115 protein-coding genes and 1 pseudogene (1 of these 116 only partly in view) are annotated in these 110,478 nt (G+C 71.7%); 65 read left to right on the forward strand and 51 right to left on the reverse strand.

The window, feature by feature from the left end:
* Window positions 1-20 precede the first annotated feature (20 nt).
* Entirely contained in the window at window positions 21-1,733 is a 1,713-nt protein-coding gene (locus ABT158_RS39260; RefSeq protein WP_352362467.1) for an ATP-binding protein, read from the reverse strand.
* A gap of 90 nt (window positions 1,734-1,823) precedes the next feature.
* Between ABT158_RS39260 and ABT158_RS39265 the strand changes: the two genes are divergently transcribed.
* Together ABT158_RS39265 and ABT158_RS39270 are read left to right on the forward strand one after the other, a co-directional pair.
* Window positions 1,824-2,012: a hypothetical protein gene (locus ABT158_RS39265; protein WP_352362469.1), complete on the forward strand. Its 189-nt coding sequence runs from the start codon at window positions 1,824-1,826 to the stop codon at window positions 2,010-2,012.
* 327 nt (window positions 2,013-2,339) lie between these two features.
* Window positions 2,340-2,534 carry a hypothetical protein gene (locus tag ABT158_RS39270; RefSeq protein ID WP_352362470.1) on the forward strand — a complete coding sequence of 65 codons (195 nt, stop codon included), beginning with the start codon at window positions 2,340-2,342 and terminating at the stop codon, window positions 2,532-2,534.
* A 53-nt stretch (window positions 2,535-2,587) separates the two neighbouring features.
* Here ABT158_RS39270 and ABT158_RS39275 read toward each other — a convergent pair whose 3' ends face one another.
* A complete protein-coding gene (locus ABT158_RS39275) occupies window positions 2,588-3,232 on the reverse strand; it encodes a DUF998 domain-containing protein (protein ID WP_352362472.1) in 645 nt (214 codons plus the stop codon).
* 62 nt (window positions 3,233-3,294) lie between these two features.
* On the opposite strand from ABT158_RS39275, the gene ABT158_RS39280 reads away from it, so the two are divergent.
* Window positions 3,295-3,609: a YciI family protein gene (locus ABT158_RS39280; protein ID WP_352362474.1), complete on the forward strand. Its 315-nt coding sequence runs from the start codon at window positions 3,295-3,297 to the stop codon at window positions 3,607-3,609.
* Window positions 3,609-5,588, forward strand: coding sequence for a DUF6596 domain-containing protein (locus ABT158_RS39285; protein WP_352362476.1), 1,980 nt, complete (start codon window positions 3,609-3,611; stop codon window positions 5,586-5,588). Before ABT158_RS39280 ends, ABT158_RS39285 begins: the two co-directional genes overlap by 1 nt.
* A 45-nt stretch (window positions 5,589-5,633) precedes the next feature.
* On the opposite strand, the gene ABT158_RS39290 is transcribed toward ABT158_RS39285, so the two are convergent.
* Window positions 5,634-6,830, reverse strand: a complete 1,197-nt coding sequence (locus ABT158_RS39290; protein WP_352362478.1) for an MFS transporter — start codon at window positions 6,828-6,830, stop codon at window positions 5,634-5,636.
* A gap of 83 nt (window positions 6,831-6,913) precedes the next feature.
* Between ABT158_RS39290 and ABT158_RS39295 the strand changes: the two genes are divergently transcribed.
* A complete protein-coding gene (locus ABT158_RS39295; protein WP_352362480.1) occupies window positions 6,914-7,963 on the forward strand; it encodes a LacI family DNA-binding transcriptional regulator in 1,050 nt (349 codons plus the stop codon).
* 16 nt (window positions 7,964-7,979) lie between these two features.
* Here the strand turns inward: ABT158_RS39295 and ABT158_RS39300 are convergent, their stop codons facing one another.
* Window positions 7,980-8,873: a LysR substrate-binding domain-containing protein gene (locus ABT158_RS39300; RefSeq protein WP_352362482.1), complete on the reverse strand. Its 894-nt coding sequence runs from the start codon at window positions 8,871-8,873 to the stop codon at window positions 7,980-7,982.
* 98 nt (window positions 8,874-8,971) lie between these two features.
* On the opposite strand from ABT158_RS39300, the gene ABT158_RS39305 reads away from it, so the two are divergent.
* From ABT158_RS39305 to ABT158_RS39320, 4 genes are read left to right on the forward strand one after another with little or no spacing between them, the layout of a single operon-like run.
* Window positions 8,972-10,150: an acyl-CoA dehydrogenase family protein gene (locus ABT158_RS39305; RefSeq protein WP_352362484.1), complete on the forward strand. Its 1,179-nt coding sequence runs from the start codon at window positions 8,972-8,974 to the stop codon at window positions 10,148-10,150.
* Window positions 10,147-11,325, forward strand: coding sequence for a CaiB/BaiF CoA transferase family protein (locus tag ABT158_RS39310; RefSeq protein WP_352362486.1), 1,179 nt, complete (start codon window positions 10,147-10,149; stop codon window positions 11,323-11,325). Before ABT158_RS39305 ends, ABT158_RS39310 begins: the two co-directional genes overlap by 4 nt.
* Window positions 11,322-12,053 (forward strand): enoyl-CoA hydratase/isomerase family protein, encoded by a 732-nt coding sequence (locus ABT158_RS39315; RefSeq protein ID WP_352362488.1) that lies wholly within the window; start codon window positions 11,322-11,324, stop codon window positions 12,051-12,053. The genes ABT158_RS39310 and ABT158_RS39315 overlap by 4 nt, the downstream gene beginning before the upstream one ends.
* Before the next feature lie 11 nt (window positions 12,054-12,064).
* Window positions 12,065-12,904 carry a 3-hydroxyacyl-CoA dehydrogenase family protein gene (locus ABT158_RS39320; RefSeq protein WP_352362688.1) on the forward strand — a complete coding sequence of 280 codons (840 nt, stop codon included), beginning with the start codon at window positions 12,065-12,067 and terminating at the stop codon, window positions 12,902-12,904.
* Window positions 12,905-13,171: 267 nt separating this feature from the next.
* Here the strand turns inward: ABT158_RS39320 and ABT158_RS39325 are convergent, their stop codons facing one another.
* The 4 genes from ABT158_RS39325 to ABT158_RS39340 all read right to left on the reverse strand — a co-directional run bounded on the left by ABT158_RS39325 (window position 13,172) and on the right by ABT158_RS39340 (window position 16,768).
* Window positions 13,172-13,735: a TetR/AcrR family transcriptional regulator gene (locus ABT158_RS39325; protein ID WP_352362490.1), complete on the reverse strand. Its 564-nt coding sequence runs from the start codon at window positions 13,733-13,735 to the stop codon at window positions 13,172-13,174.
* Between the two features lie 52 nt (window positions 13,736-13,787).
* Entirely contained in the window at window positions 13,788-14,648 is an 861-nt protein-coding gene (locus ABT158_RS39330; protein WP_352362492.1) for an SDR family NAD(P)-dependent oxidoreductase, read from the reverse strand.
* 678 nt (window positions 14,649-15,326) lie between these two features.
* Window positions 15,327-16,133: an SGNH/GDSL hydrolase family protein gene (locus ABT158_RS39335; protein WP_352362494.1), complete on the reverse strand. Its 807-nt coding sequence runs from the start codon at window positions 16,131-16,133 to the stop codon at window positions 15,327-15,329.
* Between the two features lie 2 nt (window positions 16,134-16,135).
* Window positions 16,136-16,768 (reverse strand): NAD(P)-dependent oxidoreductase, encoded by a 633-nt coding sequence (locus tag ABT158_RS39340; protein ID WP_352362496.1) that lies wholly within the window; start codon window positions 16,766-16,768, stop codon window positions 16,136-16,138.
* A gap of 88 nt (window positions 16,769-16,856) precedes the next feature.
* On the opposite strand from ABT158_RS39340, the gene ABT158_RS39345 reads away from it, so the two are divergent.
* Window positions 16,857-17,441 carry a TetR/AcrR family transcriptional regulator gene (locus ABT158_RS39345; RefSeq protein ID WP_352362498.1) on the forward strand — a complete coding sequence of 195 codons (585 nt, stop codon included), beginning with the start codon at window positions 16,857-16,859 and terminating at the stop codon, window positions 17,439-17,441.
* A 264-nt stretch (window positions 17,442-17,705) separates the two neighbouring features.
* Here the strand turns inward: ABT158_RS39345 and ABT158_RS39350 are convergent, their stop codons facing one another.
* Both ABT158_RS39350 and ABT158_RS39355 read right to left on the reverse strand, forming a co-directional pair.
* Entirely contained in the window at window positions 17,706-18,101 is a 396-nt protein-coding gene (locus ABT158_RS39350; RefSeq protein ID WP_352362500.1) for a cupin, read from the reverse strand.
* Window positions 18,098-18,622, reverse strand: a complete 525-nt coding sequence (locus ABT158_RS39355; RefSeq protein WP_352362502.1) for a YbhB/YbcL family Raf kinase inhibitor-like protein — start codon at window positions 18,620-18,622, stop codon at window positions 18,098-18,100. Before ABT158_RS39355 ends, ABT158_RS39350 begins: the two co-directional genes overlap by 4 nt.
* Before the next feature lie 149 nt (window positions 18,623-18,771).
* On the opposite strand from ABT158_RS39355, the gene ABT158_RS39360 reads away from it, so the two are divergent.
* The gene (locus ABT158_RS39360) at window positions 18,772-19,431 is read left to right on the forward strand and encodes a GntR family transcriptional regulator (protein WP_352362690.1); all 660 of its coding nucleotides are present in this window, start codon (window positions 18,772-18,774) and stop codon (window positions 19,429-19,431) included.
* A 1,317-nt stretch (window positions 19,432-20,748) separates the two neighbouring features.
* Window positions 20,749-22,143, forward strand: coding sequence for a hypothetical protein (locus ABT158_RS39365; protein WP_352362504.1), 1,395 nt, complete (start codon window positions 20,749-20,751; stop codon window positions 22,141-22,143).
* A gap of 268 nt (window positions 22,144-22,411) precedes the next feature.
* Here the strand turns inward: ABT158_RS39365 and ABT158_RS39370 are convergent, their stop codons facing one another.
* On the reverse strand, window positions 22,412-23,131 hold the full coding sequence (locus ABT158_RS39370; RefSeq protein ID WP_352362506.1) for a ketopantoate reductase family protein: 720 nt from the start codon (window positions 23,129-23,131) through the stop codon (window positions 22,412-22,414).
* Between the two features lie 90 nt (window positions 23,132-23,221).
* Between ABT158_RS39370 and ABT158_RS39375 the strand changes: the two genes are divergently transcribed.
* Together ABT158_RS39375 and ABT158_RS39380 are read left to right on the forward strand one after the other, a co-directional pair.
* Window positions 23,222-23,845, forward strand: a complete 624-nt coding sequence (locus tag ABT158_RS39375; protein WP_352362508.1) for a TetR/AcrR family transcriptional regulator — start codon at window positions 23,222-23,224, stop codon at window positions 23,843-23,845.
* A 196-nt stretch (window positions 23,846-24,041) separates the two neighbouring features.
* Entirely contained in the window at window positions 24,042-24,902 is an 861-nt protein-coding gene (locus tag ABT158_RS39380; protein ID WP_352362510.1) for an aminoglycoside phosphotransferase family protein, read from the forward strand.
* Between the two features lie 215 nt (window positions 24,903-25,117).
* Here ABT158_RS39380 and ABT158_RS39385 read toward each other — a convergent pair whose 3' ends face one another.
* From ABT158_RS39385 to ABT158_RS39395, 3 genes are all read right to left on the reverse strand, one after another.
* On the reverse strand, window positions 25,118-26,647 hold the full coding sequence (locus ABT158_RS39385; RefSeq protein WP_352362512.1) for an FAD-dependent monooxygenase: 1,530 nt from the start codon (window positions 26,645-26,647) through the stop codon (window positions 25,118-25,120).
* A 119-nt stretch (window positions 26,648-26,766) separates the two neighbouring features.
* Window positions 26,767-28,041, reverse strand: a complete 1,275-nt coding sequence (locus tag ABT158_RS39390; protein WP_352362514.1) for an erythromycin esterase family protein — start codon at window positions 28,039-28,041, stop codon at window positions 26,767-26,769.
* 45 nt (window positions 28,042-28,086) lie between these two features.
* Window positions 28,087-28,740, reverse strand: a complete 654-nt coding sequence (locus ABT158_RS39395) for a CatB-related O-acetyltransferase (protein ID WP_352362516.1) — start codon at window positions 28,738-28,740, stop codon at window positions 28,087-28,089.
* A gap of 278 nt (window positions 28,741-29,018) precedes the next feature.
* Between ABT158_RS39395 and ABT158_RS39400 the strand changes: the two genes are divergently transcribed.
* From ABT158_RS39400 to ABT158_RS39410, 3 genes are all read left to right on the forward strand, one after another.
* Window positions 29,019-29,942, forward strand: a complete 924-nt coding sequence (locus ABT158_RS39400) for a GNAT family N-acetyltransferase (RefSeq protein ID WP_352362518.1) — start codon at window positions 29,019-29,021, stop codon at window positions 29,940-29,942.
* An 82-nt stretch (window positions 29,943-30,024) separates the two neighbouring features.
* A complete protein-coding gene (locus tag ABT158_RS39405; RefSeq protein ID WP_352362520.1) occupies window positions 30,025-30,633 on the forward strand; it encodes a TetR/AcrR family transcriptional regulator in 609 nt (202 codons plus the stop codon).
* A gap of 293 nt (window positions 30,634-30,926) precedes the next feature.
* Window positions 30,927-31,502 (forward strand): GNAT family N-acetyltransferase, encoded by a 576-nt coding sequence (locus ABT158_RS39410; RefSeq protein ID WP_352362522.1) that lies wholly within the window; start codon window positions 30,927-30,929, stop codon window positions 31,500-31,502.
* A 408-nt stretch (window positions 31,503-31,910) separates the two neighbouring features.
* Here ABT158_RS39410 and ABT158_RS39415 read toward each other — a convergent pair whose 3' ends face one another.
* A complete protein-coding gene (locus ABT158_RS39415) occupies window positions 31,911-32,813 on the reverse strand; it encodes a LysR family transcriptional regulator (protein ID WP_352362524.1) in 903 nt (300 codons plus the stop codon).
* A gap of 150 nt (window positions 32,814-32,963) precedes the next feature.
* Here ABT158_RS39415 and ABT158_RS39420 point away from each other — a divergent pair, with 150 nt between their 5' ends.
* The gene (locus tag ABT158_RS39420; protein WP_352362526.1) at window positions 32,964-33,269 is read left to right on the forward strand and encodes a DUF1330 domain-containing protein; all 306 of its coding nucleotides are present in this window, start codon (window positions 32,964-32,966) and stop codon (window positions 33,267-33,269) included.
* A gap of 196 nt (window positions 33,270-33,465) precedes the next feature.
* Here ABT158_RS39420 and ABT158_RS39425 read toward each other — a convergent pair whose 3' ends face one another.
* From ABT158_RS39425 to ABT158_RS39440, 4 genes are all read right to left on the reverse strand, one after another.
* Window positions 33,466-33,765, reverse strand: coding sequence for a hypothetical protein (locus ABT158_RS39425; protein ID WP_352362528.1), 300 nt, complete (start codon window positions 33,763-33,765; stop codon window positions 33,466-33,468).
* A 317-nt stretch (window positions 33,766-34,082) separates the two neighbouring features.
* Window positions 34,083-34,532: a hypothetical protein gene (locus tag ABT158_RS39430; protein ID WP_352362530.1), complete on the reverse strand. Its 450-nt coding sequence runs from the start codon at window positions 34,530-34,532 to the stop codon at window positions 34,083-34,085.
* 419 nt (window positions 34,533-34,951) lie between these two features.
* Window positions 34,952-35,875, reverse strand: a complete 924-nt coding sequence (locus ABT158_RS39435) for an NADP-dependent oxidoreductase (protein WP_352362532.1) — start codon at window positions 35,873-35,875, stop codon at window positions 34,952-34,954.
* A gap of 62 nt (window positions 35,876-35,937) precedes the next feature.
* Window positions 35,938-36,675, reverse strand: a complete 738-nt coding sequence (locus tag ABT158_RS39440) for an SDR family oxidoreductase (protein ID WP_352362534.1) — start codon at window positions 36,673-36,675, stop codon at window positions 35,938-35,940.
* A gap of 93 nt (window positions 36,676-36,768) precedes the next feature.
* Here ABT158_RS39440 and ABT158_RS39445 point away from each other — a divergent pair, with 93 nt between their 5' ends.
* Window positions 36,769-37,608 (forward strand): LysR family transcriptional regulator, encoded by an 840-nt coding sequence (locus ABT158_RS39445; RefSeq protein ID WP_352362536.1) that lies wholly within the window; start codon window positions 36,769-36,771, stop codon window positions 37,606-37,608.
* A gap of 106 nt (window positions 37,609-37,714) precedes the next feature.
* Here the strand turns inward: ABT158_RS39445 and ABT158_RS39450 are convergent, their stop codons facing one another.
* Window positions 37,715-38,542: an SDR family oxidoreductase gene (locus ABT158_RS39450; protein ID WP_352362538.1), complete on the reverse strand. Its 828-nt coding sequence runs from the start codon at window positions 38,540-38,542 to the stop codon at window positions 37,715-37,717.
* Between the two features lie 57 nt (window positions 38,543-38,599).
* Here ABT158_RS39450 and ABT158_RS39455 point away from each other — a divergent pair, with 57 nt between their 5' ends.
* A complete protein-coding gene (locus tag ABT158_RS39455) occupies window positions 38,600-39,082 on the forward strand; it encodes a MarR family winged helix-turn-helix transcriptional regulator (protein ID WP_352362540.1) in 483 nt (160 codons plus the stop codon).
* 17 nt (window positions 39,083-39,099) lie between these two features.
* Here ABT158_RS39455 and ABT158_RS39460 read toward each other — a convergent pair whose 3' ends face one another.
* Window positions 39,100-39,828: a TetR/AcrR family transcriptional regulator C-terminal domain-containing protein gene (locus ABT158_RS39460; protein WP_352362542.1), complete on the reverse strand. Its 729-nt coding sequence runs from the start codon at window positions 39,826-39,828 to the stop codon at window positions 39,100-39,102.
* 85 nt (window positions 39,829-39,913) lie between these two features.
* Here ABT158_RS39460 and ABT158_RS39465 point away from each other — a divergent pair, with 85 nt between their 5' ends.
* Entirely contained in the window at window positions 39,914-40,747 is an 834-nt protein-coding gene (locus tag ABT158_RS39465; protein ID WP_352362544.1) for an alpha/beta fold hydrolase, read from the forward strand.
* A 30-nt stretch (window positions 40,748-40,777) separates the two neighbouring features.
* Here ABT158_RS39465 and ABT158_RS39470 read toward each other — a convergent pair whose 3' ends face one another.
* The gene (locus ABT158_RS39470; protein ID WP_352362546.1) at window positions 40,778-41,596 is read right to left on the reverse strand and encodes an alpha/beta fold hydrolase; all 819 of its coding nucleotides are present in this window, start codon (window positions 41,594-41,596) and stop codon (window positions 40,778-40,780) included.
* A gap of 59 nt (window positions 41,597-41,655) precedes the next feature.
* Between ABT158_RS39470 and ABT158_RS39475 the strand changes: the two genes are divergently transcribed.
* From ABT158_RS39475 to ABT158_RS39485, 3 genes are all read left to right on the forward strand, one after another.
* Window positions 41,656-42,567 (forward strand): LysR family transcriptional regulator, encoded by a 912-nt coding sequence (locus tag ABT158_RS39475; RefSeq protein WP_352362548.1) that lies wholly within the window; start codon window positions 41,656-41,658, stop codon window positions 42,565-42,567.
* A 99-nt stretch (window positions 42,568-42,666) separates the two neighbouring features.
* Entirely contained in the window at window positions 42,667-43,248 is a 582-nt protein-coding gene (locus ABT158_RS39480) for an SDR family NAD(P)-dependent oxidoreductase (protein ID WP_352362692.1), read from the forward strand.
* A 16-nt stretch (window positions 43,249-43,264) separates the two neighbouring features.
* Complete coding sequence (locus ABT158_RS39485) at window positions 43,265-43,696, forward strand: hypothetical protein (RefSeq protein WP_352362550.1); 432 nt, start codon at window positions 43,265-43,267, stop codon at window positions 43,694-43,696.
* 53 nt (window positions 43,697-43,749) lie between these two features.
* Here the strand turns inward: ABT158_RS39485 and ABT158_RS39490 are convergent, their stop codons facing one another.
* The 3 genes from ABT158_RS39490 to ABT158_RS39500 form a co-directional block, all read right to left on the reverse strand.
* Window positions 43,750-44,142 carry a hypothetical protein gene (locus tag ABT158_RS39490; RefSeq protein WP_352362552.1) on the reverse strand — a complete coding sequence of 131 codons (393 nt, stop codon included), beginning with the start codon at window positions 44,140-44,142 and terminating at the stop codon, window positions 43,750-43,752.
* Window positions 44,143-44,434: 292 nt separating this feature from the next.
* On the reverse strand, window positions 44,435-45,871 hold the full coding sequence (locus ABT158_RS39495; RefSeq protein WP_352362554.1) for an alpha/beta hydrolase: 1,437 nt from the start codon (window positions 45,869-45,871) through the stop codon (window positions 44,435-44,437).
* A gap of 185 nt (window positions 45,872-46,056) precedes the next feature.
* Window positions 46,057-46,647 (reverse strand): TetR/AcrR family transcriptional regulator, encoded by a 591-nt coding sequence (locus ABT158_RS39500; protein WP_352362556.1) that lies wholly within the window; start codon window positions 46,645-46,647, stop codon window positions 46,057-46,059.
* Window positions 46,648-46,727: 80 nt separating this feature from the next.
* On the opposite strand from ABT158_RS39500, the gene ABT158_RS39505 reads away from it, so the two are divergent.
* Entirely contained in the window at window positions 46,728-47,744 is a 1,017-nt protein-coding gene (locus tag ABT158_RS39505) for a saccharopine dehydrogenase family protein (RefSeq protein ID WP_352362558.1), read from the forward strand.
* 41 nt (window positions 47,745-47,785) lie between these two features.
* Here the strand turns inward: ABT158_RS39505 and sigJ are convergent, their stop codons facing one another.
* Window positions 47,786-48,718 carry an RNA polymerase sigma factor SigJ gene (gene sigJ, locus ABT158_RS39510; protein WP_352362560.1) on the reverse strand — a complete coding sequence of 311 codons (933 nt, stop codon included), beginning with the start codon at window positions 48,716-48,718 and terminating at the stop codon, window positions 47,786-47,788.
* 233 nt (window positions 48,719-48,951) lie between these two features.
* Between sigJ and ABT158_RS39515 the strand changes: the two genes are divergently transcribed.
* From ABT158_RS39515 to ABT158_RS39530, 4 genes are all read left to right on the forward strand, one after another.
* Entirely contained in the window at window positions 48,952-49,608 is a 657-nt protein-coding gene (locus ABT158_RS39515; RefSeq protein ID WP_352362562.1) for an FMN-dependent NADH-azoreductase, read from the forward strand.
* Between the two features lie 22 nt (window positions 49,609-49,630).
* Complete coding sequence (locus ABT158_RS39520) at window positions 49,631-50,059, forward strand: ester cyclase (RefSeq protein WP_352362564.1); 429 nt, start codon at window positions 49,631-49,633, stop codon at window positions 50,057-50,059.
* Window positions 50,060-50,130: 71 nt separating this feature from the next.
* Window positions 50,131-51,657, forward strand: coding sequence for an MFS transporter (locus ABT158_RS39525; protein ID WP_352362566.1), 1,527 nt, complete (start codon window positions 50,131-50,133; stop codon window positions 51,655-51,657).
* Between the two features lie 26 nt (window positions 51,658-51,683).
* Entirely contained in the window at window positions 51,684-52,268 is a 585-nt protein-coding gene (locus ABT158_RS39530; RefSeq protein WP_352362568.1) for a TetR/AcrR family transcriptional regulator, read from the forward strand.
* Between the two features lie 28 nt (window positions 52,269-52,296).
* Here ABT158_RS39530 and ABT158_RS39535 read toward each other — a convergent pair whose 3' ends face one another.
* Both ABT158_RS39535 and ABT158_RS39540 read right to left on the reverse strand, forming a co-directional pair.
* Entirely contained in the window at window positions 52,297-53,238 is a 942-nt protein-coding gene (locus tag ABT158_RS39535; RefSeq protein ID WP_352362570.1) for a zinc-binding dehydrogenase, read from the reverse strand.
* A 164-nt stretch (window positions 53,239-53,402) separates the two neighbouring features.
* Window positions 53,403-53,972 (reverse strand): TetR/AcrR family transcriptional regulator, encoded by a 570-nt coding sequence (locus tag ABT158_RS39540; RefSeq protein ID WP_352362572.1) that lies wholly within the window; start codon window positions 53,970-53,972, stop codon window positions 53,403-53,405.
* Between the two features lie 90 nt (window positions 53,973-54,062).
* On the opposite strand from ABT158_RS39540, the gene ABT158_RS39545 reads away from it, so the two are divergent.
* Both ABT158_RS39545 and ABT158_RS39550 read left to right on the forward strand, forming a co-directional pair.
* Window positions 54,063-55,466, forward strand: a complete 1,404-nt coding sequence (locus ABT158_RS39545; protein WP_352362574.1) for an MFS transporter — start codon at window positions 54,063-54,065, stop codon at window positions 55,464-55,466.
* A gap of 68 nt (window positions 55,467-55,534) precedes the next feature.
* The gene (locus ABT158_RS39550; RefSeq protein ID WP_352362576.1) at window positions 55,535-56,029 is read left to right on the forward strand and encodes an NUDIX hydrolase; all 495 of its coding nucleotides are present in this window, start codon (window positions 55,535-55,537) and stop codon (window positions 56,027-56,029) included.
* 509 nt (window positions 56,030-56,538) lie between these two features.
* On the opposite strand, the gene ABT158_RS39560 is transcribed toward ABT158_RS39550, so the two are convergent.
* Together ABT158_RS39560 and ABT158_RS39565 are read right to left on the reverse strand one after the other, a co-directional pair.
* Window positions 56,539-58,041, reverse strand: coding sequence for an MDR family MFS transporter (locus tag ABT158_RS39560; RefSeq protein ID WP_352362578.1), 1,503 nt, complete (start codon window positions 58,039-58,041; stop codon window positions 56,539-56,541).
* Window positions 58,042-58,047: 6 nt separating this feature from the next.
* Window positions 58,048-58,629, reverse strand: a complete 582-nt coding sequence (locus tag ABT158_RS39565) for an NADPH-dependent FMN reductase (protein ID WP_352362579.1) — start codon at window positions 58,627-58,629, stop codon at window positions 58,048-58,050.
* Window positions 58,630-58,741: 112 nt separating this feature from the next.
* On the opposite strand from ABT158_RS39565, the gene ABT158_RS39570 reads away from it, so the two are divergent.
* From ABT158_RS39570 to ABT158_RS39580, 3 genes are all read left to right on the forward strand, one after another.
* A complete protein-coding gene (locus ABT158_RS39570; RefSeq protein ID WP_352362581.1) occupies window positions 58,742-59,458 on the forward strand; it encodes a TetR/AcrR family transcriptional regulator C-terminal domain-containing protein in 717 nt (238 codons plus the stop codon).
* Window positions 59,459-59,653: 195 nt separating this feature from the next.
* Entirely contained in the window at window positions 59,654-60,100 is a 447-nt protein-coding gene (locus ABT158_RS39575; RefSeq protein ID WP_352362583.1) for a hypothetical protein, read from the forward strand.
* 156 nt (window positions 60,101-60,256) lie between these two features.
* Window positions 60,257-61,153 carry an aminoglycoside phosphotransferase family protein gene (locus tag ABT158_RS39580; RefSeq protein ID WP_352362585.1) on the forward strand — a complete coding sequence of 299 codons (897 nt, stop codon included), beginning with the start codon at window positions 60,257-60,259 and terminating at the stop codon, window positions 61,151-61,153.
* A gap of 228 nt (window positions 61,154-61,381) precedes the next feature.
* On the opposite strand, the gene ABT158_RS39585 is transcribed toward ABT158_RS39580, so the two are convergent.
* The 4 genes from ABT158_RS39585 to ABT158_RS39600 all read right to left on the reverse strand — a co-directional run bounded on the left by ABT158_RS39585 (window position 61,382) and on the right by ABT158_RS39600 (window position 64,112).
* Window positions 61,382-61,672 (reverse strand): SDR family oxidoreductase, encoded by a 291-nt coding sequence (locus ABT158_RS39585; protein ID WP_352362587.1) that lies wholly within the window; start codon window positions 61,670-61,672, stop codon window positions 61,382-61,384.
* 237 nt (window positions 61,673-61,909) lie between these two features.
* On the reverse strand, window positions 61,910-62,353 hold the full coding sequence (locus tag ABT158_RS39590; protein WP_352362589.1) for a hypothetical protein: 444 nt from the start codon (window positions 62,351-62,353) through the stop codon (window positions 61,910-61,912).
* Window positions 62,354-62,578: 225 nt separating this feature from the next.
* A complete protein-coding gene (locus ABT158_RS39595) occupies window positions 62,579-63,487 on the reverse strand; it encodes an NmrA family NAD(P)-binding protein (protein ID WP_352362591.1) in 909 nt (302 codons plus the stop codon).
* Window positions 63,488-63,644: 157 nt separating this feature from the next.
* Window positions 63,645-64,112 (reverse strand): MarR family winged helix-turn-helix transcriptional regulator, encoded by a 468-nt coding sequence (locus ABT158_RS39600; protein ID WP_352362593.1) that lies wholly within the window; start codon window positions 64,110-64,112, stop codon window positions 63,645-63,647.
* A 256-nt stretch (window positions 64,113-64,368) separates the two neighbouring features.
* On the opposite strand from ABT158_RS39600, the gene ABT158_RS39605 reads away from it, so the two are divergent.
* Window positions 64,369-65,250 (forward strand): carbon-nitrogen hydrolase family protein, encoded by an 882-nt coding sequence (locus tag ABT158_RS39605; protein WP_352362595.1) that lies wholly within the window; start codon window positions 64,369-64,371, stop codon window positions 65,248-65,250.
* Between the two features lie 40 nt (window positions 65,251-65,290).
* Here ABT158_RS39605 and ABT158_RS39610 read toward each other — a convergent pair whose 3' ends face one another.
* On the reverse strand, window positions 65,291-66,259 hold the full coding sequence (locus ABT158_RS39610) for a helix-turn-helix transcriptional regulator (protein WP_352362597.1): 969 nt from the start codon (window positions 66,257-66,259) through the stop codon (window positions 65,291-65,293).
* Between the two features lie 62 nt (window positions 66,260-66,321).
* Here ABT158_RS39610 and ABT158_RS39615 point away from each other — a divergent pair, with 62 nt between their 5' ends.
* The 3 genes from ABT158_RS39615 (at window position 66,322) to ABT158_RS39625 (ending at window position 68,729) form a co-directional block, all read left to right on the forward strand.
* Window positions 66,322-67,308: a zinc-binding dehydrogenase gene (locus ABT158_RS39615; RefSeq protein ID WP_352362599.1), complete on the forward strand. Its 987-nt coding sequence runs from the start codon at window positions 66,322-66,324 to the stop codon at window positions 67,306-67,308.
* A complete protein-coding gene (locus ABT158_RS39620; protein ID WP_352362601.1) occupies window positions 67,305-68,357 on the forward strand; it encodes a winged helix DNA-binding domain-containing protein in 1,053 nt (350 codons plus the stop codon). The genes ABT158_RS39615 and ABT158_RS39620 overlap by 4 nt, the downstream gene beginning before the upstream one ends.
* Before the next feature lie 102 nt (window positions 68,358-68,459).
* Window positions 68,460-68,729 carry a hypothetical protein gene (locus ABT158_RS39625; RefSeq protein ID WP_352362603.1) on the forward strand — a complete coding sequence of 90 codons (270 nt, stop codon included), beginning with the start codon at window positions 68,460-68,462 and terminating at the stop codon, window positions 68,727-68,729.
* 21 nt (window positions 68,730-68,750) lie between these two features.
* Here the strand turns inward: ABT158_RS39625 and ABT158_RS39630 are convergent, their stop codons facing one another.
* Together ABT158_RS39630 and ABT158_RS39635 are read right to left on the reverse strand one after the other, a co-directional pair.
* On the reverse strand, window positions 68,751-70,169 hold the full coding sequence (locus tag ABT158_RS39630) for an alpha/beta hydrolase family protein (protein WP_352362605.1): 1,419 nt from the start codon (window positions 70,167-70,169) through the stop codon (window positions 68,751-68,753).
* Between the two features lie 130 nt (window positions 70,170-70,299).
* Window positions 70,300-71,124, reverse strand: a complete 825-nt coding sequence (locus ABT158_RS39635) for an NAD(P)H-binding protein (protein ID WP_352362607.1) — start codon at window positions 71,122-71,124, stop codon at window positions 70,300-70,302.
* Between the two features lie 131 nt (window positions 71,125-71,255).
* Between ABT158_RS39635 and ABT158_RS39640 the strand changes: the two genes are divergently transcribed.
* The 3 genes from ABT158_RS39640 to ABT158_RS39650 all read left to right on the forward strand — a co-directional run bounded on the left by ABT158_RS39640 (window position 71,256) and on the right by ABT158_RS39650 (window position 74,385).
* Complete coding sequence (locus ABT158_RS39640) at window positions 71,256-71,720, forward strand: MarR family winged helix-turn-helix transcriptional regulator (protein WP_352362609.1); 465 nt, start codon at window positions 71,256-71,258, stop codon at window positions 71,718-71,720.
* 284 nt (window positions 71,721-72,004) lie between these two features.
* Complete coding sequence (locus ABT158_RS39645) at window positions 72,005-72,910, forward strand: LLM class flavin-dependent oxidoreductase (RefSeq protein ID WP_352362611.1); 906 nt, start codon at window positions 72,005-72,007, stop codon at window positions 72,908-72,910.
* Window positions 72,911-72,954: 44 nt separating this feature from the next.
* On the forward strand, window positions 72,955-74,385 hold the full coding sequence (locus tag ABT158_RS39650) for an FAD-binding oxidoreductase (RefSeq protein WP_352362613.1): 1,431 nt from the start codon (window positions 72,955-72,957) through the stop codon (window positions 74,383-74,385).
* Between the two features lie 92 nt (window positions 74,386-74,477).
* Here ABT158_RS39650 and ABT158_RS39655 read toward each other — a convergent pair whose 3' ends face one another.
* Both ABT158_RS39655 and ABT158_RS39660 read right to left on the reverse strand, forming a co-directional pair.
* On the reverse strand, window positions 74,478-75,314 hold the full coding sequence (locus tag ABT158_RS39655; RefSeq protein ID WP_352362615.1) for an MBL fold metallo-hydrolase: 837 nt from the start codon (window positions 75,312-75,314) through the stop codon (window positions 74,478-74,480).
* Window positions 75,308-75,904, reverse strand: a complete 597-nt coding sequence (locus tag ABT158_RS39660) for a dihydrofolate reductase family protein (protein WP_352362617.1) — start codon at window positions 75,902-75,904, stop codon at window positions 75,308-75,310. Before ABT158_RS39660 ends, ABT158_RS39655 begins: the two co-directional genes overlap by 7 nt.
* 80 nt (window positions 75,905-75,984) lie before the next feature.
* Here ABT158_RS39660 and ABT158_RS39665 point away from each other — a divergent pair, with 80 nt between their 5' ends.
* From ABT158_RS39665 to ABT158_RS39685, 5 genes and pseudogenes are all read left to right on the forward strand, one after another.
* Entirely contained in the window at window positions 75,985-76,479 is a 495-nt protein-coding gene (locus tag ABT158_RS39665; RefSeq protein ID WP_352362619.1) for a winged helix-turn-helix transcriptional regulator, read from the forward strand.
* A gap of 51 nt (window positions 76,480-76,530) precedes the next feature.
* The gene (locus ABT158_RS39670; protein WP_352362621.1) at window positions 76,531-77,055 is read left to right on the forward strand and encodes a DUF402 domain-containing protein; all 525 of its coding nucleotides are present in this window, start codon (window positions 76,531-76,533) and stop codon (window positions 77,053-77,055) included.
* 121 nt (window positions 77,056-77,176) lie between these two features.
* Complete coding sequence (locus ABT158_RS39675; RefSeq protein WP_352362623.1) at window positions 77,177-77,533, forward strand: hypothetical protein; 357 nt, start codon at window positions 77,177-77,179, stop codon at window positions 77,531-77,533.
* Window positions 77,488-78,000, forward strand: coding sequence for an ATP-binding cassette domain-containing protein (locus ABT158_RS39680; RefSeq protein WP_352362625.1), 513 nt, complete (start codon window positions 77,488-77,490; stop codon window positions 77,998-78,000). The genes ABT158_RS39675 and ABT158_RS39680 overlap by 46 nt, the downstream gene beginning before the upstream one ends.
* 194 nt (window positions 78,001-78,194) lie before the next feature.
* A pseudogene (locus ABT158_RS39685) lies at window positions 78,195-78,515 on the forward strand (ABC transporter ATP-binding protein); the annotation flags it as partial.
* Here the strand turns inward: ABT158_RS39685 and ABT158_RS39690 are convergent.
* From ABT158_RS39690 to ABT158_RS39700, 3 genes are all read right to left on the reverse strand, one after another.
* The gene (locus ABT158_RS39690; protein WP_352362627.1) at window positions 78,512-79,048 is read right to left on the reverse strand and encodes a flavin reductase family protein; all 537 of its coding nucleotides are present in this window, start codon (window positions 79,046-79,048) and stop codon (window positions 78,512-78,514) included. The pseudogene ABT158_RS39685 and the gene ABT158_RS39690 overlap by 4 nt on opposite strands.
* On the reverse strand, window positions 79,045-80,268 hold the full coding sequence (locus ABT158_RS39695; protein WP_352362629.1) for a styrene monooxygenase/indole monooxygenase family protein: 1,224 nt from the start codon (window positions 80,266-80,268) through the stop codon (window positions 79,045-79,047). Before ABT158_RS39695 ends, ABT158_RS39690 begins: the two co-directional genes overlap by 4 nt.
* A gap of 99 nt (window positions 80,269-80,367) precedes the next feature.
* Window positions 80,368-81,351, reverse strand: a complete 984-nt coding sequence (locus tag ABT158_RS39700; RefSeq protein ID WP_352362631.1) for an AraC family transcriptional regulator — start codon at window positions 81,349-81,351, stop codon at window positions 80,368-80,370.
* Between the two features lie 182 nt (window positions 81,352-81,533).
* Here ABT158_RS39700 and ABT158_RS39705 point away from each other — a divergent pair, with 182 nt between their 5' ends.
* Both ABT158_RS39705 and ABT158_RS39710 read left to right on the forward strand, forming a co-directional pair.
* The gene (locus ABT158_RS39705; RefSeq protein ID WP_352362633.1) at window positions 81,534-81,857 is read left to right on the forward strand and encodes a YciI family protein; all 324 of its coding nucleotides are present in this window, start codon (window positions 81,534-81,536) and stop codon (window positions 81,855-81,857) included.
* The gene (locus ABT158_RS39710) at window positions 81,854-83,092 is read left to right on the forward strand and encodes an RNA polymerase sigma factor (protein WP_352362634.1); all 1,239 of its coding nucleotides are present in this window, start codon (window positions 81,854-81,856) and stop codon (window positions 83,090-83,092) included. The genes ABT158_RS39705 and ABT158_RS39710 overlap by 4 nt, the downstream gene beginning before the upstream one ends.
* On the opposite strand, the gene ABT158_RS39715 is transcribed toward ABT158_RS39710, so the two are convergent.
* Window positions 83,093-84,430: a tetratricopeptide repeat protein gene (locus ABT158_RS39715; RefSeq protein ID WP_352362636.1), complete on the reverse strand. Its 1,338-nt coding sequence runs from the start codon at window positions 84,428-84,430 to the stop codon at window positions 83,093-83,095.
* Between the two features lie 101 nt (window positions 84,431-84,531).
* Here ABT158_RS39715 and ABT158_RS39720 point away from each other — a divergent pair, with 101 nt between their 5' ends.
* Window positions 84,532-85,032 carry a hypothetical protein gene (locus ABT158_RS39720; RefSeq protein WP_352362638.1) on the forward strand — a complete coding sequence of 167 codons (501 nt, stop codon included), beginning with the start codon at window positions 84,532-84,534 and terminating at the stop codon, window positions 85,030-85,032.
* 35 nt (window positions 85,033-85,067) lie between these two features.
* Here ABT158_RS39720 and ABT158_RS39725 read toward each other — a convergent pair whose 3' ends face one another.
* Window positions 85,068-85,811: a glucose 1-dehydrogenase gene (locus tag ABT158_RS39725; RefSeq protein WP_352362640.1), complete on the reverse strand. Its 744-nt coding sequence runs from the start codon at window positions 85,809-85,811 to the stop codon at window positions 85,068-85,070.
* A 164-nt stretch (window positions 85,812-85,975) separates the two neighbouring features.
* Window positions 85,976-86,488, reverse strand: coding sequence for a GNAT family N-acetyltransferase (locus ABT158_RS39730; RefSeq protein ID WP_352362694.1), 513 nt, complete (start codon window positions 86,486-86,488; stop codon window positions 85,976-85,978).
* A 187-nt stretch (window positions 86,489-86,675) separates the two neighbouring features.
* On the opposite strand from ABT158_RS39730, the gene ABT158_RS39735 reads away from it, so the two are divergent.
* Entirely contained in the window at window positions 86,676-86,876 is a 201-nt protein-coding gene (locus ABT158_RS39735; RefSeq protein ID WP_352362642.1) for a hypothetical protein, read from the forward strand.
* Window positions 86,877-87,278: 402 nt separating this feature from the next.
* Window positions 87,279-88,763: an FAD-dependent monooxygenase gene (locus ABT158_RS39740; RefSeq protein ID WP_352362644.1), complete on the forward strand. Its 1,485-nt coding sequence runs from the start codon at window positions 87,279-87,281 to the stop codon at window positions 88,761-88,763.
* Between the two features lie 10 nt (window positions 88,764-88,773).
* Here the strand turns inward: ABT158_RS39740 and ABT158_RS39745 are convergent, their stop codons facing one another.
* On the reverse strand, window positions 88,774-90,021 hold the full coding sequence (locus ABT158_RS39745) for an MFS transporter (RefSeq protein ID WP_352362646.1): 1,248 nt from the start codon (window positions 90,019-90,021) through the stop codon (window positions 88,774-88,776).
* Between the two features lie 59 nt (window positions 90,022-90,080).
* Window positions 90,081-90,869, reverse strand: coding sequence for an MBL fold metallo-hydrolase (locus ABT158_RS39750; RefSeq protein WP_352362648.1), 789 nt, complete (start codon window positions 90,867-90,869; stop codon window positions 90,081-90,083).
* An 86-nt stretch (window positions 90,870-90,955) separates the two neighbouring features.
* Between ABT158_RS39750 and ABT158_RS39755 the strand changes: the two genes are divergently transcribed.
* On the forward strand, window positions 90,956-91,555 hold the full coding sequence (locus ABT158_RS39755) for a CGNR zinc finger domain-containing protein (protein ID WP_352362650.1): 600 nt from the start codon (window positions 90,956-90,958) through the stop codon (window positions 91,553-91,555).
* A gap of 100 nt (window positions 91,556-91,655) precedes the next feature.
* Complete coding sequence (locus tag ABT158_RS39760; RefSeq protein ID WP_352362652.1) at window positions 91,656-92,129, forward strand: carboxymuconolactone decarboxylase family protein; 474 nt, start codon at window positions 91,656-91,658, stop codon at window positions 92,127-92,129.
* Between the two features lie 27 nt (window positions 92,130-92,156).
* On the opposite strand, the gene ABT158_RS39765 is transcribed toward ABT158_RS39760, so the two are convergent.
* The 3 genes from ABT158_RS39765 to ABT158_RS39775 all read right to left on the reverse strand — a co-directional run bounded on the left by ABT158_RS39765 (window position 92,157) and on the right by ABT158_RS39775 (window position 94,671).
* A complete protein-coding gene (locus tag ABT158_RS39765; protein ID WP_352362654.1) occupies window positions 92,157-92,891 on the reverse strand; it encodes a TetR/AcrR family transcriptional regulator in 735 nt (244 codons plus the stop codon).
* A gap of 43 nt (window positions 92,892-92,934) precedes the next feature.
* Window positions 92,935-94,158, reverse strand: a complete 1,224-nt coding sequence (locus tag ABT158_RS39770) for an FAD-dependent monooxygenase (RefSeq protein WP_352362656.1) — start codon at window positions 94,156-94,158, stop codon at window positions 92,935-92,937.
* A 117-nt stretch (window positions 94,159-94,275) separates the two neighbouring features.
* Entirely contained in the window at window positions 94,276-94,671 is a 396-nt protein-coding gene (locus ABT158_RS39775; RefSeq protein WP_352362696.1) for a RidA family protein, read from the reverse strand.
* Between the two features lie 103 nt (window positions 94,672-94,774).
* Between ABT158_RS39775 and ABT158_RS39780 the strand changes: the two genes are divergently transcribed.
* The 12 genes from ABT158_RS39780 (at window position 94,775) to ABT158_RS39835 (ending at window position 110,184) form a co-directional block, all read left to right on the forward strand.
* A complete protein-coding gene (locus ABT158_RS39780) occupies window positions 94,775-95,749 on the forward strand; it encodes a helix-turn-helix transcriptional regulator (RefSeq protein WP_352362658.1) in 975 nt (324 codons plus the stop codon).
* 218 nt (window positions 95,750-95,967) lie between these two features.
* Window positions 95,968-97,425, forward strand: a complete 1,458-nt coding sequence (rox, locus tag ABT158_RS39785) for a rifampin monooxygenase (RefSeq protein WP_352362660.1) — start codon at window positions 95,968-95,970, stop codon at window positions 97,423-97,425.
* A gap of 162 nt (window positions 97,426-97,587) precedes the next feature.
* A complete protein-coding gene (locus ABT158_RS39790) occupies window positions 97,588-98,094 on the forward strand; it encodes a pyridoxamine 5'-phosphate oxidase family protein (protein WP_352362662.1) in 507 nt (168 codons plus the stop codon).
* Window positions 98,095-98,193: 99 nt separating this feature from the next.
* On the forward strand, window positions 98,194-100,041 hold the full coding sequence (locus tag ABT158_RS39795; protein ID WP_352362664.1) for a S9 family peptidase: 1,848 nt from the start codon (window positions 98,194-98,196) through the stop codon (window positions 100,039-100,041).
* The gene (locus tag ABT158_RS39800) at window positions 100,005-101,318 is read left to right on the forward strand and encodes a serine hydrolase domain-containing protein (RefSeq protein WP_352362666.1); all 1,314 of its coding nucleotides are present in this window, start codon (window positions 100,005-100,007) and stop codon (window positions 101,316-101,318) included. Before ABT158_RS39795 ends, ABT158_RS39800 begins: the two co-directional genes overlap by 37 nt.
* 9 nt (window positions 101,319-101,327) lie before the next feature.
* Window positions 101,328-102,647: a serine hydrolase domain-containing protein gene (locus ABT158_RS39805; RefSeq protein WP_352362668.1), complete on the forward strand. Its 1,320-nt coding sequence runs from the start codon at window positions 101,328-101,330 to the stop codon at window positions 102,645-102,647.
* Window positions 102,640-103,494 carry a serine hydrolase gene (locus ABT158_RS39810; RefSeq protein WP_352362670.1) on the forward strand — a complete coding sequence of 285 codons (855 nt, stop codon included), beginning with the start codon at window positions 102,640-102,642 and terminating at the stop codon, window positions 103,492-103,494. Before ABT158_RS39805 ends, ABT158_RS39810 begins: the two co-directional genes overlap by 8 nt.
* 29 nt (window positions 103,495-103,523) lie before the next feature.
* The gene (locus ABT158_RS39815) at window positions 103,524-105,107 is read left to right on the forward strand and encodes a PucR family transcriptional regulator (RefSeq protein ID WP_352362672.1); all 1,584 of its coding nucleotides are present in this window, start codon (window positions 103,524-103,526) and stop codon (window positions 105,105-105,107) included.
* Window positions 105,108-105,203: 96 nt separating this feature from the next.
* A complete protein-coding gene (locus tag ABT158_RS39820; protein WP_352362674.1) occupies window positions 105,204-106,781 on the forward strand; it encodes an ABC transporter substrate-binding protein in 1,578 nt (525 codons plus the stop codon).
* A complete protein-coding gene (locus ABT158_RS39825; RefSeq protein ID WP_352362676.1) occupies window positions 106,782-107,711 on the forward strand; it encodes an ABC transporter permease in 930 nt (309 codons plus the stop codon).
* Entirely contained in the window at window positions 107,711-109,510 is a 1,800-nt protein-coding gene (locus ABT158_RS39830; protein WP_352362678.1) for a dipeptide/oligopeptide/nickel ABC transporter permease/ATP-binding protein, read from the forward strand. The genes ABT158_RS39825 and ABT158_RS39830 overlap by 1 nt, the downstream gene beginning before the upstream one ends.
* The gene (locus ABT158_RS39835) at window positions 109,510-110,184 is read left to right on the forward strand and encodes an ABC transporter ATP-binding protein (RefSeq protein WP_352362680.1); all 675 of its coding nucleotides are present in this window, start codon (window positions 109,510-109,512) and stop codon (window positions 110,182-110,184) included. The genes ABT158_RS39830 and ABT158_RS39835 overlap by 1 nt, the downstream gene beginning before the upstream one ends.
* On the opposite strand, the gene ABT158_RS39840 is transcribed toward ABT158_RS39835, so the two are convergent.
* Window positions 110,130-110,478: the 3' end of a GNAT family N-acetyltransferase gene (locus ABT158_RS39840; RefSeq protein WP_352362682.1), read on the reverse strand. Its footprint extends 476 nt past the window's final position; the window shows 349 of its 825 coding nt (coding positions 477-825); its start codon lies beyond the right edge, outside the window — the gene reads right to left on this strand; its stop codon occupies window positions 110,130-110,132. The genes ABT158_RS39835 and ABT158_RS39840 overlap by 55 nt on opposite strands.

Genomic DNA, 110,478 nt, shown 5'->3' on the forward strand with positions numbered 1-110,478 from the left:
ACCTGACCGCTATTGAGTTTTTATGTATCACCGGTGTCGCGCCGCCATATGGCGGCGCGCTCCTGGATCTGGTCGAGAACGATCCTGCCTTCTCGGTCCTCCTCCAGCCAGCCTGCGAGCGTCGGCCACGTCGTCAGCAGGAGATCGTGCGCCAGCTCGATGGTGCCCTCGCTGTCGGCGACCATCAACCGCTGCTCCACGAAGTGGTCCAGCACCGCTTCCGCGTCGGTCAGGTCCTCGCCGGAGTATCCGGCGAGAAGTTCGGTACGCCCGATCCGGCGTCGCGCCCAGTGACCATCCACCGTCATGACCGTCAGCCGCTGCGTGATGTGGCGCATCAAGGCCTGCTGATTCCCGCTGAGGAGAGAGTAGGCGCGGGCGGCGCTGGTCTGGACAGCGGTGGCCACTCCACCTGCGGCTCCATAGCCCGCGATCGTCAGACTCCTACCGTCGCACTGGTGCCACGTCGCCAACATCGCCTGTGACAGCAAGGGCAACACGCCGACGCCGGCAGCCGGTTCGGAGCCGGAGGCGCGTAGTTCTGCCAGGACGAGATCGGCCAGACCGCGCTCTACCGACAGACCTGCGCGACCGGCAGGGCCGGTGATGGCGCGGAGAAGCTCGCTGTCGGTCATGGGGGCGAGCGGAAAGACACCCGCTCGCTGAGACTCCTGCAACGGCGGATATCCGCCGCAACGATCGAGGAAATCGCCCCGCACCCCCACCACGACCAGCGCGGCCGGGGCCCGGCTCGGTCCTGTCGGGGTCGTGGCCGCCGCATGCAGGGCCGTGACGAACGCGTGTGCCGAGGCGTCGTCCCGCGCCTTCGAGGCCAGCGTGAAGATCTCTTCGAACTGGTCGACGACCAGTACCACCCGGCCCTGCTCGGACTCCGTCATCGACGCCTGCTGGAAGAGCAGGTGTGCATCTCCGGGCCGGCTTCGCAACCCTTCCCTGATCGCCAGCGCGTCGCCCCCCGTCAGAGCCGCCAGGTGCACGGCAAGCTGGCCCAGCGGATCCTCGGTCGGGCTCATCACCCGACGCGGCCATCGCGCCGCCTCGGGGATCCCCGGCAGTCCCTCACGGGCGAGATGATCGAGCAGCCCGGCTCGCAGCAGCGACGACTTACCCGCTCCCGAGGGGCCGAACACGATGAGCAGGTCCGGCTTCGACACCCGCTCGCTCAGCATCGCGACGAGTTCGCCGCAGGTCTGCTCGCGTCCGAAGAACACCTCGCTGTCGCCCTCGCCGAAGGGCTTCATTCCAAGGTACGGAGGCCCGCCCTCCCACGCGGAGGCCGCCGCGTCGCCCGCGGGCTTGGGCAGGTCCTGGGCCTTCCGCCACCAGTGCGGCCAGTTCATCTCGTCCAGCAGCTCAGCGGGCAGATCTGCGTCACGGCTTCGACGGCGAACATGCTCGATGAGAACTCGTACCAGCGCACCCAGCTCTCTCTCCGAGGCGGGAAGGTTCTTTCCGGTCTCCCAGTCGCTGATCCGCTGTCCGGTGATCTTCCGCACCGGCTTGCCGGGCGGGGCGGTGGTATTGAGACGGCTGGTCGCTCCGGCTGCCGCAGCCTCCTGCTTGAGACCGGAAGCGGCACGCAGCGCGGCTAATCCCCTGGCGAGCCGTTCACGAGCGTTCGGAGAATCCTGGGGCACGGCGTCTCTCTTTCCGCTCCCGGACCGGGACCGGACCGGGATCTTCAGCATAGACAGGCTGACCGGCTCGGACACCTCTGTCGATCAAGAAGGCGGCGTGCGCGCCGAAAAGAACATCGGGTCTGCTGGCTCCACACGAGACCGACCGGAACGGGAGATCCAGCCATGTACGACTACCCCCCAGTCACTGCGGCTCTGGCAGCTGTCGCGGCGACCGTCGCAATGACCCTCATTGTGGCGATTGCGGCGGTTTTCATCGTCTTGCTCGCGGTGAAAGGCACCGACTCCGCCGATCGGGCCTCGGTACTGGAGAGCGCGGCTCGGGTGATCCGAGCCCTCCGCTCCAAGAAGTAGGCGAGCGTTGATGACCTTGCGTGCAATTCGTACAGAGGACCTGCAGTGCCGTCTCCCGGCTCGCGCACTGTCCACCGCCGCGCATGAAGAAGGTGGCCGCGCCTTCGGGTTCGTGCCCAGGCGTGGACAGGGGGGATCGGCCAAGCGGTCGGCCACAGCGGTGAGAATCGGCGCACTGGGGGGTGTATGCCGGTCGAGCGCCTCCAGCACCGGCCAGGCCGCCCGAGACGCCTCGCCCAGGTCACAGGCGGCCCCGGCGGCCCCCGGGGCGGCATCTGGGTTAGGTGTCGCGCGTGCGGCTGCCTGCTTGGCTTCGGTCAAAGTGTTGTGGACGACGCCGACGGAGACGGTGACCGCGGCGGCGATGGTGCGGATGGATTCACCGCATTCGCGGCGGACCAAGACGCCGGCGCGCTCGTCGGCGTCCACGACGGGCCCGCGGCCGCCGACCCGCCCGCGGCGACGCGCCGCCTGCAGGCCGTCCTTGGTGTTGCGGACATGGTTCCGGCGTCGATCCTGTGACAGGGCCAGGGCCCGATCCAGGAGCAGAGGGCCGTGGATCAGCAAGCGTCCAATCAGGTGAGAGAGCCCCGGCGGCGCAGCCGGAAGGCGACGGCGGAGATCCACAACATCGCGCCGGTGACGCCGACGGCCAGGCTCACCGAACCCCCTTGGCCGCCGCTCATCGTCCAGCCGTTCCCGGCGATGACGGCCACGCCCGCCACGAAGGACGCGACGGCCGAGCCCCGGGCTCCGGCCCGGGAGAAGTGGCGGCCGAGCACGAAGCAGGCCGCCGCCAGGGCGATGAAGGCGATCGAGCCCGAGGCCATGTGCAGCCCGGCGTGCCAGCTCATCGTCGCGGGCGGGCCCGCGGGGGTGCCGACGGGGAAGCCGTCGCCGGCGTCCATCCGGAAGATGCCCGCGGAGATCATCCCGATGCCGTTGACCAGCAGGAGGCGGGGGAGCCACCGGCTCGGGACGGCCCGGCGCAGCCCGTACGAGCCGGCGATCACCAGCGCGCCGACGACCAGGAAGTCGGCCACCTGGATCCAGCCGAGCGAGCCGGTCGACAGCTGGCTGAGCGGGTGGCGGACGATGTCGAAGCCCTCGCGGGTGAGCACCTGGACCAGGTTGACCGCCGTCCACAAGGGGGCGGCGACGGCGCCTGCGGTCAGCAGGGTGCGGGTCGAGGCGGGGGCGGTGGGGGAGATGGCGGTCATGTCCCGTTCCTTTCGTGTTCTACTGCATACGCGACGAACGGGCGATGTGACAGGGAACGCACGTGAGATTTCTGCTGACGAACGTGAGCGAGCGGCGCGACGACGAGACGCTGCACGTCGAGATGGGCAGGTTCATCCAGGAGCTCACCGAGGCGGGCGTGCTGCTCGCCACCGGAGGCATGGAGCTGGGCGGCACCGTGCTCAGGTCCGCGGGCGGCGAGCTGACCGTGACCGACGGGCCCTTCGCCGAGGCCAAGGAGATGGCGGGCGGGTTCGCGCTGGTCGAGGTCGGCTCTCGGGAGGAGGCGCTGGAGATCTCGCGGCGCTTCTTCGGGGTCGTCGGCGACGGCGAGTGCCACATGCGCCAGATCTACTGATGGACGCCGTCACGGCGGTCTGGCGGGAGGAGTCCGCGCGGATCGTCGCCGGGCTGGCCCGGATGCTCGGCGACGTGGGCCTGGCCGAGGAGTTCGCCCAGGACGCGCTGGTCGCCGCGCTGGAGACCTGGCCGCGTGACGGCGTACCGGACAACCCGGGCGCCTGGCTGATGACCACGGCCAAACGCCGCGCCCTCGACCACTTGCGCCGCACCCGGCGGCACGATCAGGCGCTCCGCGACCTCGAGCCCGCGCAGCCCGGAGACCCCGGACGACCGGAGCCGGCCGAGGTCGGCGACGACGTGTTGCGGCTGATGTTCGTCTCCAGCCATCCCGTGCTGCCCGCCGAGGAGCGGACCGCGCTGACGCTGCGGCTGCTCGGCGGCCTGACCACCGCGGAGATCGCCCGCGCGTTCCTGGTGCGGGAGGCGGTCGTGGCCGGACGCGTCGCGCGGGCCAAGCGCACGCTGGCCGAGGAGGGGGTGCCGTTCGAGCTGCCGCAGGGGCCCGAGCTGGCCGTACGGCTGGCGTCCGTGCTGGAGGTCATCTACCTGATCTTCAACGAGGGTTACTCGGCCACGGCGGGCGAGGACCTGATGCGGCCCGCCCTGGCGCTGGAGGCGCTGCGGCTCGGACGGCTGCTGGCCGGGCTGGCGCCGGGCGAGTCCGAGGTGCACGGGCTGGTGGCGCTGATGGAGATCCAGCAGTCGCGCGCGGACGCCCGTACCGGGCCGTCGGGGGAGCCGGTGCAGCTGCACGAGCAGGACCGGAGGCGGTGGGACCGGGAGCTGATCGCGCGTGGGTTCGCCTCCATGCTGAGGGCGCGGGAGGCGGGCGGAGGGCTCGGGCCGTACGTCCTGCAGGCGGCGATCGCGGTGTGTCACGCGCAGGCCGCCGGGGCGGCCGACACGGACTGGGACCAGATCGCGGCACTCTACGGCGCGCTGGCACGGCTGCTGCCCTCGCCGGTGGTCCGGCTCAACCAGGCGGTCGCCGTCGGCATGGCTGCCGGGCCGGAGACGGGGCTGGCGCTGGTGGACTCGCTGCTGTCGGAACCGGCGCTGCGCAACTACCCGCCGCTGTCGGCCGTCCACGGCGACCTGCTGGCGCGGGCGGGGCGGGACACCGAGGCCGCGACGGCGTTCGAGCGGGCCGCCGCCCTCACCGGTAACACCGCCGAACGCGCCTTCCTCCTCGCCCGCGCCGCCCACCACCGCACCGCCTCCTCCCTCGTCCGTACGGCGGGCACCGGGGACCTGACCCTGCTCGGCGACGCGGCGGACCGCTTCCTGGCGCGCACGGACCTGGACGCCGGGACGATCCGGTCATACGGGCAGACATTGCGGCGGCTGCGCCTGGACCTGGGGGCCGCCACGCCGCTGGCCGACCTCACCCCCGCCCTCGTGGCCAGGGTGTTCACCGCCGCCTGGAGCACGGCCGCGCCCAGGACCTGGAACCGCCACCGCGCGGCCGTACGGTCGTTCGGCGCCTGGGCGGGCCTCGCCGACCTGCCGTCCGGACTGCCCAGGAAACACGACGACCGGACGAAACGCCCCGCCGTCACCGATCAGACCCTCGCCGCGCTCTGGCGGCACCCGTCGCCGCGGGAGAGGGCACTGTGGCGGCTGGTGCACGAGTCGGGCGCGTCGGCCGCCGCCGTCCTCGCGCTCAACGTCGAGGACCTCGACCTGCCCGCCCGCCGCGCCGCCACGATCACATGGGGCGACGGCGCCGCGGCCCTGCTGGAGGAGCTGGTCGCGGGCCGGACCGTCGGCCCCCTCTTCCTGGCCGACCGCAGACCCGTCCCCGCCCGGACGCCGGACCCCGCCGACCTGTGCCCCGAGACCGGCAGGCGCCGCCTGTCCTACGAGCGCGCCGAGTACCTGTTCAAGCAGGCCTCGGGCGGCTACACCCTGAGCCAGCTCGCAACGTCCGCACGCCGATCGGCACCAGCACCACGCCCAGGTGGACATTCGTGAACACCGTCCCGGGCACCTGACCGGTACGGGCGACGAGCTGTCCCGTCACGTGCGCGGCCTGCCCGTCGATCCTGCTCCGGCGGTGCCGCGCCGGGCGGGGGAGGGAACGACGGCTCTGAGCGCGGGCCACGCCAGCAGCGCCAAGGCGGCGGCGATTGCCGCCACGGCCAGCATGGCGCCCGGCAGGCCGGTCGCCTGCGCCCAGTGCCCCACATACACAGGCCCGGCGAGGTAGCCGAGATAGGCCGAGGTGGACACGACCGAGGTGGCGGCACCGCGGGCCGCGGCGGGGACGTTGGCGGTGGCCAGGGCGAGCACGGTGGGGAAGAGCACGGCGGTGCCGACGGCGGCCAGGGCCAGCCCGAGCAGAGCAAGAGGGAGAGACGCGGTGAGGGCGAGCAGGGACGTCCCCGCCGCGGAGATCACCGCGCCGGTGGTGAGGACGATCCAGGCGCGCCGGGTCCGCACCGCGCTGATCGCGAAGCGGGTGAGCGAGACGGCAAGTGCGAAGACCGCGGGTCCGGCGCCGACCAGCGCGGGTCCGGCGTGCACGGTGTCGGCGAGGTAGACGGCGCTCCAGCTCTGATGGGCGTTCTCGACGGCGAATCCGAGCGCACCGAGTCCGCCCGCGACAAGCAGCAGCGGCAGATGAGCGCGCAGACCCGGTCGGCTGTGCGCGGTCGAGGTACGGTCACGATCGTGACGGCCGTGATCGGCCTTCGTGCGATCGTCGGTGACGATGGCGGCGCTCACAGCGCCGGCGGCGAGCAGGACCAGCAGGTACGGCACGACCACGGGCAGGCCGGCGGCATTCAGCAGGCCGGTGACGAGGCTCGTCGCGACCACGGCCAAGGAGAAGAAGCCGTGCGCCCTGGTGATGACCGGACGGCCATCGGCACGCTCGACGGAGCCGGCCGCCGCGTTGATCGTCACGTCCGCAGCGCCGGACGACGCGCCGAGAACCGCCAGTCCCACGGATAAGGCGAGCAGGTCGCGAGCGGTGACGGCAACGGCGATGCCGGCGATGCCAAGCGACGTGAGCGTGATCGCCGTGACGCGATGCCCCCACCGGTCCACGGCCCTGCCCGCAAGAGGCATGGCGGGCAGGGCGCCGACGGCGATGAACAGCAGCGCGGTGCCGAGTTGGCCGTCGGTCAGCCCGGCCTGGTCGCGAATGGCGGGCACGGACGCACCCCACACGCCCCAGAACGCGCCGAAGACCGTGAATCCCGCGTACGGCACCCAGGCTCGGATGTGACCACGATCGGCGCCTGCCCGTGTATCGATACACATGCTGTGTAACGATACACAAGATAGGGTGAGGCATGGCCAAAGACCCTTCTCAGCCCCGGCCGACCATGGCGGAGGTGGCCCGCGCGGCGAAGGTCTCGGTGATGACCGTCTCCTACACCTACGCCCAGCCCGATCGCGTCTCCGAACGCACCCGGGCCAGGGTCCGCGAAGCCGCTGCCCGCCTGGGCTACCCCGGCCCCCATCCGGGGGCCCGCTCCCTGCGCCGGGGACGGACCGGCAACCTCGGGGTGGTGCTTGGCGAGCACCTCACCTACGCCTTCGAGGACCCCCAGGCCACCCGGTTCCTGGCCGGCGTCGCCGAGGTCTGCGCCAGTCACGGCCTGGGGCTCACGATCGTGCCCATCACCGGGGCGCCCTCCGACGCCGACCGGGTCGCCGAGGCCGCGGTGGACGGTTTCGTCGTCTGGACGACCAGCGACGACGACCCCGTGCTGTCAGCGGTGGCCGCCACCGCTCTCCCCGCCGTCGTGCACGGCGGACCACACCACCGGAAGCTGCCGATCGTGGCCGTCGACGACCGTGCCGCAGCCCGCGCCGTCGCCGCCGAGGCTCTCGCGGGCGCCCGGCGGCCGATGGTGCTCAGTTTCCCGCTCGATCGCGCCAGGACGACGGGGGTCCACAACGGCCTGGATCCGGCCGAGGCGACTTTCCGCGTGACCCGTGAGCGCCTGCGCGGAGCCCGTGACGCCTGGGAGGCGGCCGGCGGCCAGTGGCCGCAGGTGCGGGTCGCGGTGTGCGCGCGCAACAGCGCGCGCGAGGCCGAGTCCCTGGCCACGGCGTTCCTCAAGGGGTCGGACGCGCCGGACGCCGTCATGGCCATGAGCGATGAGCTCGCCCTGGGCCTGATGCGAGCGGCCGCCCGTGCCGGTCTCGCCGTTCCCGGCGACCTCGTCGTCACCGGCTGGGACGGCACCGACGCGGCCGCCGCCGCCGGGCTGACGACCGTCGCGCAGGACCTGCGCGCCCAGGGAGCCCGCTGCGCGCAGCTGGTCCTGGGCGAGGAAGCGGCAACCGGTCCGATCGAATGGCGTCTGGTCCTGCGCGACTCCACCCGGCGATGACCACGGTCAAGCGCGGCTATGCGGAACCGTCGTCAAGCTCGAAGAGTTCGGTCAGCACGCCGCGCAGCGCCGGTCGGCCGTCGTCACGCCGCCAGGCCGCGCGCAGGTCGACGTCGTGCGGCGCGTCGAGCGGGACGAACACCACGTGCGGGTCGGTCACGTTCCGTGCCACCGAGGCCAGGGTCAGATGGCAGCCCACCTCCGCGCTGACCAGCGCCAGCGCGGTCTGGGTGTCGGGAGCGATCTGCGCGATGTCGGCAACGAACCCGGCGGCGTGGGCGAGCCGCCGCAACCGGTCGGGCAGTACGGCTCCGTCGTGCGACGGCAGCGAGACGAAGGGCTCCCCGGCGAGCTGCCCGGCCTCCAGCCGGTCGGCGCCGACGAGCCGATGGGTGGCGGGCAGCGCGACGACCAGCGAGTCCGGCATCACGACCTGTGCGGCGACATCGGCGGGGATCACGTCCCATCGGCCGAAGGCGATGTCGGTCTCACCCTGGACCAGCTTGCGCATCGCCGGCTGCGCGAAGTTCTGGCTGGACAGCTCCAGTTCGATGCCGGAGCGCCGTGAGCGTACCGCTCGTGCCAGTCGCGCCACGAGCGGGTGGGTCGACACACCGGCGAACGCGATCCGGACCAGCCCGACCTCGCCGTCACCGGCGGAACGCGCCGCCTCTTCCGCGCGCCGCAGAGCCGTCAGGACGTCCTTGGCCGGCTTCAGAAGCGCCTGCCCGCTCGCGGTGAGGCTGACCGACCGGGTGTTGCGATCAAACAGCCGCGTCCCCAGTTCCCGCTCCAGCTGCTTGATCGTGCGGCTCAACGGCGGCTGCGCGACGTGCAGTCGTTCGGCGGCGCGACCGAAATGCAGCTCCTCGGCCACGGCCAGGAAGCACCGCAGCTGCTGCAGCTCCACCGCCGGCTCCTTCCCGCCGCGATTTTTGCGCTCAAGGTATCAGAGCAGGACTCATCAAGTATTGGACTGGTCTCAATCGGTGGGGAACGGTAGTCCGTATGTACACCGGCAATCCCGACGTGCCCGACGACGTCTTCGCGGACGTCCTCACCCAGATCAAGGACTTCGTGCGCGCCCGCGTCATGCCGCGCGAGCTGGAGATCATGAACACCGACGCCGTCCCCGCCGACCTGCGCGAGCAGGCCGCGCGGATGGGATTGTTCGGGTACGCGATCCCGCAGGACTGGGGCGGGCTCGGACTCGACCTCGTCCAGGACGTCGAGGTCGCCATGGCGCTGGGATACACGTCGCTGTCGCTGCGGTCGATGTTCGGCACGAACAACGGCATCGCCGGACAGGTCCTGGTCGGCTTCGGCACCGCCGGGCAGCAGGCCCGATGGCTGCCCGGCATCGCCTCCGGCGAGATCGTCGCCTCCTTCGCGCTCACCGAGCCCGGCGCCGGCTCCAACCCGGCCGGTCTGCGGACCACCGCCACGCCGGACGGCGAAGGCTGGGTCATCGACGGAGGCAAGCGGTTCATCACCAACGCCACCGAGGCCGGCCTGTTCGTGGTGTTCGCCCGCACCCGGCCGGCGTCGGACTCCGGCACGGGCATCGCGGTGTTCCTCGTGCCCGCCGACGCGCCGGGAATCCAGATCGGCGCGAAGGACGCCAAGATGGGGCAGGAGGGCTCGCGTACGGCGGACGTCACCTTCTCGCAGGTCCGCGTAGGCCCGGACGCGCTGGTCGGCGGGGACGAGGAAGTCGGGTACAAGGCGGCGATGACGTCGCTGGCCCGGGGCCGGATCCACATGGCGGGCCTGGCCGTCGGCGCCGCGCAGCGAGCACTGGACGAATCGGTCGCCTACGCGGCCACCGCATCCCAGGGCGGCACGCCGATCGGGGACTTCCAGCTCGTACAGGCGATGATCGCCGACCAGCAGACGGGCGTTCTTGCCGGCCGCGCCCTCGCCCGCGAGGCCGCTCGGCTGTACGTGACCGGCGAGGACCGCCGGATCGCACCCTCGGCCGCGAAGCTGTTCTGCACCGAGATGGCGGGCAAGGCCGCCGACCTGGCGGTCCAGATCCACGGCGGCAGCGGCTACATGCGCGACGTCGCGGTCGAGCGCATCTACCGCGACGTCCGGCTGATGCGCCTGTACGAGGGCACCAGCGAGATCCAGCGCCTCATCATCGGCGGCGGCCTCGTACGCGCCGAGAGCAGGAAGCGGTCATGACCCGCCCACTCGACGGCGTCACCGTCGTCGCCGTCGAGCACGCCGTCGCCGCGCCGCTGGCCACCCGCAACCTCGCCGACCTCGGCGCGCGTGTGATCAAGGTCGAACGCGTCGACGGCGGCGACTTCGCCCGCCGCTACGACCACGCCGTGCACGGCACCGGCGCGCACTTCGTCTGGCTCAACCGCGGCAAGGAGTCGATCGCCGTCGACCTCAAGACCCCGGAGGGACGCGACGTGGTCCGGCGGCTCGTCGCGAAGGCCGACGTCTTCCTGCAGAACCTCGCCCCTGGAGCCGTGGCGCGCCTCGGCCTCGGCGACCTCCGCTCCCGGCGGCCCGAGCTCGTCGTGGTGAACCTGTCCGGGTTCGGTACGGGCGGGCCGATGGAACAGCGCAAGGCGTACGACATGCTGATCCAGGCCGAGGCCGGGCTCATCGCGATCACCGGCACCCCGGAGACCCCGGTGAAGACCGGCATCCCGACCGCCGACATCGCCAGCGGCATGTACTGCGCGCAGGCCGTGCTCGCGGCACTGCTACGCCGCGCACGCACCGGCGAGGGCGCGACGATCGAAGTCTCGATGTTCGAAGCCACCGTCGAGTGGATGGGCTACGCCCTCTACACCCAGATGTACGCCGGGACACAGCCGGAGCGGATGGGGCTGAGCCACAGCTCGATCGCCCCGTACGACGCGTTCCCCACCCGCGACGGCCAGATGCTGATCGGCGTCCAGAACGACGCCGGCTGGCGAACCCTCGTCACCTCCGTCCTGGACGCCCCCGAGCTCGCCGACGACCCGCGTTTCGCCACGAACGTCCTGCGGGTGCGCAACCGCGCCGAGTGCGACGCCGCGATCGCGGCCCGCACGTCCTGCTGGTCCACGGCCGAGCTGGACGCCCGGCTCGCCGCGGCCGGCATCCCCGCGGCCCAGCTCAAGAACGTCGACCAGGTCGTCGATCACCCCCAGCTGCGCGCCCGCGACCGCTGGCGCACGATCGGCACGGAGCACGCCCAGGTGGACGCCCTCCTGCCGCCGGTGACGTTCACCGATGTCGAAGCGCGCATGGGCGACGTCCCCGCACTCGGCCGGCACACCCGCGCGTTGCTCGAAGAACTCGGCCTGGACGCCGACGACCTCATCGCCCGCGGCGTCGCGGCGCAGGGCCACGCATGAACGCCCTCGCCGTCGACGAACGCGACGACCGCGTCGTCGTCACGCTGAACCGTCCGGCCGCCCGCAACGCGATCAACGCTGCGATGATCGAGGAACTGCACGCCGTCTGCGCCCTGCTCGAACGCCGGCCCCGGCTCCTGCTGCTCACCGGAGCGGGTGGCGTGTTCGCCGCCGGCGCCGACATCGCCGAACTACGCGCCCGTGGCCGGGACGAGGCCCTGCAAGGCATCAACAGCAGGCTCTTCGACCGTATCGCCCGGCTTCCGATGCCCACCGTCGCCGCGGTGGACGGCTACGCGATCGGGGGCGGCGCCGAGCTCGCCTACGCCTGCGACGTCAGGCTGGCCACCCCGGCCGCCGTGTTCGCCAATCCCGAACCCGCTCTGGGCATCCTCGCCGGAGCCGGCGCCTGCTGGCGGCTGGCCGAACTGGTCGGCGCCTCCGTCGCCAAGCAGGTCCTGCTGGCCGGCCGACGTCTGGACGCCGCAGCCTGCCTCGCGTTCGGCCTCGTCACCGAGGTCGTCCCGACCGGCGAACTGCTCCCTGCCGCGCATCGGCTGCTGGACCGGATGACCGGGTGGTCGCCCGCGGCGCTGCGGCTGACCAAGCTGGTCCTCGACGCTCCCGGCGCACACCCGTTGGCGGACGACCTGGCCCAGGCCGTCCTGTTCGAGACCGAGGACAAACACCACCGCATGACAGAGTTCCTGGAACGGAGACGAACGTGACGACAGTGCGCATGCCCACGACGGTCGGCGTGATCGGCGGTGGCCGGATGGGCGCCGGGATCGCGCAGGTCTTCGCCGTCGCGGGTGCCGCCGTGTGCGTGGTGGAGACCGGCGACGTCACGGCAGCACGTCTGCGCCTGGCCGACGGCCTGGCCAAGGCGGCTGAGCGGGGAAAGCTCCCCCATGCTCCGGAGCTCGTACTGGGCCGGGTGCGCGTCGTCGACGACGTCGCCGGGTTGCCGCCGTCCGCCGAGCTGGTCGTCGAAGCCGTGCCGGAAGAGCCGGCGCTGAAGGCCGACGTCCTGGCGCGCGCGGAGAGAGCGGTCGGCGATCAGACGGTGCTGGCCAGCAACACCAGCTCGTTGTCCATCGCCGAACTCGGCGCCGCTCTCCAGCGCCCGTCCCGCTTCCTCGGGACGCACTTCTTCAACCCCGTCCCGGCCTCCAAGCTGGTCGAGGTCGTCACCGCGCCCGAGACGGCCGCCGACGTCGTCGAGCGCGTCCGCGCCTGGGTGCGCGGCCTGGACAAGACCGACGTTGTCGTACGGGACTCGCCGGGCTTCGCCACGAGCCGCCTCGGCGTCCTGCTGGGCCTCGAAGCGATCCGCATGCTGGAAGAAGGCGTCGCCGACGCCGAGGCGATCGACCACGCGATGGAACTCGGCTACCGCCACCCGATGGGGCCGCTGCGGTCGACCGACCTGGTCGGGCTCGACGTGCGCCTCGCGATCGCCGAATACCTGCACGCGAAGCTCGGGGACCGGTTCGCGCCCCCGCAACTGCTGCGCGACAAGGTCGCCGACGGACACCTGGGACGCAAGACCGGCCAAGGCTTTCACCACTGGGATTGAGGCCGGACGGCAGCGGCGGCGTCCAGTCCTGTTGTACGCGGAGAGGACGCCAGAACGCCCGGTGTGGGGAAACCGGCCCGGATGGGCTCGGGCCACTGCGGCGACACCGTGCACCCCCCGGTCCGCTCGGTGGCGGCCCCGAGCCCCCTTTCACCGACGACTCCGCCGAAGCACCCGACCCCCTCGACCGGATCGCCGGCCGTCACCCGCGCGCACCTGAACCTGCGACCGTCCGACCTGCCGGGATCGGGGTTCAGCGGGGTCGCGTCAGGCGTGCATGCCCTCCAGCAGGAGGGTCAGGTAACGGTGGGCGGTCGGCACGCGCGCCGCGGGCGTGCCGCCGTGGACGGTTGCGGCATGAGCGATGCCGCACATGAGCGGGACCAGGTCCGCGGAGGTCACGTCGGCGCGGACCACGCCGGCGTGACGAGCCCGGTCGAGCAGTCGTTCGCCGGCCGACCACACGGCGCCCTTCAGCTCAGTGGTACGCGGCAGGGCGTCGGCGGACGCCGCCATCACGGGGGGCAGGGAGGCGTCGGAGACCTGCGCCTGAACGGTCCGCGACAGGAAGCCGTTCAGAGCACGCCAGGGGTCGTCGTCGGCCAGCGCCCGGTCGCCGTGGGCGGCCAGCTCCGTCAGGCACGGGGTGGCGACGGTCTCCAGCAGCGCCTCGGTCGTGGGAAAGTGCCGGTAGACGGTGCCCACGCCCAGCCCGGCACGGCGGGCGACGTCGTTGAGCTGCAGGGGCGTGCCCTCGTCGATGAGGTCCCTGGCCACGGTGACGATTCGTTCCCAGTTGCGGGCGGCGTCCTTGCGCAGGGGAGTCGTCATGCGGGCAGTCTAACCGGATGGCCCATCCAGATCGTCGGAGGCGGCGCCCGGCTCACCTCGGCGCGAGGGGCGCCAGGCGCTCGCTGAGACGGTGGACCGCTCGGACGAGGCGTGGGTCGGTGGCCGCGCGGGGAGGAGTGACCGGACGCCCCTGGGGCCCGATGAGCAGGCCGGTCCGGCCGTCGAGCGAGGGGTCGGTGGCGGCCACGATCGACGGCCGGGCCGCCGCCGACGCCGGGCCCGAGGTGGCGCGCTCGAACCGGCGCCGGACGAGGGACCAGAGCAGGCGCAGCCCGGGGGAGACGATCTTGGGGTCGCGCAGGGTGCCGTCGGTCATGTCGGTGGCCGCCCCGCCGGGATCGGCGGCGAAGACCGACACGCCCGTGCCGTCCAGCCGTCCGGCCAGTTGCAGGGCGTAGGCGAGGTTGGCCAGCTTGGCGCGGCCGTACCAGTGGAAGCCGTAGTAGCCGCCGGGCGGTTCGACGGCGTCGAAGGCGCGTCTGGCCAGGACGGTCGATGCGGAGGTGACGTTCACGATCCGGCTCGGCGCGCCGGTCGACAGGCTGGGGATCAGCAGTTCGGTCAGCAGGTAGGGCGAGAGGTGGTTGACGGCGAAGCTGGCCTCGATGCCGTCGACGGAGTCCTGGCGCCGGGCGAACATCGCCCCGACGTTGTTGACCAGGACGGTCAGCGGGCCTTCGGCGGCGATGCGGCCGGCCAGGGTGCGGACCGCGTCCAGTGAGGCGAGGTCGGCGGACAGGAAGCGGGCGGGGTGGGCCGGTCCGGTGGCGTTGAGACGTTCGACGGCGCGGGCGCCGCGGGCGGGGTCGCGCCCGATCACGGTGACCGCCAGCCCCGCCGCCGCCAGCCCGAGGGCCGTCTCCAGGCCGATTCCCGCCGTTCCTGCTGTCACGACAGCCGTTTTCCGCATGGTGCGCACTCCCGTCAATTCGGATAGTTCATCCGTTTGACCATAGCAGAATCGGATGGAATATCCACTTACGCCTCGACGCCGGGACGGCCACGGGAGTCGGCGTAGGTCCTCGTGCTGGGCCGCGTCCCACGGCGCAGCGCCCGTGGCACCATGCTGTTAATGAGACGAACGTCGTCGGCGGCCAGGCGTGCGGTCTCCAGAACTGGCCCCGGCCAATCACCGACGACGTCCACTGTGCCGCGGCTGGGTGGTCTGGTATTGCAGCAGCCAGCTCGTCGGGACGTTGTCGGCCCTGTCGCTGCGCTTCTCTTCACCCGGCCGATGCCGACCTTCTGTGACGAGGCGGAGAGTTCGTCACCGACGCGGGCTTGCCAGGACGAGTGCGTGCCTGTAGTGGATGAGCCCGCTGTTTTCGTCGATAGTGAAGCCATGGGGGATCTCGCCGGTCTGGAATGCCTGCATGGTGCTCCTTCCGGTTCGGTCCGGACGCTGGCGTGGGCACAGGCCGGGCACCGGTGGAACTGACCCGCTGTCACGTGTGGCACGTCGGCTGATCGCCACATCATGTTGCGTCGGGCCGGCAGCCCGGAAGGAGACCTGGAATGTTCGGCCCGGCGCGCTGGTCACGTGGACGGGCTGATGCGGCTGTCGCACCAGTCAGAAGGCCGCGGGCAGCTCGGACAGCCAGCGAGAGGCGAGATCGGCGACGATCGCTCCGCCGCGGTCGTTGAGGTGCACGTGGTCCACGAGGAGGTCGCGCCCGCTGTCGCGGGCGATCTCGTCCCAGTTGCGTCCAAGCAGGTAATGCTGGGCGGCGATGGCGAAGGCCAGCGGGAAACTGAAGGCGTACGGCTGCCGTGTGCCCTGTGTCCGCAGGTGGTCGGCCATGCGCTCATGCACGGGCAGGTAGCGGACCTGTGCCCGGTCGGCGATTTCCTTGATCGCGGCGTTGTATCCGGCGAGCGATCGGTTGATCGTCGTGTCCAGGTCCTCGCCGAGTGGCGGCAGGGACATCACGGCGATCCGCGCGGTGCTGCGGGCCTGGATGCGGGCGATGATCGCGCTGAGGTTGGCTCGGTAGCGCTCCAGCGCCACCTCGTTGCGGACGTCGTTGGTGCCGATCAGGAGCAGGACCGCGGCCGGCCGGCATGCCAGGATGTCGGCGTCGAGGCGCTGGAGCAGGTCGGCGGTGGTGTTGCCGTTGATGCCCGCGTTGACGAACTCGTATCCGCGGTGTTCGGGCCGTGCGCGCAGGGCCGCCACCCAGTCCGCGCCGAGCGTGCCTTGGGTCATGCTGGCGCCGGCCGCGACCACGCGGGGACGCGTCACCGGCCCGCCCTGAGCGCACAGGTCGGCCGGGGTGTTGTCGGGCGGGCGGAGAAAGGTGAGATAGGCCACGGCGCCGGTGCCGGTGAGCACGACGGACAGCAGCAGGATCACGAAGATGACGATGCGTCTTCTCATGGTCAGTACCCCAGGCTGATGCTGTGGCCGACGGCGGCAGGGTCGGCGAGTGCGGCAAGGATGGCGTGGGCCAGGTCGGCGCGGGCGATGGTGATGCCGCGGCGCACGTTGTGGTCGATGGCGGTGCGGTAGGGGCGGTGCCCGCCGTCGGTCAGGCGCGGAGGTCGCATGATCGTCCAGTCCAGGCCGCTGGAGCGGACGGCCTCGTCGGTGCGGGCGAAGTCGGCGAACCCTTCCCGCAGGAGACGGCGTAGCAGGGGTTTGACCAGGGCTCGGTTCAGCAGGCCGTCGCCCTCGTCGACGATGTGCCCGCTGGCGGTGACGACGATCAGGCGGCGGGTCGCGGCGGCTCGCATCGCCGTCATGATCGCGCGGGCGCCTTCGGCGCACACCGGCCCGCCCGCGCCCGGCCTGGGCCCAAGGGTGGACACCACGGCGTCCTGGCCGGTCACGCCGGCGGCGATCGCGTCGGCGTCCGTCAGTTCAGCGGTCACCACGTCGAGCCCGGGGCGGTCCGGCCGGCGCAGCCGGGTCGGGTCGCGGACGATCGCGGTGACGTGGTGGCCGGCGGCGAGCGCCTGGTCGAGCAGTTGCTGCCCGGTGCCGCCGGTTGCGCCGAAGATGGCAAGTCTCATCAGGGACTCCTGGTTAGTAAACGCTCGCTAACTGATAGGCTGACGTTAGCGAGCGTTTACTAACTACGTCAAATGCGAAGGAGCAGCAATGGGCACCAGGGACGCGATCCTCGACGCGGCCGCCACAGTCATGGCGGAGCAGGGCCTGGCCAACGTGACCACGCGACAGATCGCCCGCACCGCCGGATTCACCGAGGCCGCCCTCTACAAGCACTTCACCAACAAGGCCGACCTGCTCGTCGCGGTGATGCGCGAACGCTCACCCGGCTTCGGCCGGCTGGCCGAGGTGCTGCGCGGCAGGACGGGAACCGGAGACGTCGTGGACAACCTCACCGCCATCGCCGCGGCGGCGATCACCTTCTACAGCGGCGGCTTCCCCATGTTCGCCTCGATGTTCGCCGACCCCGACACCCTGGCCGCGCACAAGGCCGAGATACGGCGCAAGGACGTCGGCCCTCACAAGGTCAACGAAGCGATCGCCGCATACCTGCGCACCGAACAACAACAGGGCCGCCTGAACCCGGACGCGGACGTCCAGGCCGCCGCAGGTCTCCTTGTCGGCGCCTGCTTCCAGCATGCCTTTCTCGGCCACATGTCCGCCCCCGCACACCCCGATCCCCACGAGGCGGCCGCCGCTTTCGCCCGCACCCTGTACACGTCCCTCGCCCCCTGAGTCGGGCCCCCCAGGGTGCGGTCGTCCGACCTCGAAGGCGCCGGAACTGTGGGCCGCCGCTCAGCGGTGGCGAGCCGGGGAGCTCGACGGCCGGGAGCCCTCCTGGAGGTTGCCCTCATCGTTGATCAGCGCAGACGTTCTGCAGACCAAGGAGCCGTTTCCCGTCGAGGCTCCCTGCTCGACCACGTAAACAGCAGAGCCGAGAGCGGGTGCCGCTGGAGGGCGTCGGTCACCAGAAGGTGCGCCATCGGAGAGCGGACGCCGTCATCGGGGGTCGGCGCGGCTCTCCAAACGGCCGCCACACGACGCGGTGACGGTCATGATGGTGCTGGGGATGTCGAGCTGGATCCGGTGCGACCGTCCGCGCGGGACGATGGCGGCGGTGCCGGCCGTCAGTCTGATCTCCTCCTCTCCTTCCCCCTGCCGTTCTGGACGCAGGTAGAGGCGGATCTTGCCGATGACGCAGGAGACGATCTCGTCGGCCTCGGTGTTCGCTCGCCAGTGGTCGGCGTGGACGTCGGCGCCGGTCCTGGCGTGGAATGCCTTCAGGTGCCAGCCATCGCGCCCGGCGTCCGCCGGCCGGGCGCCGGTGTGGATTCTGCCGTCCTGGGACAGGCGGATGCCGCCGGACGTGGAGAGCTCGATCGGGGTCACGGTCATGGGGTTTCGGCGGTGGCGGTCAGGACCGCGCGGCCCAGGAGGTGGCCGGCGATGGTGAAGCCGAGGTAGGCGGGGGTGGCACCGGCCGGGACACCGATGGTCTCGGTGTCGAGGGCGTGCACCACGACGAAGTAGCGGTGCGGGCCGTGCCCCGCCGGCGGGGCCGCGCCGAGGTAACGCGCCACGCGGGCGTCGTTGGGCAGCTGGTAGGCGCCGTGGGGGAGGCCGGTGCCGGTGTCGTCGCCCGCGCCTTCGGGCAGTTCGGTGACGGTGGCGGGGATGTCGGCCACGGCCCAGTGCCAGAACCCGGAGCCGGTCGGCGCGTCCGGGTCGTACACCGTGACGGCGTAGCTCTTGGTCCCCTCGGGGGCGCCGCTCCACGCCAGCTGCGGCGAGATGTCCTTGCCTCCCGGGACGCCTGCGGACATCTGCTCGGCGGGCCAGGCAGCGCCGTCGGCCAGCGTGGTGCTGGTGACGGTGAAGGAGGGCACATGGGGGAGGCGGGAAAAGGGGTTGTTCACGTCTGTTCCTTCATGGAGATGAGGCGTAGGCGGACGGCGCCATCGATGACGCCATCCGACATCATCGACTGTAACACGAATAATCGATTATTTGGCAGATGGTCTATCCTGAGTGCATGCCGCAGACGGTCGACCCCTCGACGAAACCGATGCTCTCCGAGCGTGTTCACGCCCGGCTTCAGGAAGCGATCATGAGGGGCGAGTACGCCCCCGGTGAGGCGCTCAAGCCGCAGCAACTGGCCCAGCAGCACGAGGTCAGCCTGGCCGTCGTACGTGAGGCCCTGGTGCGGCTGGTGGGCGAGGGCGTCGCGGTGCGGCTGCCCAACCGCGGCTTCGCCGTCCCCGACTTCTCCGACCAGCGGTGGGAGCAGATCGCCGAGGCCCGCCGTACGATCGAGCCGGTCATGCTGCGCCTGGCGATCGAGCGCGGCGACCTCGACTGGGAGGCGCGGGTGCGCGCGGCCCACCACCGCCTGACCCGCACACCGCCGTACGTGCCGGAGGAAGGCGAGTACTACACCAGCGCGTGGTCGGAGGCACACCGCGTCTTCCACCGGACCCTGCTGGACGGGTGCGGCAACCCCGTGCTGCTGGACACGTTCGACAGGCTGTGGACGGCCGGCGAACTGGCCCGCCGCTGGTCGGCGCAGCGCATGCCCGACCGCGACGGCGCCGCGGAGCACCGCCGCCTGGAAGAAGCGGCGCTGGCCCGTGATGCCGACACCGCCGCCGAGGTCCTGGCTCAGCACCTGACGCTCACGGTCGCCGCCCTCACATCCGCGCCTGGTCAGGTCAGCCGGCAGTCGTGACCTTCCACAGGCAGCGAGATCAACGCTGACCGATTGCTCCGCGCCGAGTGCCGCGCTGCTCGGGGCCGGACACGTGCCGATCAGCTCGAGCAGGCCGCCATCGAACGTGCCGCCGACCTGCTTGCCATGGCCGCCTAGCCAGGTCTGGCCGCTGCGGCGGATCGCCGAATCCGGGGGCGGGCGCGAGCCTACGGTGCGTCGCCACGTCCCCGGCGGCCGCGTTGCACTGACAGATCATCGGCGGCGAGTTGCGGCCTGGGAACGGAGCACGCAATGGCGGTGGCGCGCTGGACGGAAACCGCCCGCATTTCGAGCCCATCGTGGCACTGGCGGTACCGGAGCGGGCGGCAGAGGACCTGCGCCAGTTGGCGCTTGATCCACTTGGCCGGGGATCAGTAGGGTTGGGCGCTTCCTCCTCACCCCCCGTCCCGGAGTGCATCATGCGCCGCCATCGTTTCGGCCGGCTCGCCGCCGGTTTCGCGGCCCTCTACCTGGCCGTCGTGATCGTCGTCGCCGTCGTCGGACTGGTCACCGGCGACCTCGTCCCCCTGTGGAGAGTCGTCGCGGACCCGAACGGATACATGGCGGACGAGATCCGGCCGTGGCCGTGGCTGGCCGCCCTGCTGGTACCGATCGCGGCGGTGCAGGCGTGGGCGTACCGGGAGGTGTTGCGCGGGCGGCTGCGCGGCGAACCGGCGCGGCACGGCCGGGAGGCGCGCCTGCTGCGGGTCGCTCTCTACGCCATGGTCGTGTACACCCTGCTCTGGCACCTGCCGATCCCCTACCTGTGGTGGGCGTCGCTGGTCGCCGATGTGATCGAGCTCGTGGTGGTCTGGCTGTTCTTCCGCGTGCTGTGGGGGAGTGCCCGTCGATGGCTACCGGTGCTCATGCTTGTGACCGGCGTGCTCAGCGTGGTGTATGACGTACTCAACACCGTCGCGTACGAGATGGGCGACTACCTCTTCGGTGGGCAGACCTGGACCTGGGCGCTGGATGTCCTGTGGTCGGTGTGGCTGGCGTCGCTGGTGGTGGCGCAGGCGCGGGATCCGCGCTGGAGCGGCGCGACGGTACGGGTCGGCGTGCTCGCGGTCTTCTTCTCGCTCCTCTTGTCCAGCTCGGTCTCGATCGTGGCGTTCGGCGGCGCGGACGAGGTGGCGTGGAAGCTGCTGATGCCCTCGCTCCTGGGCGCCGTTTCGGTCTTCTCGCTGGTCTGGTTTGCACGGTCCGCACACGACCTGGGCACGCCCCAGCCTGCCGCGCCCCGGGCGGAGCCCGTGCGGGCGCGTCCGTCGGTGGCCGCTGCCGACCGTGGCGATCGTGCTCCCGCTGGTCCCCGCGGTCGTCAACCTCGCGCAGGGGGTGCCGTTCTGGCTCGGACCGAAGAACGTGCTGGGCGACGCGGTACGCGAGTACACCGGGCGGGAGGCCACCGCGTACTGGTTCGCGCTCGACCTTCTCGTCGGCGCCGGCGCGCCGGCGGTACTGATCCTGGTCGCCGTGCGGCGGCGGACGCGTACGCTGCTGCGCGCCACGACGCTGAGCCTGTTCCTGCTGGGCGGGATCGGCGCCGTGAGCGCGTTCACTTCGGAGCACTCCACCTTCTTCGGGGAGCTGTGGCTCTACCCGGCAAGCCTCTACGTCGAGCGGGGCGCCGTCGTCCCCTATGACGGCTCCCAGCTCCTGTCTCCCGGCATCTCCCCGCTCTGGTACGCCCTGGCGCTCACCGCCTCCGGCCTCATCATGCTCCTTCTGTATGCCGCCCCGCCCGCTCACCGCGTCCGCCACCACGTCCTCCTGGCGGGGCTCGCCTCGGCCGTGGCCCTGTGTCTGCTGCCCGCAGCGGACATGGCCCGCGGCCCCGTGACGAACTGCACCATGCCCGAGCCGTGGGAGATCGACACGGGCGAGGCGGAGCCGCGCGAGCTGACGGCCGAGCAGAGGTTCGTGTGCTCCCTGCGCGGCGACCACCGCACACAGAGCCTGCACGTGTTCCCCGACACCACGCCCGACCAGGTCGTGCTCGCCTACGGGCGCCACCTGTGCGGCGTCCACACCCGCAACGACCCACGGGAGCTGACCCGACTGAAGATCGACCGCTCGTCCCTCACCTATCCTCTGGCCGACATCTGTCCCAGCGCCGCCACCATCGTCCAGGCCGAGAAGGCCAAGCAGGACCAGGAGATCGCGGCGATGCAGGCCGACTCCCAAGCCATGTGCGACGCCACGCCGCGCCACCGCCCACGCACCAAGCAGGCCCGGGCGATCCGGATGAAGGAGCCGCAGTGGACCGACTACGGGGTGCTGCAGACGTACGAAGGAGAAGGAGCGGAGGAGGCCGAGCCGGACATGGACCCCGGCAACGGGCTGGTCTCCTCCACGCGCGGCATCCTGGCCGTCATGACCCACCCCGACTTCGACCTCTGCGTCACCCTGGAGACCTACACCCGCCGGCCGCCCGTCGAGACCAAGGGCTGGGACAAGGTGGTCGAGGTCGGCTACTACAGTCCGGGCGGCCAGATCGTGCTCAACGACAGCATCAGCGGCACCGTACTGCCCAACCTCGCCCTCTACGGGCGCAAGGGGCACTACCGCATCCGCGTGCACTACGCCTGGTTCCCCTGGAAGGGGGAGGCGCAGAGTGGGCAGCGACTGCTGATCATGGCGTATCCCGGCAAGGGCGACAGGGAGATCGTCCACCGGAACCGGAAGTGATCTGATGCTCCAGCTGCCCCCGAAGGTTCATCCGTTTCGACGCCGATGGCGCTGCGGGTGTTGCTGCCTTCTTACGCCTGAGCGCCGGCCGGGAGCGATGGCGCGATATCGCAGCGAGGGCACCGCGAACGCGATCACGGGGACGGTGGGTGAGTTCCTGCCGTGGTGCTGCATGCTCCTCGCTTGGCCGAACTACCGGCGCAGTCGCCGGCCGAACACCGGACCCAGGAGCGGCGACGGACCACCGGGACTGACAGCGTCGGTGGATTCAGACCCGAGCGAAGTGTGGTTCCGCTGCCTCCAGTCGTGGTACCGGGATGCCCAGCCGTCGCGCTTCGGCGAGGGTGTCCCGGCAGACCTCACGCGGCTCCTCGGCGTCGGGGTCGGAGTGCGCCGTGAGGCTCACGCGCGCGGGCGCGACATGGGCGGTCAGCCAGGCGAGCACGGGTGCCGTCAGCCAGGTGGGCGTCCGGAACGGCAGCACACCACCTCGGTGCCGTCGCAGGTCGAGGCCGCGCGCCTGGAGGAGCGGCAGCAGTTCGCGGCCGGCCAGCAGCGCCTCGCGCAGGTCGCCGGTTGCCCCGGCCAGTTGGGACAGGGATCCCACCCGCAGGCCCTGCGCGAACATGCCGGCATCCGACGCGAAATGGACCCACAGCCAGCCGCGGAAGTCAGGCCGCTCCTTGATCCGGAGCCCGGCCTCGCGAAACGCCTGGCGCACGGCCCGTTCCCGGTCGGTCGGGGGCTGGTCGAGTGTGCCGAAGACGACCGACGGCAGCAGTGCCCCGTGGAAGCGCACCGGCCACTTCTCGGCGACGCGCCGCCCCCACACTCGGCGCCGCATGTCGAACAGGTCGAGGTCCACCGCGTCCCCGTACGTCGCCGCGCGACCCGGTCGGACGTAGAACTCGACGTCATGTCCCGCCTGTTGCAGAACCCAGCCGTAGATGGTGGCGATCACGCCTCGGCCGAACATCAGGATCTTCACACTGCACCTCGTGGGGTACGATCGATTTGGAGGTCATCTCCACTTTGCAAAATATGGAGGTCATCTCCACTTGTCAACGCGAGGTAGCGCATGACCGCTGACAAGCCCCTGCGGGCCGACGCCCAGCGCAAGCGCGACGCCCTGCTCGCCACCGCCCGGGAGGTCTTCGACGCCGGTGGCTTCTTCGACCTGCGCTTCGATGATTTCGCCCGGCTGGCCGGGGTGGGTACGGGCACGCTGTATCGCCACTTCCCCACCCGGGAGGCGCTGGCCGAGGCGGTCTACCACGGAGAGATCGCCGCGCTGTGCGATCGTGTCCGCCAGTTGCAAGCCGCGCTGCCCGCGGCGGAGGCCTTGGCGACCTTCCTGCGCGGCATGGTCGACCACATAGCTGCCCACGAGGGCCTGGCCCGGACGCTGTCCACCCTCATGGCCACCCGCTCGGACGCCCTCGCCGAGGGCAGCCGGGCGCTGGAGCAGGCTGTCACCGACCTGGTGGCCGCCGCCGTGCGGGAGGGCACCGTTCGTGACGACGTGGATGCCGGTGCCGTGATGATGGCGCTGCATGGCATCGGTGCGGCCCACGACCGCCCCGGCTGGCGGGCCGAGGCCGACGGTGTCATCACCCTCGTGCTGGACGGGCTTCGCAGCTCGGCGGCCATCCGTACGCCTTCCGGAAGGAGAGGTGCGAACAGCGGCACGGCATCGAGTTGAGACCGGCAGAAGTGGTTGATCAAATGGTCTGTTTCGAGCCCGTCACGCTGAGGGCGTTCACTGTGAGTGGTCATTCGGCGCGGCGTCGGCGTGCGCACCCTGGCCGATCCGTCGCGAAGCGCACCACGGAGACGACCAGGCAAAGTCGGCTGCAGCGCCTACGTTCGTCAAGGTCATCCCGCACTATCGTTGCGGCATGAACACCCCAGCGGCGGAAGCCGACATCGACGACGACCTGGTCGACCGCCTGATCCGCGTGCAGCACCCGGATCTGGCGGGGCCGCTCACCCTCGTCGCCAACGGCTGGGACAACGTCATCTACCGCCTGGGGACAGACCTGTCCGTACGGCTGCCGCGCCGCCAGGTCGCCGTCGACCTCATCGTCAACGAGCAACGCTGGCTGTCGGTCCTGGCCGGGTACGTCGAGGTCGCGCTGCCCATACCCGTCAGGGTCGGCGTGCCCGGCGAGGGCTACCCGTGGCCGTGGACGATCGCGCCCTGGTTCGACGGCCGCACGGCCGCCGACGTGCCGCCGCCCGACCGCTCCGGCATCGCCGTTCCGCTGGCCGACTTCATGACAGGACTCCACCGGCCCGCACCGCCTGACGCACCGCGTAACCCCGTCCGCGGCGTCCCGCTCACCGTCCGCGACGAAGTGGTACGGCAACGCCTGCGGTTCCTTTCCCGATCAGCTGAGCTTCTCCCGCTCTGGGAGAAGCTGGTCGCCCTCCCGTCCTGGCAGGGCCCCGCGCTCTGGCTCCACGGCGACCCGCACCCGGGAAACCTCCTGCTCGACGGGGGAGAGCTGGCGGCTGTCCTGGACTTCGGCGACCTCACCAGCGGCGATCCCGCCACCGACCTTGCCGCCGCGTGGCTGGTGTTCGACGAGAACGCGCGCGAGGTCTTCCGATCACACGTGGACGCCGACGAGGTGACCTGGGAGCGCGCACGGGGCTGGGCCATCGTCATGGGCACTGCTCTGGCCGCCCACTCGGCCGACAACCCCAGCATGGCGGCCGTCGGCGAGCACGTCCTCGACCAGGTGCTTCTCACCTAGAGGTGTGACGTAGCGCCTGATGGAGGACGGTGTGGCGGCCGGGCGCTGGTGCGGCCGCCCCTCGCACTGTCCGGCGAGCACCGGCAGAAGCCGGTCGACCGGTTGCTGCCCTGATCCGGTCGGGCGCGGACGCGTAACCGCTCTGCGGCTTGGATCAGCGGCATCACGGCCAGGGCGACGGAACAGGCCACATCATGGATGGCTTCCTTTGATCGTCAGGGTGTTCCGAACCATCTGGAGAGCGCTTCGCGCAGCGCGGGGGCGGCGCTGTCGGCGGGTTCGTCGATGGTCGCGGCCCAGGCGATGTGAGCGTCCGGGCGGATCAGCAGGATGTCGGCCGGCCGTTCGCCGGTCTTGGCGGTGTGGAGGTCGACGCGCCGCCGCCAGTCCCGCGCGGTCTCGTGGAGATCCGCGCGGTCGGCGAGGTCGAGCAGGACGGGCCGGGCGGGATGCAGGAGCTCGGCGACGCTGGTGATGCCCCGATCGGTGTGCAGGGTGAGATCCGGGGCGAACGTGCCGGTCAGCGGGTGATGGCCGGTGCCGGGCATCGGGTAGCGAATGTCCGTCCCGGCGACCAGCGCTCCCATCCGGCGCAGCGGTTGTTCGTCGGCGAGCAGTTCGGTGAACACCTCCCGCAGCGCCTCGGCGGCCGCGTCGTGGCCGCGCCGCAACGCCACCTGAGCCCGGGTGTGCAACATGGTGCGGGCGCCGGCGAGGTGGCGTTCGTCGTGGTAGGTGTCCAGCAGGCCGGCAGGGGCCCAGCCGTGCAGGTCGGCGGCCAGTTTCCAGGCCAGGTTGACCGCGTCCAGCATGCCGGCGTTGATGGCCACGCCGGTGGCCGGGAACAGGTGCGCCGCATCCCCGGCCACCATGACGCGCCCGGCCCGGTAGCGTTCGGCCTGGCGGGCCTTGAAGGTGAAGCGGGACAGCCGGGTCGATCCGGCCAGCGGCAGGCGCGCGCCGAGCACGCGGTGGATGCTGTCCTGGAGCTCGGTCAACGTCATCGGGACGTCGTCGTCGTACTCGGTGCTCTCGTCCTCGATCGTGTAGAGGGAGACGCTCGTGGCGCCGGGTGAGGAGCCGAGGCCGAACAGGCCGTGGTCGGTGCGGGTGAAACCGGCGCGGACGATGCCGTGGCCGGGGACGTCGAGATCGCCGTTGCCGAGTACGGTCACCGTGCCGGGCAGTGTGACCTGGGCCAGCCGGTTGACCTCGGGGTAGACGGTGCCCGGGAAGCCGATGCCGGCCCAGTCACGGACGCGGCTGCGGGCGCCGTCACAGCCCACCAGGTAGCGGGCGCTCACCTGAAAGAGCCCGTCAGGGCCGCGTACGTCCACGATCACCGCGGCGTCGTCCTGGCTGATGCCGGTCACCTCGTGCCCGCGCCGGACGTCCACCTCGAGTTCGGCGGCGCGCTCGTCGAGCAGGCGCTCCAGCTGCTGCTGCGGCAGCGGCAGGGCGTGCAGGGGCGGGTCGGCCATCTGGGTGAAGTCCAGGTGCACGCCGCCGAAGGGGAACCGGGGCGCCGGGGCCGGGCCGGGGCAGGCGGCTTCGAAACGTTCCAGCAGGCCGCGGCAGCGCAGCAGTTCCAAGATCTGCCCGCCCAGACCACCGGCCTTGGGAGTGTCACGGCGGTGCGGGTGCCGCTCCAGCACCAGCGGCCGTACCCCGGCCAGGCGCAGCTCGTTCGCCAGCATGAGCCCGGTCGGGCCGGCTCCCACAATGATCACGTCAGCGTCCGGCATGGTTCACTCTCCTGGCGGGTCTCGTCGTGTCCTGGTGCGATCTGATCGTCAGCAACCGGTTCAAAGGTTGTGGCCTCGGTGTGGCCGGGCCGGGATGGTGCAGCCTCATGTCGTGGTCCCTAGTGCGTGATGTCGGCGACGGTGGAGGTCGGAGTGCTGAGGACGGCGTCGAACGCGTCCAGGACGGGCGTGTGCAGGTAGGCGCTCTGGATCCGGTAGCGGTCGGGGCCGGGAGTCTGCCGGGGCGCCTGCCGGAGATCGGCGACGCTCAGCCCGCGTCCGGCGTCGGCGAAGGCGGCTTCGATGCTGCCCGGCTCGGGCGGCTGCAGCGGGACGTCGTCGATGGCGAAGCCGAAGCGGGCGTTCTCGTCGGGGCGCATGTCGGCGGTGTGCCCCGTGACGCTGGTCAGGGCCAGGGCGAGGTAGTCGTCGCCGAGCCGGTTGTGCAGGTGCTGACCCATGGGGAGCCCGGTGAGGCGGCCGTCGAAGGAGACGGACGTCTTCTGGATGTGGGCGTTGTGGGCGGCCAGCACGACGCGGGTGCCGGGGTCGGAGCGCTGCAGGTGCCACAGGACGGACTCGGCCATGTAGACGTCGCGGGCTGAGGTGTCGGCGGTCCACCCGGTGCCCGCGTACAGGCCGGCCATGGCGCGGAAACCGTAGTCGGCGTGGCAGGCGGCCTCCAGACGGCGCAGGGCGATGTCGTAGCTGGGCCGGTCGCCGCGGGAGACGTACAGCATCTCGACGGCGCGGAAGCGGATGCGCAGCCGCATCAGGATCGCGGTGAGAGCGTCCTGGTCGGCGGCGGGCAGGCGGGTCCAGACCGGTGCGGCCGAGGCGGCGGAGGCGCCCGCGAACGATCCGGCTATGCGCATCGCCTGCTCGACGGCCGGCAGGGTCTCGGGGTCGATGTCGCGGAGGTAGTCGGCGACGGGAGCCAGGGCGGGCAGCAGGGAGCCGCCGGCGGCCGGGATGTCGATCCCGGCGAACCGCATCGGCGCCTCGGCGGTGGCGGCGTTGTGCCGGCGCATCCAGCGCAGCGGCTCCTCCACGCCCACCGGGACGGCCGTGGCGAGGTGCGCGGACAGGTCGTCGTCGGCGCCCTGGCCCTGGGCCCAGGCATCGAGGGCGACGCCTTCGCTGAAGCCGTACTCGAAGGCCAGGACGGTGAAGCCGCAGCGCTCGGCCAGGAACCGCAGGAGACGCTGCCGCAGGTGTGCGAACTCGGTGATGAAGTGGGAGTTCTCACCGATCGCCACGACCCGCGCGTCGCCGACCAGCGCGCGCAGCGGCTCCAGGTCGTCCAGCGGCGCCTCAGGGTCGAGGTGGGTGAGCGGGACGGCGCGGTCGCCGAGCCAGTCGGTGAACGGATGGGGGTGGGACGAGGCAGGCATGCCGAAAGCTCGATTCTGGTGTGCCGGTAGGGATGGGAGTACGGGTCACCGCACGTGGGGCGGCGCGGGGGCCGCCTGCTCCAGGTCCTCGATGCTGCCGGACATGATCGTGCGCAGGTGCCGGGTGATGAGTGGCAGCGGCCAGTCCCACCAGGCCACGGCCAGGAGGCGGTCGATGTCGGCGTCGGTGTGGCGGCGGCGGATGAGCTTGGCCGGGTTGCCGCCGACGATGCCGTAGTCGGGAACGTCGTCCACCACGACGGCGCCGGAGGCGATGATCGCCCCGTGGCCGATGCGGACACCCGGCATCACCATGGACCGGTAGCCGAACCAGACGTCGTTGCCCACCACGGTGTCACCCCGCCCGGGCAGGCCGGTGATGAGATCGAAGTGCTCGGCCCAGGAACCGCCCATGATCGGGAAAGGGAACGTCGAGGGGCCGTCCATGCGGTGGTTGGCGCCGTTCATGATGAACCGCACCCCCTCACCGAGCGCGCAGAACTTGCCGATGACCAGCTTCTCCGGCCCGTAGTGGTACAGCACGTTGCGGGTCTCGAAGGCGGTCGGATCATCGGGGTTGTCGTAGTAGGAGAACTCGCCGACTTCGATCAGCGGCGAGGTGACCAGCGGCTTGAGCAGCACGACGCGGGGCTGGCCGGGCATCGGATGCAGCACGGTCGGCTCGGGGGGAACAGGCATCACGCGATCGTCCTCTTCCATGGGGTGGCGAACGTCGGGCCTCACTGGGGCGTCGCTAGCACTGGTGATGACCTGGCAGTTCCTATCGGCACGGAACGACCCGTGCCGATAGGATGATGTCCAAGAAGGCCCTCTGGTGTCAAGTACGGCACGTGCCGTACCGTTAAAGCGCGTGACCGACACGCCCCCCGTCGCAGTGCCGACCGGACCGGGGCGACTGACATGTACCGCACCGAACGGGGCGCTCTCCGCGCGCCCGTCTACTTTCCGGAGGACCTGTGCTTTTCCGTCCCACGGTCGAGGCCGAACTCGACCGCCTGCTCGGCTGCGTCGTGGACGCGTCCATCAGCTGGGCTCATCCCGAGCGGCTGCTGTCCTTCCTCGAATCCGGCAACTACCGCCACGCGTGGATCTGGGTCGCCGAGGAGAGCGGCGAGATCATGGCCCGCGCCGTGTGGTGGGGCTCGCCCGACGCAGGCAAGCCTCTCGCGCTGGACTGCCTCTACGTTCACCCCTCGGTCGACGACCCCGTCGGCCTGGCCGCCGACCTGCTCGCCCACGCCCACGCCGCCTACGACGACAAGCCCGCCTACCACGTGTTCGTCTCCAACGGCTGGCGCGACGACCCGAAGACCGCGGCCGCGATCGCCTGGCGCCGGACGGCCGCGGGCCGCGCGGGACTGACCGAGGAACTGGAACGGCTGCGCTACGAGTGGACCCCCGACGTCGAGGTGCCCAAGCCGTCGGGCCGGCTGGAGTTCCGCGGCGAGGACGACGACGAGGTGTTCGTCGAGGCGTTCCGCCGGGTGGCCGTCGGCACGCTCGACCATCACACCCGCCAAGCCCTGCTCACCATGGACCCGGTCGCGCAGGCTCGCGAGGACGTCGCCGGCTACCGCTCCATGCCCGGCGACCGCTCCTGGTGGCGCCTGGCCTACCTTGAGGACGGCGACCTGGTCGGCGTCGCGCTGCCGTCGGCGAACAGCGGCGGCCCGGTGGTCGGCTACCTCGGCGTGGTGCCCGAGCACCGCGGCCGCGGCTACGTCGACGACCTGCTCGGCGAGATCACCCGCAGCCACGCGGAACGCGGCGCGCAGCGGATCGTCGCCGACACGGACGCGGGCAACGTCTCGATGGCCCGCGCCTTCGAACGCGCCGGCTACCGCAATTTCGCCGTCCGCCTGGTCCTGTCCCACACCTGACCGACCGCCCGGCGCCGAACCCGCGTCACCAGGTCCGTGCAGCGTGTCGGCACGGAACGTATCGTACCGATAAGGTGTCGGCATGACTGACACGCGCCACCGCCGCGGTGCCGACCGGACCGAGGCCATCATGCGAACCACACTGGAGCTGGGCCAGGAGATCGGCTACGCCAAACTCAGCATCGAAGCGGTGGCGGCCCGCGCCGGCGCCGGCAAGCACACCATTTATCGCCGATGGCCGTCCAAGGGAGCCCTGCTGCTCGATTCGCTGCTGTCACTGCACGAGTCCGACCTGGACTACCCCGACACCGGCGACATCATCGCCGATCTGCGCCGACAGACCTACGCGGCCATCGATCTCATCGGCAGGCCCCCCTTCGGCCCCCTGTATCAGGCCCTGGTCGGCGAGGCCCAGTACGACCCCCGGGTCGCCGCCGCGCTCAACGAGCGCTTCATCGCCCCCCAGACCAGCAAGACCGTCGCCCGGCTGAAGAGAGCCCAAGAGCAGGGTCAACTGGCGCCCGGGTTCAATCTGGACCTCGCGATGGCGATCCTGTCCGGTCCGCTGTACTTCCAGTTCCTCATCACCCATGAACCGCTGACTCATGAGTATGTCGACCAGATCCTCGACGCCCTCTTCGCCGGCATGGGCCCAGGCGACGCACGTGTGCGTCCAGCACCGGGCCGCTGAGCTCGTCCGTCCGGCAGGTTTCTCAATCGGGGTGAGCGACGACCTTTCCCGCGTGGAAGCCTTGGACCGATGCCCTCTTAAGCCGCACCGGCCGCGGCATCCGAGCTTCGCGGTACGTCGTTGCCGACGTCCTCGCCGACGCCCCCAGACGGCGCCGACGACCCCGCCAGCCCTGTGACACCCGGCCAATCCCGCCCCGGCTCCTGTAGGGCGATCGCCGCGTCGTTGTCGGAGACGCCGTCCGCAGTAATTCGTTTGTGTGTCACCACAGCCCGCTGTCAGTATCAGGGCCCATGCGTCACCCTCTTGACACGCTGGACTGGCCGATTTCCACCGAACGGCTGCTGTTGCGCCGAGCCGCCCCCGACGACCTGGACGCGACCTGGGTCTATCGGCAGCTGCCGGAGACTCACGAATGGATCGCGGCCGCCACAGAGACCTACGACGACTACCGTGAACGTTTCCTCAGCGAGGAGCGGCTCGTAGACCTGCTCATCATCGAACTGGACGGCCGGGTAATCGGCGACCTGACCCTGAGGGTCCAGGACGGTTGGGCCCAGGAAGAGGTCGCTGACCAGGCGAAAAACGTCCAAGGAGAGCTCGGGTGGACGCTCGACCCCGCCTACGGCGGCAAGGGCTACGCCACCGAAGCGGTACGCGCCCTCATCGACATCTCCTTCAAGAGTCTTGGCCTGCGCCGCCTGCACGCGGACTGCTTCTACGACAACGAAGCCTCGTGGCGGCTGATGGAGCGGGTCGGGATGCGCCGCGAGCAGCACACGGTGAGAGACTCACTCCACCGCACCAAGGGATGGCTCGACGGTCTCTCATACGCGCTCCTGGCCGAGGAGTGGCCCGCTCACGAGTGATGACGGCGGAGACGCTCAGGAGCCCTCGCCGGGACGAAGATCACGCTGTCACGCGCAGAGAACTTCGGACGAGGTGTTGAGAAACCATCGATTCTTCGACACCCAGCACGGATATCGACACCACCGACATCCGAACGGTGGCTGGCGTCAAGCATTGACCGACGTCCTCGACGGCGGGCGTTCCCGCCGGCTCCCCGTGCCTGTCGGGGTCGGGGCGACTAAGGCGCGATAGCCGCCGAGATCTCGGACCGGACCCGGGGCCATCATCGGATGCCGACCCGCCGGCGTAGCGAGGTCGTGTCGGACATTCAGCAAGACCACCGACGTCGTCATCACCGCGATGTCCGCCGGGCGCGAGGTCTTCGGCCTTGCCGGCGCAGGCGTCCGTCTCGCTTGACCGCTTGCGCGTCAGTCCGACAGCCAGTGCAGCTCGTGCGCCAGGGCTTTTGCGACGGCACGGATGCGGCGGTGAAGCGGCGACGGCTCGCGGGGGAGGACCAGGTGGATCGTGAGGCTGGGCGCGCCCCGCAGCGGTCGCCAGGTGAGACCGGCCGGTTGGGTCGTGACCGCGGCTTCTCCGGCCGGGGCGAGGGTGATCCCCTCGTGCAGGTCGCGTTGAGACATGTCGAAAGAGACCGCTGGCGTGTGGAATCGGGGGTGCAGTCGGGCGTCTCGGAACAGTGCGGACAGCTGATCGTGGATCACGGGGTTGGCCGCACGGTCCGGGAGTCGCAGAGGATACGCGGCCGCGTCGGCGATCTCGATCTCCGATCGTTGGGCCAGCGGATGGTGCTGCGCCAGCTGGACCCCGACGCGCATGCGGCGCAGCAGGAACCGGCGCACGCCACGGCCCGGCTGTTCACCGCGGGTGATCCCGGCATCGATGCGGCCGTCGGCGACCGCGGGGGAGATCTCCGGTGTCGCCATCGGGACCGCGCTGACCTGGAGTCCGCTGTTGCCGCGCATCAGCCTGTCCACCAGGGCCGGCACCGTCTCGGCCCCGGCGCTGAGGCTGTGTCCGATGCGCAACGTGCCCAGCTCGCCGGCCGCCGCGCTCCGGGCGGTGTCCCATGCCCGGTCCAGCGCCGCGAGCGCGGGCGGCGCGGACTCCGCCAAGGCCGCACCGGCCGTGGTCAACACGACGCTACGCGTGTTGCGGACCAGCAGGGCCGTACCGAGTTCCGCCTCCAAGCGGCGCATGCGGGCGCTGAGTGCGGGCTGTGCGATGCCGATCCGTGCGGCCGCGCGGGTGAAGTTCAACTCCTGCGCCAGCACCAGGAAGTACCGCAGGCTGACCGTATCCGGCGCCACGCGCCCTCCCTGCCGATTGATAACGATCCGTTCTGAGTCTATCCCGAACCGATCTTTCCCTCGGCCGCACATCAAGCCCTAACCTGCGCATATGACGATTCAACCGGCCGCAATACCCGTCGCCGGGATCGATCGATTCAGGAGGTTTCCATGGCTAAGGGCTACTGGGTCAGTGTCTACCCCGCCATTTCCGATCTGGAGAGCCTGACTGTCTACGACAAGCTGGCCGCTCCGGCTGTCCAGGCTGGGGGCGGGCGCAACCTGGCCCTCCTCCCGTCCCGTGGCGGTCGAGTCGTCGCCCACGAGGCCGGAATCACGCAACGTGTCGTTCTGATCGAGTTCGACAGCTTTGAACAGGCCGTCGCGGCATACGAGAGCGAGGCATACCAGAAGGCGCTGGTGGCCTTCCCCGACGGCGTTGAGCGCGACTTCCGCATCATCGAAGGCATCGACTGACAGTGAGGTTCGCTGGGCCGAGCGCGCCCGCTGGCCGAGTGCGCCGGCCCTCAGCAGCCCCCGGCGAGTCGCGGACTTCGCGGGCAGGCCCCCAAGCGCGCCCGCGATATCCGGCCACACCTCCACGGCATGCCCGGGCGACCGCGGGGCGGCCCCTCTAGGCATGGAGGGGCCGGCCTCTTGGGCTTGGTCGGAGTCAGACGGTGGTGGCGAGCCAGCCGATGGTTTCGCGGGTGTGGTGTCCGTCGCTCTTGGTGGCGCCGGCGAGGATCTCGTTGATGCGGATCCGGAAGCCCTGCGGCGTCACGTCCGCGATCCTGAGGCCGGGGGTCTCGGGTCCGTTGAAGGTCTGGACGAAGGGGATGACGATCACGCGTGACCCGGCGGGGAACGGGGTCGGGAACGTCACGTGGGTGAAGGTGGAGGTGTCGCCGCCGGTGGTGGCCACGGGGTTGGTGGAGTCCAGGTCGAGGATGCCGGTCTGGATCATGCTCATGCGGGGGCTCCTTGCGGTGAGAGGTACGGCTCCGGGTTTCGCGCCATGTGATCAGAATCCCGAGGCTCGCTACTTAACGTACATATATGAGCACTGTGAGTGATGTGTCGCGACAGTGAGGAACGCCTGCCCTCGCAGGCTCGCCCGCGACCAGGCGGTCCCGCTGGCCATGGCGGGCGACGACCGCGGTTCCCTGCCGCCGGGCTCGGTCCGAGCGTCCGGAGAGAAGTCCGACGCTTCCCGCCGCGATGACATGGCAGGGACGTTCGCCGCCGAGCAGTACGGTCCCCAGCCGTTTCACCTGCGGGCGTCGGCGCTCAGACCGCGCTCACCCAGTGCGCCATGATTCCGGTGCGCCCATCGCCGCCACTCTCGATGACGGCCTCGCCGGTCCCGATGCGGTAGGCGTGAAGTGTCACGACGTCTCCGGCGGCGAAGGTCTGCAGGAGCGTCTGCCCGGCGGTGGCTCGCAGTGTTGCATTGACGCCGGCCAGGCCGCTCTGTGCCTCACTGCCGGGAATGAGTACGCCATTGATGAACAACGCCGTGTGGACATACAGATGCGGCGACACCACAGCCACCGCGTTGAGGGCGTGATAGGAGACCTCCCACACGCCGGGGAAGGGGATCTGCAGGTCCGGAACCTCAGAGACCTTCTCGTGGACACGATCGGCACCCCTGAGCGGGTGGCCGAAGGCGAGCGGGCCCGTCTGGAGCCATACTTTCGAGGCTCCCTGCTGGGGAGGCGCGGTGCTGGGTGTTGGCATCTGGCACACCTTCCGGATGAGGGCTTTCCGCCCTTCGCTGGGGACGAGCCGCCGAACATGCGCGGGTCGTACTCGCATCGATGCGTCTCTCTGAGTATTCGTTCAACTCCGTTCTGTATTCGAGGGAGAGATTACTGTCCCTCTGGCCACATAAGCCCCACTACGGGCGCCCACGCTGCGGCCTGCGGAACGCTCTCCTTCGGGACTCGTCGCACGCACCAGAGCGGAGGGCCCTTGTCACCGAATCGTCTGCCTGGTTCTGCCGGACGACGACGCGGCGGAAGTTGCGACGCGAGGCTGGCCTGCCGAATGTGTCGCCCGGGTTGTCGCGGCCGATCAGGCGGGAGACCGGACAGTCCCGACGGGGATCCGCCTGCGGTTGAGCAAAGCCCTGGGCGCGCCGCGTCGCATGGCGCCGCTCAGGGTCTGAGCACGATCTTGCCGTGGGTGTGTCGGCGCTCGAGTTCGGTGTAGGCCTGGCGGACCTGCGTCAGCGGGTAGACGTTGGCGATCGGGACTTCGAGGTGTCCGTCGGCGATCAGGGCGGCCAGTTCGGCGAGTACCTCCGCGCCCGGCCTGGCGTCGGTTCCGGGCTCGGTCCTGACCCCGTATCTCGCGGCTGCCGCGAAATCGGCGATGGTGTCGATCCGCTCGACCGCGACGCCGAGGGCGAGGGCCGTTTCGACATACCCGCCGCCGTACGTGTCGATGAAGGCGTCGATGCCGCTCGGTGCGGCGGCCTCGATCCGGTCGGTGACGCCGTCACCGTAGGCGACCGGGATCACGCCGTGTGTTCGCAGCCACCCGTGGTTGTGCTCGCTCGCCAGGCCGATGACCGTGGCTCCGGCACGGCGCGCGAGCTGAACGGCGAACGAGCCGACTCCTCCGGCTGCCGCGGAGACGACGACGGTCTCCCCGATGTCGAGTCGTACGGAATGCACGGCCCGCCACGCGGTCACTCCGGCGACGTACAGGCCGCCCGCCACCTCCCAGGAGACGCCGTCCGGCTTGGGGGTGAGGTTGCCGACGTCGACCAGCACCAGCTCGGCCTGTGCTGCCCGCCGCTCGGAGAACCCGATCACCTCGTCGCCGACCGCGAATCGGTCGACTCCCGCGCCGACCTCGGCGACGATCCCGGCGAGGTCGCTGCCCTGCCCGGACGGAAAGGTCGAGGGAAAGATGTCGGCCATCGCACCTGTACGTATGGCCGCCTCGCCGGGGTTGATGCCTGCGGCCTGGACCCGTACGAGGACCTGCCCGCTCTCGGGCACCGGCCGGTCGACCTCGTCGACCCGCAACACCTCGATTCCACCGAACTCGTCGTATCTGACTGCCTTCGTCATTGTCCTGCTTCTCCTGTGGTGCGAGACGCGCGGCCGGCGTCGAGGGCGGGAAAGTGCGGCTGTTACCAGGGCACGGATCCGGCGTCGTCGAAGAATCCGCCGGTCGGGCCGTCGTCGGGCAGGGTCGCGAGGTGAATCGCGATGGCCGCACCCTGTTGTGGTGTGCGGACGCCTTGGAAGCCGTTGAGGTCGGTGGCGGTGAAGCCGGGGCAGGCGGAGTTGATCAGGATGTCGGTGCCGCTCAGTTCCTTGGCGTATTGGATGGTGAGGGCGTTGAGGAAGGTCTTCGAGGCCAGGTAGGCGGCGGGAACCGGGCCCATGTCGATGCCGGGGGTGGTTTGCAGGGCGAGCGAGCCGACGCTGCTGGACATGTTGACGATCCGCGGTGCTGCCGAGTCGCGCAGCATCGGCAGCACCGCGTTGGTGACCCGGATGACGCCGATCACGTTGGTCTCCACGACAGCCCGCACGGTCGCGGGCTCGACCGTGGTCGGTGTCTGCGGCATGCCGCCGGTGATCGCGGCATTGTTGACCAGGACGTCGAGCCCCCCGGCATGGCGGGCGATCAGCTCGGCCGCGGCGGTGGCACTTTCGTCGTCGGTGACGTCGAGCGGCACGCCGAACGCGTCGGTCCCCGCCGCGCGCAGCTTCTCGACGGCGGTGTCGCGGCGATGCTGGTCCCTCGCGCCCACGCCGATTCGCCAGCCAAGGGCGCCCAGGCCTGCGGCGATCTCGTATCCGATTCCCTTGTTCGCGCCGGTCACCAGCGCGATCGTCCGTTCTCTCATGCCGTCGATCATGTTGCGGACTCGGGTGGGGCGTCCAAGACCGGTCAGGTGGGCGGCGATACCGCACGGGTATCGGCCGTGGTCAGCGCTGGATACGATGAGCCGGTGGAGACGCGGGAGTTGCGGTACTTCGTCGCCGTGGCCGAGGAATTGCACTTCGGACGGGCGGCACAACGGCTCTCGATGGCGCAACCACCACTGTCGCGGGCGATCCAGCAGCTGGAGCGGCGGCTCGGCGTCGTTCTGCTGCACCGCACCGCTCGCGCCGTCGCCCTGACCGAGGCCGGGTCGGTGCTGCTACGGGAGGCCCGGCTCGCGCTCGACGCGGTCGAAGCCGCCGAGCGCCGCACCCGCCGCGCCGCGGCTGACCAGCCCGGTGTGGTCCTGGCCACCAAGGCCGGGGCGTCCAGGGAACTGCTGGCGAAGCTTCTGCACGCCTACGCCGCTGAACCGGGCTCGATGCCGGTCGAGGTGATGCTGTGCGGGCCGGGCGAGCCGGAGGGTCTGCTGCGCACCGGGCGTGCCGACGTGGCGCTGCTCCACCGGCCTTACGACACGACAGCCGGACTCGACGCCGAGGATCTGCACACCGAACAGCAGGTCGTGGTCCTGCCCAAGGGGCATCCCCTGGCCGACCGGGCGTATCTGTCGCTGGCCGAGGTGAAAGCCCAGGCGGACCTGCCCCTGCCGCGCTGGCCCGGACGGGATGGCGGCCATCCGGACGGCCCCGGACCGCGGGTGCGCGACCATACCCAACTGTTCCAGCTGATCGCGCTCGGGCTGGCCTGCGCCGTCGTCCCCGAGTCGCTCCGGGACCAGCTACGCGACGACTACGCCATCGTGCCGGTGCCGGACGCGCCGGCCGTCACGACCGTCATCGCCTGGCCGCCGCACAGCAGGTCCAAGGCCGTCGCCGACCTCGTCCGCACCGCGACACGTCTGTAGCGGAATACCTGCTGTCAGCACGGCGCACGACTGTGTCGAGCGCTGCCGGCCGCATTCGGCGGCCTGGTTCACGTTCCGCGCGGGCCGATCGGCCCTACTGCTCTCCTTAGCTGAACGCCGCGGCGTTGCGGGCTGCCCAGTCGGCGTAGGGGTGGGGCGCGTCGCCGGTCAGTTCGCGCACGGCCGGTGACACGTCCGCGGCCCTGCCGACGAACGAGGCGAACAGCGTGAGCACCGAGTCCACGACCGGCGCGGGGGTATGCGCGATCATCTGCTCGCGGGCCTGCTCGGGGGACAGTTCCTCCAGACGGAGGTCGCGGCCCAGGACCTCGCCGAGGATCCGTACCCGGTCGGCCGTCGTCAGGGAGGCGGGCCCGCTCAGCTCGTACGCCTTGCCCGCGTGCCCGTCGTCGAGCAGCGTCCGCGCGGCCACCGCGGCGATGTCGCGTTCGTCGATCGGCGCGGTGGCGGCCTCGGCGAACGGAGCACGCACCACCCCACCGTTCCTGACGCCGGGCGCCCACCGCAGGTCGTTCGCCATGAACGCGCCGGGACGCAGGAACGTCCACGGCAGCCCCGACCCGGCCACGGCCCGCTCGTACTCGGCGTGGGCGCTGCCCAGCACGCCGGCCTGCTTCATGGTCACCGCCAGCGCGGACAGCAGCACCACGTGCCCGAGGCCGGCCCTCGCGGCCTCGCGCAGGAAGCCGTCCACCTGGCCGGCAGCCGGGAGCAGGAACGCGCGGTCCGCTCCCCGCAACGCGGCCCGCAGGTCCTCCGCCTGCGACATGTCGGCCTTGACCACCTCCACGCCGTCGGGCAGGCCGGCCCGCTCGGGGTTGCGGCTGATCGCCCGGACCTGCTCGCCCGCCCCGAGCAGCAGATCCACCAGATGACGTCCGACGTTCCCCGTGGCGCCTGTCACCAGAATCACGTCTACCTCACTTCGGATATCCGAACTGTTTGGATATGGGCACTGTAACCTGTGACCGTGACGGACCCCACTGCGCCCCCGCGACTGCCACGGCCCGAGGAGGTCAGGGAAGCCCTCGGCTTCGTACCCCTGGTGGAGGCGTACTTCCGGCGGGCCCAGGCCGAGATGCCGGACCGGATGCGGGAGATCTTCCGCAACCACGGGCTCACCGGGAGGCACGGCGCGGTCATCCCGCAGCTGACCGTCGAGGCGTCGCTCAGCGTGAGCGAGCTGGCCGACAGGATGGGCGTGTCACTGCCGACCGCGAGCGAGCTGGTGGGCGACCTCAGCCGGGCCGGCCTGGTCGAACGCCGGGAGGATCCGGCCGACCGCCGCCGCACCCTGGTGTCGCTGGCCCCTGACCATCGGGCCATGGTCGAGGGGTTCGTCGCCCTGCGTGCCGCGCCGCTGCTGCGCGTCCTGGACACCCTCTCGCCGTCGGACCGGCAGGGGTTCGTGGCGGGACTGATCGCGTGGGCGCACGAGGTGCGCAACTGGTGACGCCCCGGGCCCCGGCGCTATGACGGGGACGGGGTCGCGCAGCGGGTGGCGAGGCCGTCCAGGAGGCAGTCGAGGCCGAACGTGAAGCGCCGCTCGCTCTCGCGTTCGACGTCGATCTCGCCCGTGGCGGCCATCCGGCCGGCCAGCGTCGGGTGGCGTTCGGCGACCTGACGCAGGTAATCGGCCGCCTGCTCGGCCCAGCCGGACCCGGTCCCGCTCATCCGGGCCAGCGTGTCGCGCCAGGCGACCTCCGCGATGACCGCGCCGACCACATGGTCGTTGACGGCGGCCAGGGCGGCGTCGAGGTCGGTACCGGCGAACCCGGCGCTCTCCAGCAGGCGCAGCCCGGTCTCGGCCAGGGCGAGCGCGTTCGGGCCGAGGTTGGGCCTGACGGTCAGCTCGGACAGGGCCCACCGGTGACGCAGCAGCATGGCGCGGTTGCTGCGGGCCAGCGCGGCCAGGCCGTCCCGCCAGCCGGACGTGCCGGGGCCGGCGCGCACCTCGCCCAGCACCCGGTCGAGGGCCAGCTCCAGCAGGTCGTCCTTGGTGTGGACGTACCAGTAGAGCGACCCGGCGGTCACCCCCAGCTCGGTGGCGACGCGGCGCATCGACAGCCCGCGATGACCCTCGGCGTCGAGGACGGCGACCGCCACCTCGACGATCCGCTCGCGGGTGAGCTGACGGTCGCGCGGCGGCCGCTCGGGACGCAGCCACACGGACCCGCCGGAGGACTCTGACGACGGCACCCGATCACCCTACCCGCCTTGACGTCGCCTTCCATTCCCTTATACAACGTTCAAGAATATTAAACACTGTTCAAGGAGGAGTCGGATGTCCGCCCCCACCCTGATGTTCCGCCCGAACGGCCCGCTGCCGGGCGACGTGCACGTGACCGCGCTCGGCCCCGAGTCCGGGCCGCCGGCGGTCTTCGTGCACGGCTCCACGAGCTGGGGCGACGACCCGGTGTACGGGTTCGCGGCGCAACGCCCGCTGGCCGGCCGGTTCCGGCTGCTGCTGATGGACCGCCGGGGCTACGGCGGCAGCCCGGACGCCGGCGACAGGTTCCCCGGCGACTACCTGGCCGACGCCGACGACGTCGCCGAACTCCTCGGCGCGGGCGCGCACCTGGTCGGCCACTCCTACGGCGCCGTCGGAGCCATGATCGCGGCGGCGCGGAGGCCGGAGGCGGTGCGCTCCCTCACCCTGGTCGAGCCCGGCTGCTACCAGGCGGCAGCCGACCACCCCGCCGTGGCCGAGGCGCTGCGCGCCAACCGCGCCGCCTACGCCGACCTTCCCGACCTGACGCCCGAGGAATGGCTGCGCGCCGCCGCCGGCTCGACCGGCATGCCCGAGCCCGGCACGGGCGATCGGCGGTTGCGCGCGGCCGCCACGGCGCTGCGCGAACGCGTCTGCTGGGAGGCGGGCCTCCCGCTGCCGGCGCTGCGGGCGGCGTCCTTTCCCAAGCTGGTCGTCTCGGGCACCTGGGAGGACGCGCCCGGCCCGTATCGGGAGCGCGGCGGCGTCCCTCTCATGGCCTGCGCACGGGTCACGGCCGAGCGGATCGGCGCCCGGCACGAGCAGGTGCCGGGCAGCGCCCACTACCCGCACGTCGAGGCGCCGGAGCGGCTGAACGCGCTGCTCGCGGCCCTCTGGTCCGGCGCCTGACCGCCCCCGAAGCGGCACGGGAGAGGCCCGTCAAGCCAGGAAGAACGTGGCCAGCGTGCGGGCGACCAGTGCGGGGTCGTTCTCCATGGGGATGTGACCGGCCTCGGCGACCCGCACCAGCGTGGTGTCCGGCACCTCGCCGGCGAACCGCTGCGCGTAGCCGACCTGCTGGAAGGTGTCGTCCTCGCCCCACACCAGCAGCTTCGGCGCGTCGCAGGCGAGCAGGGCGGGCATCAGGTCGAGGGTGTAGCGGCTGTCGGCGGCGCCGGCCAGCGCCATCCAGGACCGTCCCACGCGCGGTTCGCGCCACGGGTCGAGGTAGTCGTCCACCTCTTCTTCGGTGACAGGCCGGGCCAAGGCGGTGGTGACGGCCACGCGCCGGGAGGCGAGCAAGTCCTCCACGGTGGTGGCGGCGACCACGGCGGGGTCGCGGTAGCGCGCCACGCCGGGCACCGGCCAGGAGTCGTAGCTCACCGAGTTGACCAGCGCCAGCCGGGGGACCGGCAGCTCGCCGCCGACCAGCAGGTGCTGGGCGACCGCGCCGCCGATGTCGTGCCCGGCCACGCCCGCGGGCGCGTCCATGCCGAGCGCCGCCGCGAACCGCGTCACCCAGGCGGCCAGCGCGGGCACGGTGGCCGTCTCCAGCGTCAGTTCGCCTTCCGAGCGGCCCAGGCCGGGAAGGTCGACCGCGACCGGGCGCAACCCGGCCGCGGCCAGGTCGTCGAGCACCGGCAGCCAGACGCGGCTCCAATACGTGCCGTGGAGCAACAGGACCTGCGGGCCGTGCTCGCCCGCCGTCAGATAGCTGGCCGTACGGCCGTCGACGTCGATCGTCATGCGTGTGGACATGGCCATAACCATCAGGGAATGGACCAAGGCCGGTCAAATACCACTTAGGGTATGGCCCCATGACGTTGACGCAGCTCCGAGCGCTGATCGCGGTGGCCGAGCAAGGCGGGTTCACCGCGGCGGCGGACCTGCTCGGCATGTCCCAGCCCGCTGTCAGCCGCGCTGTCGCGAGCCTCGAACGCGAGCTCGGCGCCCCCCTGTTCGTCCGTCACACCGACGGCATCGCGCTCACCGAGGCCGGGCGGCGCGCCCACCTTCGCGCCCGTGAGGCTCTGCGGCACTTCGACCTGATCCGTGCGGAGGTGGCAGCCGCCGCCGGTGAGGTCACCGGGCCGCTCCGGCTGGCCAGCCTGCCCAGTGCCACCGGCACCCTCATCGCCCACCGGTTGCGGACCTTCACCGATCGCCACCCCCAGGTCCAGGTACGCCTGTTCGAGGGGACCGACGACGACGTCCGCGGCTGGCTGCGCGGGGGCGCGGCCGAGGTCGGGGTGGTCACGCTCCCGGCCCCCGGCCTGCACACGATCCCGCTCAGCACGCATGAGATGGTCGCCGTGGTGCCGGCCGGCCATCCGCTGGCGGAGCAGGAGACGGTGCACATCACCGACCTGACCGGGCAGCCGTTCATCCTCACCACGGCGGGCTGCCGTCCGCTCATCACCCAGGCGGCACGCCAGTCCGGTGTTCAGCTCGACGTCGCCTACGAGGCCGGCGGCCAGTCGGCCATCCTCGAAATGGTGGCCGCGGGCCTGGGGGTCAGCATCGTGCCCACGCTCGGCCTGCCGGCCCAGCTCGGACCGGTCACGACCAGGCCGCTCGAACCGCGCCTCACCCGGACGCTCGCCCTGGCCGTCCTGTCGCCGAGCGACTGCGGACCCGCCGTGCGGGCCTTCCTCGACCTGGTCGAACAAAGATCCCCGGCAGGCTCGGAGCCTGACGGGCCGTGGCCGGCGTTCTCCTCGTCATCGTGATGCCACGGTGGTTGCGATGCGGACGAATGCCGCGAGTGCGGGTGCTCGGCTTCCTTGCGGCCAGGCGAGGACGAGGGTGGTGGGCTCGGCGTCGGTGAGGTGCACGCCATCATGCTCGACATCACCGACGCGGCGACGATCGAGGCCGCCGCCGACCGGATCGGCGACCGCTTCGGCCGGCTCGACGTGCTCGTCAACAACGCCGGGATCTCCGGCAGCTCCGGGCCCACGGCGCCGGCCACAGCCGACCTCGACCTGGTCAGGCGGGTGTTCGAGACCAACTTCTTCGGTGTCATCGCGGTGACCAACGCCATGCTGCCGCTGCTGTCGCGCTCGGCGGCGGCCCGCATCGTCAACGTGTCCAGCGGGATCGGGTCGCTCGCCCGCATGACCGATCCGGAGCACTACATGTCCCGGCTGGCGGGGCACGCGGCGTACCCGCCCTCGAAGACGGCGCTCAACGCCTTGAGCGTGCAGTACGCCAAGGACCTTCGGGAACGGGGCATCCTCGTCAACGCCTGCACCCCTGGACCCTGCGCGACGGACTTCACCCGGCACCTCGGCCTCCCCGTCACCCGCACGGCCGACGACGGCGCCGCGATCATGGTGCGACTGGCCACCCTGGGCGCGGACGGCCCGACCGGAGGGTTCTTCGACGACGACGGCGTGGTGCCCTGGTGATCGCTTCCGCGACTTCGTGACGGCCTTCGCCACCTCGCCGGAGAAGATCGGACGGGACCTGTCCGAGGTGATCTTCCTGCCGCCCGACAACCATCCGCAGCTCGCCGGTGAGCCCCGCCCACCGGCGTCACGGCGTCCCGGGGCGTCACCGACGCCGCCGACGCCGCCCAGATGGACCGGGTGGCCGGGGAGCGTGGAGGTCGCTCCGCTGGGATACCTTCCGCACCTGAAGTCGCACAAAGTGGCGCACATCAACTTCGAGGCACAGGGCTGGGGCCAGACCACGGTGTCCCTGGACGTGAAGTTGAAGGTGCACGACCCCAGTGGCGCCGCCGGCGTCAACATCGACCGCATCCGGATGGCGGCCCACGCGTTGCGCCAGCACCGTGGCGGCTACCTCGACGAGGCCGGGCCACTGCTCAAATCCCCGCTCGGCACCGCCGTCTGATCGGCGGACACGTAAGCGGTCACTCGACGCTTCTGTGCGGTTGGAGCGATCCTTCAGCGGATGGTGAGGCTGCGGCTGTCCTCGTCGTTGAAGGGCGGCATGATGCCGGCGAAGGTGGCGCTGGCGTCCACTTGGTCGCCGCGCTGGAAGGTGGTGAAGGTGGCGTTGATGGTGAGGTTCTCGTTGTGGCGCCGGCCGTCACACATGACCTCGTCGGTGCCGCCGTTGGGTGCGCCCCAGCTGAACCACAGGGTGCCGACGACTCTGGCCAGCTGGGTGTCGGTGCAGGTGTAGGTGACGTTCATGACGGCGGTCGTGGTGGGGCTGCCTTGGGCGGTGACGGAGTTGAGGGTGATGGAGGCGTCCTGTGCCACGGCGGGGGAGGCGGTTGCGGTCAGGAGTGCGGTCGCCAGGAGGAGACTGCCGGCGAGAGGGCGGGGTCTCATGGGGGAGATCCCTCGGTTGATAACTCTGTGTAGCTAATCATTACCCTTAGTTGCCATTGTGCACAGCTGTGGGTGCTTGGCACCTGCTGGACGACGGCCGGCTGCGCCGCAGGCAGCGTCCGGTGCAGCTGCAGGGCGTGCTCAGCACGGGGCAGGTGACGGCGGCCAGGTCGTCCGGGGAAAGCGGCCGGCCCCGTCCGGCGACACCTCGGCGGAGGCGGAGAACAGCGGCGGCGGCGGACGAGACCGGTACGACGCGGTGGCCGGGAACTCAGCGCACGTCACACAGGGCTCAGTGGCAGACCGTGCCGGGCGTGGGAAGCGTTCCGGAGATCAGGTAACGGTCGATGCTGCCGGTCGCGCAGGCGTTGCGCAGGTATGAGGTGTGTCCGTCGCCGTCATAGGTCAGCACCTGGGCCCCCTTGATGCCCCTGGCCAGGCTCTTGGCCCAGGCGAGCGGCGTCGCAGGGTCATGCGTGTTCCCGACCAGCAGAACGGGCGGCGCCTGGGTGATGTGCACCGGCCGCTGCGGATTGGACGGCGGGACGGGCCATCCCAGGCATCCGGTCGTCATGTCCCAGAACTCCGACGTCCCGCGCATGTGCGGGGCCCTCCGCGTGACGTCCCGAGCCCGCGTCCTGAGCTGCGCGAATCCGTTGATCTCCGGGTCGATGTCCTGGCAGAGGACCGCCCGGTAGGCCGAGGTCGTCGCGGGGTTGTCCAGCGCCTCGGCCCGCATCTGCCCGAAGAGCGCCGCATCGCCCTGCTCGGCCTGGACGATGCCCTGTGCCAGACCGCCGTTGAACTCCGGGGCCATCGTGAGCATCGCGTACGCGACGTAGCGCAGTTCGTCCGCCGTCAGCGGGCGCCCGCCGGTCACCGGGATCGGCCTCTCCTCCGCCTTGCGCACCAGCGCGTCCCATACCTGCGGAACGGACCGGCCGTGCAGCTCACATTCCTGGGTCCGCTCGCACCACCCGGCGAACCTGTTGAACCCGTCCTCCACCGCCGTCGCGGCATCGCGCACCATCCGGCGCGAGCTCATCCCGTGATCGACGATCCCGTCCAGGGCCATCGCGCGTACCCGGTCGGGGAACCGCCGCGCGTACTCGGTGCCGAGCATGCTCCCGTAGGAGCGTCCGAGGTAGGTGACCTGCTCCTCGCCCAGCGCGGCCCGCACCGCGTCGAAATCCCGTGCCACGCTCCCGGTGTCCACGTGCCGGATCAGCGGCCCGCAACTCTCGCCCACGGCCCGGTTGTGCGCGACGAGCCGGTCGTACTCCTGCCGCGTCCCGGGGAACTGCGTGACGGCCGGATCGTGCACCGCCTTCCCGCATTGGATCTGCTCGCTGCCACCGACCCCGCGCGGATCGATCCCGACGATGTCGAACCGCTCGCGCAGCTCGTCGGAGAAGAAGTACGGCGCCCAATCCCGCACCAGGTCGGCCGCCCCCGTCCCTGGTCCGCCCGGGTTGTAGAACAGCGTCCCGATCCGTTGTCCGGTGGCCTTGCGTCGCGTCATGTTCAGCGAGACGCGAGGCCCGTCCGGCTGCGCCCAGTCCACCGGTACGGCGAGGGCGCCGCACTCGGCCCCCGGCTCCTTCCCGCAGGCTCGCCAGTCGATCGCGTCTGTGCTGGTCACGGTGGCTGATCGGGTCGCGGCGGCAGGGGCCGCCGGGACCGCCATCGCGATCAGCGCCAAGCCCGTGATGAGGGGGGTCCATTTCATGATCTAGATCGTCTCCCGCCCACCGGCCTCCGTCATCGGCCTTTCGGCCCGCCGCATCGGCCGAACGGACGACCCTGCGCAGCGACCGGACGGGGCCTTCCACGTGCGGGCGACACGCAAAGAACGCGTGGTCACCAGCGGCGCCACCGTGCTGACGGGCCCGCGCTCACGGTCCCGTGCCGGCGTCAGTCCTGAGCTGAGGCTTCGATGCCGCCGACGATCAGGTCCGTCAGTGCCGCGACGGCCGTGGCGGCGGTGGCACGCCCCCGGTTCAGCTCCGCGGCGATCGCCTCGGCCGCGCCCAGCACACCGACGCAGCGGAGACGGAGGGCTTCCCACGTGAGCCCGGTGTACGGGCGCAGGGCGGTGACCATCAGGTCCGTGTAGCCGTCGAGCAGCTCGCGCTCGATCGCCTCCATCTCCTGGTTCCCCTTGAGCGCGGCCGAGACGGCGGTCCACTCCGGCATGTCGGTGGCGCAGGCGAAGTAGGCGGCGCTCAGGACGCGCGCGATCTCGCGGGGGACGGCCGGGGCGTCACGCAGAGCCTTCTCCGAGGCGGCCCGGTGCCGTTCGTCGAGCCGCCGGTAGAGCGCGATCAGCAGGCCGGGACGGGTGCCGAAGTGGTCGTAGACGACCGGCCTGCTGACCCCGGCGGCCTCCGCCAGGCTGAGCAGTGTGAGGCCGTCGGTGCCGTGGGCGCGCACGATCGTCATGGCGGTGTCGAGCAGCTGCTCCCGCCTGGCCGGCTTGGACAGGCGAGTCGATCCCGTGGCCATCGTCCTCCCTTGCGTCGCCTGCCATCCTAAGCTACAAAATGTAAGTTACAGAATGTAGGTTACTGAAAGAGGGCATCATCGTGGAGCACTCCGTACTGATCATGGGTGGATCCGGCCAGGCGGGCGCGGGCACCGCAGCCCTCCTGCGCCGCTGGTACCCGGAGCTGCCGCTGACGATCGCGGGCCGCGATCTCGGCCGCGCCCGGCGGGTCGCCGACGAGCTCGGCGGCGCGACGGCCGCGACCATCGACCTGCGGCGGGACGACCTGGGCCTCCGGGAGACCGGCGGCCACTCGGCGGTCGTGGCGACGGTGTGGGACAGCCACCTGAACGGACTGCGTTACGCCCAGGACCGCGGCCTGCCGTACGTCAGCATCTCCAGCGGCCTGGTCGACATCGGGCCCGAGGTCGTCGCCGCCGGCCTGCGGGCCGGCGCGGCGCCGATCCTGCTGGCCAGTCACTGGTACGCGGGGCTCGTCGTCCTCGCGGTGCTCGACCTGGCCGGGGAGTTCGACCGGCTCGACACCATCGAGGTCGGCGGCGTGCTGGACGAACAGGACAGCGGCGGCCCCGCGGCCGTCGCGGACCTGGCACGCCTGCTGGCCGCCGCCTCGGCGGGGCACGTCCGCCGCGACGGCGTCTTCGAGTGGATCAGCGGCCCCGACGCGGAGGCGGAGGTCACCGGCGTCGACGGCACCGTGCTGCCCGGCCAGATCGTCCCCATCCTCGACGTGCCGAGCCTGGCCCTCGCGACGGGCGCGCCAAACGTGCGCTTCGCGTTCGCGGTCGGCGAATCGGCGGGCAGACGGCGCGGCGGTCCGGCGTCCGCGGAGGTCAGGATCGACCTCGAAGGTGTGGACCGCGCGGGCGCGCCACTCAGGACGAGCCACTACCTCTTCCACCCCGAGGGACAGCGCCCCCTGACGGCGCTCGGCGTCGCCCTCGGCGTCGAACGACTGCTCGGCCTGCGCGGCGGCCCCGTGCCGCCCGGCCTCCACACCCCCGAGGCGTTGATCGACCCCGGCTACGCGGCCGAGCGGATGACGGAGATCGGCGCCACCATCATCGGCGCGCACGGCGACCGCCCAGTCCTGTAGACCTCGCCCTCCAGCATTCACGTCATTCCTGAAGGCACGTCTCAGCCCGTCGTCCAGTGACGGAGTTTCTCGGGGTTGCGCACGACCCAGATGCGCCTGATCCGGTCGTCCGCGACCTCGAACGCGAACACCGTCACGATGACGCCGTCCTGCTCGGCCACCACCCCGGGCCGCCCGTTGACGGTGCGTTCCAGGTACGTCATGTTGCCGGGCCGGCGGTGGGCGATCTCCATCCAGGCGTGCGCGATCCGTTCGCCGCCCTCGATGGGGTCCAGGAAGGTGACGGCGAGGCCGCCGCCGTCGCCGATCGCCACGGCGTCGGGGTCGAGCAGGCCGATCAGGGCGTTGATGTCCTTGGCCTCCCACGCCCGCTTGAAGTCCCGGACGATGCCGGCCTGCCGGGTCGCCGGGGCCGCGGCGGGCTGGGCGGCGCGGATGCGGCGGCGGGCCGAAGAGGCCAGCTGGCGGCACGCCGCGGGGGTGCGGCCGACGATCTCGGCGACTTCGGCGAAGGAGTAGCGGAAGACGTCGTGCAGGACGAACGAGACGCGCTCGGCCGGGGTCATCGATTCGAGGACGACCAGGAAGGCCAGGTTGACCGATTCGTCCAGAGTGACCCGGTCGGCCGGATCGGTGACCGTACCGCCGTCCGCGGGTTCGGGCAGCGGCTCGGGGAGCCATTCGCCCACGTAGGTCTCCCGCCGGGCCCGTGCCGAGCCGAGCAGGTTCAGGCAGATGCGGCTGGCGACCGTCGTCAGCCAGGCGCCGGGCGACTCGATGGCCTCCTGCTGCCGCCGGGACATGGCGTACCAGCGGGTGTAGGTCTCCTGCACGGCGTCCTCGGCCTCGGCCAGCGAGCCCAGCAGCCGGTAGGCGAGGTTGATCAGGTGACGTCGCTCACTGATGACCACGTCCAGGCCCGGATCGAGCCACCCTCCTGAACCAACGGCATCCGGGCTGTCCTGGCTGGTCATCGTGACGGCTCCCTCGGTCGTGTCTGCCTTCTTCTGCTCGACAAGACAGCGTGCCGGAATGTGAGGCCGGTGCCGTCACCTGACATTTCCGGGGGCTGTGTTGTCGAACGGGACGCGGACGTCCTGGCCGCCGCGGGAGGGCGCACCAAGCCCCGCCGCCGCATGCAGGTCAGCACGTCCGACCTTCGTCCGACCACGCCGCGTCGTCGCGGCCGCACCTCAGGGGAGCCACTTTGAGTCTGTTCCGGCTTGACGCCAGCATCCTTCCCGGCACTTCGGCCAGCGCCGAACTGGCCGACATCGTGGAAGCCGAATGGACCGCCGCCCACCCGGACGGGCCGGTGGTGCGCCGGCACCTGGGCACCGATCCACTGCCGGCCGACGCCTGGGCCCAGGCCCACATCGGCGCGTTGACGCCCGAGCCCGACCGCTCGCCCGCCCAGCGCGAGGCGCTGGCGTTCGCCGGCTCGCTCGTCGCGGAACTGGAGGCCGCCGAGACGGTCCTCCTCGCCGTGCCGCTGTACAACTTCGGAGTCTCCCAGCATTTCAAGGCCTGGGTCGATCTGGTCATCGCCGGGGCGCCCCTGGGCAGCCCGGTGCTCAAGGGCAAGCCGACCGTCCTGGCCACCGTGCGCGGCGGCGGCTACGCCCCCGGCACGCCGCGCGAGGGCTGGGACCACTCCACCCCCTACCTCAGGCGCGTCCTCGCCGACATGTGGCAGGCCGACCTGACCGTCGTCGAACGCGAACTCACCCTCGCCGCCACCAATCCGGGCATGGAACACCTGCGCGACCTCGCCGCCGGCCTCCACGCCCAGGCCCTGACCGCGGCCCGCGCAGCCGGCCGGGCGACCGCGGCCAGGCGCCTCCCGCGAACCGTTTCCCGCTGAACCGAACAGGAGCGACATGTCAATGGATCAGACGGCACGCAACAAGGCGGCGTTCGCCCGTCTGCACGACGCCCAGAGCAGCGGCGACGTCGAGACCTTCGGCCAGGCGGTCGACGAGGTCGTGCACCCGGACGTGCTGATCCGCACGCCGCTGCCGATCGCCGCGACAGGGGCCGAAGCCCTCAAACAGGTGGGCGCGATGCTCCTGCACGCGTTCCCCGACCTGCACATCGAGGTCGAGGACATGATCGCCGAGGGCGACAAGGTCGTCCTCCGCAACACGGTCACCGGGACGCACCGGGGCGAGTACATGGGCGTCCCGCCCACCGGCAGATTAATCACCTACAGAGAGATCATGATCGTCCGTTTCGCGGACGGCCGGATCGTCGAGACGTGGGGGATCGTCGACGTCCTGGCACAGCTGAAACAACTCGGCCTGATCCCGTCGTGACCCGGCCATCATGTTGAACGAACGTACAAGTTGTACTAGCGTTCAACATGATGGAGAGCGAGGGGGAGCTGATGACGCAGCAACAGTTCACGCGGGCGGGGGCGCGCCAGTGGGCGGGCCTGGGCCTGCTGGCCATGCCGACGGTGCTGCTGGGGCTGGACGTGACCGTCCTGTACCTGGTGGCGCCGAGCATGGCGGCCGACCTGTCACCGTCAGCCACCCAACTGCTGTGGATCATGGACGCCTACGGGTTCCTCGTCGCCGGGTTCCTCATCACCATGGGCACGCTGGGCGACCGGATCGGACGGCGCCGGTTGCTGCGGGCCGGGATGATCGCCTTCGCGGCGGTCTCGGTGCTCGCCGCGTTCGCCCCCACGGCCGAGCTACTGATCCTCGCGCGAGCCCTGCTGGGGGTGGCCGGGGCGACGCTCATGCCGTCCACGCTGTCGCTGATCTCGAACATGTTCCCCGACGCGCGTCAGCGCGCGGTCGCGATCGGGGTCTGGGCCACCATGTTCGCGCTCGGCATGGCCGCCGGGCCGATCGTCGGCGGCGCCCTGGTGGACTCCTTCTGGTGGGGAGCGCCGTTCCTGGCGGCGGTGCCCGTCGCGTTCGTCGTCCTGGCGGGGGCGCGCGCCCTGCTTCCCGAGTACGCGGCCCCGTCCGGCGGCCGGCTCGACCTGGTCAGCGTGGGACTGTCCCTGGCGGCGATCCTGCCGGTCATCTACGCCGTCAAGCACATCGCCGCCGAGGGCCCCGGCGGGCCGGCCCTCGTCTGTGCCGGAGCGGGCGTTCTGGCCGCGATCGTGTTCGTACGCCGCCAACGCCGCCTGCCCGATCCGCTGCTGGACGTGACGCTGTTCGGCAACCGGGCCTTCGCCGTGGCCCTGGGCGTGCTGCTCATCGGCCTGGCCGGGGTCGGGGGCTCGATGTACCTGGTCACGCAGTACCTCCAGCTCGTCGAAGGGCTCACGCCCTTCGAGGCGGGGCTCTGGATGGGACCGCCGGCGCTGGCCATGTTCGCCGCCGCCATCGGTGCCCCGCTGGCCGCCCGGCGCTTCCGTCCCGGCTCGGTCATGGGCGCCGCCCTCGGGGCGTCCCTCGCCGGCTACGCGCTGCTCGCCACCGCGGGGCTCGACGAGGCGGTGCTCGTGGCGGCCGGCTTCACGTTCGTCTACCTCGGGCTGGGCGCCCTCGCCGCCCTGGGCACCGACATGGTGGTGGGCGCGGTGCCGGCCGCGCGGTCCGGGTCGGCGGCGTCGATCTCCGAGACGGTCCAGGAACTCGGCATCGCCATCGGCGTCGCCCTGCTCGGCAGCCTCACCACCGCCGTCTACCGCAGCCAGGTGACGGTGCCCGGAGGTCTGACGCCGGAGAGCTCCGGTGCCCTCACCGATAGCCTGAACGCGACCGTGGCGATCACCGGCAGCCTTCCGCCCGGGACCGTCGAGGCGGCCCGGCACGCCTTCACCACCGGGCTCAACGTCGCCTCCCTGGTCGCGGGGGTCGCCATCGCCGCTGCCACGGCGCTGTGCCTCGCGATGCTGCGGCACGTGCCCGCGCTCGGGGCGGCGCAGCACCGCGACACCGACGTCTGAACGCTGGTCCGACTATCCTGGGGCCCGTGCCGAGGAGCAGCAAGGACGACACCGCCGACGACAGCGAGCACGTCGACGGACGCCGCGCGCGCGGCGAGAGACGACGCGCGGAGATCATCGAGGCCACCCTCGCCGTGGTCACCCGCGACGGCGCGGCCGGCGTCACCCATCGCACGGTCGCCAAGCAGGCCGGCACCACGACGTCCCTGAGCACCTACTACTTCGCCACCCTCGACGACCTGCTCGTCGCCGCCCTCACCTCTGTCGCCGACGCCTACACCGCCCGCATCCGCGACATCATCGACACCCCCGGCGACAAGCTCAGCGGCCTGGCCCACCTCATCGCCGAGTCCGCCGGCGCCGGACGCGAACGGGCCCTGGCCGAACGCGAGCTGGCGACCCTGGCCGCCCGCCGCCCCGCCCTGCGCCCCGTCGCGCGACGCTGGCGGCAGAACATCGCCGAACTCGCCACCACGCTGACCGACGACCCCGCGGCCATCGCCGCCCTCGTCGCGGCCTCCGACGGGCTGTGCACCGCGATCCTCCTCGACAACGTGCCCGCCGACCCCGACCACATCCAGGCCGTCCTGCAACGAGCCGTCCGCAACTGAGCGTCCAGGGAAGCCCTGGAGGGACGCTTCACGTCATGCGGAGGATGACCTTGCCGGTGGTGCGGCGGGCGATCAGGGCTGTGAGGGCGGCGGCTGCCTGGTCGAGCGGGTACTCGGCGCCCACCGTGGGGTGGACGCGTCCCGAGGCGGCCAGGGCGAGCAGGTCGTGCAGCGGCTCGGCGGCACGGCTGCCGGGGAGGCGCAGGTGCGCGCCCAGCCAGTAGCCGCCGACGCCGATGTTGCGCTCGCTCAGGATCCCGGAGTCGACGGGCGCGGCGTCGATCCCGCCGGAGGTGCCGTAGCTGATCAGGCGGCCGAAGGGGGCCAGCGCATAGGGGGCTGCCTCGAAGACCGGGCCGCCGACGGCGTCGAGGATCACGTCGGCCAGGGCGCCGTCGTTGGCTTCGCGGACGCGCTCGGCGTAGCCGTCGGCGTCGCCGGGGATGGCGGCGTCGGCGCCGAGCCGGCGGACCAGGGCGCGCTTGCCGAGGGTGGAGGCGGTGCCGATGACCCGGCCGGCGCCGAACTCCTTGGCCAGCTGGATCGCCAGGTGGCCGACGCCTCCGGCTGCGGCGTTGACGACGACGGTTTCGCCGGGGCGGACCCGCGCGGCCGTACGCAGCAGGTGCCAGGCGGTCAGGCCCTGGACCAGGAGGGCGAGCGCGGCGCCCGCGGCAAGGTCTTCGGGGATCTCGACCGGATCCCGCACCAGCGCCTTGGTGGCGAACGCGCTGCCGGCGAAGGCGAGCAGGCGGCGACCGTCCGCGGCACGGCCGACGACCTCGCCGCCCGGGATGAACGGAAGTTGCGGCGGCAGGTAGGTGCCGCGCAGGCGTTCGGCGTCGGCGAAGTTGAGACCGGCGGCCTCGACGTCAAGGAGGATCTGGCCGGGGCCCGGCGTCGGGTCGGGAAGGTCGGCGGGGGTCAGGACATCGGGTTCGCCAAGGCGTTCCGCAACCATTGCTCTCATGCCGTCAACGCTAGGAGCCGTACGGTTGCGCAGGTAGCGGGCGGGATTTGTGGATGAGGCGGTATGCATGAAGAGTCTTCATGCATTTCCGCCGCGGCGTCACTCGGTCGGCGGTCGGGGCTGTCCGGGGTTCACGCCTCGCTCCCTTCGCACGCCGGATCGGATCAGGAGAGCAACCGGTCGACCAGCCCGTCGAGGTAGTCAGGGGTGAGCGGCCCCGCGTTGAACAGGACGCGCATGTAGATCGGCGCCAGGAGATGGTCGAGCACCTCCAGTACGTCGGGCGGGTTCTCGCCGCGGGCGCGGGCGCGGTCGAGCACGGCCTGCAGCTGGCTGGTGCGGTCGGCCAGGAGTTCGTCGCGTGCCTGCAGGCCCTGCCGGCCCTCGCCGGACAGTGCGAGGGTCAGCCGCACCAGCGCCAGGCCGTCGGGGCCGGTGACCTCGCGGGCCACGTTGGCGGCGTGGGTGCGCAGGTCGCCGGCCAGGGTGCCGGTGTCGGGCATCGGCGACTGCGTGTTGAGCCGGGTCAGCAGCACATCGCTGAGCAGCGCCTGGAGGGTGCCCCACCGGCGGTAGAGGCTGGTGTCGGCCACCCCCGCGCGGGCCGCGATGTCGCCGATCGTGAAATGTCCGTAGCCGCGCTCCCTGACCAGCTCGGTAACGGCCTGATGCACCGCCGCGCGGACCCGGGCGCTGCGCCCGCCGGGCCGCTTGGCCCGCCCCTGCTCATCCATGCGTCCCACCTTAACGCAGTTGGGACTTGCGTTAGAGCCCGCGAGGGTCTACGTTAACGCAGTCACCAACTGCTTTTAGGAGAGATGTACGTGAGAGCGTTGCTCACCCTGGCCTGCGCAGGTCAGTTCATGGTGCTGCTCGACAACACGATCGTCGGCGCCGCCCTGCCCGACATGCAGCAGCGGCTGCACACCGGGCTGACCGGACTGCAGTGGATCGTCGACGCCTACGTGCTGGTGGTGGCCATGCTGCTGCTGTCGGGCGGCGTCTTCGCCGACCGGTTCGGCCGCCGGCGGGTGTTCCTGGCCGGAGTGGTGGTGTTCACGGCCGCCTCGGTGGTGTGCGCGCTCGCGCCGTCGATCGGCTGGCTGGTCGCCGGACGGGTGCTGCAGGGCGTCGGGGCCGCGGCGCTGAGCCCCGCCTCACTGGCGCTGCTCACCGCCGCGTATCCCGCCCCGAAGGAGCGCGTAAGGGCGATCGGGTTGTGGGCCGGGTTCAGCGGCCTCGGCCTGGCCGCAGGACCGCTGGCGGGCGGGATCCTGGTGGAGTCCTTCGGCTGGCCCGCCATCTTCCTGGTCAACGTGCCCATCGGCGCGGTCCTGCTGGTGGCCGGGCTGCGCGTGCTGGGGGAGTCCCGCAACCCGAGCGCGCCGCCGATCGACGTCCCCGGCACGGTCCTGTCCGCCGCGGGCGTGGGCGCCGTGACGTACGGCCTGATCGAGGGCGGTTCCCGAGGCTGGACCTCGCCGCTGATCCTGGGCAGCTTCGCCGCCGGACTGGTGCTCCTGGCCGCGTTCGTCGTGGTCGAGGGTCGGGTGCCGACGCCGATGCTGCCGCTGCGGCTGTTCCGTCAGCGGCTGTTCACGGTGTCCAACACGGCGATGGTCGTGGTCGGGTTCGCGCTGATGGGGTCGTCGTTCTTCTTCTCCCAGTTCTTCGTGTACGTCCAGAACACGTCGATCCTGGTCGCCGGCCTGCGGACCCTGCCCGCCTCGCTGGCCATGGTGATCGTCAGCCCGTACGCGGGCCGGCTGGCCGCCAGGTACGGCTTCCGCGTCGTCGCCGGCATCGGCCTGGCTCTGGCCGGGCTGGGGCTGCTGGCGCTGGGCTTCGTCCACGCCGACACCGGCTACGGGAACGTGTGGTGGCGCCTGACGGTCGTCGGCATCGGGTTCGCTCTCACCATGTCGCCGCTGACCGGGGCCGCCATCCAGGCGGTCAGCCCGCAGGAGGGCGGCCTCGCCTCGGGCGTCAGCAGCACCACCCGGCAGATCGGCGCGGTGCTCGGCGTGGCGGTGCTCGGGGCGATCGTGCACACGCGGGAGTCCGGCGGAGCTTCGTTCGAGTCCGGCCTCAACAGCGCCTTCCTCGTGGCGGGCGCCGTGACGCTGGTCTGCGCCGTCTTCACCGGCCTGTGGCTGACCTCGGCCCGGACGCCGAGCGACGTCCGGACGGACAACCAGGAGGCCAACCAGCCGGCGAGCGTGCACTGACGGCTCGTCCCGGCCGTCGACTTTCCCCCCGGTAAGGATTGTCAGTGGCGTCTGCGACCGTGGGCCGCGTGGGCGAGCTGGTCGAGCGGGTGGATGAACAGGACCGCGTGCTGGAGGTCGTGGAGCGCGCAGAGGCCGTGCGCCGGCGCTGGATGCATCGGATCGCGACGACGATCTGCCGCGATCCGATGGGGCGGATCCTCGTGCTGCGCCGGGCCGAGGAGCACGTTCGCTTTCCCGGCCACTATGACGTGATGGTCGGCGGCGCCGTGGGCGTAGGGGAGTCGTACGAGGACGCGGCGGCCCGCGAACTGGCCGAGGAACTGGGCGTCGGCGTCCCGGTCCGTTTCCTGGTCAAGTTCCTGTGCCTGGCCAGGATTGGCCCGGTCTGGTTCGGGGTGCACGAGGCACTGATCGCCGAGCCGTTGGCTCCGGATCCGTCCGAGATCGCTTGGCATGCCTGGGTCACGGAGCCCGAACTGCGGAAGGTGGTCGATCGAGGGCCCTTCGTCCCAGCCGGACGACAAGCCCTGCACCGATATCTCGGCCACCCGGCTCAGTGACGACCAGCCGCGGCGGTCAGCTCATGCTCGGACGTCGCCGGGCACTTCCAGGGCGGGGACGTGGCCGCCGCTGTCGTACTCGCTCCAGCGCGTGACGTTCGACGAGCGCACGCACGGGCTGGGCAGGGCAGCGGACCGGCAGGACTGTCACGGTAGATGCGTGCGGAGGAACCCGCGGTTGCGGTGAGCCAGTGGAAGGCGCGGGCGACGCGATGGACGTCCCAGCCTCGCTGGGCGGTGGGTCCGGACAGGCCGAAGCCGGGGATGGACGGGATGACCAGCTGGAATGCCTGCGCCGGGTCGCCGCCGTGGGCGCGCGGGTCGGTCAAGGGGCCGATCACGTCGTGGAATTCCACGAACGAGCCTAGCCGGCCGTGGGTGAGGATCAGTGGGAGCGCGTCCTGCTCGGGGGAGCGGATGTGCACGGTGAGGCCCGTCGTTGCAGGTTTCTGACAGCGCGGCTCGATGGCGCTGGAACGAGGCCAGGCGATGGTTCGGGTCTCGTTCCATCATCTCGGGGTGTGCTGCCGGACTTCAGACGAGCCTCCGTCCACTTCGTCGATCGGTGGCGTGGTGACGGCCCGGAGAGGGGTCTCGCGGACGAGCCAGGAGATGGCGAAGGTGATCACGGCGATCGCGGCGGCTCCGAACAGGATCACGTGCAGGCCGTCGATCACGGCCAGCCGGACGGCGTCGGCCGCCTGCGCGGGTAGAGCCGGCAAGAGGGCCGGGGTGAGCTCGCCGCTTCCGGTCAGCCGGTCGGCTGTGGCCCGCCCCAGGTGGGAGGCCAGTCCGGCGTGCATGCGGGCGGCGTACAGGGTGCCGAGGAGGGCGATGCCGAGCGATCCGCCGATGGTGCGCAGCAGGGTCAGCGTGCCGCTCGCGGCGCCCATGTCGCGGGGGTCGGCGCTGTTCATGGTGATCAGGGTGGTGCTCTGCATCACCAGGCCGATCCCCGCCCCGACGGGCAGGGTGAGGGCGGAGGCGAGGGCGGCGGGCGTGTCGGCGTCGAGCCGGAGCAGGGCCAGCGCGCCCGTGACCGTGAGGGCTGCGCCCAGGATGGGATAGACCCGGTAGCGGCCGTTGGCGCTGATGAGGTGGCCGGTGACCAGTTGGGTGCCGAGCATGCCGAACATCAGCGGGAGCAGCAGCATGCCGCTGGCCGCCGGGGAGGCACCTTGGGCGAACTGCAGGTACTGCGGCAGGTAGTTGGTCACGGTGAGCATCACCGCGCCGACCAGGAAGCTGAGGATCTGAGCCAGGGTGAAGTTGCGGTCCGCGAAGAGCCGGGGCGGGATGATCGGCTCGGCCGTACGGCGTTCCACGGCCACGAAGGTGGCCAGGCCGAGCAGGCCGATCGCGCCGAGAATCCATGAGCTCCCGCCCGCCAGCAGGGTCAGGGCGACGATGGCCACGGTCAGCAGGGCCGCCCCGGCGTAGTCGATGCGGGGACGGCGACGTTCGGCGGGCGGCAGGTGGATGCGGGTGACGATGAGCAGCAGGGCGAGGGCACCGATGGGCAGGTTGACGTAGAAGGTCCAGCGCCAGCTGAGGTGGTCGGTGAGCAGGCCGCCCAGCAGCGGCCCGCCGACGTAGGCGACCGGCATGATGACGCCGATCATCGACTGCAGCCGCCCGCTCTCGCGGGGCGGGACCAGCACGCCGATGATGGCCAGCGCGCCGACCATGAGCCCGCCCGCGCCGAGCCCCTGCACGGCGCGGAAGGCGATGAGCTGGGTCATGTCCTGGGCCAGGCCGCAGAGCGCGGACCCGGCCAGGAAGAACGTGATGGACGCGACGAAGGTGATCTTGCGCCCGAACAGGTCACCGAGCTTGCCCCAGAGAGGGGTGGTCGCCGCGCCGGCGAGCAGGTAGGCCGTCACCACCCAGGGCAGCAGGTCCGGGCCGCCGAGCTCACCGGCGATCGTGGGCAGTGCGGTGCCCACGATCAGGCCGTCGAGCATGGCCAGGAACATGCCGATGAGCAGTCCGAGGATGCCGAGACGGGTCATGGCGGTTCAGGCGGCGTAGGGGCGGGCGGTCCTCGCCTCGCGCAGCGAGTGCGCCCACCAGGCGAGCCGGTCCAGCATGACCTTGGCGGCGACGTCGGCGGCCGGGTCCACGGCCTTGCCGTCGCCGTCGAACTGCGCCCAAGGGTTCTGCAGGCCGACGCTGTCGCGGATGGTGACGGCGTGCAGCTCGGCCAGGACGAGCCGCAGGTGTTCGACGGCGCGCAGCCCCGCGGAGAAGGCGCCGTAGGAGACGAACGCGACGGGCTTGGCGTGCCACTCGGTGGTGTGCCAGTCAATGGCGTTCTTCAGCGCGGCCGGGAAGCTGTGGTTGTACTCAGGGGTCACGATGACGAAGGCGTCGGCCGCCGCCATCCGCGGTGAGACAGCCGCCAGCTGGTCCTTGGCCTCCTGCGTGGCGGGCGGCTGGCCGAGTACGGGGTAGACGGTGGGAAGCGGGGTCGCGACCAGGTCGATCAGGTCGGCGCTCATGTCGCCGCGCCGGTCCAGGTGGTCCATGACCCAGCCGGCCACGGCGGGGCCGAATCGGCCGTCACGGGTGCTGCCGAGAATGACCGCGATGTTCAACATGACGCTCCTTGAGTGTGTACGGCGTCCTCGCCGCGATACAACGTACACATCAGTGTGTACGCTGTCTACTTCTGATACGTTGTACACGACCGCGAGGAAGGGAACGGGTGGCATGGCGACCGACAAGAACGCATCGCTATGGGAGCGGCTGGAGCGCCCTTCGCCGGCTCCCCGTCAGACGTTGTCGCCGCAGCGCATCGCCACGACGGCCGTCGCGATCGCCGACGCCGAGGGTCTTGAGGCGATCACCATGCGCCGCCTGGCCACCGACCTGGGCGTCGCCCCCATGGCGCCCTACCGTCACGTGTCCGGCAAGGACGACCTGCTGGAGCTCATGGTCGATCACGTCTACGCCGATCTGCGGGTGCCCGACGGCCTCGGCTGGCGGCCCGGCCTGCGCGCGCTCGCCGTGCTGACGCGCGAGCTGATGCTCCGGCACCGCTGGCTGGCCCAGTTGCCCCCGCAGGCCAAGCTCTCCCTCACGCCGAACCGGATGACCGTGGCCGAGCGGGCCCTGACCGCGCTCGACGGCCTCGGCCTGGACGCCGACACGATGATGAGCGCCTTTCGCGCCGTGGACGCCTACGTGCACGGCGCCATGAGCTACGAAAGCGCCGTCAGCGCTCTGGTGAGCGAGCAGGGCCTGTCCGGCGGAGCCGAACTGCGCGACGACCTCGCCCCCGTGATGATGTGGCACATGCAGACCGGCCGTTATCCCACCTTTCAGCACTACCTGCGCACCGCCACCCGTAAAGACGACGCCTCATGGCAGTTCGACCTCGGCCTCGACTGCCTCCTCGACGGCATCGCCAGCCGCCTCGGCCTCTGAGCTGCCGCGGTTCGCGTCGCCGTTCAGCGGCAGACGCCTGGCCACGTCCAGCCGCACCTCGCCGTAAGGCTGGACGTGCTGCCAGAACAGCGGGGTCAGCCCTCGCCGGTCGGCGGATGTCCGGGGGCTTGAAAGCGCGTTGCAGGCGGTCGGCCGCTCAATGGTGCTCAAGTCCCCATACAACAGGAGGTTCCGATGAACCGCAGCCTGCGCACCCTGTTCGGCCTGACCGTCACCGCCGCGACCATCGCCCTGACCGTCCCGGCCATGAGCGGCGCCGCGAACGCGTCGCCGGCCTCGCCTTCCGACCTCAACAACACCAGCCACGCCCAGGATCTCGCACAGGCGCGTTCCTTCCTGTTCACCTACACCTTCAACAACCACCTCAAAGTGGCCGGCGGCAATTTCACCGTCGACCGCCGCGTCCTCGTGACCGTCAAGTTCAACAACGGCGTCACGAAGTTCTCCAGGTGGGTGATCGCCCGCACCCACCCCGTCACCCCCGGCGGCGCCGTCTACGTGGAGACGACCATCGCCGCCCCCTGCTCCGGCAGCAAGAACGGCTACGCGCAGGCCTACGACGAGGCCACCCGCACCTGGTCGCCGCGTCTGCCGGTGACGATCTGCCAGCGCATCGACTGACGTCCGGCCGCACAGCCATCGTCTTCGAACTGGCGGGTGCTGCCCACGCCAGGCATGCGCCGCCGCCTTGAGGCTCTTGCAGAGGCTCCAGCGCCCCTGACTCCTGAAGCGCTCGATTGACGTTCGGTGCCTGCCGCCTCGGTACTGTGGCTTCGCATGACCGAGATCGAGATCACCGCTGACCTGGTCCGTGACTTGTTGCGGGAGCAACATCCAGACCTCGCCGGGCTGGCCGTCCGGGAGGTGGCGGGTGGTTGGGGCAACCAGATGTGGCGCCTCGGGGACGAGTTGGCCGTGCGCATGCAGCGTATGGATCCCACCCCGGAGCTCCAGCTCAAGGAGCGGCGGTGGCTCCCGGTGCTGGCCCCGCGCCTGCCGTTGCCGGTGCCGACTCCTGTGCGGTTCGGCGAACCGTCCGGGCGCTTCCCCAAGCACTGGACCGTGATGACGTGGGTTCCCGGCGAGCCGCTGGACCACGGCTCGATCAGCAGGGGCGCCCACGCGGCCGACGCGCTGGCGGGCTTCCTGCGGGCGCTTCATGTGGAGGCGCCCGCCGAGGCCCCCGCCAGTACGGACCTCGGCGCTCACCCCAAGAGGTGCACGAGCGGCTTCGAACAGTTCCTGCAGGCCGTCGACCCCGACGCCGTGGGCGATGTCGGCGCCGTCCGTGACGTGTGGGCCGATGCGGTCGCCGCCCCCGAGTGGGCGGGCCCGCCGGTGTGGGTGCACGGCGACCTCCATCCCGCGAACGTCGTTGTCTCGGACGGAACGCTCTCGGGCATCGTCGACTTCGGTTCGTTGTTCGCCGGCGATCCGGCGTGGGACCTCGCCGCCGCGTGGGTGCTGCTCCCCGCGGGCACGGCCGCCCGCTTCTTCGACGCCTACGGACACGCGGACGAGGCGGCGATCCGGCGCGCCCGCGGGCTGGCCGCCATGAAGAGCCTCTTCCTGCTGCTCATGGGGCAGAACGGAGATCGGGGCCTGCCCGGCGGCAAGCCGCACTGGGGACCTGCGGGCCGGGCGGCACTCGATCGGGTGCTGAAGGGCGTGTGAGACGCACCACGGCCTGCGCCCGGGGCGGTTCCGTCACCGGAAGACGTGCACGTTTTCGCGGCCCCAGTCGTGGAGGGTCAGCGGCGGCCGGCCGGTGAGCCTTTCGACGGTGTCGAAGACCTTCCGGTCCCAGGCGGCCGATTGGCGCTTGAGCTCCAGCAGCGCCTCCAGACGACGCCCCGACCAGCCGAGGCGGTCGAACTCCGCCTGGGTCTCGGCCGGGCGTGGTCAGGACGTGCGCGGCGACGGCGGCGATGTCCCGAAGTGGATCACCGCCGAGACGGGGCCGCCTACGGTGACGTACAGGGTGTGCTCGGCGGCGATGGTGGGGGCGTAGCCGTACAGGTAGATGCCGGGGCGCACGATCGTCCACGGCAGGCCGGAGTCCATGACGACCTGTTCGCCGAGCTGATGGCCGGTGCTGATGGGGTCCGTGGCGTCGAAGGTGACGCCGCTGGTGGACAGCTGCGGGCGGCTGGAGAGCGAAGAGGGCCTCGGGTCCGGCTGCCCGCTGCGCATCGCAGGGGAGTGGGGCCTCCGGCACCCGGACCGGCCCGTGACCTGGCTGAACACCGGGAACGGTGGCGACAAGGTGATGGACCTCGAAACCCGCTGGCAGGCGGACGTGCTGGACACGAGGTCGGCCCCGCACGCGTCGGCGAGGAGGAGCGGCAGGAGTGGCGCGCCGACCTGGACCCGAAGATCCAGGCCGTGCGCCGGCTCGCGCGCCTGGTCGCGTGACCGGGCCTGTGGGCGTCAGGTGGTCGGGGTCACGGGGATGCACACGGCGTAGACCGTGTAGGTGCCCGTGGTGCTCGCCGAGTTGTTGAACGACACCGTCCAGGTGTTCTTGGCGGACGGGAAGGACTCGTACACCTGGACGGTGAGGTTGTTGCCGCCGAGGGGCGTCACCAGTCCGCCGCCCGTGATGACGGTGCCCGCCGGGCAGGTGGCGCTGCCCGTGTTGAGCCCGGACGTCAGCGTGTGCGGGGTCCGGATGATCTGGGTGGGCTCGGTCGGCCCGGGAGGTCCGGGAGGTCCGGGCGGGCCTGGACGTCCCGGCGGGCAGGCGTGCGGGCAGGGGCCCTTTCCGTCACCGTCGCCGCCGGCCGCCGCGTGGGCCGTGGACACGGCTCCCATCAGCAGCGCGGCGGCCAGCGCCGGTACGGCGGCACACCGTAGAAGTGCTGTGCGTCTCATGCGTGCTCTGTGGACTGTTCGCCTCCTGGCGCTCGATGCACGTCACGGGCCAGGAAGAAGACGTGGGCATGGCGAAATCCGCCCAGGAAGGCCGCATCGTGGATGCGCGGCGTCCAAGAGCCGTCCGGCGAGAGCGAGCCACTGGGCTGATCGGTACCTTATGGCTCATTCCGGACGCCCGTCACGCAGAGTGACGAATTGTTTACGTAACGGCGAGAGCGCGAATCAGGCCGTAGGCGCGGTCGCGCGGACGAAGTCCGTCACCGGGGTCGGTGTGATCTGCGGGTACCGGTCGTTGTCGAGGGCGTCGAACTTCGCCTTTCCCGTCACCATGCACCACTGGTACTGGAGAGCCACGTAGTCGAACGGGTTCCCGGTCCGGGCGGCCTGGCGTTCGATCTCCGCGCGCAGCTCGTCGGCGGTGCCGAGGTGCCGCAGCTCCAGAGTGCGGCCCGAGCCGCGCTGGACGGCTTCGTGGAACTGCCGCATGGACAGCACGTCACCGGCGAAACGCAGCGTGCCGGTGGCCTGCTGGTCCAGGGCGACGGCGGCGGTGTAGGCGGCGGTGTCGGACACCGAGGTCAGGTCGAGCGGCTGATCGGGGTCGCCCCAGTGCGACAAGGTGCCCCGATGCCAGTCGACCAGCCCCATGAAACCGACCATCACCTCGTAGAACGCGCCGTTGAGCACGGAGATCACCTCAAGGCCGGCGTCGGCGTACTCGGCGGCGGCACGGCGACGCCAGTCGGTCATGACGTTGTCGCCGTCGTCGAGCTTGGTCAGGTCGATGGCGAAGTCGGAGGGGATGAACCGGCGGGCACCGGCCTTCGCGGCGGCGCGCGCCAGGTTGGCCTGGCCGTCCACGATCACGTCGGGGCCGCCCTGCACGACCGAGACGACGGTGACGGCGTCGCCGACGGCCTCGGCCAGCACCTCGGCCGGGTCGGTGACGTCGCCTTCCGTCACCTCCACGCCGCGCGACCGCAGCGCCGCGAGCGCGGCCTGCTTGCTCGCGTCGGCGCCGGGCCGGACCAGGGCGCGGACGGTGGCGCCCTGGTCGAGAAGGGAGCTGACGATCTGGCGGCCGAGCAGTCCGGTGGCGCCGGCCACGAGGACCTTCGAGGAAGTGGACACGTTCACTGGCTCCTTTTCGCACAGGTGTTCCGCCCACGCCGGTAACGGCTCTTCGGGCGTCTGGACAGTCGAGAAGGGGCTCGCCGACTGGCGGCGCGGATTTCCGCAGCGCGACAGCGAGCCCGATGCTGTGTTTCGTTCTAGCGGCGACGCATGGTCATGCGCGCTTCTTGATCGCCTCGGCGAAGGCGGCGAGACCGTCGGCCAGATGCTCGATGTCGGACGGTTCCCAGCCCTCCATGAGCGCGGCGACGGCGGTCGTGCGGGCCTTCCAGAGTTCGCGGATGGCGAGCTTGCCCTCCCGCGTGACGCTCACCAGCCTCGCGCGGGCGTCGTCCGGGTCGGGCTGCCGTTCGATGAACCCGCGTGACTCCAGGCGTTTGGCGGGGGGCGAGAGCGTGGACTTGTCCACCTCCATCAGTTCGGCCAGCACCGACAGTCGCACGGGGGCGTGCAGGGAGATCTGTGCGAGCAGGGTGTAGTCGCCCAGCGACAACTCCAGCCCGGAGGCGGCCATGATCCGTCGCCGCGTCGTCGGGGCGAACATCCAGTTGCCCACGGTGGCCAGCGCCGCCGCCACCCGATCAGTGGCCTCGCGCAGCCGGACGTCGCCGTTCTCCGCCACCCCGGCCCCCTCTGAATTAGTTGGTTGGGTCAAACCAACCATAGGAGGAAGTGGCGGTTCATGCAAGTGCATTCACCGTGCCGACCGAGGCCAGAATCGTGGTGGCGGCCACCGGCGTGGCGACCGTGCACGACATGGTCAACGGCAGGAGTTTCCCGCGATGAACGACGTCAACCAGGGTCCTGCGTGTTCTCGGGATCGCCGAGACCTCTTTCGAGGCGCCCAGGTCCCGCACGTCCCCGGGGCGGCGCGGACATTGCGGCTGGCGGTCGCGCAGAGCGCGGTGCCCGAGAACCCCACCGACCCCGGTGCGCTGCGGGCGAGTGGCGCGGAGATGCGCGGCCTGATGCGGGAGGCGAGCGCGGCCGGGGCGCGGCTGGTGCAGTTCCCCGAGGGGGCGCTCACCTATCCGAGCAAGCACGTGATGTGCTCCGGGCCATCCGGGACGCTGAGCGCAGCCGACTGGAGCCGGGTCCGCTGGGACGTGCTGCACGAGGAGGCCGAGTCGATCGCCGACCTGGCAGGACGACTCGGGCTCTGGGTGGCCTTCGGCTCGATCCACCCGCTGACCCCGCCGAGCCGGCCGCACAACAGCCTGTACGTGGTCTCCGACCAAGGCCGCCTGGTCACGCGGTACGACAAGCGGTTCTTGTCGAACACCGAGGTGTCGTTCCTGTACGCGCCCGGTTCGTCTCCGGTCGTCTTCGAGATCGACGGCATCCGCTTCGGGTGCGCACTGTGCATCGAGGCCGAGTTCCCCGAGGTGTTCGCCGAGTACGAGCGCCTGGACGTGGACTGCGTGCTGCTGTCGGTGATGGTCGACGACGCGGCGCGAGCGGTCGTCGCGCAGGCGTACGGAAGGCTGTATGGCTACTGGCTCGGGTACTCCGTCCCGGCGCAGTTCAGCGCGACCGTCCCGTCGGGGATCGTCGCGCCGGGCGGTCGCCGGCTCGCGTGCTGTCCGGCAGACGGCCGCCCGGCCCTGGCCGTGGCGGATCTCGACCTGGAGGCGACGGACGCCGATATCGACGTGTCGGTCCGCCTGGCCCGGCCCTGGCGACGCCTGGCACGCGCCGGACTCTATGACGATCACCTGGTGCCGGGAGACCCCCGTAGCGAGACCCGCACGACATTCTGACCGTCGTCACGCGCCACCCGGCGACCCGAATGTGCGTCTGTCACCGCGACTCGGAGGACGATCTGTCGACGGCGTCGAGGAACCGTGTGCCCCAGTCTCTGAGGTGATCGACGAACTCGGGCGATTCGAGCACCTCGAACTCGGCGCCGATGTTGCCCAGGGCCTGCGTCGGCCAGTCCAGGCTGGTGGAGGTCATCGTGAGCCGGCATCGATCGGGGGCGACCGGTTCGATCTCGCCCCATTGGCCGGCCGTCCGGCGTACCTGTTCCGCCGGTGCGTGAACCAGCGCGACGACGGTCTTGGCGGTGGGGACCTGGGCCGCGGTGCGGACGAACGCGGCGGCGTCGCCGCCGGGCAGCGGCCGTGGCAGGAAGGAGGCGCCGGTGTTGCGTGGCTGGGCCAGCCGGTCGAGGCGGAAGCTGCGCCAGTCGTGCCTGGTCAGGTCGTAGGCCACCAGATACCAGCGGCCCCCGAGCGCGACGAGGCGATGGGGCTCTACCTCGCGTTCGGTGTGCGCGCCGGCGCGCGCGACGTAGTGGAAGCGCAGGCGTTCCTGGTCCCGGCACGACTGGGTGATCATCGTCAGCACCTCGGCCGGGACCACCGGCCCGGCCGAGGCCGCCGAGACGGTCATCGCGCGCAGCGCGTTCACCCGAGCCCGCAGGCGGGGCGGCAGAACCTGAACCACCTTGGTCAGCGCGCGCACCGCCGCCTCCTCCAGCCCCGCGATGCCGCTCTGCGCCGCGTCTCCCATGCCGACCGCCAGCGCGACCCCTTCCTCGTCGTCGAGCAGCAACGGCGGCAGCACGGCCCCGGGCGCCAGCTGGTAGCCGCCGTCGGTGCCTCGGGAGGCGTGCACGGGATAGCCCAGCTCACGCAGGCGATCGACATCGCGGCGGAGTGTGCGTTCCGACACGCCGAGCCGTTCGGCCAGATCCGCGCCCGGCCAGTGGCGGTGCGTCTGCAGCAGCGACAGCAGGGTGAGCGTGCGGGAACTGGTGTTGGCCATATCGCCATTATCCGGGTACTTCCGGTCAGAAAGTGGCCGGAAGCCTCCCTAGAGTGGTCACCATGATCACTCACGAGGTTCAGTTGACCGCCCAGATCGCCGCCGTCCCGGGCCCCGAGCACTTCACCGTCGCGCCCGCCGAGATCGAGGGGGAGGTCGTGGTCCGTACCGACTACCTGGGGCTGGCCGCCACCTATCTCGAACTCATGCGCGCCGACTGCCGCCTTCCGATCCCGGCCTGGCAGCCCGGCCGGCGGGTGGGCGTCATGGCGATCGGCACCGTACTGAGCTCGGCGAGCCCTGACCTGCGGGAGGGCGACCTGGTCCAGTCGATGAGCGGCTGGAGCACGCACTCGGCGGGACCGGCGGCCTCCTACGTCAAGCTCGACCCGGACGCCTACCCCGACCCGAGCTACCACCTGGCCCAGGGCCCGACCGCCTACCACGGCGTCGCGGACGTGGCCAAGGTCGGCGAGGGCGACGTCGTCTTCGTCTCCGGCGCGGCCGGCGGCGTCGGCTCGCTGGCCGGGCAGATCGCCCGCAACCTGGGCGCCAGGAAGGTGATCGGCAGCGCCGGCAGCCAGGCCAAGGCCGACTACCTCGTGGACGAACTCGGCTTCGACGCCGCCTTCGACTACCACCACGACCCGGTCGCCGCGCTCAAGGAACTGGCCCCGGAGGGCATCACCGTCTTCTTCGACACCGTCGGCGGCGCGTTGTACGACGCCGCGCTCGAAGTCGCCGCGCCCGGTGCCAGGTTCGCCCTGTGCGGATCGTTGTCCACCCAGCTCGGCGCCGCCGCCGACCGCTTCCCCGAGCCCGACCGCGACGCCGCCCTGGCCAGGGACGTCGAGCTGCTGCCGTTCTCCTGCCACCACACCCCCGACCAGATCGCCGCCTGGCACCGCCACTTCCGCACAGCGCTCGACCAGGGCCGGTTCGTCTACCCGCGGACCGTCGTCGAGACCGGCATCGACGGCGTGCCCGACGCGTTCCTGGCCCTGCTGCGCGGCGAGTACCGCGGCAACGTGTCGGTGCGACTGGTATGACCGTCCTGTCCCGCCGGACGCTCAACCGGGCCCTGCTCCAGCGGCAGTTCCTGCTGGAGCGGGCCGACCTGACGGCCCTGGAGGTGATCGGCCGCCTGGTCGCCATGCAGGCGCAGGAGCCGAACTGGCCCTACGTCGGCCTATGGGCCCGCATCCGCGACTTCACCCACGCCGACCTCACCGCCCTGCTCGCCCAGGGACGGGTGGTGCGGTCCGGTTTCCTGCGCAGCACGATGCACCTCGCCGCAGCCGACGACTTCCGTCGGCTGCGGCCGGTGCTGCAGCCCGTCCTGAACCGCACCGCCGACTCGGCGCACTTCCGGCGCAACAACGCCGGACTCGACCCCGAAGCGCTGGTGGCCGAGGGACGCGCCCTGCTGCGGACCGGGCCGCTGCCCAGGAGGGAGCTCGCCAGGCACCTCGCGACCCTCCACCCGGGCCGCGACAGCCGAGTCCTGGCCGGTGAGGTCGAGCTGCGCACCCCGCTCGTCCACGATCCGGCCGCCGCGTCCTGGGGCGGGTGGGGGACCCGCTCGTCGATCACCGTCAGCGCCGTCCCGGTCGAGGCCCCGCAGCCCGCCGCGCTCCGCGACCTGGTCCGCCGCTACCTGGCCGCCTTCGGGCCCGCCACCGTGGCGGACGTCCAGGCGTGGTCCGGGCTGACCCGGCTGGACCGGATCGTCTCGGACATGGGCCCGGACCTGCGCCACTACACCGGCCCCGACGGCCGGCGCCTGCTCGACCTGCCCGACGTCCCGCTCCCTGACCCCGACACCCCCGCGCCGGTGCGGCTGCTGCCCGCCTACGACAACGCCCTCCTGGGCCACGCCGACCGCAGCCGTATCATCGCCGACGCCGATCGCAAGCACGTCACCCCCGGACAGGCCAGGGTCCTGCCCACCGTGCTCGTCGACGGTTACGTCCGCGGCACCTGGTCCTTCACCGCGGGCGACGTACGACTGACACCGTTCGGCAGCTTCTCCCGGGACGAACAGCAGGCGGTGGACGACGAGATCAGCCGGCTGCTGCCGTTCCTGTCGCGCCGCTGAAGTTTCCGGGAGAAGACGGCATTCTTCATACCTTCGTTGATCTCGGGTCAATTGTCGGCGAGGGCAGGCATTCGGGCATGTCCCTCAGGGGAGAGTCGCGGCATGACCACGGATGTCCGGCCCACGGCCGATGACCTGCTGAATTACGCCAGAAAGCTCCATGAGCTGGCCGTCCTGCTGAAGTACGACAAGGACTTCGAGAGCAGGTTCAGCGCCGCCGTCGAGGCGGGCGACGAAGGGGAGCTCTCCGGTCTGCTGACGCCTTTGGGGTTCGAACGGGCGACGATCGCGGACAAGGTGGTCGAACGTGGGGAGTGCGAGCGGTGCACCTTCTGGCAGGGCAAGTGGGTCTGTCACCCGATCTGCATGTAGCGCGTACCGATCGGGTGGCCGTCACAGGACGGTCAGGTGGCCGTACCTGGACAGGGTCGCGGCCAGGTCGCCGGAGCCGCCGCGGAGTGTGGCGTCCAGGAAGGCGACGGTGACAGCCGCGGTGATGCGCGGCCCGGCCGTCCGGCCAAGAGAGCCGACGAGCGCGGGCAGGGGCGGCATGAACAGCGGCGCGTCGGTGAAGGTGAGATGCGCTGTGCCGGGGACGGTGAGCCGGTAGCCGGTCGCCGTACTGAGCTGGAGCACCTGCGTGAGGCGCGGGAGGTAGTCCGGCTCCTCGCCCGGTTCGACGTCGTGGGTGAGCGCGAGCACGGGCTGGTGGAACGGCCGCGCGGCGGGGTCGCGGGGGAAGCCGTCCAGGTCGATGACGGCCGCGAAGCGGGGGTCCTGGCGGGCGGCCTGCAGGGCGGCGGCGCCCCCGAGGGAGTGGCCGGTCGCCGCGGCGCGGCGGACGTCGAGGCGTCCGCTCAGGAGGCCGGGGATCTCTCCGCGGTCCAGGCGGTCGAGCTGGGTGAGGACGAAGCTGAGGTCGGCGGCCCTGACCGCCGTCCATCCGGCCGCGCGTCTGTTGTCCTCGGCCTGGTCGCCGGTGGCCGCGACCTTGGTGCGGACCGTTCGGCCGTCGGCGAGGGTGACGACGGCCGAGTCGTACGGGTGGTCGAGGGCCGCCACGACGTACCCGCGGCCGGCCAGTTCCTCGGCCCAGGCGGTGTTCTGGGTGCGCACGCCGCCGAGTCCGGGCGAGAACAGCACCACGGGGAACCGGCCGCCGCCGGCCACCGGCGCATCGGGCACCGAACGCGTGCGGGCGCGTGCCGGCTCGTCCAGAACGAAGGCGGGAAGGCCCAGGTAGTCGGCCTCGCCACGGGCGACGACTTGCGCTTCGCGTGCCGTGCGGCCGAGGTACCGCGCGCGCTGGGCGGCCGGGGGGACGTCCTGCGCGGGATACCAGAGCTGGACGACGACCACCCGCTGGTCGTCGGTCCGGGACGTGGCGGCCTCCGCGCGATCAGGGTCGGTCCACTGGACGACGGTGGTGCCGACGGCGTAGGCGCCCGACGGCTCGGGGAACACGGGCAGGGGCAGCGCCCACGCCGCCGTCGCGCCCGCGACGACCAGCGCCAGGCATGCCGCCGACCCCGGCAGCGCCAGCCACCATCGAGCCCGCCGCCCGGCACGCCACCCCAGCAGCGACGGCGCGGCGAACGCCAGCGCGATGCCCCCGCCGGCGAGAACGGGGAGGAGCTGCCAGCGGATCCCGAGCACGGCCAGCACGCCTGCGGACACCACGAGGGCCGCCGCACCGGCCAGGATCGACGGCCGGCGCGCTCCGGACGGCAGCCAGCGGGCCACCACCAGCACGACGGCGGAAACCAGGGCCAGGAGTTCCACGAGGGACAGGCCGAACACGGTCACGTTCATGTGATCACGGTGTCGCAACGACGTCGGCCGGACATCGGGCCCGAGGCCGAGAGCCGCATGCGACCCCGGTATGACCGCCGCGACCTGCCTGCGACCGGAGTCGCAAGGGGCCGCGCCGCGGCGATCAGGCTTACTGGCCGCGGAATGCCGCCCGGTTCTCCTCGGCCCAGGAGGCGAACGTCCGCGCGGGCGTGCCGGTCAGTTCCTCCACCACCGGGGTGAGCTCGATCGGACGGCCGTCGCAGCTCTGCCAGTAGTCCAGCAGGGCGTCCGCGAAGGCCGGGCTCATGTACTGCGCCATTTCGGCCGTCCACTCCTGCCTGGTGACGGGCGTGATCGTGATGTCCCGCCCGGTGACGCGGGAGAGGATCTCGATCTGGTCGGTGAACGTGAGCGACTGGGGGCCGGTCAGTGTGTACGCTCTGCCGCCGAGGGCGGGGTCGGCCAGAACGGCGGCCGCCACCGCCGCGATGTCCGCCTCGTGGAGGGCGTCGACGTGTGCGTGCGGGTAGGGCAGGTTGATCGGCTTCCCCGACTTGATCGCCCATGACCACGCCATCGCGTTGCCGCAGAAGGTGCCGGGCCGCAGCACGGTGCTCGGCACGGGCGAGGCGGCCAGGGCGCGTTCCGGGACGAGATGCGTGGCGGCCAAGGGGCTGCTGTCGGGGTCGGGCATGAGCACGGCGGCCGAGGACAGCAGCACGACATGCTCGACCCCGGCCGCCTCGGCCGCCGCGGCGAACTCCTGCGCGTGTGACGGCTCGGCGTAGAGGAACACCGAGGTCACGCCTGCGAGCGCACCGTCAAAGGTGGACGGATCGCCCAGGTCGCACCTGACGACGGACGGGTCGGCGGGGGCCTTGGAAGCCGGTCGTACGGACAAGCCCTGCTCGCGCAGGAGGCCGATGAGGGCGGTCGCGACGGTGCCGCGAGCGCCGGTGACAAGAATGGTCATGTCGGTACATATCCCTTCGCAGACTCTTCGCGACGTGAGTGCGACGTCTGTCGATAGAATGAAAGCGCGACACAGATGTTGTGTTACGCAATGATTGCGTGACGAATATTATGAGGAGTATGGAGCCGCACGTGTCAAATCGAGCCGAGATGCTCAAGCGCATCAGCGACGAGAGTCAGCGCCACTACGCGGCCTACACGCTGTTCAACCAGGCCATGGCCGACCGGCTCGGCCTCCACCCCACCGACCTGCAATGCGTGGCCCTGCTCGATCTGGAGGAGGGGCCGATCAGCACCGGCGAGATCGCCCGCCTGGCCGGACTCACCCCCGGCTCGGCCACCCGCCTGGTCGACCGCCTGGACAAGGCGGGGCTCGTCGTCCGGCACGCCGACCCGGCCGACCGCAGGCGCGCCCTGGTCGCCCTGACCCCGGAGGCCCGCGCGCGGATCGGTGCGGCTTGGGACGTTCCCGGCAGGGCGTTCGTCGAGATGCTCGACCATTACGACGACGACGCGCTCGCCCTGATCGCCGACTATCTGGAGCGGGCCGCCTCGGTCGGCCGCGCACAGGCACAGCGCCTCACGACGTCCGCCTAGAGCGCGGTTCGAAGGCGTCCGGGCCGGCTGGTTCGGATGGGTTCGGCTGCCGGGCGGTCGGCGATGTCGCCGCGGCCGGTCCAGAGCGTGACCTTGCGTCCGCTGAGCTGGTCGTTCGGCCAGTTCGGCGGAGATCCCCGGAGCATGTCCGATCCGTACAAGCCCGAGGCCGATCTCGCTGAATATCGTCACGGCTGTGCGCCTCGGCGGGCGCATGAGGACGGCCGGAAATGGACCGTCCGGATCGTTGTGCCCTAATGAGATCTGGTTGAGACGGAGTGCTCGTGAACATTGGAATTGGTCTGCCGATCGCCGTTCCCGGACGTCCTGCGCGGGAGGTCAAGCAGTGGGCGGAGGACGGCGAGCGCCTCGGCTTCCACTCCATGGGATCCATCGACCGCCTGGTCTACGACATCCTTGACCCGCTGGTCTCCCTCGGCATCGCCGCGGCGGTGACCGAGCGCGTCCAGCTGGTCACCAGCGTGCTGAACGTCGGATGGCGGGGCAACCCGATCCTGTTCGCCAAGCAACTCGCCACCGTCGACCTGATCTCGGAAGGCCGCCTCACGGCGGGCCTGGGCATCGGGGGCTGGCCGGACGACTTCACCCTCAGCGGCGCCCCCGACAAGGGCCACGGCAAGATCTTCGACGACACCCTGACCGAAATGCGGCGCGTCTGGGACGGTGAGGTCACCAGCATCTCCGGCCCGACCCCGCTGCCCGGGGAGGGCCGTCCCAAGCTGCTCATCGGCGGCCTGATCCCCGCCGGCTATGCCCGCGCCGCCCGTTTCGGCGACGGCTGGGTGGCGCCGACGCTGAGCCTGGACCTGCTGGTGAAGGGCGTCGAAGGCGTCACCGAGGCATGGGCGAGGGCCGAGCGGCCCGGCAGGCCGCACATTCTCACCGGCCGCTACTTCTGCTGTGGTCCGGAGGCCGTCCAGCTCACCGACGAGTACGTGGCCCACTACTACGGCTCCAGGGAGTCGCCGTACTACGAGGCGGTCCGCGCCGACTCGCTCGACTCCGACGAGCGCCTGCTCAAGGAGCTGATCGCTTTGTCGGACGCGGGCGTCGACGACCTGGTGCTCTACCCGGTCAGCAGTTCTCTGGACCAGGTCCACCTGCTGGCCGAGGCGCTGGAGCGGGTGGGGGCCCGGCGGAACCCGACCTTCGAGTTCACCACGGGCTGACCTGGACCGGCCGACGCACCACCTGAACGACGAAACGTGAGGACATGCCAGTGATTGAGCAGACCCGGCCGACGGTCGGCCCCACTTTGGCCGCCGGGGTGGTGACGGGGCTCGCCGACAGCGTCAAGGGACCGGTCTTCCTCCCGGGCGACCCCGGGTACGCCGAGGAGGCGGAGGGCTTCGACCGCTCCGTCGTCCACCACCCGGCCGTCATCGTCGGCGCGGCGGGCGCCGACGACGTGATGGCCGCGGTGCGCTTCGCCCGCGACCACGGGCTGGGCGTCGCCGTACAGGCCACCGGCCACGGCGTGGGGCCGCCCGCCGACGGGGCCCTGCTCATCTCCACGCGGCGCATGGACGGCCACCGGGTCGACCCCGAGCGCCGCACCGTGCGGCTGGAGGCGGGCGTGTTGTGGCGGGAGGTCATCCAGTCCGCCGCCCGGCACGGGCTGGCCCCGCTGAACGGCTCGGCGCCGTTCGTCGGCGCCGTCTCCTACACGCTGGGCGGCGGCATCGGCGTGCTGTCCCGCCGCTACGGTTACGCCGCCGATCACGTACGCTCCATCGAGGTCGTCACCGCCGACGGCGAACTGCGCACCGCCTCGGAGGCGGAGAACACCGACCTGTTCTGGGCGTTGCGCGGCGGCAAGGGCAACTTCGGCGTGGTCACCTCACTTGAGGTGGAGCTGGTGGAGGTGTCGCGGATCTACGGCGGCGGCCTGTTCTTCCCGGCCGAGTCGATCCGTGACGTGCTGCACTTCTACCGCACATGGGTCACCGAGGTGCCCGACGAGCTCAGTTCCTCCTTCCTGATGATGCCCTGGCCCGAGGTGCCCGAGGTCCCCCGGGAGTTGCGCGGGCGTTTCGCCATGCACCTGCGCCTGAGCTACCTCGGCTCGCCGCGGGACGGCGCCCGGCTGGTCAGGCCGCTGCGCGAGATCGCCACGCCGCTGCTGGACACGGTCACCGACCTCCCGTACACCGAGGTCGGCACCATCCACAACGATCCGCCGACGCCCGGTTCGTACCACATTGACAACTTCCAGCTCACCCATCTCGACCATGACGCCGTCGAGGCGATCCTGGCGCTGGTGGGCCCCGGTTCGGACAGCGCGGTCGGCATCGAGATCCGTCATCTCGGCGGCGCCCTCGCCCGGCCGCCGCGCCTGCCGAGCGCGGTCGCGCGCACCGCAGGCCAGTTCCAGCTGTACTCCGCCGGTGTCCTCGGCATCGGCGCGGACGAGGCGGTCCACGCCGGGCACGACCGGGTCGTCCAGACCCTCGCCCCATGGAACAGCGGGATGCGCACGCTCAACTTCATGGCGGGCGTCGCCCACACCGGTCCGGAGGACGTGCGGCAGGCGTTCACACCGCAGGCGTACGAGCGGCTGGTCGCCGTCAAGACGGCCCGCGACCCCGGCAACATGTTCCGCTTCAACCACAACATCCCGCCGGCGGCCGGAGGAGGTCGATGATGAAGAAGCGTTCGGCGTGCCCTCCAGGACCTTGAACGCCGACGCCTGGCTGGAACAGCGAGCCCGGGGCTCCCGGGGCCTGGGGGCTTTCGCTAGCGGGACGTCCCGTCGCGCCCGTTTCTTCCGGCGAGGCGCTGGAGCTGCCCTTCGTGCACACTGCTCACCCACTCCCAGCCTGGCTTGGCCGACGGGCCGATCCGCGGATCGGCGGAGACGTGGCCGTCCCGCAACGCGAGCACGTACGCCCGATCCTGCGCGATCCGCGCCTTCACCTGGTCGGCCCCGCCGACGGAACCATGACCGGGGACGACGACGTCGACGCCACCCGCCACGTCCTCCAGCAGCCGGAGCGCGGTGAGGTAGTCCTCGATCGGGTCGGCGGTGCCGTCGAGGTCGAGCATCGGAACCAGGACGTCGGACAGCATGTCGCCGGCGACGAGCACCCCGCGTTCCTCGATCAACAACGCCGCGTGGCCGGGGGCGTGTGCTTGATGCTCGATGATCCGGATCTCGGGGCCGTCCCAAGGGATCTGGGTGGTTCCGGCGGGCAGGCCGGTGATGAGGCCGAGCAGGTCCATGGGTACCTGGCCGGCGATCTCCGTCTCCAGCAGGTGGTCGGCGACGCGGGCCTTCGCGGCGTCGTCCGGCAGCTGCTCGCGGACGGTGGCCGCGCAGCGCGCCGTGCCGTAACGGGGCGCCTCGCCGAGCCGGGCGTGCCAGAGCAGGTGATCCCAGTCCGGATGCGTGGAAAACCCGGCCACCACGGGCTGGCGCAATTCGTCGAGGTCGTGGGCGAGGCAGTCGAGCTCGGCGCCGGTCACCCCGGGGTCGATGAGCAGCACCCCGGCGCGGCCCCGCACCGCGACGGCGTTGCTCTGCACGAACTCGCTCTCGTGGACCCACACGCCCTCCGCGACCTGCCTCAGCACGAGCTCGCCTCCTTCACGTCCCGGACGGCGTAGTGATGCATCGTGACGCCCTGTTCGAAGGTTTGCCGCGCCAGCAGGTCGAGGTCGATCGGCAGGTCGTAGTCGTCGAACAGCGGCCTGCCGAAGCCGAGGATCGCGGGGTGGGTGAAGAGCAGCAACTCGTCCAGCAGCCCCGCCCGGAGCAGCTGCGTCGCGAGCGTCGCGCCGCCCACGCTGATGCTGCCGTCGGTCTCGGCGCGCAGGGCGGCGAGCTGCTCGATCGCGTCGTCGCCGCCGATGATCCGGGTGTTGTGGGCGGCGTCGCGGCGCGTGCGGGAGACGAGCATCTTGGGCTTGGCGGTCCACATCTCGCCGTACTCACGCATGTAGTCCGGCAACGACGCGTCCGCGCTCGCCTGTGGCCAGTACTCCTCCATGACCTCGTAGTAGACCCGGCCGTGGACCATGAGCGCGAGCTCCTGCATCTGCGCGTTGGCCGCGCGGTGCAGTTCCTCGTCGAGACGCAGCCATTCGCCGGCGCCGGCGTCCCCCGGAACCTGCTCGATCCGCAGGTCGAGGGACACCTGCATCGAATAGACGAAGCGACCCATCAGCTTCTCCTCGGAAAAAGTGATTGCAATTTGCAATTACTATAGGGGGAGCGAAAACCCTGTCAAGGAGGAGAGGAATCGTGGAACCACGGTCCGGATGCCCGATCAACGCCGCCGTCGAGGTGCTCGGAGATCGCTGGACGTTGCTCGTGCTGCGCGACGTCATCTTCCACGACCGCCGCCACTTCCGGGCGCTGCTCACCGGATCGATCGAGGGCATCGCCTCGAACATCCTCGCCGACCGCCTCGTGCGGCTCGTCGAGGCGGGCATCCTCACCCGCGGCACCGCCGCCCGGGGCCAGCGCGCCCGCTACAGCCTCACCGAAGCCGGCATCCGGACCCTTCCGATCATCTACGCCCTCGGCAACTGGGGCCTCGACTGGCGTCCGGGCAGCGAAGACCTCCGGAACCGGCAGCAGGCCATGCGGGACGAGGGCCCGGCGTTCGTCGAGCAGCTCATGGACGAGCTGCGCGTCCGCCACCTCGGCGCCGCGCCGAAACCGCACGACGGCCCAGGCCCGTTCGAACGCCTCGACGCCGCCCACGCCCCGCAGGAACCCGTCGATCAGCGGTGACGGCATCAGCCAGAGCAGCCCTGGCCTCCCGGCGCGGTCATACTGCGGTTCGTGACTCTCGAAGAGGTACGTGTCCACCACCGCACCAGGCAATGGTGCTCCGGTGTCCGAACCGGCGACAACATCGTGGCCTACGACGTCGAGATCCTTCCCCCATGGCGGGTTCCCGGCCGTCCCACGACCGATCGCTGCTTCGTGATCGCCGACGAAGGGGTGCAGATCCGGAGGCCGGTCACCTTCGTGGACGCACTCGAAGGCGGTTGGTACGTCGACCTGGTCGAGGTGGAGGAGGCGAGCCCGAAGCAGCTGACGGTCCGCGACCTCTACGTGGACATCGTCGTGCCCCCGGCCGGACCCCGCTACGAGGTCCTGGACCTCGACGAGCTCGCCGACGCGCTGCGGGACGGCGTCATCGACGCCGCCACCACGGCCAGGGTGCTGCGCGACACCCAGCGCTTCATCGACAGGCACCTGCGCAACCTGACCCAGGATCCGCCGAACTCGTGGCCGGACTTCCCGCCCGCAGCCGTTCTGCACCTGATCGACCTGCCGCCCTTCGGCGTCGCACGGGGCTGAACCAGGGCGTCCTCAAAGCCCCGAAGCGACCGCGGCGCCACGGAGGAACCCCGCCGCCAGGCCGGTCCGGCCATGGTCCAGCGTGATCGCCGTGAAGGCGGCTGCTCGGTATTTGTGCTGGTTGGCGTGGGCACAGAAGGGCCGGGTCGCCTTGGGCGCGACGCTCGGCACCCTGTGGACGGTGGGCCTCACGCTCCCGCCGTACCTGCTGTCGAGGGCGATCGACGACGACCTGGCGCCCGGCTGGGTGCTGGCGCTGCTCGGCGCCGGGCTGGTCAACGCCTGGCTGGCGATGATGCGGCACCGTACGATGACCAAGATCCGGATGGACGCCAACTTCCGCACGGTGCGCGCCCTGGTGGAGCAGATCAACACGCTCGGCGCGGACCTGAACAGGCGCGCCTGCTGGTCAGCGCCCGTCCCGAGGAGAGCGTGGCGCTGCTGGAGAGCCTCGGCGGCTTCGACGGCACGTCGTTGATCGCCGACCACGACGCCGCGCTGTTCACCGGCACGCTGCGCGAGGTCCTGCAGGGCCGGGGCGAGGCCGACGACGAGACCATCCGTCGCGCGGTCGCCGTCGCCGCCGCCCAGGACGTGGTCGCCGGGCTGCGCCACGGCCTGGACTCCGTGATCGAGCCGGGCGGCCGCAACCTGTCGGGCGGCCAGCGTCAGCGGGTGCGCCTGGCCAGGGCGCTGGTGGCCGATCCCGAGCTGCTGCTCGCGGTGGACCCCACCTCCGCGCTGGACGCGCACACCGAATCGCTGCTCGCCCAGCGCCTTCGCACGGCGCGCGCCGGCCGCACGACGGTCGTCGCCACCACGTCGCCGCTGCTGCTCGCCCAGGCCGACCAGGTCCTCCTGATCGAGGACGGCCGGGTGGCCGCCACCGGCATCCACCGCGACCTGCTGGAATCCAGCGACGAGTACGGGACGGTGGTGTCGTGAGCCGCGACCTCCCCGTCGCCGACCGCAGGCGCGTACGGTAGGCGGCCCTGCGCCTGATCCGCCGCGACGTCCCCGGGTTCACCGCCACTCTGCTCCTCAACGGCCTGGCGGCGGCCGCGGCCCTGGTCAGCCCGTGGCTGCTGGGCCGCATCATCGACACCATCTCCGCCGGCGGGACGATCGACCTGCTCGCCGCGGTCGCCGTGGGCGGGGCGCTGCTGCAGCTCGCCCTGGCCCGGGTCATCCTGGCCGACCCGCACACCGTCATCCTCGACGAGGCCACCGCCATGCTCGACCCGCGTACGGCCCGGCGCGCCGAACGGTCGCTGGCGGCGGTGCTGGACGGACGTACGGTGATCGCGATCGCGCACCGGCTGCACACGGCGCGGGACGCGGATCGGGTGGTGGTGATGGAGGCCGGCCGCGTCGTGGAGTTCGGCGCGCACGACGAGCTGGTCGCGGCCGGCGGGGTCTATCAGGGGTTGTGGAACTCCTGGCACGGCTCGCGCCCTTAGCCGCCGGCCTGCCGGGCGTACCGGTCCTCCGGGCGGCGGACCGGTCCCGGCCGCCGGCCCTCGACGGCGTTCATCTCGGGCCAGAACTCCCGGTAGCGGCCGGAGTGGAAGACGAGCGGCTCGCCCCCGGCCCGCTGGTACCGTTCCACCGCTCCGACGAGGATGTGGTGGTCGCCGCCGTCGTGGACGCGCTCGGTGCGGCAGACGAAGCTGGCCAGCGTCCCGGCGAGGATGGGCAGCGGCGTGCCCAGCAGCTCCACCCCGGCGAACTTGTCGGCCGCGGGGGTGGCGAAGCGGCTGGACAGGTGGCCCTGGTCGGCGGCCAGGACGTTGACGGCGAACCGCCCGGCCCGCAGGAAGAGCGGCGCGCTGGGCGCCCGGTTCGACAGGCACCACAGCAGCAGCGCCGGATCGAGCGAGACCGAGGTGAGGGAGTTGACGGTCACGCCGGCCCGCTCCCCGTCGGCGGTCACCGTCGTGATCACCGCCACCCCGGTCGCGAACTGCCCGAAGGCCTCGCGGAGCGACCTCATGCCGTCACCCTGCCCAGATAGGTCTCGGCACGGCCGGCGTCCATGAACCAATCGGCGTAGTCGGCCGGGTCGTCGAAGCCGTTGACGAACCGGGAGGCGATCTCCGGACGCTGACCGGCGGCGCCCAGCAGCGCCAGGTGGTGCGGCTCGGCCGGTGCGAGCAGGGCGTTGGTCCAGTTCGTGACGTGCTGGGCCTGCGTCCAGAACAGGTCGAAGGTCTGCCGCATCCAGTCGGCGTCGAACGGCCGGTCGCCGCGTTCCACGATGGCCCGCAGGTAGGTGGCGGCGCACTTGGCCGCGTTGTTGCTGCCCTGCCCGGTGATCGGGTCGTTGAGCACCACGACGTCGGCGACGCCGAGCACCGGCGCGCCGGAGGGCAGCACGGCCACCGGACGCCGGACGGTGGGGGCGAAGCGGCCGGTCAGCACCGCGTTGGCGTCGGTGAGCTCGATGGCGGCGCAGCGCTCGGCCTCCCACGGGAAGAAGGTCTCCAGGATCCGGCGGCTGCGGGCCAGGTGCTCGGCGGGGCCGCGGACGTCGCCCCAGCAGTCCATGGGGCCGCCCGGCACGCCCTCGAACACCATGATCTCGCAGGGGCCGGTGTGCGTGAGCGCGGGGAAGACGAAGTACTCGCCCACGCCGGGCAGCAGGTTGAAGCAGACCGCCGAGTGACCGGGACGGGGGGCCAGGCCGTTGACGTAGGTGACGGCCAGCGCGCGCTGCGGGATGGCGTAGGGGGAGCGGGCGGGGTCGCGTTCGAAGAGCGAGGCGATCTGGCCCTTGCCCGCGGCGACCAGGACCAGGTCGTACCGGGCCGCGTAGCTCTCCAGGTCGTCGGGGGTGGCGTCGTGCAGGACGAGCTTGCCGCCGAGCCGCTCGAACTCGCCCAGCCAGGCCGGCATCTTCAGCCGCTGGTCGACCGAGCGGGCGGGGACGTCCAGCCGCGCCGCCCAGTCCAGGGCCTTGCCGCCCTCGGGGCCCGGGACCGTGAGCGCGATGCCCTCGATGGGCGGGCAGACGTCGGCCCACCGGTCGAGGCCGAGCTCGCGCTCGTGGGCCTGCGCGGTGCCGAACATGGCCTGGCCGGACATCACCCGGCCGTCGCGGATGGACTCGGGGGTGCGGTTGGAGACCACGGTCACGTCGTAGCCGTGCTGGAGCAGGCCGATGGCCAGGTGGAGACCGGCCTGGCCGGCGCCGACGATGAGGATGTCGCGCATGGTGGTTGTCCTTCTGGTGTGGTGTGGAGGATCAGGTCGGCGCCTGACCAGAACGGTACGGGCGGCGCGTGCGCCCGTGCCATCCGCTGAGCGCGGATCTCATCCGCCTGACGCGGGACCTGTGCGCAACGTCTCCGACGGCGGCTGCCCGTACCTCTCCCGGTACTGGGCGGCGAATCGTCCCTGGTGCAGGAATCCCCATCGGGCGGCCACCGTGGTCACCGTGGCCCTGGCGGGGTCGGCCGTCCTGAGCTCGTCGTGCACGCGCGTCAGCCGCACCTGCCTGAGGTGGGCCATCGGGGACAGCCCGAGATGCGCGCGGAAACCCTCCTGCAGGGAGCGGCTGCTGACCGCGACGGCGCCGGCGATGTCCGTGGTGCTCAGCGGCAGGTGGGCGTGCCCTTCGATGAACTCCATCGCCCGGCGCACCACCTTCGGCAGCGCAGGCGGCCTGGGAGCGGTCAGCCGGTCCAGGTAGTTGGAGGGCTGCATGGTCAGCAGCAGGGTGATCAGGGCGTTCTCCAGATGGGCGACGGCCAGCGGGTGGCCGGCCAGCCCGTCGTCCCGCTCGGCCTCCCTGACCAGCAGGTCGGCCATGTCGCGCCAGGAGCGGGTCCAGCCCGTCGTCAGGTCCATGCCGAGGTCGAAGACGACCGGGCCGGCGAGCGGCTCGCCGAGCATCTGCTCCAGCGCGCGTTCGATCGCCGTGCGCTCGAACTTGACCAGCAACTGCGGGCAACCGGCGGCCCACCGCATGTCGAGGTGGCGGGTCGGCGAGGGCAGCGTGGCCAGGGACGGGGAGGAGACGACCTCCTCGTCGCCGGCGCGGATCAGGCTGCGTCCGGCGAGCGGGATCATGACCAGGAAGAACGTGTCGAGGTCGCCCGGCTCGATGTGCACGTCGGCCCCGTAGTCGAGGTAGCTGACGCGGACCGAGCCGAGCTGCACGGAGTTGAACCGGGCCGACAGCAGGTCCGCGTCCCCGGCCAGGTCCAGCCGGTGCGGGCAGAACACCTTGGCGACCTCGCCGCGGACCTCGTCGAGGTCGGAGCTGGCGAAGACGGCACGGTTGCTGAGGAGCACACCAGATGATCGGGCGTCCCGCCGTCGGCGTTCCAGGTAAAAGTACGTACAAGAGGTCCGGCGGGCGGTGTCGGATCACGGCGGCGGCGTTCGTAGCAGGGGTGAGGCCGCCCACAAGGGGCGGCGCCACAGGCGGCCTGAATGCCGCCCGCAGCCTTGACCCCATAGGAGACGATCTGCACATGCAATACCTGATCTCAGTGATCGACGACAGGACCAATTCGGCCACCCCGGAGGAGCACGCGGCGATCGACGTGTTCAACGACCGCCTCCGGACCCAGGGCCACTGGGTCTTCGCCGGCGGCCTCGCCGCGCCCGCCACGGCCACCGTCATCGACAACCGGGGCGCGGAGGCGATGGTCACCGACGGGCCCTTTCTGGAGTCCAAGGAGTACCTCGCCGGCTTCTGGATCATCGAGGCCCCCGACCTCGACGTGGCGCTCCGGCTCGCCGCCGACGGGTCGAAGCACTGCAACCGCAAGGTCGAGGTGCGACCGTTCCTGTGACCGACTCCCGCGAGGCGGTCACCCGGGCCCACCGCGCGGAGTGGGCCCGGGTGGTCGCCGCCCTGACCAGGCGCTTCGGTGACCTCGACCTCGCCGAGGAGGCGGCCGCCGAGGCGTTCGCGACCGCCGTCGAGCGGTGGCCGGCCGACGGCGTGCCGCCCAACCCGGGCGCCTGGCTGACCACCACCGCCAACCGCAAGGCCATCGACCGGATCCGGCGCGAGAGCAAGCGCGACGACAAGCACAGGAAGGCTCAGATGTCCCACGACGACCCGCCCGAGCCTGCCGGCGCCATCGACGACGACCGGCTCCGGCTGATCTTCACCTGCTGTCATCCGGCGCTGGCGATGGAGTCCCGCGTGGCGCTGACGCTGCGCCTGGTCGCCGGGCTGACCATGCCCGAGATCGCCCGCGCCTTCCTGGCCCAGGAGAGCGCCGTGGGACAGCGGATCACCCGCGCGAAGGCCAAGATCAAGGCGGCGCGCATCCCCTATCGGGTGCCGTCCGCCGACGATCTCCCGGCGCGCGTGTCCGGCGTGCTCGCCGTGCTGTTCCTGGTCTTCAACGAGGGCTACCTGGCCACCGGCCCGGGCACCGATCCCGTACGGCACGAGCTGACCGCCGAGGCGATCCGGCTCACCCGCCTGATCCGCGCCCTCCTGCCGGACGACGGCGAGGTGACCGGGCTGCTGGCGCTGATGCTGCTCATCGAGGCCCGCCGTCCCGCCCGGGTCTCGGCCGGCGGCGAGCTGGTCGCGCTCGACGAGCAGGACCGCGGGGTCTGGGACGCGGCGCTGATCGCCGAGGGCCACCGGCTGGTGCGCGAGCGCCTGGCCGCGGCCGCCGCAGGGGTGGCGCCGGGCCGCTACCAGATCCTCGCGGCGATCAACGCCGTGCACACCTCCGCCCGCCACATGCGCGACACCGACTGGTCGCAGGTGCTCGCCCTGTACGACCAGCTCGTCCGCCTGGACCCCTCGCCGATCGTCGCGCTCAACCGGGCCGTCGCGGTCGCCGAGCTCGACGGGCCCGAGGTGGCGCTGGCGGCCGTCGACCGGCTCGGGGACAGGCTGGCCGGATACCACGCCTACCACGCCACCCGCGCCGACCTGCTGCGCCGGCTGGGCCGCGGTCAGGAGGCGCGCGCCGCCTACGACAGGGCCATCGAGCTGGCCGGCAACACCGCCGAGACCGCCTCGCTGACCCGCCGCCGCGACCGGCTGCGGCCAGGATGATCAGGCGGCCTTGCCGCGGACGATGTAGAGCTTCATGTCGGTGAAGTCGAGGGTGAGGTTGTAGGGCTTGAAGAAGCAGTGGGCGAAGTGGCCGATCCCGTCGAAGCCCGACCCGTAGGGCCAGGGCACGTTGACCGGCATGTTCGGGTCCGCCTCGCAGTAGACCCGCTGCGCGACGGCGTCGCCGAGCCGGATCTCCTCCGGATAGCAGGGGTGGGTGATGGTCGGGTGGCTGTGGGCGAACGTCTCGATCGGGCGGTCGAGGTCGACCCGGACCCCCAGACGTCTGGCCACCTCTTCGGGCATGCCCGCGGCGATCTCGCCGACCCCGCCGAGGTTCACGCCCACCACCCGCGGGCCGGACCCCGCGATGCTGCCCACGCTGTGCACGTCGTGGTCACGGGACAGCCACATCGGCAGCGGCTCGGCGCCCGCGCGCGCGGCCGCGGCGCGGGCCTTCCTGGCCGTCTCGGGGGTGCGGGGGCGCAGGATGAGGTGCCGGCCCGCGTAGTCGAACGTGGTCAGCAGGTGGTAGAAGACCCACGTGCCGATCAGGCCGTCGCCGTCGCCCTCGGCGCCGACGTCCGCGCCCGACTCCGTCGACGACCAGCCGACGGGGACGTTGCGCAGTTCGATGCCGCCCAGCCTGAAGGAGTCCAGCACCCCGTAGTGCACCCAGATGGGCGTGCCCTCGAAGTCGGTCTTCTGGCTGACGACGGCCTTCAGCCCGGCCTCCTTGGCCGCCGACGCGGTCAGGCTCAGGTTCGGGGCGCCGGTGTAGAACGTGAAGCGCTTCGCCGGTCCGCCGTTGACCGAGGCCTCCACCAGCGGCCGCGGGTCCATCTGCAGGAACCGCACCCGGCCGACGTCACCCTTGACCTGGTACGCCTCCCCGCTGATCGCCGCGAACCACGTGGCGTAGTCCTCCGCGCCGGCCGCCTTCCAGCACGGAACGGAGAGGGCGAACTTGTCCTGCCGGATGTAGCAGTCGCCCAGGAGCTCGTTGGCCTCCTTGTCTCCGGGCGCCAGGCGGACGGCCGTCTTGAGGTATTTCTCGGCTTCGGGGAACCGGTTGGACAGCAGCGCGACATACCCGCGCCGGCGGGCCGCGTGCAGGTTACCGGGGTCCTTCTTCAGGATCTCCTCGTACGCGCGGCCGGCCTGCTCGAACTTCCCTGCCTTGAACAGCGCGTCGGCGTCGCCGCCGTCGGCCAGCGCCATGGCCGCCCCGTCCAGCAGCGGTGCCGCCGCGGCGGCGCCGGCCAGCACGGCGGCCCCCCGGAACAGCGAACGCCGGTCCCATCTCCCGTCATCGGCCGAAGCCTTCTCCCTTTCCATGCCCCACAGTCAAGGGGGACGGCTGTTGCCGTGAGGTATGCGTTTTTCGATACGCCCGCGATACACCCGGTCGCGGCGGCCGGTCCTGCCACAATCGTCGGATGCGTTTGTGGACGGTGCAGCACCGGGCGGTCCTGGCCACCCTGGAGACCGGCGGCGATCTGGCCGGCGACTGGGCCCGCCTGCCGATCCCGTCGTACCGGCCGGTGTACGAGGCGATGGTGGGGGAGATGGCCAGGCGGGGCCTCGACTGCCGGGGCCGTCCGCCGGTGTGGGCGTGGCCCGGCCCGGACACCCGCGACGCCACGGTGGCCGTGACCGCCGAGGCCCTGCTCTGCCCGCAGACCGAGGAGGAGTACGCCCGTTACGTCGTCCTGGACCTGGACGTGCCGGACGACCTGGTCCTGCTCAGCTCGTACGGACGCTGGAACGACTTCATGGAGGCGGTCCTGCTGGGCGCGGGCCCGGCCGCCATGGACTGGTCGATCGGCGAGGAGGAGGTCGCCGGGGTGCAGGCGTGCCTGCCGTACGTGCCGGCCGGGTGCGTGCTCGGCGCCCGCCCTCTGGAACCGTTCGACGAGTCCCTGGAACCCACTGCTTGACGCGACGCCCCGGCGGAACGGCTCGCCGCCGCCGGTCAGATCACCAGGCCGCCGGAGACGCGCAGGTTCTGGCCGGTGACCCATTGGGCGTCGGGCCCGGCCAGGAAGGCGACGACGTTGGCGATGTCCTCCGGACGTCCCAGCCGTTGCAGCGGCGTCAGGGCCACGGTGTGCTCGATGGCCTGCTCCAGGTGCTCACCGGCGGCGGCGCGCATCATGTCCGTGTCGGTGGCGCCGGGGGAGACGCTGTTGACCGTGATGCCCCTGGGACCGAACTCGCGGGCCGCGACCGCGGTGATCGACTCCAGCGCCGCTTTGCTGGCGAAGTACAGGGCCAGGCCGGGCGCCGCGCCGCTGGAGGAGATGTTGACGATCCGTCCGCCGTCACCGAGCCTTTCCGCGGCGGCCTGCATGACGAAGAACGGGCCCTTGGCGTTGACCGCCATCACCTCGTCGAAGTCGCTCTCGACGGCGTCGCGGATGTCTCCCATCGGGTTGATCGCCGCGTTGTTGACCACCACGTCCAGACCGCCCAGGCGCCGGTCGACCTCGCCGAAGAGGTGCTTGAGGTCTTCCAGGCGCCCCTGGTCCGCCCGTACGGCGATCGCCCGCCCGCCGAAGGCCGCCACCTCGGCCACCACCGCTTCGGCCGCCGCCTGGTCGCGGTGGTAGGTGAACAGCACCGCCGCGCCCTCGCGGGCCAGCCGCACCACGATCGCCCGTCCGATTCCCCGCGATCCGCCGGTCACCAGGGCGTTCTTGTTCTCCAGCGTCCCCATGTCGACTCCCTGCCGTCGGCGGCTCCCCTGCTGGGAGCCGGTCACAGGGGAGTCGGAGCGGCGGCGCCGGTCTCGACGTCCGTGCCGGAGGGAATTTCGACATGCTCGGCCGTACGGCCCCCAGCCGTGCTGAGGGCCGTACGCCGCGGGCGAGGAACGCGCGATCAGACGCCGAACGCCGCCGCGTAGCGGATGACGCCGTTCGGGACCGGCCGCTCGGGGTCGAGGGCGAGGGCCATCATGTACTTGTCCTCGACCTCGAACGGTGGCCGGATGCCGAACCCGGAGGCCGGGGTGAAGCCGAACCGCGGGTAGTACTCGGCGTGACCGAGCACGACCACCAGGTTCTCGCCCTGCTCACGGGCCGCCTGCAGGGCGGCGCGGATGGCGGCGGAACCCGCGCCCTGTCGCTGGTGTCCGGGCCGGACGGCGCACGGGCCCAACGCGACGGCGGGGGAGTCGCCGACGTGGCAGCGGGTGAGCAGCGCGTATCCGGCGAGCTCGCCGCCGGGAGCCTCGGCCAGCCAGGCCAGGCCGGGCAGCCACGCCTGCGGGTCGGCCCGCAGCGCCTCGACGAGGTCGGCCTCGTGCGGGCCGGGGAAGGCCGCGAGGTTGATCTCGCGGACGGCGGCGGTGTCGGCGGCGTTCTCGGGGCGGGTGATCCAGGAAGAGGTCATGATCGGGTTCGTCTCCTTGTCCTTCTGCGGATGCGGGACCTGGCCGGTGTTCGTGGTGGACGGAACGGACGGACGGGGGATGCGGCCGGTCATGACTGCCGGTCCCGGAACCTGTAGGTGGTGCGCAGGTGAGCGGTGATGCCCTTCTTGTGGTTGACGCGCTCGTCGCGCAGCCCGGCTCGGTGTCGTGGGCGCAGTCGGCGAAACGGCAGAACGCGGCGCGCTCTTCGATCTCGGCGAAGACCTGGCCAAGTCCGCCTTGGTCAGGACGATCATCGGCTGCGCCCCGCTCTCCCAGGCCGGGGCGAGCAGCCGTTCCAGCTTGGCCGCGTCCCTGGACGCTGACGAACGCACGATCGCGCTGTGCCGCGGCAGCAGCGCTTCGTAGTGTTCGGTGAAGGTTCGGTCGAGTGCGCCGGTCCACCCGTACCGGGACAGGCCGGATGGATCGGTATACGTGTGTGACAACGTGAGACCCTTGCGGAGAAGGGGCCCCGACGAGACGTGGACGTCACCCCGCCTGACTCAGGGCAGGGAGAGGAAGTGGGTCAGACCGGGGCCCGGGACGTGAGGTCGGTCCGGGCGCTGCACGGGGCAGCGGTCTTCACCGCGGTCATCGAACCTCACCTCCCTTCCACACAGATCCGGCACCGAACGGACGGCAGCCTAGCACCTCGGTCCTCCCGCTGACGTCGGGCACTATCGTTGCGGGAACCGGCACCCGCGCCGTTACCGTCGGCGCAGCGGTCGGCGACCTCATCGCCGATCCCTGTCGAACGGAGCATCCGTGATGAACGTCGATGTGATCGTCGTCGGAGCCGGGCCGACCGGGCTCATGCTCGCCGCAGAGCTGGGCCTCGCAGGGGCTGCGGCTGTGGTCGTCGAACGGCTTCCCCGGCGCAGCGGGCAGTCCAAGGCGCTCGGCATCCAGCCCCGCTCCGCGGAGGCGCTGGAGTTACGCGGCCTCCTCGACCCCCTCATGGACCGGGCGATCCAGCGGGTGCCCGGCGGGCATTTCGCCGGGCTGCGACTGGATTACACCGCCTGGGACACCCGGCATCCGTACTCGATCGGCATCCCCCAGGGGCGCGTCGAGGCGCTGCTGGAGGAGCGGCTCGGCGAGCTGGGCGTCCGGGTGCTGCGCGGGCACGAGGTCACCGCGCTGTCGCAGGACGCCGACGGGGTCGAGGCGACCCTGCGCGGGCCCGCGGACGGCGAGTCGCGGCTCACCGCGCGCTACCTGGTGGGCTGCGACGGCGGTCGCAGCACCGTCCGGGAGCTGCTGGGCGTCGGCTTTCCCGGCCTGGACGGCAAGCTGCTCTCGGTGGTCGCCGACATCACGATCTCCGACCCGGACGGCGCCGTGCCGGAGACCTGGACGCTGCCCGTCATGACGCCCGACAAGACCGGCAAGGGCTACATCGCGCCCATCGGCGATGGCGTGCACCGGTTCCTGTTCTACGGGGCCGAGCAGCAGGCGTTGTCCCGCGACACCCCGATCACCGAGGAGGAGGTGCAGCGGGCGCTGCGCAACGAGTTCGGCCCGGGGGTCCGGCTGACGGGCGTCCGGTGGGCGTCCCGGTTCACCGACGCCTCGCGGCAGGTCGAGCGGTACCGCCACGGCCGGGTGCTGCTCGCCGGGGACGCCGCGCACATCCACTCGCCCATGGGCGGGCAGGGACTCAACCTCGGGCTGCAGGACGCGTTCAACCTGGGCTGGAAGCTGGCGGCCGAGATCGGCGGATGGGCGCACGAGGGGCTGCTCGACAGCTACCACGCCGAACGGCATCCGGTGGCCGCGCGCGTGCTGGCCAACACCCGGGCGCAGGCGGTGCTGATCGTGCCCGAGGAGGAGAACCTGGCCCTGCGCGACATCGTCGAGCAGCTCGTACGGGTGCCCGAGGCCAACCGGATCGTCGCCGGCATGATCTCGGGGCTGGACGTCCGCTACGACCTGCCCGGCCCACGCCACCACCTGCTGGGACGCCGCGTCCCCGACCTCGACCTGGTGACGTCGTCCGGGCCCGGCCGGGTGGCCCCGCTGCTGCGCGACGGACGCGGCCTGCTGCTGACGACCGCCGACGAGGCGGCGTTCGCGCGGGCCGCCGAGCCGTGGTCGGCCAGGATCGGCCGGGTGCACGCGCAGGCGGAGCTCAGGGCGGACGCCGTCCTGGTACGGCCCGACGGCTACGTCTGCTGGGCCGGTTCCGTCACCGACGTCTCCGGCCTCACCGACGCCCTGACGAGGTGGGCGGGCGCTCCCGCCGCCAGTTGAACGTCAACCATCACCGGTCGCGCGCGGCCTTGACGGCCACCGGCACGATGGCCAGCGCCAGCACGCCGCCGCCGACGGCGAGGAGCGGGTAACCGGCGACGGCGACGACGAGGCCCGAGGCCATGCCGCCGGCGGCGCCGGCGATCGCGATGGAGACGTCGACCCAGCCCTGCGTCCTGGCCCGGGTGGTCAGTGGGACGGCGTCGGTGATGATCGCCGTGCCGGTGACGAGGCCGAGGTTCCAGCCCAGCCCCAGCAGCGCGAGGGCCACCGCGTACGCGGCGACGGAGTCGTCGGGCGCGACGGCGGCGAGCGTTCCGGCGGCCAGCAGGACCAGCCCGGAGGCGGCGGCGACCGCGAGCGGGCCGTGACGGTCCACGAGCCGGCCGGTCAACGGCGAGGGCAGGTACATCGCGCCGATGTGGATCGCGATGACCAGGCCGGACGCGGCGGCGCCGGAGCCGCTGTCGTGCATGTGGACCGGCGTCATGGTCATGATCGCGACCATGACGACCTGGGTGAGCACCATGACCAGCGCACCGGCCGGCACGCCGGGGCGGCGCCGCGCGGCGGCCGGCGCGGCGGTGGGATCGGCAGTGGGGGGTGGGTCGGCTTCGAGTGCGCGGGCCAGCAGCAGCGGGTCGGGGCGCAGCCAGACGGCCAGGACCACGGCGGCCAGCGCGTAGGCGACACCGGCGAGCAGGAACGGCCCGGCCAGGTACGGGATGCCGAGGACGGCCGCGAGGCTGCCGGTGGGCGCGGCGAGGTTGGGTCCGGCCACGCCGCCCAGGGTGGTGGCGACCAGCACGGTGGACACCGCGCCCGCCCGGCGTGCGGGGGCGGCCAGGTCGGCTCCGGCGTAGCGGGCCTGGAGGTTCGTGGCGGTGCCGGCGCCGTACAGGAAGAGTGAGAGGAACAGCAGGACGGGGTGGCCGGCGACGGCGGCGACGATGACGCCGCCGCTGCCGACGGCACCGGCGAGATACCCCAGGGCGAGGCCGGGGCGGCGGCCGCGGGCCTGGGAGAGGCGCCCGACGGCGACGGCCGCCAGGGCGGAGCCGGCGGTGCCCACGGCACTGGGCAGCCCGGCCAGGCCGGTGGAGCCGAGCATGTCCTGGGCGAGCAGCGCGCCCACGGTCACGCCGGCCGCCAGCCCGACGCCGCTGAGGACCTGGGCGATGACCAGGACGAGCAGGGAGCGGCGCTGCGCCTCGACGCGCGGGACGTCGTCTGCCCGGACGGGCACGTTGGTCGTCACGAGAGAGCTCTTTCGGAGAGGGGTTGCATCGACGGCGTGGCCCGGGTGCGCAGGCGCGGTCAGCCTCGGTCGCCCAGGTCCAGGCGGTCGAGCAGGCCGCCGGCGGTGAAGGCGGCCACCAGGTCGTCGCGGCCCTCGGTGAAGTGGGCCCAGCTGTCGTAGTGCACGGGCACCACCCGGCGGGCGCCGAGGATCCCGGCCGCCTGCACGGCCTGCGCGCTGTCGAGCACGATCAGCCGCCCGTCGAACAGCACGGAGAACCGGGGCCCGCCGGCGAAGAGCACGGCGGTGTCCACCGGGCCGAACCGGCCGGCGATCTGCCGGACCGCGTCCAGCGAGGCGTTGTCGCCGCTGACGTAGACCGTGGGCAGGCCCTCGCCGGTCAGGACGAACCCGACGACCTGGCCGGTGATCGGTTCGACCTCCTCGCGCGGGCCGGGGCCGTGCACGGCGGGCACGCCGGTGACGGTGATCGTGCCGCCGTCGCGGCGGTCCAGCTCGATCGACTCCCAGTCGGCCAGGCCCCTGGCCGTGCCGCCCAGGCGCTGCCCGCCTCCGGGCGTGGTGAGCGTGAGCGGGACGTCGGCCAGCAGTGCGCGGCCCGCGTGGTCCAGGTTGTCGGGGTGCTCGTCGTGGGAGAGCAGGACCACGTCGATGCGGCCGAGGTCGGCGGGCGTGGCGGACGGGGGAGCCGTCTTGGTCAGCCGGCCGCCCGGCACGTGGTAGTCGCCGGGGGCGTCGAAGGTGGGGTCGGTCAGGAAGCGCAGGCCGCCGTACTCGAACAGGGCGGTGGGACCGCCCAGGACGCGGACGGGGATCTGCTCGATGGGCGCGCCGAAGTTGGCCATGCGAATTCCTCACGGATGGGAAGTGGTTTATCCGTGATGACGGTAACGGTGTCTCACGGACGAGCGCAAGCCGTACCATGAGACACATGAGCGAGACGCCGACCGCCGAGTCCGTGCTGCCGCCCGCGCCGGGGGCGGCGGACTACCTCGCCCTCGACTTCGTCAACAGCGCCGTCGCGCTGCCCGGAGGCCAGTTCGTCGACCTGCTCGGCACGCCCGCGGCGACGAATCGCTGGCTCACCGAACGCGGCCTCGCGCCGGCCGACGCCGGGGTGCAGGAGATGTGCGCGACACAGCTGCGCTCGCTGCGCGAGCACGTCAGGGCGTTGTTCAGCGCGCGGGTCGCGGGGCTGCCCGTCCTACCCACGGCTCTGTCCGCCGTCAACGACGCGCTGAGCAAGGCCCCCACCGCCGCCCTGCTGTACTGGGACGAGAAGAACGGCCCCTACCGCGCGACGCCGTGCCCCACCAACGAGATCCTCGATCGCGCCCTCGCCACCCTGGCCGCCAACACGGCCGACCTGCTCACCGGCCCCGACGCCGACCGCCTCACCGGCTGCGGATCTCCGCCCTGCAACCGCTACCTGCTGCGGCACGGCCGCCGCCACTGGTGCTCCACGCGGTGCGGCGACCGCGCCCGCGCCGCCCGCGCCTACGCCCGGCGCACCCAGCCCGCTCCTGGCTGACGGCCCGCGCGGGTGTGGCGCACGTCACAAGTTCAGCTGTCACAGGACGCGGGTCTCCGGCATCTCTTGGTCGAACCACTGAGAAGCAAGGGAGCACATCATGGAGACCCGCCTCAACCTCTTCGGCAGCCCGGTCGTCGCCAAGGCCCTGGGACACTACGGCGCAGTGGCCCCGGTGCTCATCCAGGAGTCGGCGTTGCCGGCCACGACCCAGAACCTGGTGATGCTGCGCGCGAGCCAGATCAACGGCGACGGCTACGCCACCGACGTCCACGGCACGAACGCCGCGCACGCCGGTGAGACCCTCACGCGCCTGAACCTGGTGGCCACGTGGCGCGAGTCGACGGTGTTCACCGACGCCGAGCGGGCCGCCCTGGAGCTGACCGAGCAGGGCACCCGCATCGCCGACGGCGCCGGCGGCGTCACCGACGAGGCCTGGGCGAACGCCGCCGAGCACTACGACGACGACCAGCTCGCCGCCCTGGTGGCGTTCATCGCGCTCATCAACGCCACCAATCGCTTCGCCGTCATCAACCGGCAGCGCGGCGGCGCCTACCGGCCCGCCGCCCGCTGAACGACCCCGACGACGCCCCCGCGCCCGCTACCGCCGGCCGGGGGCGTCGTCGGCGGTCTGGGTGCGGTCGATGATGTCCAGGACGGCGTTCCTGGTCTCGCGGAAGGCGGCGGCGGTGTCGTCGGCGGCCGCGGTGACGGCCTGGCCGGCGGGGACGATCGCCGGTTCGAGGAGCAGGGCCACGGCGTCGGCGAGGACGTCCGCGGGGTCGCCGGCACTGGGCGGCGCGGAGTCCGGGACGGACATGGCGGTGCCGAAGCCGGTGAGCAGGGCGTGCATGGCGTAGGACTGGTCGGCCAGCGGGCGGTCCTGGCGGAGCAGCCCGTGCCGGCGCAGGACCGGCATGACCGCCTGGCACATCGCGCTGGGCCGGGTGCGGTCGAACAGGTCGCGGTCGCCCGTCTGCTCGGTGAGCAGCCGCACCAGGTCGGCGTCCTTGGTGGCGAGGCGGCGGGCCAGCGGGGAGCTCAGCCCGGTGCGGATCAGCAGCGGAGCCAGGTGGCGCGGCAGCACGGCGGCGGGGTCGGCGGTGATGCGGGCGATGACCGCCTCCAGGAAGGCCAGCAGTTCCCGGGCGAACAGGCCGAGGATGAGGTCCTCCTTGGTGGGCCAGTACAGGTAGACGGTGCCCTTGCCGACCCCGGCCGCCGCGGCGATCTCGCTGACGGTGACCTTCCGCACGCCGTGGTCGGCCACCAGCTCGCGGGCGCTGTCCAGAATGCGGGCGGCTTTGTGCGAGTGGTGTTCGATCAGGCGGCTCACTGCGCTGTCCTCCGGGTCGTGGGGCAGGATGTTCGGTGGTGCGTCAGAGGGCGGCGACGTCGAGGTTCTTGGCCCGCATGTCCTTGTTGTTGAGCATTCTCCTGCCCATGGCCCTGCCGACGCCCGGCATCCGCATCAGGCGCATCATCCCAGCTCTCAGCACCTGCTCCTTACGGTCGTGCGGGGTGAAGATGCGCCGTCCGGGCAGCGCGCTCTGCTGCTGCAGGTGGACGAACGGCCGCATCCGCGCCTCCCAGGTTCGCAACGCCCCGGGCAGGTCGCCGGGGTGGCGTTGCACCATGGTGCCCAGCAGCTCGCCGCCGGCCATGCCGCTGGAGGCGCCCATGCCCGCGTACAGGGTGACGCACCAGGCGGCGTCGCCGACCAGGACGACCCGACCGCGGTGCCAGCGCGGCATCCTGACCTGCTGCACCGAGTCGAACAGCGCGTCGGGCGCCTGCTCGTAGCGGGTCAGCAGCCCCTCCAGCAGGGGGCCGGTCGGTTCGGGGCCGAAGGCGGCGCGGATGGAGGCGACCGGCGGGCGGCGGAACTCGGCGTCGGCGTCGGCGGTGCGGTAGGAGAACAGCACGCTCGGGGCGTGGTCGGCGAACGGGAAGGCCCACACCGAGCGGCCCGGCTCGGCCAGGACCAGCCCCTCGTGCAGGCCGAAGCCGTCGACCGGGCCGTCCAGCACGGTGGCGCCGACCATGTAGCCCATCGGGTGCAGGTGGTCCTCGTCGGGACCGAAGACCAGCCGGCGCACCGTCGAGCGCAGGCCGTCCGTGCCGATCACCAGGTCGAAGCGCTCGGTCACGATGGCGCCGGACGCGGTGTCGTGCAGCGTCACCTCCGCCGCCGCCTCGTCCTGGGTGATGCGGGCGGGGACGGTGGAGTAGCGGATCTCCACGTCGTCCGGCAGCGCCGCGAACAGGCCGCGCTCCACGTCGCCGCGCAGCAGCGGCCGGGGGCCGCCGGGGAGGAGGGACGGGTTCATCCCGGGACGCCGGCGCCCCGCCCGGTCCACCTCGTAGCTGGTGACATGGGGGCCGCTGCGGTCGCCGATGCCCTCCAGCACGCCCAACCGCCCGGCCGAGGCGATGCCGGCGCCGAACAGCATGATGAAGTAGCCGCCGGAGCGGCGGGCGGGTGCCCGTTCCACCATCACCGGCTCCCAGCCGATCTGGCGCAGCCGCAAGGCGGTGGCGATGCCGGCGATCCCCAGCCCGACCACCAGCGCCCGGCCGGTCGTCCTGCCCGCATTCGTCATGGCGCACTCCTTTCATAAGCTTCCATGAGCATGCTAGCGAACGAACTGACCAAAATGGTTCTCTTGGTCAGTTCGCACGGGTGGGCCAGGAAAGCGGAGGAGCGCGGCGCGGTCGCGTCAGGCGACCGCGGTGCCCTCCAGCTCGACCATCAAGGTGGGGATCGCCAGCCGCGTCACGCCGAGCATCGTGGTGGCCGGCGCCGCCCCGGCGGCCCCCAGCCGCGCCGCCAGCACGCCGTAATGCTGGAAGAGCAGGTCCACGTCGGTGGTGTAGACGTTGAGCCGGACGAGGTCCGTCAACGACATGCCGGCCTTCCCGAGGACGGCCTCCAGGTTGTCGAGGCTCAACGCCAGCTGCGCCGCCAGGTCACCGTCATGCCGGGGCGTGCCGTCGTCGCCCGTCGCGGTCTGGCCCGAGCAGTACAGGGTGCGGGTCTGCCCGGAGACCAGCTCGCCCTGGTTGAACCCCATCTCGACCGACCAGGTGACCGGGTTGATCGCCGTTCGTTCCAGTGTCATGTCAGCTCCGTTCGATGTCACGTTCTTCGACGTCATGGTGATCAGCCTCCCAACGAATCACGACATCCTGTGTCGTGTATCTCGATAGGGTTTTCGCATGCGTGCCGACCGCCTGGTCTCCCTGGTGCTGCTGCTTCGGCAGCACGGACGGCTGTCGGCGGCCACCCTCGCCCGCGAGCTGGAGGTGTCCACCCGCACGGTGCTGCGCGACATCGAGGCGCTGTCCGCGGCGGGCGTCCCGGTCTACGCCGAACGCGGCCGGCACGGCGGCTTCGCGTTGCTGCCCGGCTTCCGGACCGAGCTCACCGGCCTCAACCCCGACGAGGCGCTCGCCCTGCTGGTCGCCGGGTCGCGGCGCGGCGCGCAGGCGTTCGGCCTCGGCTCGGCGCTCGCCTCGGCGATGCTCAAGGTGGTCGACGCGCTCCCCGACAACTACCGGGACACCGCGGCCGGGGCGGCCGAGCGGCTGCTCATCGACCCGGAGACCGACCTGCTGTCCCGCCGTCCGGCCGCCGAGGAGGTGCCCGACGCCGTGGCGGCCGAGGTCCTGCGCGCGGTCTTCGCCGGACGCAAGCTGGAGATCCACTACGCGCCCTTCGGCGGGGCGCCCGAGTGGCGGACGGTCGACCCGATCGGCCTGGTCACCATCCGCCACCGGGGCTACCTGCTGGCCACCAGGTCCGGGGCCGACCGCACCTACCGGCTGTCGCGCGTCCAGGCCGCCAGGGCGCTCGCCGAACCCGCGCAGCGGCCCGACCGGGTCGACCTGGACCGGGCCTGGCAGGAGCGCAGCACCCGGTTCCGCACCGGCGGCGACCAGGTCACCGTGCTGGTGCGGACGGCCCCGAGGCGGCGGGAGGAGCTGCTGGGCACCGCGCTGGCCGTCCTCGCCGAGGAGGCCGACGCCGACGGCCTGCTGCGGCTGGAGGTGACGTTCCAGGACGACCGGCACGCCGTCTGGGCGTTGTGGCAGCTCGGCACGGACGCCGAGGCCCTGTCCCCGCAATGGTTGCGCGACTCCCTGCACACCCGCGCGACCGCCCTCGCCACCCGCTACCGGGCGCCGTCCTGAGATCCGGCCGCCTGCCGCCCCGGGGAGCCTGCCGGAAAACCTGTTGGCGGGCCGCGGCGGCCGCTGTTAGTTTGCCGGTGGCCGTGCGAGAGATCGAGGAGGTGGTACCCGTGGACACAGCAACGACATGGGTGCTCCCCTTGGGGGTCACGGTCGGCGACTGAGGCAGGTGTCGCCGGGAGCGCCGCGCCAGCAGGCACTCCCGAAAGGCAACAACCATGCATGCTTCGCAGCCCACCGCAGCGCCCCTCGCCTACGACGTGGTCATCGCCGGGTGCGGGCCGACCGGCGCGATGCTCGCCGCCGAACTGCGGCTGCACGACGTACGGGTCCTCGTCCTGGAGAGGGAGACCGAGCCCAAGTCGTTCGTCCGCATCGTCGGTCTGCACGTTCGCAGCCTCGAACTGATGGCGATGCGCGGCCTGCTGGAGCGCGTGCTCCAGCACGGACGACAGCGTCCGGCCGCCGGTTTCTTCGCCGCCATCGACAAGCCCGCGCCCAAGAGCCTGGATTCCGCGCACGCCTACATGGTGGGCATCCCGCAGCCGGTCATCGAGCGGCTGCTCGAGGAGCACGCGCTCGACCTGGGCGCGCACGTCCGGCGCGGCCACGAGGTGACCGGTCTCGACCAGGACGACGAGGGCGTCACCGTCGAACTGGCCGACGGGGAACGGGTGCGCGCCCGCTACCTCGTCGGCTGCGACGGCGGGCGCAGCACGGTGCGCAAACTGCTCGGCGTCGGCTTCCCGGGCGAACCATCCCGGAACGGGACGCTCATGGGCGAGATGGAGGCGGGCGTACCGCAGGAGGAGATCGCCGCCACGGTGGCCGGGCTGCGCGAGAAGCCTCAGCCGTTCTGGCTCCGGCCCTTCGGCCAGGGGGTCTACAGCGTCGTCGTGCCCGCGGCCGAGCCCGGCGACCGCGCCGAACCGCCCACCCTCGACGAGTTCAGGCGGCAGCTGCGCGCCGTCGCCGGAACAGACTTCGGCGTGCACTCCCCGCGCTGGTTGTCCCGCTTCGGGGACGCCACCCGCCTGGCCGAGCGGTACCGGGCCGGGCGGGTGCTGCTGGCCGGCGACGCGGCGCACATCCACCCGCCCATCGGCGGGCAGGGCCTGAACCTGGGCGTTCAGGACGCCGTCAACCTCGGCTGGAAGCTGGCCGCGCAGATCCGCGGCTGGGCGCCGGACCCGCTCCTGGACACCTACCAGGCCGAACGCCGGCCGGTCGCGGCGGACGTGCTGGACAACACCCGCGCCCAGACGGAGCTGCTGTCCGCCGAACCGGGCCCGCGGGCCGTGCGCAGGCTGCTCACCGAGCTGATGGACTTCGACGAGGTGAACCGCCACCTGATCGAGAAGATCACCGCGATCGGCGTCCGCTACGACTTCGGCGCGGGCCCCGACCTGGTCGGCCGCCGCCTGCGCGACATCGACGTGAAACACGGCCGCCTCTACGACCTGCTGCGCCGCGGCCGCGGCCTGCTGCTGGACCGCACCGAACGCCTGACCCCCGGCGGCTGGTCGGACCGGGTCGACCACCTCGCCGATCCCACGGCGGCCCTCGACGTCCCGTGCGTCCTGCTGCGCCCGGACGGCCACGTCGCCTGGATCGGCGACGACCAGCGGGACCTGGACGGCCACCTGTCCCGCTGGTTCGGCACGCCCGCCGGCTGACGTCCCCGCCATGAACCCGGTGACCGGCGGTTCGGTCCGGTCACCGGGCAGCGGCCGCCTCCGGCGGGCCGGCGCCGAAAATTGTTCGCCGGCGGATGTCGAGAACCCTCAGGCGGCTCCGTCCCAGGGCCGGAACACGAAGACGACCCTGAAGGGACGACCATGCGAACGAACGAGATCACCGAGATCCTGGACCGGCCGATCAGCCGGGAGCTGCTGGCCCGCGACGTGACCCGGCTGGCGTACGTGGCCAAGGACGGCACGCCGCGCAACGTCCCGATCTCGTTCACCTGGAACGGTTCCGAGATCGTCATGTGCACCACGAAGAACGCCCCCAAGCTCGCCGCCCTGCGCGCGAACCCGGCGGTCGCCCTGACGATCGACACCGAGGTGCACCCGCCCAAGATCCTGCTGATCCGCGGCCGCGCCGAACTGGACGTCGTGGACGGCATCCCGGAGGAGTTCCTCCAGATGAACGGCTCGTACAAGATGACGCCCGAGCAGCGGGTCGAGTGGGAGGCCGAGGTCCGCTCGCTCTACGACGGCATGGTCCGGATCGTCGTCACCCCGACGTGGGTGAAGCTGATCGACTTCGAGACGACGCTGCCGAGCGCGGTCGAGGAACTGATCAGGGAGCGGGCCGAGCGGGAGAACATCGCGACACGATAGAAGGGTGGCCCGGGCGCTTTGGCCCCGGGCACAAGGTCTCAGACGCTATTCGTCGTCCACGATGAAGAGGACGGCGGCGACCTGGCCTAGCGTTCGGTCATGCGCCGCCTCTCCCTCGACGACCTGTACGGCCTGGCCGTACCCGGTGATCCACAGCTGCGTCCGGACGGCTCCGCCGTCGCCTACACCCTGACGACGGCGGACCGCGAGTCCGACGCCAACGTGACCGAGATCTGGCTGGCCACCCCGGGCGCCGCCCCGCGCAGGCTGGCGACCGGCGCGGCCCCCCGCTGGTCGCCCGACGGCCGTACCCTCGCCTTCCTGCGCCCGGCCGGCGGGCCGCCGCAGATCCATCTGCTGCCCATGGACGGCGGCGAGCCGCGCGTCCTCACCTCGGCGCCGCTGGGCGCCGGCGTGCCCGTCTGGTCGCCCGACGGCACCCGCATCGCCTACGCCGGGCCGTCCGGCGAGGTGGACGAGAACGCGCCGATCGTCATCGACACGCTGGAGTACAAGGCCGACGGCGCCGGGCTGTTGCGCGGCCTGACCACGCACCTGTTCGTCGTCGACGTCGAGGACGGCGCCTCGGCGCAGGTGACCTCGGGCGACTTCCACGCCGGCGCGCCCGCCTGGGCCCCGGACGGCGGCCTGCTGGCCTTCACCGCCGGCCTGGACCCCGACCGCGACCTGGACATCTGCGGCGGCCTCTACCTGGTCGAGCCCAAGCAGGACGGCGCGCTCGAACGCGCGGGCGGCGACGGCGTGATCTGCGCGGGCGTCTGGTGGCTGGGCGGCCGCTGGGTCGTGGCCGGTTACCGCGGAGTGCCCGAAGGGCACACCCGGCTGTTCGCCCTGGAAGGGGATGACTTCGCCGAGATCGAGACCGGCCTCGACCGCAACGTGATGATCGGCGCGCCCGGCTACCCGGGGGCGACGCCCACGATGAACGGCGACGATCTGCTGTTCTGCGTCCGCGACCGCGGATTCACCCACCTGTACCGGCTGGCCCCCGGCGGCCTCGCCGAGCGGATCGTGGACGCCGACCGGAACGTGGCCGGCGTCAGCGTCGCCGCCGGACGGGTGGCCTACGTCGCCTCCACGCCGCGCAGCGCCGGTGACGTCTACCTCGACGGCGAGGCACTCACCGACCACGCCCCCGAGGGCGTCGAGCTGTTCCAGGCGCGCAGCCGCACCTTCACCGCCCCCGACGGCACGCCGGTCGAGGCGTTCGTGCTGCGCGACGAGACGCTGACCGAGCCGGGCCCGCTGCTGCTGGACATCCACGGCGGCCCGCACAACGCCTGGGCGCCCGTCTTCGACGGCGTGCACCTCTACCACCAGGCGCTCGCCGCCCAGGGCTGGACCGTCCTGCTGGTGAACCCGCGGGCCAGCGACGGGTACGGCGAGGCTTTCTACACCGCCACGGCCGGCGCCTGGGGCCTGTCGGACGAGCACGACTTCCTGACCCCGCTCGACGTCCTGGTCGAGGAGGGCGTCGCCGACCCCGCCCGGCTGGCGGTCACCGGCTACAGCTACGGCGGCTACATGACCTGCTGGCTCACCGGCAGGACCGGGCGCTTCGCCGCCGCCGTCCCCGGCGGGGTCGTGGTCGACCTGCGCAGCATGCTCGGCACCGCCGACCTCGGCTACTTCCTGGCCAAGCACGAGGTCAGGGACGAGTTCGTCGAGCAGTCGCCGATCACGTACGCCGGCGACGTCGTCACCCCGACCCTGATCCTGCACGGCGGGTCGGACGACCGCTGCCCGATCGGCCAGGCCGAGCAGTGGTTCGAGGCGCTGCGCGAGCGCCGGGTGCCGGTCCGCCTGGTCCGGTATCCCGGTGGTTCACACCTGTTCATCCTCAACGGACGGCCTTCACACCGCTTCGACTACAACGAAAGGATCCTCGCGTGGCTGGATCAATGGGTCAGCGTCTCGCCGAACTGATCGAGAAGTACGAGGTCCTGGGCGCGGCGCTCGCCTACCTGCACAACGGGGAGCTGCACGAGTTCGCCGCGGGCGTGCTCAACGTCGACACCGGCGTGGAGGCGACCCCCGACTCCCTGTTCCAGATCGGCTCGGTCTCCAAGGTCTGGACCGCCACCCTGCTCATGCAGCAGGTCGAGCGCGGCCGGCTGACCCTAGACACCCCGGTCGCCGAGCTGCTGCCCGGCTTCCGGGTCGCCGACGCCGAGGTGACCAAGACCGTCACGGTCCGGCACCTGCTGTCGCACACCAGCGGTATCGACGGCGACCTGTTCCTCGACACCGGCCGCGGCGACGACTGCATCCAGAAGTACGTCGAGGCCTGCGCCGACCTGGCGCAGAACCACCCGCTCGGCGCCACCCAGTCCTACTGCAACTCCGGCTTCGTCATCGCCGGGCGCATCCTGGAGGTGCTGGAGGGCAAGACCTGGGACGCGATACTCCGCGAGAACATCTGCGAGCCGCTCGGCCTGACCCACACCTGGACGCTGCCGGAGGACGTGCTGCGCTTCCGCGCCGCGCACGGCCACGTCGAGGACGGCAAGGCGGCCCCGGTGTGGGGCCTCATGCGCTCGTGCGGCCCGGCCGGCCTCATCTGCGCCCGTCCGCGTGACGTGGTCGCCTTCGGGCGCGCCCACCTGGAGGGCGGCCTGCTGGACGACCCGCGGGCGATGTGGGAGCCGCAGGTCGACATCCCCAACCCGCACACCCTGGGCAGGCAGTGGGGCATCGGCTGGATCCTCGACGAGTGGTCCGGCCACCGCGTCATCTCGCACGGCGGCAACACCATCGGCCAGCACGCCATGCTCTGGGTCGTGCCCGACACCGGCACCGTCGTGTGCGTGACCACCAACGGCGGCCACAGCGGCGCCCTCACCCACGCCGTGGCCACCGAGCTGTTCGCCGAGCTCGACGGCCTGGCCGTGCCGCCGGTGCTCGGCCCGCCGGCGACCCCCGTGCAGGTGGACGTCGAGCGGTACGCCGGCGTCTACGAGCGGGTCGGCGCGCGCATGACCGCCACCGTGCACGACGGCGCGCTCAGGCTGCGCGTCGAGTCGACGGGCGCGCTCGCCGCCCTGCAGGAGCCGTTCGACCTCGACCTCGTCGCCGTCGACGACGTCACCTTCGTCGGCCGCCGCGAGGGCGACCCCGACTGGGTCTCGGGCGTGTTCTACCAGCTCGACGACGGCTCGCCCTACTTCCACCTCGGCGTCCGCGCCACCCCCAAGATCGCCTGAGGAGACCGCATGGACCTGCAGAAACGCCTCGACGAAGCGGCCAAGGCCCACGACGTGCCCGGCGCCGCCATCGCGGTGTGGACCGGCGGCCGGCTGCACGAGGCCGCCACGGGCGTCGTCAACCGGAACACCGGCGTGGAGACCACCCCCGACAGCGTCTTCCAGGTCGGCTCCACCACCAAGGTGTGGACGGCCGCGCTGATCATGCAGCTGGCCGAGGAGGGCCTGCTCGACCTGGACGAGGAGATCGGGGCGTACCTGCCCGAGTTCGCCCTGTCCTACGACGCCGTGATCAGCGTCCGGCAGCTGCTGACGCACACCGGCGGGTTCGACGGCGACCTGTTCGAGGACACCGGGCGCGGCGACGACAGCCTCGACAAGTTCGTGGCCTACCTGCACGGCGCGGGCAAGGTGCACGAGCCGGGCGAGCTGTTCTCGTACTGCAACGCCGGCTACTGCGTGCTCGGCGCCATCGTGGCCAGGCTGCGCGGCACGACCTGGGAGCAGGCCATGCGGGAGCACCTGCTGAAGCCGCTCGGCGCCACCCACGCGGCGCTGCTGGCCGAGGAGGCCGTGCTGTTCCGCGCGGCGGCCGGGCACATCGGGCCGGGCAACGACGTCTTCGCCCAGTGGCAGATGCCCCGCTCCAACGCGCCCGCCGGGGCCACCCTGTGCCTGGCCCCGCGCGAGCTGGTGCGGTTCGGCCGCATGTTCGCCGCGGACGGCCTGGCCGAGGACGGCACCAGGGTGCTGTCGGCGGAGAGCGTCGCCGCGATGCGCACCCCGCAGGCCGCGGTGCCGGGCGTGCCCGGCCTGATGGCCGCCAACTGGGGGCTCGGCTTCGAGCTGTTCACCTGGGGCGCCTACGGCCACGACGGCGGCACCCCGGGCCAGAGCACGTTCTGGCGGGTGGCCGACGACGGCTCGTACGCGATCGCGATGAGCGTGAACGGCGGCAACTTCTTCGGCGTCATGAACGACCTGCTCCTGCCGCTGCTCAGGGAGGGCGGGCTGGCGGCCCCCGACCTGCCCGCCCCGCCGGAGCAGCCGCGCGCCGTGGACCCCGCGCCGTACGCCGGCCGGTACGAGGGGCCGCAGCTGGCCTACGAGGTCTCGGCGGCGGGCGACGGCGTCGAGGTCACCCTGATCCCCGGCGCGTTCATGGCCAGCATGGGCCAGCAGGGCACCACCGCCAGGTACGTCCACCTCGCCGAGGACACCTTCATCGCCGAGCAGCCCGAGGAGGGCAGGCACGACACCGTCACGTTCGTCGTGCGGGACGGCGTCGCCACGCACCTGCACAACGGCCGGGCGGTCCCGCGTGTTTGAGCAGGACGCGCGGAAGGTCTTCGCGGCGGCGGGCGTGCGCGGCTTCGTGCACGCCCGCGACCTGGACGGCGAGGCCGAGATCGGCCTCGACCCGGACGCCCCGGTCGTCCTGGCCTCGGTGTTCAAGCTGCCGATCCTGCTGGAGTACGCCAGGCAGGCCGCGGCGGGCGAGGTGGACCGCACCGAACGGCTCACCGTCACCGCGGCGGACAAGGACGGCGGCATCGGCACCTCGGGCTGCGCCGACGACGTGTCGCTGACGCTGCGCGACCTGGCCCACTTCATGATGTCGATGAGCGACAACGCGGCCACCGACGTGCTGCTGCGCCGGGTGGGCCTCGACCGCGTCAACGCCACGCTGGAGGGACTCGGGCTCAGGCGCACCCGTCTGATCGGCGGCTGCGCGACGCTGTTCGAGTCCGTGGTCGAGGAGCTGGGCACCATCGACGTGGCCGGCATCCCCGAGGAGCGGATCAGGGCGCTGGCCGTACGCGATCCGGAACGGACCACCGCGGGCACGCCCCGCGAGATCACCACCCTGCTCGGTCTCGTCTGGCGCGACGAGGCGGGCGCCGCCGAGGCGTGCGCGGAGGTGCGCGACATCATGAGCAGGCAGATCTGGCCGCACCGCCTCTCCTCAGGCTTCCCGGACGAGGTGCGCGTGTCGGCCAAGACCGGCACCCTGTGGGGCGTGCGCAACGAGGCGGGCGTCGTGGAGTACCCCGACGGCGGCCGGTACGCCGTCGCGGTGTTCCTGCACGGCGACGACCTGGCCTTCCGCATCCCGGCCGCGGACGCCGCCATCGGCGCGGCCGCCCGTCTCGCCGTCGAGCACCTGCGCGGCTGATGACGGTCTACGTCGACTATCGTGAGCGGATGAACAGCCGTCCGCGTGCCAGCCTTGAGCGGATCCTGTTCGACCTCGGCAGCACGGTCCTCGACGTGGCCGCCTCGCCCGGTGACCTCGACACCGAGGTCACCGGGGTGCACATCTACGACCCGCTCGACGAGCTGTACGTGCCGCCGGGCGGGCTGCTGCTGGCCGTCGGCGTGCAGGGCGCCACCGCCATCTGCGGCCTGCTCGACGCCGCCCGCGAGGCCAGCGGCATCGTCGTCAAGCTGCCGGTCGACGTCGACGAGCAGGTGCGCAGCAAGGTCCTGGAGACCGGCGTCGCCGTGCTCGGGCTGACCAGGGCCGCGTCCTGGTCGCAGGTCGCCGCGCTGCTGCGCTCCCTGCTGGCCGAGGGCGACCTGGCCATGCCGGAGAAGGGGCCGCAGGGCGATCTGTTCGCGCTGGCCAACGCCGTCTGCGCGCTGCTCGACGCGCCCGTCACCATCGAAGACCGGTCGACCCGCGTCCTGGCCTTCTCCGGCAGGCAGGACGAAGCCGACCCGGGCCGGGTCGAGACCGTGCTCGGCCGTCAGGTGCCCGAGCGGTTCCAGCGCATGCTCGACGAGCGCGGCTTCTTCAAGAAGCTCTACCAGAGCCGCGACCCGATCTACATCGAGCTCGACGGCGACAGCATCAACCGGGCGGCCGTGGCCGTCCGGATCGGGGACGAGATCCTCGGCTCGATCTGGGTCGCCGTGCGCGAGCCGCTCACCCCGCAGCGCGAGCGCGCCCTGGCCGACGCGGCCAAGATCGTGGCGTTGCAGCTGCTGCGCGAGCGCGCCGGGGCCGACACCCAGCGGCGGCTGCGCGCCGACCTGCTGTCCACGGTCCTGGCCGGCGGTTCCGACGCGGCCGACGCCGCGGGCCGGCTCGGCATCGCCACCGAGCGCCTGTGCGTGCTGGCCGCCCAGCTCGCCGACGGCGACGCGGCCGACCCGGCGCGCGCCGAGAGCGACCGGCAACGTTTCTGCGACGCCCTGGCGCTGCACGTCGGCGCCATCCATCCCAAGGCGGCCGCCGCGATGATCGGCTCGGTCGCCTACGCCGTCCTGCCGCTGAGCTCGGGCGGCGACGAGGAGACGCGGGCCGTGCGCGTCGCCGAGTCCTTCCTGGCCCGGGTCGGGCCGCGGCACGCGGCCAACATCGGGGTCGGCCGGCTGGCCGCCAACCTCTCCCAGGTCGCGCGGGCCCGCGCCGACGCCGACCGGGCGCTGCGCGTGCTGCGCGCCCGCGGCCAGGCCGGCCAGGTCGCCGGTTACACGGCCGTGCACTTCGAGTCGCTGCTGCTCCAGGTCTCCGACGTGGTCGCCGCCGAGGAGCAGGTGCCCACCGGCCCGTACGAGCGGCTGCTGGCGCACGACGCCGAGCACGGCAGCGAGCTGGTGGCCACCCTGCGGGCGTATCTCGACGCGTTCGGCGACGTCAACGCCGCCTGCGCGCAGGTCCACGTGCACGCCAACACCTTCCGCTACCGGCTCAAACGGCTCACCGAGATCAGCGGGCTCGACCTGTCCGACCCCGACGCGCGACTCACCGTGATGCTGCAGATGCGGATCTTCGGACGCTAGCACGAGGTCGTCCGCGCTTTTTGTGAAGGGCGACGAAGAAGGTCGGGCCGAGAGGGACGAATGTGGGTCACCACCCCACGCTCTCCTGGAGTCGCCATGAAGAAGACAGCGGTGCTCACCGCGTTGGCCCTGCTAGCAGCCGCGTGCGGCAGCGGCGGAGGTACGGCGGGCGGCACGGGCAAGCCTGTCACGGGCGGCACGTTCACCGCCGCCATCAGCGCGGACCCCGGGGTGCTCGACCCCGCCATGGGCGTGCTCTCGGTCACCAACCAGGTCCTGTCGGTGGCCTACGACACCCTGGTCTCCATCTCCGCGGACGGCAAGATCGTCCCCGCCCTGGCCGAGAAGTGGGACGTCAAGCCCGACCGGGTGACCTACACCCTGCGCAAGAACGTCACCTGCTCCGACGGCTCCACGCTCACCCCGTCCGACGTCGCCGAGAACATCAACCACGTCGCCGACCCCGCCACCAAGTCGCCCATCTACGGGGTGCTCGTACCGGCGGGCATGAAGGCCGAGGCCGACGAGTCCGCCGGCACCGTGACCCTGTCGACGCCCGAGCCGTTCAGCTTCATCCTGGAGAGCTCGCGGCTGCTGTTCATCGTCTGCGGCAAGGCCGTCAAGGACCGTTCGCTCATCGCGCGGGCCACCTCCGGGACCGGCCCGTACCAGCTCACCGAGGCCGTCCCCGGCGACCACTACACCTTCAAGGCGCGCCGGGAGTACACCTGGGGCCCCGAGGGCGGCACCGCCAAGGACATCCCCGAGACGCTCGTGCTCAAGGTGGTGCCGAACGAGCAGACGGCGGCCAACCTGCTGCTCGCCGGCTCGCTCAACGCCGCCACCTTCTTCGGCCCTGACCGCACCCGCCTGGAGGCCAACCCCGCCCTCGGCAAGATCATCGAGTCGCAGGGCAACGGCCAGTTCTTCTACCACCAGGGCGAGGACAGGCCCGGCCACGATCCCGCCGTCCGCAAGGCGCTGACCCAGGCGCTGGACATGAAGGAGCTGGGCGGCATCGCCTCGGGCGGCACCGGCAAGCCGCCCACCGGGCTCGTGGCGCCGCCCCGCCCGTGCCAGGGCGACACCGTCACCGGTCACGTGCCCGCCTTCGACACGGCGGCCGCCACCGCCGCCCTGGACGCGGCCGGCTGGAAGGCCGGGGCCGACGGCATCAGGGAGAAGGACGGCAAGAAGCTCTCCCTGCGCTTCATGTACGCCACCACCAAGGGCCCCGGCATCGTGGCCGCCGCCGAGTACATGGCGGCGGCGTGGAAGAAGATCGGCGTCGACGTGAAGCTCAACGGCGTCATCGACACCAAGCTGTCGGAGTCGCTCAACGCCACCCAGGACTGGGACGTCGTCTGGCTGCCCATCGGCGTCACCCTGCCCTCGCAGCTGGTCGGCTTCCTGTCCGGCCCCGCCGCCCCCAAGGGCGCCAACTTCGCCCACCTGAAGAACGCCGAGTACGAGCGGCTGGTCGCCGAGGCCGGCAAGCTGACCGGCGCCGAGGGCTGCGCCAAGTGGGAGCAGTCGGAGTCGGCCCTGTTCGACAACGCCGACCTGGTGCCCGTGGTGGAGATCAACACGCTGACGTCCACCAAGGGCGCCGCCTTCCGGACCACGGCCGGTCTGTTCCTGCCCTCGACGATCCGCCTCACCCAGGGAGGCTGAGTGTCTGTACGGCGCCTCGTGCGCTTCGTCGTGTCGCTGGCGGTGCTGCTCGTGGCGTCGTTCGCGATGATCCATCTCATCCCCGGCGACCCGGTGCGGGCCTCGCTCGGCCCGGCCGCGCCGGTCGAGCTGGTCAACGCCCGCAAGCAGCTGCTCGGGCTGGACAAGTCGCTGCCCGAGCAGTTCGCCGCCTACGTCGGGCACATCTTCACCGGCGACTTCGGCACCTCGTTCCTGACGGGCGAGCCGGTCGGCGACGTCATCGCCGCCCGGCTGCCCAACACGCTGGGCCTGGCGCTGCTGGCCACCGTGGTGGCGCTGCTGCTGGCCGTGCCGCTCGGCATGTGGGCGGCCATCCGCACGGAGAACGGCAGGAACCGGGGCACCGAGATCACCTTCAGCTCGGTCACCGGCACCGCCGTCGCCGTCCCGGAGTTCCTCTACTCCATCGCGCTGGTGGCGGTCCTGTCGATCGGGCTGGGCCTGTTCCCGCCGGCCGGCAAGGAGGGGGTGATGTCGTACGTCCTGCCGGTGGCCGCGCTGGCGATCGGCCCGATCGCGATGATCGCCCGCATCTCCCGGGTGGAGACCCTGCGCGAGCTCGGCACCGACTACGTGCGGCTGGCCCGGTCGAAACGGCTGCCCGCCGCCCGCCTGCACCTGCGGCACGTGCTGCCCAACACGCTGACCGCGACGCTCACCGTGGGCGGCCTGCTGCTCACCTCGCTGATCGCCGGCAGCGTCCTGGTGGAGTACGTCTTCGCCTGGCCGGGGCTCGGCCTGAAGATCGTCGAGTCGATCACGCAGAAGGACTATCCCGTCGCCCAGGGCGTCATCCTCGTCTACGGCGCGATCGTGCTCGTCGTGAACCTCGCCGTCGATCTGATCCTGGGCGCGCTCGACCCCACCTCCAAGATCAAGGAAAACTGATGCGTTTGCGCACCCCGGCCGCCGTCGCCGGAGCCGTGCTGGTCACGCTCATGGTGGTCCTGGCCGTCGTCGGCCCGCCGATCTGGGGCGCGACGGCGGAGAAGATCGACGCGGGCGCCATCCTGCAGGGCTCCTCGGCCGCCCATCCGCTCGGCACCGACAACCTGGGACGCGACCTGCTGGCCAGGGTCCTGGTCGCGGGCCGGTTCTCCCTCCTGCTCGCGCTGGCGGCCACACTCTTCGGCGCGGCCGTCGGCACCGTGCTCGGCGCGCTGCCCTCGGTGCTGCCGCCGCGCGGCGCCCGCTTCGTCACCGGCGCCGTCAACGCGCTCGTCGCCTTCCCCGGCCTGCTGCTGGCCATGTTCACGGCGGTGGTCGCCGGGCTCGGGGCCAAGGGCGCGGTGCTCGGCATCGGCGTGGCCATCGCCCCCGGCTTCGCCCGGCTCACCCAGACGCTGGCCGCGACCGTCGCGGGCGCCGACTACGTCGCGGCCGCCCGGATGCTCGGCGTGCCGCGCATGCGCGTCCTGACCAGGCACGTGCTGCCCAACATCGCCGAGCCGCTCATCCTCAACCTCACCCAGGCGCTCGGCGGCGCGCTGCTGGGCCTGGCCGGGATGTCGTTCCTGGGCCTCGGCGTGCAGCCGCCCGCCTTCGACTGGGGGCGGCTGCTGTTCGACGGGTTCGGCCGCATCTACGTCACGCCCGAGGTGGCGCTGGGGCCCGCCCTGGCGGTCGCGCTGGCCGGCATCGGCTTCAACCTGCTGGGGGACGCGCTGGCCAAGGCCGCCGCCCGCACCGCCGTGCACACGCGCGAGGCCAGGCCTGCCGCGCCGCCCGCCCCCGGCGAGCCGGACCCCGAGGCGGTGCTGGAGGTCAAGGACCTGACGGTGACCTTCCCCGGCGGCGTCACGCCGGTGCGCGGGGTGTCGCTGACCGTCGCGCCCGGGCAGATCGCCGGGCTGGTGGGGGAGTCGGGCAGCGGCAAGAGCCTCACCGCCGCCGCGATCGGCGGGCTGGTGCCGTACCCGGGCGTGGTGACGGCGGGCAGGCTGGCGCTGGCCGGCCAGGAGATCTCCGAGATGTCGCCCAAGGAGCTCGGAACCGCGCTCGCCATGGTCTTCCAGGACCCGATGGCCTCGCTCAACCCCGCGCTGAAGGTCGGCGGCCAGCTGGCCGAGGTCGCGATCGTGCACCAGGGCGCCGGCAAGGCGGAGGCCCACCGGCGCGCCGTCGACCGGCTCGGCCACGTGCACCTGCCCGCGCCCGAACGGGTGGCGCGCCGGCACCCGCATGAGCTGTCCGGCGGCATGCGGCAGCGCGCCGTCATCGCCATGGGCCTCATGGGCACCCCCAGGCTGCTCATCGCCGACGAGCCCACCACCGCCCTCGACGTGACGGTGCAGCGGCAGATACTCAAGCTGCTGCGCGAGGTCACCGACGAGACCGGCGCGGCGGCCCTGTTCATCTCCCACGACATCGCCGTCGTCGGCGAGCTGTGCGACGTGGTCGTCGTCATGTACGCCGGCCGCGTCGTCGAGCAGCTTCCGGTCGAACTGCTGGCCACCGGCGCCGCGCACCCCTACACGCGGGCGCTCATCGACTCGCTGCCCGACATGGACACCGACAGGTCGCTGCCGCTGGCCAGCATCCCCGGCCGTCAGCCCGCGCCCTCCGACGTGGGCGACGGCTGCGCCTTCGCCGCCCGCTGCGAGCTGGCCACGGCCCGCTGCGCCGGCGAGCGTCCCCCTTTGACGTCGTACGGCAAGGCGCACCAGGTCGCCTGCTGGGAGGTCTGATGATCATCGAGAACCTGACGGTGCGGTTCGGCTCGTTCACCGCCGTCGACGACATCACCCTGGAGGTGCCGAGCGGGTCCATCGTCGGGCTGGTCGGCGAGTCGGGGTCGGGCAAGTCGTCGGTGGCCAGGGCGGTGAGCGGCCTGGTGCCGCACACCGGCACCATCACCGGCGCCAGCCGCGTCCAGATGGTCTTCCAGGACCCCTACGCCTCGCTCGACCCCCGGATGAAGGTCGGGGCGTCCATCGCCGAGGGCTGCGGCAAGGGCTCGGTCGAGCGGCTGCTGTCGCTCGTCTCCCTGCCGCCCGAGGTGGCCACGCGTTACCCGCGCGAGCTGTCAGGCGGCATGCGTCAGCGCGTGGCCATCGCCAGGGCGCTGGGCGCCGAGCCCGACCTGCTGGTCGCCGACGAGATCACCAGCGCCCTGGACGTGTCCGTCCAGGGCTCGGTGCTGAACCTCGTGCGCAGGCTGCGCGACGAGCTGGGCCTGTCGATGTTGTTCATCTCGCACAACCTGGCCGTGGTGCGCTACGTCTCCGACGTGGTCGCGGTGCTGCACCAGGGGCGCATCGTGGAGCTGGGGCCGACCGAGGAAGTGGTCGGCGCCCCCGCCCACGACTACACCCGGTCGCTGCTGGAGGCCGTGCCCAGGCTGGGCCGCTCCACCACGTAGAACGCCTTGTCGTGGAAGGCGGTCACCACGCCGCCTTCCACGAGCAGGCCGCCCAGGACCTCCCGGACGGCCAGCCGCCACGCCTTGGCGGCTCCGGGGTCCGCGACGCGCAGCGCCTCGATGTCCTCCGGCAGCGCCACGAGCAGGGTGGCGGCGTCGCTGTCACGCGTCACCGGCCGTCCGTCCTCGTCGGCCAGCACGATCGCGGCGTCCGGCGGGAGGGGCCGCCGGCCGGGCTCGCCCCGTACCAGGGCCGCCACGTGCGGCGCCGACAACGACCAGGAAGCCAGCACG

Source organism: Nonomuraea sp. NPDC001636 (genome assembly GCF_040298265.1).
Classification (GTDB): Bacteria; Actinomycetota; Actinomycetes; order Streptosporangiales; family Streptosporangiaceae; genus Nonomuraea.

What these genes read in the sequence shown, in the direction of transcription:
- ABT158_RS39310 (WP_352362486.1), top strand. Translation starts at nt 10,147, where the DNA reads ATGACCCGCCCACTCGACGGCGTCACCGTCGTCGCCGTCGAGCACGCC.
- ABT158_RS39420 (WP_352362526.1), top strand. Translation starts at nt 32,964, where the DNA reads ATGGCTAAGGGCTACTGGGTCAGTGTCTACCCCGCCATTTCCGATCTG.
- ABT158_RS39760 (WP_352362652.1), top strand. Translation starts at nt 91,656, where the DNA reads ATGGAGACCCGCCTCAACCTCTTCGGCAGCCCGGTCGTCGCCAAGGCC.
- ABT158_RS39725 (WP_352362640.1), bottom strand. Translation starts at nt 85,811, where the DNA reads ATGGGGACGCTGGAGAACAAGAACGCCCTGGTGACCGGCGGATCGCGG.
- ABT158_RS39525 (WP_352362566.1), top strand. Translation starts at nt 50,131, where the DNA reads ATGACGCAGCAACAGTTCACGCGGGCGGGGGCGCGCCAGTGGGCGGGC.
- ABT158_RS39790 (WP_352362662.1), top strand. Translation starts at nt 97,588, where the DNA reads ATGCGAACGAACGAGATCACCGAGATCCTGGACCGGCCGATCAGCCGG.
- ABT158_RS39755 (WP_352362650.1), top strand. Translation starts at nt 90,956, where the DNA reads ATGAGCGAGACGCCGACCGCCGAGTCCGTGCTGCCGCCCGCGCCGGGG.
- ABT158_RS39390 (WP_352362514.1), bottom strand. Translation starts at nt 28,041, where the DNA reads ATGCCTGCCTCGTCCCACCCCCATCCGTTCACCGACTGGCTCGGCGAC.
- ABT158_RS39590 (WP_352362589.1), bottom strand. Translation starts at nt 62,353, where the DNA reads ATGAGACGCACAGCACTTCTACGGTGTGCCGCCGTACCGGCGCTGGCC.
- rox (WP_352362660.1), top strand. Translation starts at nt 95,968, where the DNA reads ATGCATGCTTCGCAGCCCACCGCAGCGCCCCTCGCCTACGACGTGGTC.
- ABT158_RS39535 (WP_352362570.1), bottom strand. Translation starts at nt 53,238, where the DNA reads ATGAGAGCAATGGTTGCGGAACGCCTTGGCGAACCCGATGTCCTGACC.
- sigJ (WP_352362560.1), bottom strand. Translation starts at nt 48,718, where the DNA reads ATGACCAGCCAGGACAGCCCGGATGCCGTTGGTTCAGGAGGGTGGCTC.
- ABT158_RS39340 (WP_352362496.1), bottom strand. Translation starts at nt 16,768, where the DNA reads ATGAGACTTGCCATCTTCGGCGCAACCGGCGGCACCGGGCAGCAACTG.
- ABT158_RS39335 (WP_352362494.1), bottom strand. Translation starts at nt 16,133, where the DNA reads ATGAGAAGACGCATCGTCATCTTCGTGATCCTGCTGCTGTCCGTCGTG.
- ABT158_RS39315 (WP_352362488.1), top strand. Translation starts at nt 11,322, where the DNA reads ATGAACGCCCTCGCCGTCGACGAACGCGACGACCGCGTCGTCGTCACG.
- ABT158_RS39715 (WP_352362636.1), bottom strand. Translation starts at nt 84,430, where the DNA reads ATGGAAAGGGAGAAGGCTTCGGCCGATGACGGGAGATGGGACCGGCGT.
- ABT158_RS39325 (WP_352362490.1), bottom strand. Translation starts at nt 13,735, where the DNA reads ATGACGACTCCCCTGCGCAAGGACGCCGCCCGCAACTGGGAACGAATC.
- ABT158_RS39285 (WP_352362476.1), top strand. Translation starts at nt 3,609, where the DNA reads ATGGACGCCGTCACGGCGGTCTGGCGGGAGGAGTCCGCGCGGATCGTC.
- ABT158_RS39580 (WP_352362585.1), top strand. Translation starts at nt 60,257, where the DNA reads ATGACCGAGATCGAGATCACCGCTGACCTGGTCCGTGACTTGTTGCGG.
- ABT158_RS39435 (WP_352362532.1), bottom strand. Translation starts at nt 35,875, where the DNA reads ATGACGAAGGCAGTCAGATACGACGAGTTCGGTGGAATCGAGGTGTTG.
- ABT158_RS39395 (WP_352362516.1), bottom strand. Translation starts at nt 28,740, where the DNA reads ATGCCTGTTCCCCCCGAGCCGACCGTGCTGCATCCGATGCCCGGCCAG.
- ABT158_RS39470 (WP_352362546.1), bottom strand. Translation starts at nt 41,596, where the DNA reads ATGTCCACACGCATGACGATCGACGTCGACGGCCGTACGGCCAGCTAT.
- ABT158_RS39795 (WP_352362664.1), top strand. Translation starts at nt 98,194, where the DNA reads ATGCGCCGCCTCTCCCTCGACGACCTGTACGGCCTGGCCGTACCCGGT.
- ABT158_RS39465 (WP_352362544.1), top strand. Translation starts at nt 39,914, where the DNA reads ATGTCCGCCCCCACCCTGATGTTCCGCCCGAACGGCCCGCTGCCGGGC.
- ABT158_RS39430 (WP_352362530.1), bottom strand. Translation starts at nt 34,532, where the DNA reads ATGCCAACACCCAGCACCGCGCCTCCCCAGCAGGGAGCCTCGAAAGTA.
- ABT158_RS39360 (WP_352362690.1), top strand. Translation starts at nt 18,772, where the DNA reads ATGCTCTCCGAGCGTGTTCACGCCCGGCTTCAGGAAGCGATCATGAGG.
- ABT158_RS39520 (WP_352362564.1), top strand. Translation starts at nt 49,631, where the DNA reads ATGGATCAGACGGCACGCAACAAGGCGGCGTTCGCCCGTCTGCACGAC.
- ABT158_RS39820 (WP_352362674.1), top strand. Translation starts at nt 105,204, where the DNA reads ATGAAGAAGACAGCGGTGCTCACCGCGTTGGCCCTGCTAGCAGCCGCG.
- ABT158_RS39830 (WP_352362678.1), top strand. Translation starts at nt 107,711, where the DNA reads ATGCGTTTGCGCACCCCGGCCGCCGTCGCCGGAGCCGTGCTGGTCACG.
- ABT158_RS39320 (WP_352362688.1), top strand. Translation starts at nt 12,065, where the DNA reads ATGCCCACGACGGTCGGCGTGATCGGCGGTGGCCGGATGGGCGCCGGG.
- ABT158_RS39805 (WP_352362668.1), top strand. Translation starts at nt 101,328, where the DNA reads ATGGACCTGCAGAAACGCCTCGACGAAGCGGCCAAGGCCCACGACGTG.
- ABT158_RS39275 (WP_352362472.1), bottom strand. Translation starts at nt 3,232, where the DNA reads ATGACCGCCATCTCCCCCACCGCCCCCGCCTCGACCCGCACCCTGCTG.
- ABT158_RS39405 (WP_352362520.1), top strand. Translation starts at nt 30,025, where the DNA reads ATGACTGACACGCGCCACCGCCGCGGTGCCGACCGGACCGAGGCCATC.
- ABT158_RS39690 (WP_352362627.1), bottom strand. Translation starts at nt 79,048, where the DNA reads ATGAGGTCGCTCCGCGAGGCCTTCGGGCAGTTCGCGACCGGGGTGGCG.
- ABT158_RS39425 (WP_352362528.1), bottom strand. Translation starts at nt 33,765, where the DNA reads ATGAGCATGATCCAGACCGGCATCCTCGACCTGGACTCCACCAACCCC.
- ABT158_RS39585 (WP_352362587.1), bottom strand. Translation starts at nt 61,672, where the DNA reads ATGCGCAGCGGGCAGCCGGACCCGAGGCCCTCTTCGCTCTCCAGCCGC.
- ABT158_RS39610 (WP_352362597.1), bottom strand. Translation starts at nt 66,259, where the DNA reads ATGGCCAACACCAGTTCCCGCACGCTCACCCTGCTGTCGCTGCTGCAG.
- ABT158_RS39780 (WP_352362658.1), top strand. Translation starts at nt 94,775, where the DNA reads ATGCGTGCCGACCGCCTGGTCTCCCTGGTGCTGCTGCTTCGGCAGCAC.
- ABT158_RS39490 (WP_352362552.1), bottom strand. Translation starts at nt 44,142, where the DNA reads ATGAGACCCCGCCCTCTCGCCGGCAGTCTCCTCCTGGCGACCGCACTC.
- ABT158_RS39570 (WP_352362581.1), top strand. Translation starts at nt 58,742, where the DNA reads ATGGCGACCGACAAGAACGCATCGCTATGGGAGCGGCTGGAGCGCCCT.
- ABT158_RS39295 (WP_352362480.1), top strand. Translation starts at nt 6,914, where the DNA reads ATGGCCAAAGACCCTTCTCAGCCCCGGCCGACCATGGCGGAGGTGGCC.
- ABT158_RS39440 (WP_352362534.1), bottom strand. Translation starts at nt 36,675, where the DNA reads ATGATCGACGGCATGAGAGAACGGACGATCGCGCTGGTGACCGGCGCG.
- ABT158_RS39835 (WP_352362680.1), top strand. Translation starts at nt 109,510, where the DNA reads ATGATCATCGAGAACCTGACGGTGCGGTTCGGCTCGTTCACCGCCGTC.
- ABT158_RS39345 (WP_352362498.1), top strand. Translation starts at nt 16,857, where the DNA reads ATGGGCACCAGGGACGCGATCCTCGACGCGGCCGCCACAGTCATGGCG.
- ABT158_RS39770 (WP_352362656.1), bottom strand. Translation starts at nt 94,158, where the DNA reads ATGACGAATGCGGGCAGGACGACCGGCCGGGCGCTGGTGGTCGGGCTG.
- ABT158_RS39740 (WP_352362644.1), top strand. Translation starts at nt 87,279, where the DNA reads ATGAACGTCGATGTGATCGTCGTCGGAGCCGGGCCGACCGGGCTCATG.
- ABT158_RS39620 (WP_352362601.1), top strand. Translation starts at nt 67,305, where the DNA reads ATGACCGTCCTGTCCCGCCGGACGCTCAACCGGGCCCTGCTCCAGCGG.
- ABT158_RS39380 (WP_352362510.1), top strand. Translation starts at nt 24,042, where the DNA reads ATGAACACCCCAGCGGCGGAAGCCGACATCGACGACGACCTGGTCGAC.
- ABT158_RS39500 (WP_352362556.1), bottom strand. Translation starts at nt 46,647, where the DNA reads ATGGCCACGGGATCGACTCGCCTGTCCAAGCCGGCCAGGCGGGAGCAG.
- ABT158_RS39475 (WP_352362548.1), top strand. Translation starts at nt 41,656, where the DNA reads ATGACGTTGACGCAGCTCCGAGCGCTGATCGCGGTGGCCGAGCAAGGC.
- ABT158_RS39650 (WP_352362613.1), top strand. Translation starts at nt 72,955, where the DNA reads ATGCCAGTGATTGAGCAGACCCGGCCGACGGTCGGCCCCACTTTGGCC.
- ABT158_RS39695 (WP_352362629.1), bottom strand. Translation starts at nt 80,268, where the DNA reads ATGCGCGACATCCTCATCGTCGGCGCCGGCCAGGCCGGTCTCCACCTG.
- ABT158_RS39560 (WP_352362578.1), bottom strand. Translation starts at nt 58,041, where the DNA reads ATGACCCGTCTCGGCATCCTCGGACTGCTCATCGGCATGTTCCTGGCC.
- ABT158_RS39375 (WP_352362508.1), top strand. Translation starts at nt 23,222, where the DNA reads ATGACCGCTGACAAGCCCCTGCGGGCCGACGCCCAGCGCAAGCGCGAC.
- ABT158_RS39305 (WP_352362484.1), top strand. Translation starts at nt 8,972, where the DNA reads ATGTACACCGGCAATCCCGACGTGCCCGACGACGTCTTCGCGGACGTC.
- ABT158_RS39575 (WP_352362583.1), top strand. Translation starts at nt 59,654, where the DNA reads ATGAACCGCAGCCTGCGCACCCTGTTCGGCCTGACCGTCACCGCCGCG.
- ABT158_RS39705 (WP_352362633.1), top strand. Translation starts at nt 81,534, where the DNA reads ATGCAATACCTGATCTCAGTGATCGACGACAGGACCAATTCGGCCACC.
- ABT158_RS39635 (WP_352362607.1), bottom strand. Translation starts at nt 71,124, where the DNA reads ATGACCATTCTTGTCACCGGCGCTCGCGGCACCGTCGCGACCGCCCTC.
- ABT158_RS39730 (WP_352362694.1), bottom strand. Translation starts at nt 86,488, where the DNA reads ATGACCTCTTCCTGGATCACCCGCCCCGAGAACGCCGCCGACACCGCC.
- ABT158_RS39265 (WP_352362469.1), top strand. Translation starts at nt 1,824, where the DNA reads ATGTACGACTACCCCCCAGTCACTGCGGCTCTGGCAGCTGTCGCGGCG.
- ABT158_RS39565 (WP_352362579.1), bottom strand. Translation starts at nt 58,629, where the DNA reads ATGTTGAACATCGCGGTCATTCTCGGCAGCACCCGTGACGGCCGATTC.
- ABT158_RS39815 (WP_352362672.1), top strand. Translation starts at nt 103,524, where the DNA reads ATGAACAGCCGTCCGCGTGCCAGCCTTGAGCGGATCCTGTTCGACCTC.
- ABT158_RS39350 (WP_352362500.1), bottom strand. Translation starts at nt 18,101, where the DNA reads ATGACCGTGACCCCGATCGAGCTCTCCACGTCCGGCGGCATCCGCCTG.
- ABT158_RS39540 (WP_352362572.1), bottom strand. Translation starts at nt 53,972, where the DNA reads ATGGATGAGCAGGGGCGGGCCAAGCGGCCCGGCGGGCGCAGCGCCCGG.
- ABT158_RS39385 (WP_352362512.1), bottom strand. Translation starts at nt 26,647, where the DNA reads ATGCCGGACGCTGACGTGATCATTGTGGGAGCCGGCCCGACCGGGCTC.
- ABT158_RS39720 (WP_352362638.1), top strand. Translation starts at nt 84,532, where the DNA reads ATGCGTTTGTGGACGGTGCAGCACCGGGCGGTCCTGGCCACCCTGGAG.
- ABT158_RS39495 (WP_352362554.1), bottom strand. Translation starts at nt 45,871, where the DNA reads ATGAAATGGACCCCCCTCATCACGGGCTTGGCGCTGATCGCGATGGCG.
- ABT158_RS39410 (WP_352362522.1), top strand. Translation starts at nt 30,927, where the DNA reads ATGCGTCACCCTCTTGACACGCTGGACTGGCCGATTTCCACCGAACGG.
- ABT158_RS39660 (WP_352362617.1), bottom strand. Translation starts at nt 75,904, where the DNA reads ATGGGTCGCTTCGTCTATTCGATGCAGGTGTCCCTCGACCTGCGGATC.
- ABT158_RS39750 (WP_352362648.1), bottom strand. Translation starts at nt 90,869, where the DNA reads ATGGCCAACTTCGGCGCGCCCATCGAGCAGATCCCCGTCCGCGTCCTG.
- ABT158_RS39625 (WP_352362603.1), top strand. Translation starts at nt 68,460, where the DNA reads ATGACCACGGATGTCCGGCCCACGGCCGATGACCTGCTGAATTACGCC.
- ABT158_RS39615 (WP_352362599.1), top strand. Translation starts at nt 66,322, where the DNA reads ATGATCACTCACGAGGTTCAGTTGACCGCCCAGATCGCCGCCGTCCCG.
- ABT158_RS39630 (WP_352362605.1), bottom strand. Translation starts at nt 70,169, where the DNA reads ATGAACGTGACCGTGTTCGGCCTGTCCCTCGTGGAACTCCTGGCCCTG.